Raw genomic sequence first — 112874 nt, 5'->3', positions numbered from 1 at the left:
ACTGATCGCACTCATAGCGCCTCCAGCACTCGCCGCCGGTGAACCTGCGGCGGACCCCACGCCGACCGCACCGCCTGCACCCGCAACAGCAACAGCGACAGGTCGTGTTCCTGGGTGAAACCGATCGCGCCGTGGGTCTGCAGCGCCGAGCGCGCCGCCAGCAGGGCCGCGTCGGACGCCGCCGCCTTGGCCGCGCTGACGTCCCGCGGTTGCAGCGTCAGGGCCGCGCCGTACACCAGCGGCCGGGCCAGTTCGATCGCGATGTGCACGTCGGCCAGCTTGTGTTTGATCGCCTGGTACGAGCCGATCACGCGGCCGAACTGGGTGCGCTGCTTGGCGTAGTCGACCGCCGCGTCGCGCAGCGCCTCGGCCGCACCGACCAGCTGGGCAGCGGTGGCCAGCGCGCCGAATTCGTAGCCGCGCCCGACGTCCGCCTGCCAGCGGTCGCCGGTCGGCTCTACGTCGTAGAGCCGGCGGCTGGGGTCGACGGACGCGTGCTGCCGGCCCGCGGCGGCCTCGGCCACCCCGTCCTGGTCGGCGAGCAGTACCAGCCCGGCCTCCTCGGCGTCGACGGCCCGCGGCACCTGCGGCGGCAGCGCCACGGTGGCGATGAGCTCACCGGAGGCCAGAGCGGCGCAGCGTTCGGCGTGCTCGTCGCCGGCCAGCAATACCGGTGCCACGGCGATGGATTCGACCACCGGGCCGGGCACACACCAGCGCCCGAGCCGCTCGATGGCCACCACCAGATCGATCGGCTCGGCCTCGATGCCGTCGAATTTCTCCGGCACCGCCAGCGCGGTGACGCCGAGGTTGGCCAGCTGCTCCCACACCTTGCGGCCGGGCGCGGTGTCGCCCACCGCCCAGGCGCGCACCGCCGCGGGCAGGTCGGCCGCGCCGAGCGCGGCGTCGATGCTGGCCGCGAAGTCCCGCTGCTGTTCGTCTAGCGCGAATTTCACTTCTTGCTCCCGGACTTCTCGCGCGGCAGCCCCAGTAACCGCTCGGAGATGATGTTGCGCTGAATCTCGTTGGTGCCGGCGTAGATCGGGCCGCCCAGAGCGAACAGCAGCCCCTCGGTCCACGGGCCGGCGAGTTCGCCGTCGGCGGCCAGGATGTCCAGGGCGGTCTGGTGCAATTCGACGTCGAGGTCCGACCAGAACACTTTGGTCACCGACGATTCGGCGCCCAGCTCACCGCCGGCGGCCAGCCGGGTCACCGTGCCGAAGGTCTGCAGCCGGTAGGCCTGCGCCTTGATCCAGCCGTCGGCGACGCGGTCGGCGAACTCGGCCGGTGACCCGCGGTCCTGCCACAGCCGCACCACCCGCTCGGCGGTGGCCAGGAAACGGGCCGGGCTGCGCAGCGACATGCCGCGTTCGTTGCTCGACGTGCTCATCGCCGCCCGCCAGCCCTGGTGCGGGGTGCCGATCACATCCCGGTCGGGCACGAAGACGTCGTCGAGGAAGATCTCACCGAACCCGGTGTCGCCGCCCAACTGGACGATGGGCCGCACCGTGACGCCCTCGGCCTTCAGGTCGAACATGAAATAGGTCAGGCCATGGTGCCGCTCGGCGCTGGGGTCGGACCGGAACAGCCCGAAGCCCCGCTCGGCGAACGGCGCCCGCGAGCTCCAGATCTTCTGTCCGTTCAGCAGCCAGCCGCCGTCGGTCGGTGTCGCGGTGGACCGCAGTGACGCCAGGTCGCTGCCGGACTCGGGCTCCGACCACGCCTGCGCCCAGATCTCTTCGCCGCTGGCCATTTTCGGCAGGATGCGGTCGCGTTGCTCCTCGGTGCCGTGCGCGAACAGCGTCGGGGCCAGCATCGAGGTGCCGTTGGCGCTGGCCCGGCCGGGCGCCCCGGCGCGGAAGTACTCCTCTTCGAACACCACCCAGTGCAGCAGCGGCGCGTCCCGGCCGCCGTACTTCTTCGGCCAGGTGATCACCGACAGCCCGGCGTCGTAGAGCACCCGGTCCCAACGCCGGTGCTGCTCAAAGCCTTCGGCGTTGTCATACGACTTCGTTGGGATCGCCTCGGCGTTGGCCGACAGGAATTGCCGCACCTCGTCCCGAAACGCCAGGGTGCCCTCGTCCAGATCAAGATCCATCAGTCCAGCTCTCGCAGTTGTGGTTTGACCACCTTGCCGCCGGAATTGCGCGGCAACGCGTCGACGAACCGCACCGACCGGGGTGCCTTGAAATTCGCCAAATGATCACGGGTGTAAGCGATCACGGATTGCTCGTCGAGTTGAGCCCCGGGGCGGGGGACCACGAACGCGCGGCCCACCTCGCCGAGCCGCTCGTCGGGAACGCCGATCACCGCGGCGTCGGCCACGCCCTCCATCCGGGCCAGCACCTGCTCCACCTCGGCGGGGTAGACGTTGAATCCGCCGCAGATGTACATGTCTTTCAACCGGTCGGTGATGCGCAGGTTGCCGGCCTCGTCGAGAACGCCGATGTCGCCGGTGTGCAGCCACCCGTCGGCGTCGATGGCCGCCGCCGTCGCGTCCGGGTCGTCGAGATAGCCCAGCATCACGTTGGGCCCGCGCAGCAGCACCTCACCGGAATCGTCGATGCGCAGCTCGAAGTCGGCGAACGGGCGCCCGCAGGTGGTGGCCACGGTGACCGCGTCGTCGTCGGCGCGGCACATGGTGCCCATCCCGTTGGCCTCGGTCAGCCCGTAGGCGGTCAGCACGATGTCGATGTCGAGCTCGGACTGCATCCGCTCGACCAGCACGACGGGTACGGTGGCCGCGCCGGTCACCGCGAAGCGCAGCGAGCTCAGGTCGTAATCGCGGCGGGCCGGATGGTCCAGCAGGGTCTGGTAAATCGTTGGGGGACCGGGCAATACGGTGATGCGGTGCTGCTCGATCGCTTGCAGCGCGCGCAGCGGGTCGAACGTCAGGTGCGGGATCAGCGTGGCGCCGGTCTGCAGGCAGGCCAGGATGCCGGCCTTGTAGCCGAAGTTGTGGAAGAACGGGTTGATGCACAGGTAGCGGTCGTCGCTGGTGATCTTGCCGTTGGCCGCCCAGGACGCCGACGCCGACAGCGACTGCCGGTGCGCGCACAGCACGCCCTTGCTGCGGCCGGTGGTGCCCGAGGTGAACAGGATGTCGCTGACGTCGTCGGACGTCACGGCGGCCGCGCGCTCGGCCACCGCGCCGAGATCCGTTCCGTGCGCGATGAATTCGTCCCAGCTGCCCGGAACGGGATCGTCGGTTTCGATCGGTATCCGCACGATGTGGCGCAGCGCGGGCAGCGCGGCGCGATCCAGGTCGGCCAGGCGGTCGTGGCCGAGGAACCTGCCCATGCCGAACAGCACCGGCGCGCCGACGCGGGCCAGGATGTCGCCGGCCTCCGCGGCGGTGTAGCGGGTGTTCAGCGGGACCATGGCCGCCCCGGCGTGGTGGATCGCCAGGCAGGCCACCACCCAGTGCCAGGTGTTGGGCGACCAGATCGCCACCCGGTCGCCGGCCCGCACCCCCAGCTCGATCAGGGCCGCGGCAGCCCGGTGCACCTCGTCGCGCAGGGCGGCGGCCGTGAAGGATCGGTCCTCGGTGATCAGGGCGTCGTGATCGGGCAGCCGGCGCGCGAGACGATCCAGCGCCGCGGGCACGGTGCGGGGATCGGTGGTCACGGCGGCGCTCCTCGAATGCCTGTAACAAAGCAAGTGCTTGGTAGGTTAGCCTACAAGGCATGCAGGACGTCGAGGAGTTCCGGGCCGAGGTCCGCTCTTGGCTCGCCGACAATCTGGTCGGCGAATTCGCCGCTCTGAAGGGCCTCGGCGGCCCCGGCCGCGAGCACGAGGCCTTCGAGGAACGCCGGGCCTGGAACCAGCACCTGGCCAAGGCCGGGCTGACCTGCCTGGGCTGGCCGGTCGAGCACGGCGGGCGCGGGCTGTCCACCGCGCACCGGGTGGCCTTCTACGAGGAGTACGCCCGCGCCGACGCGCCGGACAAGGTCAACCACTTCGGCGAGGAGCTGCTCGGCCCCACGTTGATCGCGTTCGGCACCCCCGAGCAGCAGCAGCGCTTCCTGCCCCGCATCCTCGACGTCACCGAGCTGTGGTGCCAGGGGTATTCCGAGCCCGGCGCCGGCAGCGACCTGGCCAACGTGTCGACCACCGCCGAACTGGACGGCGACCAGTGGGTGATCAACGGCCAGAAGGTGTGGACCTCGCTGGCGCACCTGTCGCAGTGGTGCTTCGTGGTCGCGCGCACCGAGAAGGGCTCCAAGCGGCACGCCGGGCTGTCGTATCTGCTGGTGCCGCTGGACCAGCCGGGGGTGCAGATCCGGCCCATCGTGCAGATCACCGGCACCGCGGAGTTCAATGAGGTGTTCTTCGACGACGCCCGCACCGACGCGTCGATGGTGGTCGGCCAGCCCGGCGACGGGTGGCGGGTCGCCATGGGAACGCTGACCTTCGAGCGCGGCGTGTCCACGCTCGGGCAGCAGATCCGTTACGCGCGTGAGCTTTCCAACCTTGCCGAGCTCGCGCGGCGCAACGGCGCCGCCGACGACCCGTTCATCCGGGAGCGGCTGACCCGCGCCTGGACCGGGCTGCGCGCGATGCGGTCGTATGCCCTGGCCACCATGGACGTCGAGCAGCCCGGGCAGGACAACGTGTCGAAGTTGTTGTGGGCCAACTGGCATCGGGCTCTCGGCGAGCTGGCCATGGACGTCATCGGCAAGCCCGGCATGACCATGCCCGACGGCGAATTCGACGAGTGGCAGCGGTTGTTCCTGTTCACCCGCGCCGACACCATCTACGGCGGCTCCAACGAGATCCAGCGCAACATCATCGCCGAGCGGGTGCTCGGCCTGCCCCGGGAGGTAAAGGGATGAGCCTGTCCGAAGCTCCGAAAGAGATTGCGGGACACGGGCTTCTGGAAGGCAAGGTGGTGATCGTCACCGCGGCGGCCGGCACGGGTATCGGCTCGGCGACGGCCAAACGAGCGCTCGCCGAGGGCGCCGACGTGGTGATCTCCGACCACCACGAGCGTCGGCTGGGCGAGACCGCCGACCAGCTCGCGGCGCTCGGCCAGGGCCGGGTGGAAAGCGTGCTGTGCGACGTGACGTCCACCGCCCAGGTCGATGCGCTGTTCGCGTCGGCCCACGCGCGGATGGGGCGCATCGACGTGCTGGTCAACAACGCCGGGCTGGGCGGGCAGACCCCGGTGGTCGACATGACCGACGACGAGTGGGACCGGGTGCTCGATGTCACCCTGACCTCGGTTTTCCGCGCCACCCGTGCCGCGCTGCGCTACTTCCGCGACGCGCCGCACGGCGGGGTGATCGTCAACAACGCCAGCGTGCTGGGCTGGCGGGCGCAGCACTCCCAGTCGCACTACGCCGCCGCCAAGGCCGGGGTGATGGCGTTGACCCGGTGCAGCGCAATCGAAGCCGCCGAGTACGACGTGCGGATCAACGCGGTGTCGCCGAGCATCGCCCGGCACAAGTTCCTGGAGAAGACGTCGTCGGCCGACCTGCTCGACCGGCTCTCGGCCGGTGAGGCGTTCGGTCGCGCCGCCGAGCCCTGGGAGGTCGCGGCCACCATCGCGTTTTTGGCCAGCGACTACTCCAGCTACCTGACCGGCGAGGTCATCTCGGTGTCCAGCCAGCATCCGTGAGCCGGCGTGGTCAGCCGGGACCGGCGTCCCTCCCGCTGGCCAAGCAAGCGCTTGGTTGATACCCTGTCCGGGTGGACCGAGTGACCGGTCCGGCCAACAGCCGGCGAGACGAGTTGCTGGAGCTGGCCGCGGCCATGTTCGCCGAGCGCGGATTGCGTGCCACCACGGTGCGCGACATCGCCGACAGCGCCGGGATCCTGTCCGGCAGCCTGTATCACCACTTCTCCTCCAAGGAGGAGATGGTCGACGAGGTGCTGCGCAGCTTCCTGGACTGGTTGTTCGCCCGCTATCGCGAAATCATCGACAGCGAGAGTAACCCGCTGGAGCGGCTCAAGGGCCTGTTCATGGCGTCGTTCGAGGCGATCGAGCACCGGCACGCGCAGGTCGTCATCTATCAGGACGAGGCCAAACGGCTGCTGTCGCAGCCGCGGTTCTCCTACATCGAGGACATGAACCGCCAGCAACGCAAGATGTGGCTCGAGGTACTCAACCAGGGCGTCGACGAGGGCTACTTCCGGCCCGACCTCGACGTCGACCTCGTCTACCGATTCATCCGGGACACCACCTGGGTGTCGGTGCGCTGGTATCAGCCCGGCGGACCGCTCACCGCCGAGCAAGTGGGTCAGCAGTACCTCGCCATCGTGTTGGGCGGGATCACGGTGGACGCGAAGAAAGACTAACGAAGGAGTCTGAAAATGCCTGAGGCGTACGTCATCGACGCTGTACGCACCGCGGTCGGCAAGCGCGGTGGATCGCTGGCCGGAATCCATCCGGTCGACCTGGGCGCCCTGGGCTGGCGCGGGCTGCTGGACCGGGTCGACGTCGACCCCGCCGCCGTCGACGACGTGATCGCCGGCTGCGTCGACGCCATCGGCGCCCAGGCCGGCAACATCGCCCGGCTGTCCTGGCTGGCCGCCGGCTATCCCGAAGAGGTGCCCGGCGTCACCGTGGACCGGCAGTGCGGTTCCAGCCAGCAGGCGATTTCCTTTGGCGCGCAAGCGATCATGTCCGGGACCGCCGACCTGATCGTGGCCGGCGGCGTGCAGAACATGAGCCAGATCCCGATCTCGTCGGCGATGACGGTCGGCGAGCAGTTCGGCTTCACCTCGCCCACCAACGAGTCCAAGCAGTGGCTGCACCGCTACGGCGATCAGGAGATCTCGCAATTCCGTGGCTCGGAGCTGATCGCCGAGAAGTGGAACCTGTCCCGCGAGGAGATGGAACGCTACGCGCTGACCAGCCACGAGCGCGCCTTCGCGGCCATCCGCGGCGGCCACTTCGACAACGAAATCATCACCGTGGAAACCGAATCCGGGCCGTTCCGGGTCGACGAGGGTCCGCGCGAGTCGTCGCTGGAGAAGATGGCCGGCCTCAAGCCGCTGGTCGAGGGCGGCCGGCTGACCGCCGCGATGGCCAGTCAGATCTCCGACGGCGCCAGCGCGGTGCTGCTGGCCTCCGAGCGGGCCGTCAAGGACCACGGCCTGCAACCGCGCGCCCGGATCCACCACATCAGCGCCCGCGCCGCCGACCCGGTGTTCATGCTCACCGGCCCCATCCCGGCCACCCGCTACGCGCTGGACAAGACCGGGCTGTCCATCGACGACATCGACACCGTCGAGATCAACGAGGCCTTCGCGCCGGTGGTTTTGGCCTGGCTCAAGGAGATCAAGGCCGACCCGGAGAAGGTCAACCCGAACGGCGGGGCGATCGCGCTCGGTCACCCGCTGGGCGCCACCGGCGCCAAGCTGTTCGCCACCATGCTCAACGAGCTGGAGCGCATCGGTGGCCGGTACGGTCTGCAGACGATGTGCGAGGGCGGGGGCACCGCCAACGTCACCATCATCGAGCGGCTGTAGCGGTTTTCCCGCGAGCTGCCCCTTCGCGACACTGCAACTACGCACCCGACACGCCGATCGGGGTGTGCGTGGTTGCAATCTCGTCGGGGCGTCTACCGGGTGGCCAGCACCAGCCCGATGCCGCCGAGGGCCAGCAGCCAGCTGGTGAAGCTGCCGACCAGGAAGTACTCGGTCACCTCGTCGATCCCCACGTCGCCGTTCTGACCCTTCTGGGCGTTCAGTTCGGGAAACCGGATGATGCCCTTGGCGGCGACGACGGCGCCGGCCGCGGCCAGCTGCCCGCCGACGCCCAGGCTCAGGATCAGCAGCCGTTCCATCGGGCCCAGCAGCCGGCCCCCCTTGAGCCGGTCCGACGGCTGCGGTTGGCCGGCCGGGCGGACGGCACCGACGGAGCCGAGCACCAGGCGCACCAGCTGATTCGCGGTGGCGAACTGCACTAGCACGACACCGACGACCATCAGCGCACGGGTGGGCGGGACGTGGCTCAGCGGCAGGTGCGCCCAGGCCGACCACCGCGAGATCGCGCCGGCGACCGGGGAGGACCAGCCGGACAACACCGTCAGCAACATCAGCGCCGCGGCCAACACCGCCACCGGGGCGGCTTGCTGGGCACCGCTGAGTTCGCTTCGCGCGCACAGCCATTCCCACGCGACCACCGCGACGGCCGCCAGCGCGAGCAGCGCGATGTCGGCGCCGCGCCAGAGCCCGCCCAGGGCCGCACACGCCGCCACCACGATCGGCCCGGCCGCCAGCGGCACCCAGGCCGCAGCGACCGCACGCCGGCACAGGTCGGCCACGCCGAGCGCGGTGAGCAGGACGGCGACAGCGCTCACGGCAGCTCCCGAAGGTATTGGCTGGCCAGGACGATCAGATCCAGGCCGTCGCGGCCGGCGCGTTGGGACACCGCCGACGGGCTGATGCCCTCGGCCGCGGCGAGTTCCCTTTTGCTCCGGCCGGTCATCAGGCCCCTCACAATCCGCAGCGATCTCTCGTCGAGTGATCCAAGCAGATGGTCCCGACAGATCAGGGCCGCGTTGACCGCGTCGGCGTCGGCGCGGGTGCCGTCGTCGGCCCGAAAGGTGGTGCGCACCAGCGCCAACCCGGGCTGTCGCTGCGCGTGGGCGGTCTGCTGGATGGCCGCGCGCGCGGTCCACCAGCCCGGCCCGTCCTGGATTCCCGCGGCGGCGTCGAGGACGGTGACGGCGCCCCAGCCGAGCCCGAAGCGGACGTCGATCTCGGGGGCGAGCAGTAGGCGCACCGTCAGCGCCGCGTCGATGGCGGCCCCGACGCTGGGATAGCTGCCCTGGAACTCGTCACCCACGGTGAAGGCCGGCGGGTCGATCGCGCCGTCGGCGACTTCCCGCAGAGCGGCGGCGACGCGGCGATGCAGGGCGGGTCGGTCGGCGGCGCGCCGGGATCCCACCACGTCGCCGATCACGGTCGCCCGTGGTGAAGGTTTAGCCTTCACCCTCGCCATATGAAGATCATAGCTTCATGCAGAAGATATTTAGCAATATCCTTAACGGAAGCGTGACCCGGAGGCGATCGCGCGGTGGCCTACTCCTCGATCAGACCGGACGCGGACCGCAGGTGCGCGATCGCGTCCCGGACGATCGAGTCGATCAGTTCGGCGCACGACGGCAGGTCTTCGAGGATGCCGGCCACCTGACCCGACGCCAGCACCCCGGCCTCGGTGTTGCCTTCCACCAGACCGGCTTTCAGCAGCATCGGGGTGTTGGCCGCCATCACCACCTGCGACCAGGTCATCTCTTTGCCGTGGCGCATGGCCAGGCCGTCGCTGATCATCGACCGCCAGGTCATCTTCGACATGTGCTTGAATTTCGCCGCATTGCGCACGGCCGCGGTCAAACCCCGCACCGGCGAACCGCTTTCCAGCTTCTCGACCAGCCCGGTGCGCAGCACCCGGTGCGGCATTCCGTCGACCCGGGTGGTGACGACGGTGCCGTCCAGCGCCGCTTCCAGGTAGCGCTTCTTGACCGCGTCGGGCACGGTCGAATCCGAGGTCAGCAGGAACCGCGTGCCCATCGCCACGCCGGCGGCGCCGTAGCTCAACGCGGCCGCCAGGCCGCGCCCGTCGAAGAATCCGCCCGCCGCGATCACCGGAATCCCGGTGCCCCGCACCGCATCCAGCACCGACGGCAGCAACAGCGTGGTGGCGACCGGCCCGGTGTGCCCGCCGCCCTCGCCGCCCTGCACGATCATCGCGTCGGCGCCCCAGCCGGCGACCTTGCGGGCGTGCTTGGCCGCGCCGATCGACGGAATCACCACTGCGCCGGCCTCTTTGAGCCGGGCGATGAGCTCCTGCTTGGGCGCCAGGGCGAACGACGCCACCTTGACGCCCTCACGGATCATCAGATCCACCCGGTCGGCGGCGTCGGCGGCGTCGGCGCGGATGTTGACGCCGAAGGGCTTGTCGGTGGCGGCCTTGACCTTGGCGATCGCCGTGGCCAGCTCGTCCAGGGTCATGGTGGCCGAGGCCAGGATGCCCAGCCCGCCCGCGTTGGCCGTGGCCGACACCAGCCGGGCGCCGGCCACCCAGCCCATCCCGGTCTGCACCACCGGGTGCTCGACACCGACCAGCTCGGTCAGCGGCGTGCGTAGTCTCATATCCACCGCCGACGATGCAGAGCGCAGCGATGAGGAGGAGGCGGAATAATCATCAACGGATCTCCCTGTCCCGCAGCGACTTCGGGTCGATCACCTCGCGGATCAGGCGCAGCTCGTCGTCGGTGGGCAGCCGGGTCTCGTCGGCCTCGTCCAGGCCGTGGATCTCGAACGAGGTGGCTTCCCGCACGTCTTGCGGCGACACCCCGGGGTGCAGGCTCACCGCCCGCATGGTCCGGTCCGGGCCGCCGAAGTCGAACACCCCCAGGTTGGACACCACCCGATGGGTGTTGGCGAAGCGGAACGCCGGGTTGTCGGAATCCACGTTGTCCCAGCCGATCCCGCACACCACGTCCACCTTCTCGCAGAACACCCGCTTGGAGTGGTTGCCCACCCAATAGCTGGTGGCGTGGTTGATGGCATTGCCGGGCGCGCCGCGCACCCCGAACATCTGACGGGTGGGCTGCTGCAGCGGTCCGAACGCTGAGATGTTCTGATTGCCGAACCGGTCAACCTGATTGGCGCCCATCACCACGTGGCGCCGGCCCCAGGACAGCGTCTCGAACACCCGGCCGAACGGCATCCACCCTTCGACGGCCCCGGCCGCACCGAGCGCCGGGGTGTCGGCCAGCAACTGCGCCTCGCCGTCGGTCAACAGGATGTCGGGGGAGAACGTCAACCGGGCCAGCCGCGCGCCGACCGAGGCCATGTTGGTCATCGGGCTGACCATGATTTCGCCGGCTTCCCTGAACAATTCGGCGCAGGCGACGGCGCAGATCTCGGCGCGGGTGCTGGTCACTTGGCGGCCTCCTCGGCGAATGCGCGAACCGCGGCCTGGTAGTCGTCTTCGTTGCCGGGCAGGTAGGTTTGCACGAACTGTCGCCAGCCTTCCTCCGTCGAGGCCGCCTCGGCGTAGTGCCGCTGAAACTTTTCGTCGCGGCCGTAATCCGGTGCGGCGGTGGTGAAGTGAGCGCCGTTCGGCGCCTCGACCACGGCGTCGACCATCATGCGGTTGACCAGCAGCGCTTGCGGCGGCACCGCCTTGACCAGCTCCTGGGTGGAGACGACCCGCTCCACCGACAGGAAGCGCTTGTCCGCGGCCATCAAAAACAGGTCGTCGAAGTACGGATCGATCCCGGTGTAGGCCGCATTGCCTTGGGCGTCACCGAGATTGAGGTGCACGAAGGCGGCATCCAGCCGCAGTGCGGGCATGGCGATCAGCGTCTCGTGCGCCCCATCCGTCGGGTAGGGCGAGGTGACCGTCTGCAGCTCGCCCTCCCAGAAGTCGGGCACCGAACTGCCCAGCCCGGCCCGAATCGGCAGGAACGGCAACCGGTTCGCGGCGGCCTGTAACCCGCAGCGCAGCATGCCCTCGTCCATTTCGCGGGCCTGGATCGCCCCGCTGGTCCGCGCCTTGGCGAACCACGGGTCGTAGAACGGCGGCGAGTCCAGCGAGACGAACCCGTAGTAGACGCGCTTGACCTTGCCGGCAGAGCAGAGCAGCCCCAGGTCCGGCCCGCCGTAGGTCACCACGGTCAGGTCGGTGACGTCGGTGCGCAGCAGCGCGCGCACGAAGGCCATCGGCTTGCGCCGCGATCCCCAGCCGCCGATGCCGATGGTCATGCCGCTGCGCAGCTGCGCGACGGCCTCGTCCAAAGAGGTGCGTTTGTCGGCCACTATTTCTTGCCCTTCTGGGTGCCGGCGAATGCGTCGCGGTGCTCGTCGGACACCCCGGCCAGATTGAGCTCGAACGTAAAGCCTTGCTCCATCCGGTAACTCGAGTTGACCCGCTGCACGTCGATGAAGTTCAGCGCCTCCTTGGCCGCCCGGATGACCCGGGTGTCCTTGGCGGCGATCTCGCGCGCGACCCGCAGCGCCGCGTCATCCAGCTCGCCGCGCGGCACCACCTCGTGCACCGACCCGAAGTGGTGCAGGGTGGCGGCGTCGACGGTGGCGGCGGTGAAGAACAGCCTGCGCATCAGGTGCTGTGGCACCAGCCGGGACAGGTGGGTGGCGGCGCCGAGCGCGCCCCGCTCCACCTCGGGCAGCCCGAAGGTGGCGTCGTCGGAGGCGACGATGACATCGGAGTTGCCGACCAGGCCGATGCCGCCGCCGACGCAGAATCCGTTGACCGCCGCGACGACGGGCACCGCGCACTCGTAGACCGCCCGGAACGCGGCGAAGCAGCCGCGGTTGGCGTCGATCAGCGCGGTGAATCCCTCGGTGCGCTGCATCTCCTTGATGTCCACCCCGGCGTTGAAGCCGCGGCCCTCGGCCCGCAGGATCACCACGTGGGTCTCGGGGTCCTGGCCGGCCGCGGTGACGGTGTCGGCGAGGTCGAACCAGCCGCGCGACGGGATGGCGTTGACGGGCGGGAAGTCGACGGTGACCGCGACGATGCCCGGTTCGATGGTTTTGGATGTGATGGGCAAGGTGCCACTTCCTTGTGGGGTAACTACCTAAGCAAGCACTTGCTTGGTACGCTAGCACAGTGACTCGCGCCGAAGCATGCCCCCCGTTTGCAGAAGCCATCAACCTGGGGCTGACCGGTCGGGTGGTCCTGGTCACCGGCGGAGTTCGCGGGGTCGGTGCCGGCATCAGCTCGGTTTTCGCCGCACAGGGCGCCACCGTCGTCACCTGCGCGCGACGGGCGGTCGAGGGGCTGCCGTATGAGTTCCACTCCTGCGATGTCCGCGACGACGACGCCGTCAAGGCGCTGATCGACACCATCGCCGACCGGCACGGCAGGCTCGACGTCGTGGTCAACAACGCCGGGGGATCGCCCTACGTGCTGACCGCGGAATCCAGCGCCAAGTTCAACCGCAAGATCATCGAGCTGAACCTCATTGGCGCGCTGTCGGTTTCGCAGCACGCCAACGCTCACATGCAGAAGCAGGCCCAGGGCGGGTCGATCGTCAACATCTGCAGCCTGTCCGGCCGCCGGCCCTCGCCGGGCACCGGCGCCTACGGGGCGGCCAAGGCCGGCCTGGAAAGCCTCACCCAGACCCTGGCGGTGGAGTGGGGGCCCAAGGTCCGGGTGAACGCCTGCGTGGTGGGCATGGTGGAGACCGAGCAGTCGGAGCTGTTCTACGGCGACGCCGACTCCATCGCCGCGATCTCGAAGAACGTGCCCCTGGGCCGGTTGGCCAAGCCGGCCGACATCGGTTGGGCCGCAGCATTTTTAGCCTCCGATGCGGCCTGCTACATCAGCGGGGCCTCGCTGGAGGTGCACGGCGGCGGTGAGCCGCCGCACTATCTGGCCACCACGAACGCGAGCGCGATCAAGTAGAGGAGACAAGGACTATGGGAGTGGTTGACGGCCGCGTCGTCATCGTCACCGGAGCGGGCGGCGGTATCGGTCGCGCGCACGCACTGGCCTTCGCCGCCGAAGGGGCGCGTGTGGTGGTCAACGACATCGGGGTGGGCCTCGACGGTTCACCGGCCAGCGGCGGCAGCGCCGCCCAGAGCGTGGTGGACGAGATCACCGCCGCCGGCGGGGAAGCCGTCGCCGACGGATCCAACGTCGCCGACTGGGACCAGGCCGCCGGTCTGATCCAGACCGCCGTCGAAACCTTCGGTGGTCTCGACGTTTTGGTGAACAACGCCGGCATTGTGCGCGACAGGATGATCGCCAACACCAGCGAGGAGGAGTTCGACGCCGTCATCGCGGTGCACCTCAAGGGGCACTTCGCCACCATGCGGCACGCCGCGGCGTACTGGCGGGGGCTGTCCAAGGCGGGCAAGGCCGTCGACGGCCGGATCATCAACACCAGCTCGGGCGCCGGCCTGCAGGGGAGCGTCGGGCAGGGCAACTACAGCGCCGCCAAGGCCGGTATCGCGACGCTGACGCTGGTCGGCGCGGCGGAGATGGGCCGCTACGGCGTCACCGTCAACGCGATCGCGCCGTCGGCCCGCACCCGGATGACCGAGACCGTGTTCGCCGAGATGATGGCAACGCAGGACCAGGATTTCGACGCGATGGCCCCGGAAAACGTGTCGCCCCTGGTGGTTTGGCTGGGCAGTGCGGAAGCCCGCGACGTGACCGGCAAGGTGTTCGAGGTCGAGGGCGGCAAGATCCGGGTCGCCGAGGGCTGGGCGCACGGCCCGCAGATCGACAAGGGCGCGAGGTGGGATCCCGCCGAGCTGGGGCCCGTCGTCGCCGACCTGCTCGGCAAGGCCCGCCCGCCGGTGCCGGTCTACGGCGCCTAACGCACCGGACGCGCCGGACGCACCAAGGCACCCGACGCACCCTCGCCGCCGAACGTGCACCCACCGCGAGAATTCCGCCGATTCTTCGCTACCAGTGCACGCTCGACGACGGCGAGGTGCCTAGTTGCCGATCCGGTTCACGGGTCGCAGATCACGACCGGGATCACCCGGTCGGTCCACGACTGATAGTCGTCGAACGAGGGATACATGGCCACCAGTTTCGGCCAGTACTGTTCGCGTTCCTCGGGCGTAGCGTCGCGCGCCTGAAGTTGCAGCACCTCGTCTTTGATCTGCACGGACACTTTCGGATTCGCCTTGAGGTTGAGGTACCACAGCGGATGCTTGTCGCGGCCACCCTGCGAGGCAACCAGGATCACCCGATCGCCCTCGCGCAGGTACAGCAGCGGGCTCACCCGCGGCTGCCCGGTCTTGCGGCCGGTGGTGGTCAGCAGCGCCACCGGGCGTTTCTGGAACGTGCCGCCCCACTTGCCCCTGCTGACGCGGTACATCCAGGTGTTGACCCGGGACATCCACTTGATGAAGAACCCGGTCATCGGCGAATTCAAGGATTTGGGTTTTTCCACTGCGCTACTGCCGTCCTCGCGTCTGGATGAAGGGTTGGAAGCGAACCTTGATGTGCTGGATTTCGGCTCTGCCGCTTGGGCTTTCGGCCGGAATCAGGAAGGTCTCGGTGACGTGCGCGGCCAGTCGGCGTCCGCCCAGCGCCGCCTTGGTCAGCACCTGGTAGGACGCGTGCACCCGGTCGCCGTCGATGCGGTAGTCCGGGGTAGTGGTGTGCGCGAGCAACCGGTACTGCGGACCGCGATTGAGGCTGCGGCGCAGGTGATTTCCCGAGAACCCGTTCTTGATTCCCTGCTCGACGCGGGTGCAGCCGGGCGCGAACGGAACGGCGTCGCCGTCATGGCTGACCAGGGCGTCGATGTAGGCCTGCGCCGCGGCGATGCGGCTTTCGTCCGAGACGCTCACCACCGAAGCCGGACCGGGGACCTAGATGCGTTCGATGATGGTGCCGGTGGACAGCGCACCGCCCGCGCACATCGTGATCAGCGCGGTGGTCTGATCGGAGCGCTCCAGCTCGTGCAGGGCGGTGGTGATCAGCCGGCTGCCGGTGCACCCCACCGGGTGGCCCAGCGCGATGGCGCCGCCGTTGACGTTGACCCGGGCCATGTCGGGCTCGTGCACCCGCGCCCAGGACAGCACCACCGAGGCGAACGCCTCGTTGATCTCGGTGATGTCGATGTCGCCCATCTTCATGCCGGCCTTTTCCAGCACCTTGGCGGTGGACTGCACCGGGCCGTCCAGGTGGTAGTACGGCTCGGCGCCGACCAGCGCCTGGCTGATGATGCGGGCCCGCGGCCGCAGGCCGAGCGCCTTGGCCTTGTCCTCGTCCATCCACAGCACGGCGGCCGCGCCGTCGGAGATCTGTGAGGACGTGCCCGCGGTGTGGATCCCGCCCTCGATGACCGGTTTCAGCGCGGACAGACCCGACAGGGTGGTCTCGCGCAGGCCCTGGTCGCGGCTGATGGTGACGCGCTCGGCGGTGGGCTGCTTGTTCTCGTCGAGGGCCGGCGCCACGATCGGCGAGATCTCACGGTCGAAACGGCCCTCGTCCCAGGCCTGTTTCGCCTTGGCCTGGGAGGCCAGACCGAACTCGTCGATGTCTTCCCGGGTGATGCCGCGGCGCTTGGCGATCCGCTCGGCCGCCTCGAACTGGTTGGGCATGTCGATGTCCCACGACTCGGCCCGCCAGTTGTGGTCGGGGCCCGCGTTGGCGCCCAGCCCGACCCGGCTCATCGCCTCGATGCCGCAGGCGATGCCCACGTCGATGGCGCCGGTGGCGATCAAACCCGCGATCAGGTGGTTGGCCTGCTGCCCGCTGCCGCACTGGCAGTCCACGGTGGTGGCGCCGACGTGGTCGGGCAATCCGGCGGTGAGCCACGCCGTCCGGCTGATGTTGTTGGACTGCTCGGCGTACTGCGTGACGCAACCGCCGATCACCTGTTCGACGTCGCCGGCGTCGATGCCGGCCTTCTCGACCACGGCCTTCTGCACCGCCCCGAGCAGCTCGGTGGCGTGCAGCCCTGACAACCAGCCGTTGCGCTTGCCGATCGGGCTGCGGGTGGCTGCGACGATTACCGGGTTACCCATGCCCGTCAGGCTAGAACACGTTTCATTACTATGACAAGCGAGGATATGTCGCCGCCTTTTGTCTGCGGTGGAGGCATGTTTTACTGGCACCAGAGCATCACTAGGACAGCTAGTGTCCTGGGATCGCAAGTCAGCGAGGACTGTAGTTAGGAGAAGAGCGTGCCCAGTCCGAATCTTCCACCCGGGTTCGACCTTCTGGACCCGGACGTCTGCGTCAAGGGCCTGCCGGTCGCCGAATTAGCCGAACTGCGCAAGTCCGCGCCAATCTACTGGATGGACGTCCCCGGCGGGACCGGCGGGTTCGGTGACAAAGGCTATTGGGCGATCACCAAGCACAAGGACGTCAAAGAGATCTCCGTGCGCAGCGACATCTTCTCGTCGCAGCAGGACTGCGCCATCCCGGTCTGGCCGAAGGAGATGACGCGCGAGCAGATCGACCTGCAGCGCAACGTCATGCTCAACATGGACGCGCCGCACCACACCCGGCTGCGCAAAATCATCTCGCGCGGTTTCACCCCGCGGGCCGTCGGCCGGCTGCGTGACGAGCTGGACGCCCGCGCGCAGAACATCGCCAAGACCGCGGCCGCGGCCGGCGCCGGCGACTTCGTCGAGCAGGTCTCCTGCGAGCTGCCGCTGCAGGCCATCGCCGGTCTGCTGGGTGTTCCGCAGGAGGACCGGGACAAGATCTTCCGCTGGTCCAACGAGATGACCGGCAACGAGGACCCCGAGTACGCGCACATCGACCCGGCGATGTCGTCGGCCGAGCTGATCATGTACGCGATGAAGATGGCCGAGGAGCGGGCCAAGAACCCCGGCGACGACATCGTCACCCAGCTGATCCAGGCCGACCTCGACGGCGAGAAGCTCTCCGACGACGAATTCGGTTTCTTCGTGGTGATGCTCGCGGTCGCCGGCAACGAGACCACCCGGAACTCGATCACGCACGGCATGATCGCCTTCGCCGACAACCCCGACCAGTGGGAGCTGTTCAAGAAGGAGCGCCCGGAGACCGCGCCGGACGAAATCGTGCGCTGGGCAACGCCGGTCACCGCGTTCCAGCGCACCGCGCTCGAGGATTACGAGCTGTCCGGGGTGCAGATCAAGAAGGGCCAGCGGGTGGTGATGTTCTACCGCTCGGCGAACTTCGACGAAGAGGTCTTCGAGGATCCGCACCGCTTCAACATCTTGCGAAACCCCAACCCGCACGTCGGTTTTGGCGGTACGGGTGCGCACTACTGCATCGGCGCCAACCTGGCCCGGATGACCATCAGCCTGATCTTCAACGCCGTGGCCGACCACATGCCGGACCTCAAGCCGCTGTCGGCGCCCGAGCGGTTGCGGTCGGGCTGGCTCAACGGCATCAAGCACTGGCAGGTCGACTACACCGGCAAGTGCCCGGTGGCGCACTGATATGGCGTCAGAAACGACGATGGACTTCGACCCCAGTCCGACACAACAGGCGGTCGCCGACGTCGTCACGTCGGTGCTGGATCGCGAATTGAGTTGGGAGGCACTGGTCGACGGGGGTGTGACGGCGCTGCCGGTGCCCGAGCGTCTCGGCGGCGACGGGGTGGGTCTGCCCGAGGTCGCCACGGTGCTCACCGAAGTCGGTCGCCGCGGCGCCATCACGCCGGCGCTGGCCACGTTGGGTTTTGCGGTGCTTCCGTTGCTCGAGCTGGCCTCCGAGGAGCAGCAGGACCGGTTCCTGGCCGGGGTCGCCAGGGGCGGGGTGCTGACGGCCGCGCTCAACGAACCCGGTACCCCGCTGCCGGACCGGCCCGCGACCACCTTCGCCGACGGCCGGTTGTCGGGCACCAAGATCGGCGTCGGCTATGCGGCACAAGCGGATTGGATGATCGTCACCGCCGACAGTGCGGTTGTCGTGGTCTCGCCCAAGGCCGACGGCGTCCAGGTGGTGCAGACGCCGACCTCGAACGGCTCCGACGAGTACACGGTCAGCTTCACCGGCGTCGCGGTGGCCGATTCCGACGTGCTGGCGGGCGCCACGGCGGCGCGGGTCAACCAGCTGGCGCTGGCGGCCGTGGGCGCCTACGCCGACGGGCTGGTCAGCGGGGCGCTGCGGTTGACCGCCGACTACGTGGCCAACCGCAAGCAGTTCGGCAAGCCGCTGTCCACCTTCCAGACCGTGGCCGCGCAGCTCGCCGAGGTCTACATCGCCTCGCGCACCATCGATTTGGTGGCCAAGTCGGTGGTCTGGGGGCTGTCCGAGGGCCGGGATGTCGATCACGACCTGGGTGTGCTGGGATACTGGGTGGCGTCGCAGGCGCCCCCGGCGATGCAGCTCTGCCACCACCTGCACGGCGGCATGGGCATGGACATCACCTATCCGATGCATCGGTACTACTCCACGATCAAGGACCTGACCCGGCTGCTGGGCGGGCCGTCGCATCGCCTGGACCTCGTGGCGATCGCAAGCACGGCGCAGCCGGGCGCAGCGGGTCGGCACGCAGACGACCTGGTGGGAGCGCAATGTTCATAGACCTGACCCCAGAACAGCGTCAGCTGCAAGCCGAACTGCGGGAATACTTTTCGAACCTGATCTCGTCCGACGAGATGAAGGCGATGGAGCAGGACCGCCACAACGAGGCCTACCGGGCGGTGATCCGGCGGATGGGCCGGGACGGCAAGCTCGGGGTGGGCTGGCCAAAGGAGTTCGGCGGCTTGGGCTTCGGCCCGATCGAGCAGTCGATCTTCGTCAACGAGGCGCATCGCGCCGACGTGCCGCTGCCCGCGGTGACCCTGCAGACGGTCGGGCCGACGCTGCAACAGTTCGGCAGCGAGATGCAGAAGAAGAAGTTCCTGCCGGCGATCCTGGCCGGCGAGGTGCACTTCGCGATCGGCTACACCGAGCCGGAGGCCGGCACCGACCTGGCGTCGCTGCGCACCACGGCCGTGCGGCAGGGCGACGAGTACATCGTCAACGGGCAGAAGATCTTCACCACCGGTGCCCATGACGCCGACTACATCTGGCTGGCCTGCCGCACCGATCCGGAAGCCGTGAAACACAAGGGCATTTCGATCCTGATCGTGGACACCAAGGACCCCGGCTACTCCTGGACGCCGATCATCCTGTCCGACGGCGCCCACCACACCAACGCCACCTACTACAACGACGTGCGGGTGCCCGCCGACATGCTGGTCGGCGAGGAGAACGGCGGGTGGAAGCTGATCACCACCCAGCTCAACAACGAGCGGGTGATGCTGGGCCCGGCCGGCCGTACCGCCGGCATCTACGACCGGGTTCGCGAGTGGGCGTCCAAGCCGGGCAGCGACGGGGTCACCCCGATCGACCACGCCGACGTCCAGCGGGCGCTCGGTGAGATCTATGCGATGTGGCGGATCAACGAGTTGCTCAACTGGCAGGTGGCGGCGGCCGGTGAGGACATCAACGTCGCCGACGCCGCGTCGACGAAAGTCTTTGGCACCGAGCGGATTCAGTACATCGGCCGGCTCGCCGAGGAAGTCGTCGGCAAGTACGGTAACCCCGCCGACCCGGAGACCGGCGAACTGCTCAGGTGGCTGGACTCGCAAACCAAGCGCAACCTGGTGATCACGTTCGGCGGCGGTGTCAACGAAGTGATGCGCGAGATGATCGCCGCCGCCGGGCTCAAAGTGCCGAGGGTGCCCCGATGACCGATATCGCCGAAGCCATCGCGGAGATCAAAGCGGCCGGCGGGCCGAAACCGCGCGCCGGGCGCGACCCGGTGAATCAGCCGATGATCAACAACTGGGTGGAGGCCATCGGCGACCGCAACCCGATCTATGTCGACGAGGCCGCGGCCCGCGCCGTCGGACATCCCGGGATCGTGGCCCCGCCGGCCATGATTCAGGTGTGGACCATGTTCGGCCTGGGCGGGGAGCGTCCCAAGGACGACCCCATGGGGCCCATCATGGAGTTGTTCGACAACGCCGGGTACGTCGGTGTGGTCGCCACCAACTGCGAGCAGACCTACCACCGCTACCTGCGGCCCGGTGAGCAGGTCAGCATCACCTCGGAGATGGGCGATGTGATCGGGCCCAAGCAGACGGCGCTCGGCGAGGGCTGGTTCATCAACCAGCACATCATCTGGCGGGTGGGGGACGAGGATGTGGCCGAGATGAATTGGCGCATCCTCAAATTCAGGCCCCGCGAATCCGACGCGGCGGCGTCGCCGGTGCCCGACGACCTCGATCCGGCCACCATGATGCGGCCCGCGTCGTCACGCGACACCGCCTTCTTCTGGGAGGGTGTCAAGGCGCACGAGCTGCGGATCCAGCGGCGGCCGGACGGCAGCCTGCAGCACCCGCCGGTGCCGGCGGTGTGGCAGGACAAGACCGCCCCCATCGACTATGTGGTGGCCAGCGGCAAGGGCACGGTGTACAGCTTCGTGGTGCATCACGCGCCCAAAGTGCCCGGCCGCACACTGCCTTTCGTGATCGCACTGGTCGAACTCGCCGAGGGCGTCCGGATGCTGGGCGAGCTGCGCGGCATCGACCCGGCCCGGGTGCGGATCGGGCTGCCGGTGCGGGCCACCTACCTCGATTTCCCGGCCGACGACAACGGTCCGGAGTGGAGCCTCTACGCCTGGGAGCCTGACGCATGAGCGCACCCGTCATCGAAGTCGGCACCACGTTGCCCGAGCTCAAGCTCTACGGCGACCCGACGTTCATCATCTCAACCGCCCTGGCCACCAGGGACTTTCAGGACGTGCACCACGACCGGGACAAGGCGCAGGCCAAAGGGTCGAAGGACATCTTCGTCAACATCCTCACCGACACCGGCCTGGTGCAGCGCTACGTCACCGATTGGGCCGGGCCGTCGGCGCTGATCAAGTCGATCGGCCTGCGTCTCGGTGTGCCGTGGTATGCCTACGACACGGTGACGTTCTCCGGCGAGGTGACCGCCGTCCAGGACGGCCTGGTGACGTTAAAGGTGTTCGGCCGCAACAGCCTTGGCGATCACGTCATCGCGACGGTGACGCTGACGATGGGGGATGCCTGATGCTTTCCCGCAAGGCGGCGATCGTCGGCATCGGCGCGACCGACTTTTCGAAGGATTCCGGCCGCAGTGAGCTGCGGCTGGCGGCCGAGGCGGTGCTGGACGCCCTGGACGACGCCGGGCTTTCGCCGGCGGACGTCGACGGGCTGACCACCTTCACGATGGACACCAACAACGAGACGGCCGTCGCCCGCGCCGTCGGCATCGGTGACCTGAAGTTCTTCTCCCAGATCGGTTACGGCGGCGGGGCCGCCTGCGCGACCGTGCAGCAGGCCGCGATCGCGGTGGCCACCGGGGTGGCCGACGTCGTGGTGGCGTACCGGGCGTTCAACGAGCGCTCGGGCATGCGGTTCGGTCAGGTGCAGACGCGGCTGGCGGGAGATGCTCGCGCGCAGGCGGATTCGACCGCGGCGGACAATTCGTTCTCCTACCCGCACGGGCTGTCCACGCCGGCAGCGCAGGTCGCCATGATCGCGCGGCGCTACATGCACCTGTCCGGCGCGACCAGCCGGGACTTCGGTGCGATCTCGGTGGCCGACCGCAAGCACGCGGCCAAGAACCCGAAGGCGTACTTCTACGAGAAGCCGATAACCATTGAGGACCACCAGAATTCGCGGTGGATCGCCGAACCGTTGCGGCTGCTGGACTGCTGCCAGGAGACCGACGGTGCGGTGGCGATCGTGGTGACGTCCGTCGAGCGGGCACGCGACCTCAAGCAGCGGCCGGCGGTCATCGAGGCGGCGGCGCAGGGGTCCAGCCCCGACCAGTACACGATGGTCAGCTACTACCGCTCGGAGCTCGGCCTGCCCGAGATGGGCGTGGTGGGCCGGCAGCTGTGGCAGCAGTCCGGCCTGAAGCCGACCGACATTCAGACCGCCGTGCTCTACGACCACTTCACGCCCTTCACGCTGATTCAGTTGGAGGAGTTGGGATTCTGCGGCAAGGGTGAGGCCAAGGACTTCATCGCCGACGGCGCCATCGAGATCGGCGGGCGGCTGCCGATCAACACGCACGGCGGCCAGCTTGGTGAGGCCTACATCCACGGCATGAACGGCATCGCCGAGGGGGTGCGGCAACTGCGGGGCACCTCGGTGAACCCGGTGCCCGACGTCGAGCACGTGCTGGTCACCGCGGGCACCGGTGTGCCCACGTCGGGCCTGATCCTGGGCTAGCTTCCCGCCTTCGCTCGAGCGTCAAGTTAGCGTCACGCTCGCGGCCGAGCGTGAAATTAACATCACGCTCGACGAGTGAAGTGACGGTGCGCGGGTCGCGTGCGACGCTGCCGTCGTGGGTGAGCCGTTCCTCGGCAGTGAGGCCGTAGCGCGAGGCGTGTTGACGAGAAGTCGGCTGAGCACTGGCTACACCCGGCTGTTCCGAGACGTGTATGTCAGCAGAGACGACGAGGTTACCGCCGTGCTACGCGCGAGGGCCGGGTGGCTGTGGAGCGGGCGCCGGGGTGTGGTCGCCGGGTTCTCCGCGGCGGCGCTGCACGGAAGCAAATGGGTTGACGCCATGACGGTGGTGGACCTCATCCACCACAACCGCCACCGCCAGCCCGGGATCAGGGTCCATGAAGAGCGAATCGAAGAAGACGAAATTGCGGTCTTAGACGGGATTCTGGTGACCTCGGCGTCCAGAACGGCTCTCGATCTCGGCTGCTGGTATCCGACCACCGCAGCGGTTGCCGGCATCGATGCATTAGCCCGCGAAACCCGAATCAAGGCGGCCGATGTCGAGCTGCTCGCGCAGAGATACCCGGGACGCCGCGGCATCGTCCGGGCAAGGGAAGCTATCGCACTCTTCGACGGTGGGTCGCAGTCTCCCAAGGAGTCCTGGCTGCGCGTTGTTTTGACCCAGGCCGGATTACCGCCACCACAGACGCAGATCCGGGTCGTTGACGACCTTGGCGACCCGGTGGCCTACCTCGATATGGGTTGGGAGGACTTGAAAGTCGCGGTCGAGTACGACGGTGATCATCATCGCAGCGACCGGCGTCAGTATGGCTGGGATATTCGTCGCTCGGAAATGCTGCAGCGACTCGGTTGGATCGTGGTGAGGGTGGTCGCCGGGGACCGGCCCGCCGACATCATCGCCCGGGTACGCGAGGCGCGCGCCCGCCGAGCGTGAAACTAGTTTCACGCTCGGCACCGAACGTGAAGCTAACTTCACGTTCGGCGGCAAAACGGCAAAAAGGCAAGCAGCGCGAGCCCTACGCCGGGACCAGCTCGACGCCGGAGAGCACGACGGCGTTGTCGCGCGAAGGCGCGACAACGCTGGCCAGAAATCGCCCACCCTCTTTCCAGATGCCGACCTTCAGCGTTTCGCCGGGGAAGGCCACCCCGGCGAAACGCGCGCCGTAGGCCGCCACCGCGCCGGCGTCGCTGTCGAGCAGGGCGTCGACGATCGCCTTGCAGGTCATGCCGTAGGTGCACAACCCGTGCAGGATCGGCTGGGAAAACCCTGCGGCAGCGGCGAATTCGGGATCCGAGTGCAGCGGGTTGCGGTCGCCGCACAGCCGGTACAGCAGCGCCTGCTGCGGCAGGATCGGCACGTCGACCTCCAGGTCGGGCGCCCGCTCCGGCGCGGCGTCACCCCCCGACGGGCCGCGTTCCCCGCCGAAGCCGCCCTCGCCGCGGGCGAAGATCGACCGTTTCTGCGTCCACAACAGGGTGCCGTCCGGTGCGGTCACCTTCGTCTCGCTCCAGATCACCGCGGCCTTGCCCTTGTCCCAGATGTCGGTGAACCGGGTGACGGCGCGCGCGGAGCCCGAAGGCGGCAGCGGAGCGGGCACCTCCACCCGCTCGGACGCGTGCAGCACCTTGCCCAGCTCGATGTCGATGCCGGGGAACTGCACGGTCGGCGGCTTGGTGGCGTGGAAGGTGGCGGCCACGTTGCCGAACGTCGGCAGCACCTGCGGGGTGTCGTCGACCAGGTAGCGCAGCTCGCGCGGATCCATCGGGTCGGACCCCGCGCCCAGCGCCAGGTGGTAGAGCTGGACATCACTGCTGGTCCAAGAGAATTCGATGGGATCCAGCTCGGCGTTCAGCGCGACGTCGACGTCGATCGGCATGTCAGTTCTCTCCCGCGATGTGCAGCGCCGCCAGGTAGCCGAATGTCATGGCCGGGCCGATCGTGCCACCCGGACCCGGGTACGTGTGGCCCATCACCGGCGCGCTGACATTGCCCGCGGCGTAGAGACCTTCGATGATACTGCCGTCGTCGCGCAGCGCGCGGCCGTGGATGTCGGTGCGGATGCCACCCTTGGTGCCCAAATCGCCCGGCACCATCTTGGCGGCGTAGTAGGGCGGGTGGCTGATCTCGCCGAGGTTGGGATTGGGCTTGTTGGTGGGATCGCCGTAGTACCTGTCGTAGGCGCTCTCGCCGCGATGGTAGTCCTCGTCGATGCCGGTGCGCGCGAAGCCGTTGAACCGCTGCACGGTGGCCAGGAATTCGTCGACCGGAAGGCCCGCCTTTGAGGCCAGCTCCTCGAGCGTTTCGGCCTGGATGATGACGCCGGACTCCAGCCATTTACGCGGAATGCGTTGCCCCGGTTGCAATCCGGCGAAGATGTAGCGGTCCCGGTACTGCTGGTCGAACACCAGCCACGCCGGGATGTTCTCACCCGGCCCGGGGCCCTGACCGTATTCGCCGCCGTACATGTGATGGCAGGCCTCGACATAGGGCATCGACTCGTTCATGAACCGCTTGCCCGACATGTTGACGATGATCGACCCCGGCGAATTGCGCTCGGACAGCGCGAACCACGGCGCCCCGACCAGCGGCACGGTCGGACCCCACCAGGCGTCTTCCATCAATTCCAGTGCGGCGCCCAGCTTTTCGGCCGCCAGAATCCCGTCACCGGTGTTCGCCTTGGCACCCACGGTCCACTCGGTGGTGATGGGCGCGCGCTGGTATTTCACCCGCATCTGCTCGTTGTGCTCGAAGCCGCCGCTGGCCAGGATCACGCCGCGGCGCGCCCGGATCAGCCGCGGTTCGGCGGACTCGGCCGCCTGACTGTCACGGACATAGACGCCGCGCACCACGCCGTCTTCGAGGTACAGGTCGGTCAGCGCGGTGTTGAGCACCACCGGAACGCCGGCCCGCTGCAAACCGATGCGCAGCGGCCCGATCAGCGCCCGGCCCATGCCGACCAGGTTCTTGCCGGTCGCCTTGGCCCACATGGTGCGGGCGCCGACCTTCAGGCTGCGCAGCACACCCCGCGGGTGGCGCTTGAGCTGGTTCAACCGCACGTAGTCCTGTTGCATGACAACGACGTTCAGCGGCACCTTGCCGTACGCCGGTTCCAGGCCGGCCTCGTCGGGCCCCAGTTTGCGGGCGTTGAACGGCTTCGGCTCGATCGACCGGCCCTCCGCGCGTCCGCCCGGCGACTCCGGGTAGTAGTCGGAGTACCGCGGCACCCAGCACATCTTCAACGGCGTGTGCTTGAGCACGAAGGACAGCATTTCCGGCCCGCGTTCCAGGTAGGTGTCGATGCGTTCCGGCTCGACGACGTCGCCGATGATCCCGTGCAGATAGGTGCGGGCCGCCTCCGGGGTGTCCTTCACCCCATCACGCTTGAGCACTTCGTTATTTGGGATCCAAACACCGCCGCCCGACCGCGCGGTCGAGCCGCCGAAGTGGGGGGCCTTCTCGATGACTATGGTGGAAAGACCCCGGTGAGCGGCGGTAAGGGCGGCCACCATACCGGCTCCGCCGCTCCCGACCACGACGACGTCGTACTCCTGCGCTGACATGTAGAACACGTTATAGAATTGCCCGGGGCGGCCGCTACTGGCCCGGTCGACCGTACGAGGAGACTGCAAGAAAATGCTCAGTGTTGCCACCCGCGACGAGCTGGCTGCCGAGTTGGCGCAGGCCGAGCGGAGCGGTGAGCCCATCCCACCGTTGACCGCCGCCTACCCCGAGATCGACGTCGTCGACGCGTATGAGATTCAGCTGATCAACATCCGGCAGCGGGTCGCCGAGGGCGCCCGGGTGCTGGGCCACAAGGTCGGGTTGTCGTCGTTGGCGATCCAGCAAATGATGGGCGTCGACGAGCCGGACTACGGGCATCTGCTCGACGACATGCAGTTGTTCGAAGACACCCCGGTCAAGACGAACCGCTACCTCTACCCGCGGGTGGAGGTCGAAGTCGGCTTCATCCTGAACGCCGACCTGCCGGGGGCGGGCTGCACCGAGGACGACGTGATGGCGGCCACCGAGGCGTTCGTTCCGGCCATCGAGCTGATCGACACCCGGATCACCGACTGGAAGATCGAGTTGTGCGACACCATCGCCGACAACGCCTCGTCGGCCGGCTTCGTCCTGGGTGCGGCCCGGGTGTCCCCGCAAGACATTGACATCAAGGGGATCGACGCGGTGCTGCGCCGCAACGGTGAGGTGGTGGCCGAGGGCCGCACCGACGCGGTGCTGGGCAACCCGGTGACCGCGGTGGCCTGGCTGGCCCGCAAGGTGGATGGCTTCGGGGTGCGGCTGCGCAAGGGCGACGTGGTGTTGCCCGGCTCGTGCACGAAGGCGATCGACGCGCACCCCGGCGACGAGTTCGTCGCCGACTTCGCGGGCCTGGGTTCGGTGCGTCTGTCGTTCGAATAGGCTCGAGTTAAATCGACCAACTTAAATCTCAACAGCTTCGTAAGGAGCGTCATGCCGACTAAAGCAAAAGTGGCGATTGTCGGGTCGGGGAACATCAGCACGGACCTGCTCTACAAGCTGCTGCGATCCGACTGGCTGGAACCGCGCTGGATGGTCGGCATCGACCCGCAGAGCGAGGGCCTGGCCCGGGCCCGCAAGCTGGGCTTGGAGACCACCCACGAGGGGGTCGACTGGCTGCTGGCGCAGCCGGAGAAACCCGACCTGGTCTTCGAGGCGACCAGCGCCTACGTGCACCGCGACGCCGCCCCCAAGTACGAGGCCGCCGGCATCCGGGCCATCGACCTGACGCCCGCCGCGGTGGGCCCGGCCGTCATCCCGCCGGCGAACCTGCGCCAGCACCTGGACGCGCCGAACGTCAACATGATCACCTGCGGCGGGCAGGCCACGATTCCGATCGTCTACGCCGTCAGCCGCGTCGTCGAGGTGCCCTACGCCGAGATCGTCGCGTCGGTGGCGAGCGTGTCGGCGGGCCCGGGCACCCGCGCCAACATCGACGAGTTCACCAAGACCACCAGCCGGGGCGTGGAGACCATCGGCGGCGCCAAGCGGGGCAAGGCGATCATCATCCTCAACCCGGCCGACCCGCCGATGATCATGCGCGACACCATCTTCTGCGCCATCCCCGAGGACGCCGACCGGGACGCGATCGCGCAGTCGATTCACGACGTCGTCAAAGAGGTGCAGAGCTACGTGCCCGGCTACCGGCTGCTCAACGAGCCGCAGTTCGACGACCCGTCGCTCAACTCCGGCGGCCAGGCGCTGGTCACCACCTTCGTCGAGGTCGAGGGCGCCGGCGATTACCTGCCCCCGTATGCGGGCAACCTGGACATCATGACCGCCGCGGCCACGAAGGTGGGCGAGGAGATCGCCAAGGAGACGCTGGCCACGACGGCGGGAGGAGCGCAATGACTACCGATATTTTCTTCAACCCGATTTGGGACGTCCGGTTGACCGACACGTCGCTGCGCGACGGCAGCCACCACAAGCGCCACCAGTTCACCAAGGACGAGGTGCAAGCCATCGTCGCGGCCCTGGACGCCGCGGGGGTGCCGGTCATCGAGGTCACCCACGGCGACGGGCTGGGCGGCTCGAGCTTCAACTACGGGTTCTCCAAGACCCCCGAGCAGGAGCTGATCAAGCTGGCCGCCGAGACCGCCAAGGAGGCCAAGATCGCCTTCCTGATGCTGCCCGGGGTGGGCACCAAGGAGGACATCAAGGAGGCCCAGAACAACGGCGGCTCGATCTGCCGGATCGCCACGCACTGCACCGAGGCCGACGTGTCCATCCAGCACTTCGGCCTGGCCCGCGAACTCGGGCTGGAGACCGTCGGCTTCCTGATGATGAGCCACACCATCCCGCCGGAAAAGCTCGCCCAGCAGGCCCGCATCATGGCCGACGCCGGCTGCCAGTGCGTCTACGTGGTCGACTCGGCCGGCGCGCTGGTGCTCGAGGGCGTGCGCGACCGGGTGGCCGCGCTGGTCGCCGAGCTGGGCGACGACGCCCAGGTCGGTTTCCACGGGCACGAGAACCTCGGGCTCGGGGTGGCCAACAGCGTCGAGGCCGTCCGGGCCGGCGCCAAGCAGATCGACGGCTCGTGCCGCCGGTTCGGAGCCGGAGCGGGCAACGCGCCCGTCGAGGCGCTGATCGGCGTGTTCGACAAGATCGGCGTCAAGACCGGCATCGACTTCTTCGACATCGCCGACGCCGCCGAGGAGGTGGTCGCGCCGGCCATGCCCGCCGAGTGCCTGCTCGACCGCAACGCCCTGATCATGGGCTATTCCGGGGTGTACTCGAGTTTCCTCAAGCACGCCATCCGCCAGTCCGAGCGCTACGGGGTGCCCGCACACCAGCTGCTGCACCGGGCCGGTCAGCGCAAACTCATCGGCGGTCAGGAAGACCAGCTGATCGACATCGCGCTGGAGATCAAGCGCGAGCAGGAAAGCGGGGCCGCGGCGGCGCGCTGAGCCGCCGCGTTCGCACAGCCGACGCAAAGCTTGCGCGGGTAACCTGGCGCGCATGAGCACATCCAACACAGTCGGCGCCCGTCGCCGCGGGCTGTACGGCCTGCTCGCCGGGGGGTTACTCACCGCTGCCGCCGCGACGGTGATCGCGCTACCCGTGGCGGGCATCGCCCACGCGGAATGCAATCAGGACGTCGGTCAGTCCATCGACTCCTACCTGCAGAAGCACCCGGACCTGCACCAGCAGCTGCAGCAAAGGTCGCAGGCCGAGGGTGGCAACGGCAACGTCATCGACTACCTCAATCGGCATCCCGACGTGCGCCAGCACCTGATTGACCTGTCGCACTCCTGCCCGCCCTAGGTGAGCCGGCCTCGTCGCGCGACGCCGTGGGCGACGCGCGGGAACGTTCGCCATTGACGAAAAAGTAGAACACGTTCTAGCGTCTAGGCGTGTTCTCTGATCCGCTCACCTCCGCGATCGCCGAGGCCGAAAATCTGGTGGCCGCCGCGCCGCACATCGAGACCGAAGCCGACCTGCTAGAGGGACTGCAGTACCTGGCCGGCTGCATCTCGGCCTGTATCCACCTGGCGGTCGACTACGAGCGCGACCACCCCTTCCTGCAATCGGGCACCGGGCCGTTCACCAAGATGGGCCTGGACAACCCCGACACGCTGTACTTCGGCACCCGGGTGCACGCCGGCTACGACTACGTCGTCACCGGCCGCCGCGGCACCACCACCGATTTGAGTTTTCAGCTGCTCGGCGGCGAGTACACCGACGACAACGTGCCGGCCAGCCAGGCCGCGTTCGACGACCGCGAGCTCGACATCGCGCCCGACGGCAGCTTCGAGTGGCGGGTGCGACCGACCAGCAACGGTCAGCTGGTGATCCGCGAGGTGTACGGCGACTGGGCCGCCCAGCGCGGCACCCTGGCCATCGCACGGGAGGACACCGCGGGCACGGCGCCGCCGCCGCTGACCCGCGAGACGATCGAAAAGCGTTATGCCACAGCCGGAAAACAACTCGTGAACCGGGTGAAGACCTGGCTGCAGTTCCCGCAGTGGTTCTACTTCAACATCCCGGTCAACACCATGGTCGCGCCCCGGTTGACGCCGGGCGGGCTGGCGACGCAGTACTCGTCGGCCGGGCACTACGAACTGCAGCCCGACCAGGCGCTGCTGATCACCATCCCGGTCACCGACGCCCCCTATCTCGGGTTCCAACTGGGCAGCCTGTGGTACATCTCGCTGGACTACATCAACCATCAGACGTCGCTGAACAACACTCAGGCGCAAGCGGATCCGGACGGCAAGGTGCGCATCGTCGTCGCCGAGCAGAACCCGGGCGTGACGAACTGGGTGGAGACGGTCGGGCATCGGAAGGGCTTCCTGCAGTTCCGCTGGCAACGGGTGTCGCGCCAGCTCACCGAGGCCGACGGCCCCACCGTCGAGCTGGTCGACTTCGACGCCGTACCGGCCAAGCTGCCCTACTACGAGCACAACAAGATCTCCGACGACGAATGGCGGGCGCGAATCGCGTTGCGCCAACAACAGATTGCGGCAAGGATGCTGGGGTGACGATGGCAGGGATGCTCGACGGCAAGGTGGTGGTCATCAGCGGCGTGGGGCCGGGGCTGGGCACCACGCTGGCGCACCGATGCGCCGACAGCGGGGCCGACCTGGTGCTGGCGGCGCGTACCGCCGAGCGGCTGGAGAAGGTGGCCAAGGAGGTCAACGACGGCGGCCACCGGGCGCTGGCGGTGCGCACCGACATCACCGACGACGACGAAGTCGCCTACCTGGTCGAGACCACCATGGCGACCTACGGCAGGGCCGACGTGCTGATCAACAACGCGTTCCGGGTACCGTCGATGAAACCCTTGGCGGGAACCAGTTTTCAGCACATCCGTGACGCGATCGAGTTGAGCGCGCTGGGCGCGCTGCGGCTGATCCAGGCCTTCACACCCGCACTGGAGACGGCGCACGGATCCATCGTCAACGTCAACTCCATGGTGCTGCGTCATTCGCAGGCCAAGTACGGTGCGTACAAGATGGCCAAGTCGGCGCTGCTGTCCATGTCGCAGTCGCTGGCCACCGAGCTGGGCGAAAAGGGAATCCGGGTCAATTCGGTTGCGCCGGGCTACATCTGGGGCGATACCTTGCAGGCCTACTTCGAGCACCAAGCGGGCAAGTACGCCACCACGGTCGAGCAGATCTACGCGGCCACCGCCGCCAACTCAGACCTCAAACGCCTGCCCACCGAGGACGAAGTCGCTTCGGCCATCATGTTTTTGGCCAGCGACCTGTCCAGCGGCATCACCGGGCAGACCTTGGACGTCAACTGCGGGGAATACCACACGTGAGCGATCGCACCGACATCGGCACCGTCGAGGAGCTGCACGCATCGGCCACCAAGCTGACCGGTCTCGACGACTTCGGCACCGACGACGACAACTACCTGCAGGCGCTGGAAGTGCTGCTGGACTCCTACCGCCGGGAAGCCGGCCTTACGGTGTTGGGCAGCAAGATGAATCGCTTCTTTCTGCGCGGCGCCCTGGTGGCGCGCCTGCTGTCGGAGTCGGCCTGGAAGCAATACCCGCAGTACGCCGACGTCGCGATCCAACGGCCGATCTTCGTCACCGGCCTGGTGCGCACCGGGACCACGGCGCTGCACCGGCTGCTGGGCGCCGATCCCGCGCATCAGGGCCTGCACATGTGGCTGGCCGAATTCCCGCAGCCGCGGCCGCCGCGCGAGACCTGGGAGTCCAACCCGCTGTACCGCCAGCTCGACGCGCAATTCACCCAGCACCACCGGGACAACCCGGGCTACACCGGGCTGCACTTCATGGCCGCCTACGAGCTGGAGGAGTGCTGGCAGCTGCTGCGGCAGTCGCTGCACTCGGTGTCGTATGAAACGCTGGCGCACGTCCCCAGTTACGCGCAGTGGCTGTCCGAACAGGACTGGACGCCGTCGTATCAGCGCCACCGCCGCAACCTTCAGCTGATCGGGCTCAACGACGCCGATAAGCGCTGGGTGCTGAAGAACCCCAGCCACCTGTTCGCGCTGGACGCGTTGATGGCCACCTACCCGGATGCGCTGGTGATCCAGACTCATCGCCCGGTCGAAACGATCATGGCGTCGATGTGCTCGCTGGCCCAGCACACCGCCGAGGGATGGTCGACCACGTTCGTCGGGGCCCAAATCGGCGCTGACGCAATGGATACCTGGTCGCGGGGGCTGGAGCGGTTCAACACCGCGCGGGCCAAGTACAACCCGGCGCAGTTCTACGACGTCGACTACAAGGAGTTGATCGCCGACCCGCTGGGCACCGTGGCCGACATCTACCGGCACTTCGGCCTGACGCTGACCGAGGAGGCGAAGGCGGCCATGGCCAAGACCCACGCCGACAGCCAGTCCGGCGAGCGGGCGCCCAAGCACAGCTACTCGCTGGCCGACTACGGCCTCAGCGTGGAGACGGTCAAGGAGCGGTTCGCCGGGCTGTGATCGTCCGCGCAGTCAGTCGTCCAGATATCCCTCCGCGACGGCATGCTCGATGCTGTCGCCGAGCTTCGGGCAGGACTTGGTGCGCGCGGTGTCGCCCCCGGCCTGGCGGACCTCGGTGAAATACGCGCAGCGCTGCCAGGCTTCGGTGTTCCACTGCACCGCGGTGTGCCCTGGCCCGAGCCGGCGGACGGCGACCCGCGCGTGGCAGAACCGGCAGTCCACCGGCAGCAGACCCGAGTTGAGGTAGCGCTCCCGGTCGGCGCGGCTGGCCTCGGCGACGGCGGCCGCGCGCTGCGGGTCATCGGTGAAATCCCTTGACTTCGACCAGGATCCACCGTTGGCCGGCGACGCGGCGGGCCGCTCGTCGTGGTCGTGATGATCGCCGTGCAGCAACAGCATCGACCGAGCGAGTCGATCGACGTCGGGAACCGCCGGCTTATCGTCGGTCATGGCGGTCAGTGTTGTTCGGCGGGAACGTCTTCGGACTCTTTGGCCTTCAGGTTCTGCGCGACCTCGGCATTCCAGTACTCGTTGGCCCGGGTGGTGTCCACCTCGATCTCGAAGCGCTCCACCATCTCCGGCTCGATGTCGGCGACGTCGACGTAGAACTGCTGGTACCAGCGGCGCAGCTGGTAGACGGCGCCGTCCTCCTCGACCAGCAGCGGATTGTCGATGCGGGTCTTGTGCTTCCAGATCTCGACGTCCTGCAGGAAGCCCTTGCTGACCCCCTCGGTGAACACCCGGGACAGCTTGTCGGTCATCTCCTCGTCCATGCCCTTGGGCTTCTCCACGATCACGCCCCACTGCAGCACGAACGAGTTCTGCGTCACCGGGTAGTGGCAGTTGATCAGGATCGACTCGGCCTTGTAGTCGCCGTAGCTGTTGTGCAGCCAGTTGATCATGAACGACGGACCGAAGTAGGACGCCTCCGAATCCAGGTGTGCCTCACCGTAAGACGTGCCGAGGTCGTTCACGTCCGGGCGGCCCACGTTGTGCAGGTACTGCGACGCGATGTGGCCCTCGAACACGTTCTTGAAGTACGTCGGCAACCCGAAATGGATGTAGAAGAAGTGCGCCATGTCGGTGACGTTGTCGATGATGTCGCGACAGTTGGAGCCCTCGATGAGGATGCGGTTCCACCGCCAGTCGGTCCACTCGTCGCTGTGCGCCTCCGGGATCTCCGGGATGCGGACGGCCGGGTCCGGCGGGTTGTTCTCGTGGTCGTGCCAGACGAACAGCAGCCCACCCCGCACATCGGTGGTCCACGACCGGGTGCGCGCCGTCTTCGGCGTGCGCTTGGCGTACGGCACCAGCTTGCACCGGCCGTCGCCGCCCCAGCGCCAGTCGTGGAACGGGCAGGCGACCTCGTCGCCCTTGATGGTGCCCTCCGACAGGTCACCGCCCATGTGCCGGCAGTAGCCGTCGAGCACGTGGATGTCGCCGTGTGAGTCGGCGAAGACGACCAGTTTGGTGCCGAACGCCTCGATCGAGTGCGGCTTGCCGTCCTGGAAGTCCTTTGCGACGCCCAGGCAGTGCCAGCCACGGGCGTATCTGGTCGGCAGGGCGCCGGGATCGATCTCCCGGATGCCGACCGGCTTGGTGTCGGTAGCCACCTGTCACCTCCAACTCGCTGGCCCTCTAACTAGAACACGTTACAGTTTTGCGTCGGGCCCGCGCAACGAAGGCAAGCCTGCCTGGGCCGTTCCGCGAGTTCGGCGGCGCTCGGGTATATCTAGACGATGCCGCTGTTTGCTTTCGAGGGCCGCTCGCCGCGGGTGGACCCCACCGCGTTCGTGGCGCCGACGGCCACCCTGATCGGCGACGTGGTCGTGGAGGCGGGAGCCTCGGTGTGGTTCAACGCGGTGCTGCGCGGCGACTACGGGCCCATCGTGGTGCGCGAGGGCGCCAACGTCCAGGACGGTTCGGTGCTGCACGCGCCCCCCGGCATCCCGGTCGACATCGGTCCGGGGGCGACGGTGGCGCATCTGTGCGTCATCCACGGCGCGCACGTCGGCCCCGAGGCGCTGATCGCCAACCACGCCACCGTGCTGGACGGCGCGGTGATCGGCGCGGGCAGCCTGGTGGCGGCGCATTCGCTGGTCACCGCGGGCACCCAGATTCCGGCCGGGATGCTGGCCATGGGCGCGCCGGCCCAGATCAAGGGCCCGGTCGCCGGTACCGACGCGCAGCTGTGGGTCAAGCTGAATCCGCAGGCCTACCGCGACCTCGCCCAGCGGCATCTGGCCGGGCTGGAACCGATCTAGCGGCCCCGCGCTAGCCGGAGATCTTCTTGGTGTTGGCGGCCGCGCGGTCCATCTCCCAATAGGCGCGCAGCGCGACCAGCTTGCCCTCGTCGTCGGCCTTGTAGGTGAACACGCCCTCGGCGGTGGTCTGGTAGTCACCCGTCGTGATGAGGATGTGCCCGACGTTGGCTTCCTCGTTGCCGCACTGATAGGTGTCGCGAAAGACGAACTCGATCTTGGTGGTGGGCGTGATCGCCTTGTCCCAGAAGGCCGAGATCGCCGCACGGCCCCGATGCCCCTTGCCCTCGGGGTCGAAAACCGAAGGGCCGATGGGGTCCTCGACGACGGCGTCGTCGGCGAACACCGCCAGCCAGGCCTCCTTGTCCCTGGCCGTCACCGCCTCGCGGGACCGGCGGCCGGCTTCGTGCGCGGGATGCACGCTCAGACCTTCTCGGCGGCGGGCTTGTCGGCGCCGACCACCCACATCGAGTAGTACTGCGAGCCGCCACCGTAGGCGTGTCCCAACGCCTTCCGGGCGCCGGGCACCTGGTGATCGCCGCCCTTGCCCATCACCTGGATGGCCGCTTCGGCGAAGCGGATCAGCCCCGAGGCGCCGATCGGGTTCGACGACAGCACACCACCGGACGGGTTGACCGGCAGCCGGCCGCCGATCTTGGTCTCGCCCGCCTCGGTGAGCTTCCAGCCCTCGCCCTCGGGAGCAAAGCCGAGGTTTTCCAACCACATCGGCTCGAACCAGGAGAACGGCACGTAGATCTCCGCGGCATCGATCTCGTCGATGGGGCTCTTGATGCCGGCGGCCTTCCACAGCGCGGCGGCCGCGTCACGCCCGGCCTGCGGGCTGACCTGGTCGCGCCCGGCGTAGGCCAGCGGCTCGGTGCGCAACGCCGTGGCATGGATCCACGCCACCGGATTGCCTTGCGCCAGACGGGCTTCGGCGGCCTCCTCGTTACCGATCACCACCGCGCAGGCACCGTCCGACGACGGGCAGGTCTCGTCGTAGCGGATCGGGTCCCACAGCATCGGCGACTCCATCACCTTCTCCAGGGTGATGTCGGGCTGATGCAGGTGCGCCAACGGGTTTCGGCATCCGTTGAGCCGGTCCTTGACGGCGACCATGGCGCCGATGTGCGTCGGTGCGCCGGAGCGGCGGATGTAGGCCCGCACGTGCGGGGCGAAATAGCCACCGGCGCCCGCGCCCACCGGCTTGATGAACGGAACCGGAATCGACAACGCCCACATGGCATTCGACTCCGACTGCTTCTCCCAGGCCATCGCCAGCACGCGGCGGTACTTACCGGACTGCACCAGGCTGGCGGCCACCACCCCGGTGGAGCCGCCGACCGACCCGGCGGTGTGCACCCGGATCAGCGGCTTGCCGGTGGCGCCCACGGCGTCGGCCATGAACAGCTCGGGCATCATGACGCCCTCGAAGAAGTCGGGTGCCTTGCCGACCACCACGGCGTCGATGTCGTCGAAGGTGCAACCCGAGTCGGCCAGTGCGCGGTCGATAGCCTCGCGCACCAGGCCGTTCATCGAAACGTCTTGGCGCTTGGCCACATACTTCGTTTGTCCGGTACCCAGTACCGCGGCGATGTTCGGCCCTGCACCGGCCATCAGTTCTTCCCTTCCATGACCGCGACCAGATTCTGCTGCAGCGCGGGCCCGCTGGTGGCGTGCGCCAGCACCCGCTCGGCCGAACCATCCCAGATGTGTTGTGCGGCAAAGCCGATGCGCTCCAGGCCGGCCACGAACATCGGGTTGGCCGCCAGCGCACCGCCGGACGGATTGACCTTGGTCGGCCCCGGTATCCGGATGGCTTCGGCGATGATCAGGTGCTGGTGGGTGAACGGCGCGCAGATCTCGACCACGTCGAGGTTGTCGGTCCGCCCGCCGGTGGCGATTTCGGCGGCGGCCTTGGTGGACGGCGACTCGGTGAGGTCACGCACGCCCAGCGCCGGGGATTCGATGCGGTGCTCGATCCCGGTGATCCAGGCGGGGTTCTCGCGCAGCTCGCGGGCCCGGTCGCCGGCCGCCAGCACGATCGCCGCGGCGCCGTCGGTGATCGGCGCGATGTCGTGACGGCGCAACGGCTCGGCGAAGAACGGCCGTTCGAGCAGTTCGGCTACGGTGATCGAGCCCTCCACGTTGTCCACCCGGCGCGCATTGGCGAACGAGTCGAAGGCCACCCGCGCCATCTGCTCCTCGGTCCACTTGCCGGTGTCGAGCCCCATGCGGGCCTGCAGCCCGGCCATCGAGATCGAATCGGGCCACAGCGGCGCGACGGTGTAGGGGTCGGTCTGCCGCGACAAGATCTGGCGCAGCACCCCGGCCGAGGACTTGCCAAAGCCGTACACCAGCGCGGTGTCGACCTCGCCGGTCAGCAGCTTGATGTAGGCCTCATACAGGGCCCAGGCCGCGTCCATCTCGACGTGCGATTCGTTGATCGGCGGCACCGCGCCGATCGAGTCGATCGCCGAGATGAAGGAAAACGCCCGTCCGGCAAGGTAATCCGATGATCCCGAACACCAGAAGCCGATATCGGCCTTGGTGATGCCCAGGTCCTGGTAGAGCTGGGCGAAACACGGCATCAACATCTCGACGCCGTTGGTGGTGCCGTCGGTGCGGCGGACATGCGGCGCGTGGGCAAAGCCGACCACCGCAACATTGCGAGCGCTCATTTGACAGGTATGCCCTTTACAGGTGGTGCTTGTAGGTGTCGTAGTCGGCGTCGGGTTCCCCGGTCGGCCGGAAGTACTCGATGTTGTCGATGCCAAAGCCCCACTGCTCGCGGGGTTTCCACACCGCTTCCACCCGCATGCCCATCCGCACCTCGTGCGCGTCGACGTCGGCGACCAGATGCAAGAACGGGATGTCGGCCCCGTCGAGCAGCACGTAGGCCGCCACGTACGGCGGCTTGATGCGCTGCCCCTGGAACGGGATGTTGATGATCGCGAACGTCGTCACCGTGCCCTTGTCGGGCAGCTCGACGAACTCCGTGGTCGGCTGGCCGGTGGCCGGGTCGGCGCCATGCGGCGGGAAATACACCTTGCCGTTCTTGCCGGTCCGCGCGCCCAGCAGCTTGCCCTGGGCGATGGCGCGCAGGTAGGCGCTCTCCTCGTGCGAGGCGGTGTGCTGGATGGTCAGCGAGATCGGCGTGACGATCATGCTCACCGGGTCCTTGTCGGCGTCGGGCTGCTCGGCCACCGGCTCGGGGTCCTCGCCCAGCGCGAAATAGGCGATGTCGGTGATGGCGCCCACCGGCTCGTCGGCCCAGTGCACGTGCACCCGGGTGCCGGACTTGATGGCCTTGGGCTCGCCGGCGTCGACCGCGTGCAGCAGCGGGGTGTCCGCGCCGTCGAGCTTGATCAGCGCCCACGCGAACGGCCGGTCCAGCGGCTGACCTTCGATCGGGTCGGGCTGCCAGGCCCACGAGACGACGGTGCCGACCGGCGACACCGGTACCATCTCGCCCAGCGGTTCGTAGGTGACCGGGTCATACTCCGGCGGCGGCACGTGTACCCGGCCATCCGATCCGCGCACACCCAGGACGCGGCGCTCACGCAGTGCGGTGAAGAACTTGCTCAGCGTGGGGCCGACTGAACGGGTGTAGTCGAACGACAACGTCAACGGCGCGGAGAGCGGTGGCTCAGGGTGATCCGTCAAGGTCGGGCTACTCGAGCTGGCTGTCACGCCATCGAGTAGAACAGGTTCTAAGAACGGATTCAACATCGGGTCTACTACCGAAGGGCGAAGACCATGAAGCTGGGACTGCAGCTGGGATATTGGGGCGCCGCGCCGCCGGAAAACCACGGCGAGCTCGTCGCCGCCGCCGAGGAAGCCGGGTATGACGCCGTCTTCACCGCCGAGGCGTGGGGATCCGACGCCTACACCCCACTGGCCTGGTGGGGCTCGTCGACGTCGCGGGTGCGGCTGGGCACCTCGGTGGTCCAGCTGTCCGCCCGGACCCCGACGGCCTGCGCGATGGCGGCGCTGACGCTGGACCACCTCTCCGGCGGCCGGCACATCCTGGGCCTGGGCGTGTCCGGCCCGCAGGTGGTCGAGGGCTGGTACGGACAGCGGTTCCCCAAGCCGCTGGCCCGCACCCGCGAATACATCGACGTCATCCGGCAGGTGTGGGCCCGGGAGAAGCCGGTGACCAGCGACGGCCCCCACTATCCGCTGCCGTTGACCGGCACGGGCACGACGGGTCTGGGTAAGGCTTTGAAACCCATCACGCACCCGCTGCGCGCCGACATCCCGATCTTCCTGGGTGCCGAGGGGCCGAAGAACGTCGCGCTGGCCGCCGAGATCTGCGACGGCTGGCTGCCGATCTTCTACACCCCGCGGCTGGCCGACATGTACAACGAATGGCTGGACGAGGGATTCGCCCGGCCGGGCGCGCGCCGCAGCCGCGCGGACTTCGAGATCTGCGCGACCGCCAACATCGTCATCACCGAGGACCGCGGCGCGGCGTTCGCCGCGATGAAGCCCTACATCGCGCTCTACATGGGCGGGATGGGCGCGGAGGACACCAACTTCCACGCCGACGTCTACCGTCGGATGGGCTACGCCGAGGTGGTCGACGACGTGACCAGGCTGTTCCGCAGCGGACGCAAGGACGAGGCCGCCGAGATCATCCCCGACGAGGTGATCGACGACGCCGCGATCGTCGGCGACGTCGACTACGTGCGTAAGCAGATCAAGGCCTGGGAGGCCGCTGGAGTCACCATGATGGTGGTGTCCGGGCGCAGTACAGAGCAGGTCCGCGAGCTGGCCACGCTGATCAGAACCCGGCGCACCACCGACTAGAACACGTTCTAGTTTTCTTGCCAGTGGCCTAGAACACGTTCTAGATTGGCCGGATGGCAGGCCCGACGACGATGCAGTCAGCCCAGCGGGTGGGCGTCGCCGAAGGTCATCTCGACGTGGCCGACCGATCCGGAGATCATCGCGCGCGTCGGCAGGCCCAGCGACGCCAGCTCCTGGGCGTAGGGGTGGGTGCCCAGCCGCAACGTGGCCCCGCCGGGCCGGCCGCGCAGCCCGCGCACCCGCATCTCCCAGGGCACCTCCCGGGTGGTGCCTTCGGCGAAGGTGTAGGTCTTGAGCACCTGCGGCCGCGACGTGAACAGCGACGGCACCGGCAATCCGGGCGCGAAGTCGATGCCGGCGATGTGCGCGCCGTCGGCGCTGACGTCGAACCCGAAGCGGCCCTGCTCGCGAACGGTGAAGTCCGCCATGATCTTCGGAAATCCCCAGATCGAGCGTCCGGCCTCCAGGGTGAAGCTCTGGTCGACGGGCAGGTGATGGATGAAGGCGGCCGCCTCGCCCAGCGCCCGCCAGCCGCGCGCCGTCGAGCCGGGCGGGTTGACCATCACGCAGGTGCCGAATTCGTGGTACTGGCCCAGGTCGCCGTCGATGTAGCGGGCCAGCATCAGGTTGACCACCGCCCGGCCGGGCCGGTGCTGGCAGACCTTCAGGCCGCTGTAGTCGATAAGCCGTTGTGCCGCTTGCGCATCCACCGAAAACATCGCGGTGTGGACGTCCGCTTTTCGGATCCGCACCGGCATGGTGAGGACTGTCCCCGCAACGATGTGTTGTGACTCGGTCATGCCGGTTACTGTAATCCTTTCGTCAACATTTGGAGGCTGTAGATGACTTCGACCATCCCGGAAGCGATCGCGAACATCGATCTGGCCGACGGAAATTTCTACGCCGACCGGCGCGCGTCGCGCGAGGCGTATCGCTGGATGCGCGCCAACCAGCCGGTGTTCCGGGATCGCAACGGGTTGGCCGGCGCCACCACCTATCAGGCCATCCAGGACGCCGAGCGCAATCCGGAGCTGTTCTCTTCCACCGGCGGCATCCGTCCCGACCAGCCCGGCATGCCCTACATGATCGACATGGACGATCCCGCACATCTGTTGCGGCGCAAGCTCGTCAATGCCGGGTTCACCCGCAAGCGGGTGAAGGAGAAGGAGCCGTCCATCGGCACGTTGTGCGACACCCTGATCGACGCGGTGTGTGAGCGCGGCGAATGTGACTTCGTCCGCGACATCGCCGCCCCGCTGCCGATGGCGGTGATCGGCGACATGCTGGGCGTGCTGCCCACCGAACGCGGCATGCTGCTGAAGTGGTCCGACGACCTGGTGTGCGGCCTGAGTTCGCACATCGACCCCACGTCGGCCGAATTCCAAACGGTGATGGACGCTTTCGCCGCCTACACCGCCTTCACCATGGACATCATCGCCAAGCGGCGGGCCGAGCCCACCGACGACCTGTTCTCCATCCTGGTGAACGCCGAGGTCGAGGGGCAGCGGATGTCCGACGACGAGATCGTCATGGAGACGCTGCTGATCCTGATCGGTGGCGACGAGACCACCCGGCACACGCTGTCCGGCGGCACCGAACAGCTGCTGCGCCACCGCGACCAGTGGGACGCGCTGGTGCGCGACCCGTCGCTGCTGCCGGGCGCCATCGAGGAGATGCTGCGCTGGACGTCGCCGGTCAAGAACATGTGCCGCACCCTGACCGCCGACACCGAATTCCACGGCACCGAGCTGCGGGCCGGGGAGAAGATCATGCTGCTGTTCGAGTCGGGCAACTTCGACGAGTCGGTGTTCGACGACCCGGACAGCTTCGACATCCGGCGAAACCCGAACAGCCACATGGCTTTCGGCTTCGGCACTCACTTCTGCCTGGGCAACCAGCTGGCCCGTCTCGAGCTGTCGATGATGACCGAGCGGGTGCTCAAGCGGCTGCCGGACCTGCGGCTGGCCGACGACGGCGATCTGCCGCTGCGGCCGGCGAACTTCGTCAGCGGCCTGGAGGCGATGCCGGTGGTGTTCACCCCGAGCGCGCCGCTGCTGCGCTGAGCGGGCCCGGTCGGCTCCGCGGGCTCGGCGGGCTCGGTGGGCTGCGCTAGCTCCGCTAGCTCCGCTGGCTCCGCGAGCTCCGCTGGCTCCGCGAGCTCCGCTGGCTTCCCGAGCGCCGCCCCTCCCCGAGCGTGTACTCACCGCGAATTTCGGGCCGGTTTTTCGCTGCCAGTGCACGTTCGGCGCGTCCAGGCCGTCGACACCCGGGCGATGATGCCGGCGGGCGTGTCCTCGGCCGTGACCCGGACGACCGTCCACCCCAACTCGGCGAGCACCTCCGCGCGCCGAATGTCCTTGGTGAATTGTCTTCGGTCGGTGCGGTGTTGGTCGCCGTCGTACTCGACCGCCAGTTTGATGTCCTCCCAGCCCATGTCGAGACAGGCGATCAGCGCACCGTATTGGCGAACCGGTAGCTGCGTGCGCGGCCGCGGGAAACCCGCGCGGAGCAGGAGAAGCCGCAGCCACGTTTCCCGGGGAGACTCCGCGCCCGCGTCGACAAGCGGCAGCACGCTGCGGGCACGGCTGATGCCGCGGCGGCCCCGGTAGCGATCGGCGAGCAACTCGATCTCCAACACCTTCAGCTCGGTTGCGCGCGCCAGCGCGTCGATCGCGGCGACGGCCTTGTCGACGGGGGAGCGGCAGGCGATGTCGAGAGCCGTCCGTGCGGGCGTCGTCACCGGCATGCCTCCGATCGTCTGGATTTCGTCACCGACCAGCCGGTCCGACCACGTCTGGATGCCATCCGGCGGGCGGCGGTACGGGTACAGCAGCTGGGCGGGGGCGCGGTCGTCGATCCATTTCGTGCCGTACAGGGCGGCCGCGGATCTGCCCGCGACGACGCCGCGCCGACGAGACCACAACCAGGCCGATCGGGCGCGCAGTCCGGCGGACAGCGCGGTGCCGGCCGGGACGTACACGTCGGGATGGACCCTGACGAACCGGCTCCGCAGCGCGTACGGGGTCACCAGGCCGGACGCGACGGCCTCGCTTCCGATGAAAGGCTCCGCCATGGCAGGAGTGTGCCGGGGAACCCCGACAAGCGTGCCGAGCGTGCACTGAGCGCGAAAATCGGGCCCGAAAGTCGCAGTAGGTACACGCTCGGCGAGAAGAGGAAGCCGGGCGCACGCCAAGAAGGCGCCCCGCGCGCCGAGCGACCCGACCGGGCTAGCGGTTTTGGAAGTTGGGTTTGCGCTTCTCGGCGAATGCGCGCGGGCCTTCCTTGGCGTCCTCGGACAGGAACACCTTGATGCCGATCTGCGTGTCGATCTTGAACGCCTCGTTCTCGTGCATGCCCTCGGTCTCGCGGATCGCCCGCAGGATCGCCTGCACGGCCAGCGGCCCGTTGTTCTCGATCACCTCGGCGATCTCGAGGGCCTTGGCCAGCGCCTGTCCGTCGGGGACGACGTGCCCGATCAGCCCCATCTCCTTGGCCTCGGCGGCGGTGATGTGCCGTCCGGTCAGCAGCAGGTCGCAGGCCACCGTGTAGGGGATCTGGCGCACCAGTCGCACCGCCGAGCCGCCCATCGGGTACAGGCTCCACTTGGCCTCCGAGATGCCGAACTTGGCGCTCTCGCCGGCCACCCGGATGTCGGTGCCCTGCAGGATCTCGGTGCCGCCGGCGATCGCGGGGCCCTCGACGGCCGCGATCAACGGCTTGGTCAGCCGCCGGCCCTTCAGCAGGGCATCGATTCGCGACGGGTCGTAGCTGCCGTCCTTGAAGGATTCGCCCGGCGGTTTCTTGGTCGCCGCCTTGAGGTCCATGCCGGCGCAGAAGTAGCCACCGGCGCCGGTCAGGATGCAGCAGCGGATGTCGTCGTCGTTGTCGACGCGGTCCCAGGCCTGCACCATGATCTCCATCATTTCGGTGCTCAGCGCGTTGCGCGCGTGCGGCCGGTTCAGCGTCACGATGAGGGTGTGACCGCGCTGCTCGACCAGCGCGTCGGGACCGGTTTTTTCGTTTGCTGACGCCTCGGCCACGGGTACCGCCTCTCACTCGACATCGGGCATGAGCTTGCCTCGAAATGTAACACGTTCTAATTTGGTGGCCGTGGCCCTGAATATTGCCGATCTTGCAGAGCACGCCATCGACGCTGTGCCCGACCGTGTCGCCCTGATCTGCGGCGACGAGAAGCTGACCTATGCCGAGCTGGAGGAGAAGGCCAACCGCCTCGCCCACTACCTGCTCGACCAGGGGGTGAAGAAGGACGACAAGGTCGGGCTGTACTGCCGCAACCGCAACGAGATCGTCATTGCCATGCTCGGCATCGTCAAGGCGGGCGCCATCCTGGTCAACGTCAACTACCGCTACGTCGAGGGCGAGCTGCGCTACCTGTTCGACAACTCCGACATGGTGGCGCTGGTCCACGAGCGCCAGTACTCCGACCGGGTGGCCAACGTGCTGCCCGACACCCCCAACGTCAAGACCATCCTGGTCGTCGAGGACGGCAGCGACAAGGACTACCAGCGCTACGGCGGCGTCGAGTTCTACTCGGCGCTGGAAAAGGGCTCGCCCGAGCGGGATTTCGGCCCGCGCAGCGCCGACGACATCTACCTGCTCTACACCGGCGGCACCACCGGGTTCCCGAAGGGCGTGATGTGGCGCCACGAGGACATCTACCGGGTGCTGTTCGGCGGAACCGACTTCGCCACAGGCGAATTCGTCAAGGACGAGTACGACTTGGCCAAGGCCGCCGCCGAAAATCCGCCGATGATCCGCTACCCGATTCCGCCGATGATCCACGGCGCCACCCAGTCGGCCACCTGGATGTCGATCTTCTCCGGCCAAACCACGGTGCTGGCACCGGAATTCAACGCCGACGAGGTGTGGCGCACCATCCACGAGCACAAGGTCAACCTGCTGTTCTTCACCGGCGACGCGATGGCCCGCCCGCTGCTGGACGCGTTGAACAAGGACCACGACTACGACCTGTCGTCGTTGTTCCTGCTGGCCAGCACCGCGGCCCTGTTCTCGCCGAGCATCAAGGAGCGCCTGCTCGAGTTGCTGCCCAACCGGGTCATCACCGACTCGATCGGCTCCTCGGAGACCGGGTTCGGCGGCACCAGCATCGTCTCCAAGGACGCGCCGCACGCCGGCGGGCCGCGGGTGACGATCGACCACCGCACCGTGGTGCTCGACGAGGAGGGCAACGAGGTCAAGCCGGGCTCCGGTGTGCGCGGGCTGATCGCCAAGAAGGGCAACATCCCGGTCGGCTACTACAAGGACGAGAAGAAGACCGCCGAGACGTTCAAGACGTTCAACGGCGTGCGCTACGCCATCCCCGGCGACTACGCACTGGTCGAGGAGGACGGCACGGTCACCATGCTGGGCCGCGGCTCGGTGTCGATCAACAGCGGCGGCGAGAAGATCTACCCCGAAGAGGTCGAGGGCGCGCTCAAGGGGCATCCCGACGTGTTCGACGCGCTGGTGGTCGGCGTGCCCGATCCCCGGTACGGCCAGCATGTGGCCGCCGTGGTGCAGCCCCGGCCGGGGACCCGGCCGTCGCTGGCCGAGTTGGACCGCTTCGTGCGTTCGGAGATCGCGGGATACAAAGTGCCGCGTAGTCTTTGGCTGGTCGATGAGGTGAAGCGGTCGCCGGCGGGCAAGCCCGACTACCGCTGGGCCAAGGAGCAGACCGAGGCCCGCCCGGCCGATGACGTGCACGCCGCCCACGTCTCCGCCTGATCCGGCTGGGTGACCGATTTCGTCAAGCAGCACCCCCGGCCCCCCGAGGGCTTCTTCGGGTGGGAGGCCGCCGGGTTGCGCTGGCTGTCGAGCGTCGACGGCGGCGTGCCCTGCGCCCGGGTGGTGGCGGTCGACGCGACCAGCCTGACCCTGCGCCGGCTGCAGTCGGTGCCCGCCGGCCGGGACGCGGCGCACGAGTTCGGCCGCCGGCTGGCCGTCACGCATGACGCCGGCGCGGCCGCGTTCGGGGCGGGCCCCGACGGATGGGACGGGCCGGGATACTTCGGGCCGCTGTCGCAGCCGTTGCCGATGTCGCTGCGGCGGCACCGGCATTGGGGCAGCTTCTACGCCGAGGAGCGGCTGGTGCCGATGGCCGAGCGCGCCGCGCCGAGGCTGGCGGCCTCCACCCGCGACGCGATCGGCGCCGTGGCGGCCCGCTGCCGGGCCGGTGACTTCGACGACGACGACGGTCCCGCCCGGCTGCACGGCGACCTGTGGAGCGGCAACGTGATGTGGACGCCCGACGGCGTGGTGTTGATCGACCCGGCCGCGCACGGCGGGCACCGCGAAACCGACCTGGCGATGCTGGCGCTGTTCGGCTGCCCGCACTACGACGCCGTGCTGGCCGGCTACCAACAGGTGCGAGCGCTGAAACCGGGCTGGCGCAACCGGATTGGGCTGCACCAGCTCTATCCGCTGCTGGCGCACGTGGTGCTGTTCGGCGGCGGCTACGCGGGCCAGACGGACGCCGCGGCCCGCGCCGCGCTGGCCGCATGACCCCGGTCTAGAGTCGGGTCGCATGACGATCGATGTGTGGATGCAGCATCCCACCGTCAGGTTCCTGCGCAGCGACATGCTGGCCTCGCTGCGGCGCTGGACCGGCGGGTCGATCCCCGACACCGACATCCCCATCGAGGCGACCCTGGCGTCGATGGACGCCGCCGGCGTGCGCTACGGGCTGCTCAGCGCCTGGCGCGGTCCCAACGGGCAGGATCTGGTGTCCAACGACGAGGTGGCGCAATGGGTCGCCGCGCACCCGAATCGGTTCGCCGGCCTGGCCGCCGTCGACCTGGACCGCCCGATGGAAGCCGTCCGCGAGCTGCGACGCCGGATCGCCGACGGCGGATTCGTCGGCCTGCGGGTGGTGCCGTGGCTGTGGAACGCCCCGCCCACCGATCGCCGCTACTACCCGCTGTTCGCCGCGTGCGTGGAGGCCGGAGTGCCGTTCTGCACCCAGGTCGGGCACACCGGCCCGCTGCGGCCGTCGGAGACCGGCCGCCCGATTCCCTACATCGACCAGGTGGCCCTGGACTTCCCGGAGCTGGTGATCGTCTGCGGCCACGTCGGCTACCCGTGGACCGAGGAGATGGTCGCGGTGGCCCGCAAGCACGAGAACGTCTACATCGACACCTCGGCCTACACCATCGAGCGGTTGCCGGACGAACTCGTCAGGTTCATGAAAACCGGGACCGGGCAGCGAAAAGTGTTGTTCGGCACCAACTATCCGATGATCACCGCCGAGCACGCGCTGGCGGGACTGGACGGACTCGGGCTGTCCGACGAGGCCCGGCGGGATTTCCTGCACGGCAACGCCGAGCGGGTGTTCAGACTGGAGGCAGCCACGTGAACGGTGCTCAGGCGCTGATCCGGACCCTGGTCGACGGCGGCGTCGACGTGTGTTTCGCCAACCCGGGCACGTCGGAAATGCACTTCGTCGCGGCGCTGGACAGCGTTCCGCGGATGCGCGGCGTGCTGGCGCTGTTCGAGGGCGTGGCCACCGGCGCGGCCGACGGGTACGCCCGCATCGCCGATCGGCCGGCCGCGGTGCTGCTGCATCTGGGCCCCGGGTTGGGCAACGGGCTGGCCAACCTGCACAACGCCCGCCGCGCGCGGGTGCCGATGGTGGTGGTCGTCGGCGATCACGCCACCTACCACAAAAAGTACGACGCCCCACTGGAATCCGACATCGACGCGCTCGCCGGCAGCGTCTCGGGATGGGTGCGCCGGACCAGCGACGCCTCCCAGGTTTCGGCCGACGCCGTCGAGGGCATCGCCGCCAGCCGGTGGGGATCGCAGATCTCCACGCTGATCCTGCCCGCCGACGTGTCCTGGTCCGACGGCGCGCAGCTGTTCTCCACCATGGACGCGCGGCCGGCGGGTGCCGACCCGCTGCTGGCGCCGGAGGTGGTCGAGGTACTGCGCTCGGGGGAGCCGACGGTGATCCTGGTGGGCGGCGACGCTACCCGCCGCGCCGGGCTGGCCGCGGCCGCCCGGATCGCCGCGGCCACCGGCGCCCGGGTGCTGTGCGAAACCTTCCCCACCCGGATGGAGCGCGGCGCCGGCATCCCCGCCGTCGAGCGGCTCGCCTATTTCGCCGAAGCCGCCGCCGCCCAGCTGGACGGCTCCAAGCATCTGGTGTTGGCCGGCGCCAAGTCGCCGGTGTCGTTCTTCGCCTACCCGGGCATGCCGAGCGATCTGGTGCCCGCCGGTTGCGAGGTGCACGTGCTCGCCGGGCACACCGGCGCGGCGGATGCGTTGAGCGCCTTGGCGGATCAGCTCGCGCCCGGGACGCCGGCGCCGGTGGCGGCGGCGTCGCGCCCGGCCTTGCCGACGGGCCCGCTGACGTCGGCATCGGCGGCCGACGTGATCGGGGCGCTGCTGCCGGAACGGGCGATCGTCGTCGACGAGTCGAACACCTCCGGCGTGCTGCTGGCACAGGCGACCGCCGGCGCGCCGGCGCACGACTGGCTGACCCTGACCGGCGGGGCGATCGGCTACGGCATTCCGGCCGCGGTCGGTGCCGCCGTCGCCGCCCCGGATCGTCCGGTGCTCTGCCTGGAATCCGACGGCTCGGCGATGTACACGATCTCGGGATTGTGGACCCAGGCCCGGGAGAACCTCAACGTGACCACCGTGCTGTACGACAACAGTGCCTACGACATCCTGCGCATCGAGCTGCAACGCGTCGGCGCCGGATCGGCCCCCGGGCCCGAAGCGCTTTCCCTGCTCGATTTGTCGGATCCCGCAATGGATTTCGTGAAGATCAGCGAAGGCATGGGCGTGCCGGCCCGGCGGGTCAGCACCGCGGAGGAATTCGCCGACGCGCTGCGCGCCGCCCTCGCCGAACCGGGGCCGCACCTGATCGATGCCGTGGTGCCCTCAATAGCGGGCTAGGCTGGGTAGCCGGCTGAGCAGCCAGTCGGTCAACGTGTCGAGCACGTCGACCCCGGTCTCGAACACGCCGTCGTGGGTATCCGCCGCCAGCGCCACCCCCCAGTTTCCCGTCGGGGTGGGGACGACGCCGAACTGCCGGACCAGGTATTCACCGCGGCCGCCGGGGCCCCAACCCCCCTTGGCGGCAAGCCCTTTGGCGGCCAGCCCCCACCGCTGGGTAGGGCTGAGGCGCTGCATCATGTCGATCACCTCGGCCGCGTCCGGGATGGTCGACAGCTCCGCGGCGAACCGCGCCTGGCGCTGCAGGCTCCACTGGGTCTGACCGAAAGCGGTGAAGCCACGGCGAAGCCGGCGGGACTCCACCACCGTCGCGGTGTCGCCGCCCTCGGCCACCACGGCCTGGACCTGCCGCGCCGCCTCGGCCGGTTCGCCCAGTTGCGACCACAACTGCTCGGAGGCGCGGTTGTCGGATTCGGTGACGGCCTTGGTGGCCAATTCGCGGGCACCCAGCCAGTCCTTGCGCAGGGCCGCGATCGCCAGCGGCACCTTGATCGTCGACCACGCCACCCCCGACCACCAGCTGCCCAGGGAGAACGTGCGGTCCGGGCGGGCGACGGCCACCCCGACCTTCGCCGGCACCGTCGCGGCAAGCTGGTCGAAGCTGGCCTCGAGCGCCAGTTCGAGAGGACGTGAAGTCATGCGCCGCTTCCGGTGTCGGCTCGCGTGACGATGCCGCCGGAGCATGGGGCCGGCGCAGCAACCATCGCGTCTCCTCGTGTCGGCGGCACGTTCATGCAGTGTCGCACAGTGCGGCCGCCGGCGACCGCTAGCCCGACGGCGGCGGTGGGAGCTCGGCGGCGGGAGGAGCTTCCGGCGGTTCGGATTCCGGCGTCGGCGGCGCCCATACCAGCGGCGGGGGCGGCGGCATCGGAGGCGGCGGGGGTGGGTCGGCCGCGGCGCGGCCGGCGCCCAGCCCGAGGCCGCCGGCCAGCGACCCGACCAGTAGCGAACCGGCGATGAGCTTGTGCACCTTCGTCATCCGTCCGAGCCCTTTCTCGTTGCGGCCGAAGCGTATTCGGCGCCGCCGCGTCAGCGGCCGATCTTCCACACCGGGTCACCGCAGTCGACGCCCTGGGCGGCCAACTGCCGCTTGAGCACCTTGAATGTGACCGTCCGCGGGAGTTCGGTGCTGATCCGCACGTACGACGGCCACTGCTTGGGCCCCAGGTCGGGTTGTTCGGCCAGGAAGGCGCGGAACTTCTCGTCGTCGAACTCGGCGCCCGGTGCGAGCACCAGCGCGGCCATCACCTGGTCGCCAACCGTCGGGTCCGGCACCGGGTACACCGCCACCTCGGTGACGTCGGGATGGCGCAGCAGCACCCGCTCGATGGGTGCGGCGCCCAGGTTTTCGCCGTCGACCCGCATCCAATCACCAAGGCGCCCAGCGAAATACGCGTAGCCGGCCTCGTCGCGGTAGGCGAGATCGCCGCTGTGGTACACCCCGCCGGCCATCCGTTCGGCCTCGGCGGCCTCGTCGTTGTAGTAGCCCTCGAAACGCCCCGGCCCGGCGGTGTTCACCAGCTCGCCGACCACCCCCGGGGGGCAGGACGCGCCGGTATCGGGATCGACGATGTCGATACCCGCCGGCAACGGGCCCAGCGAGCCGGGCGGCGTGTCGGGGGTGCGGGCGATGGCCACGCCGCCCTCGGTGGAGCCGAACCCGTCCTGCACGACGCACCCGAACCGGCGGGCGAAGCGCTCGATGTCGGCGGGCACGCCCTCGTTGCCGTACACCGCGCGCAGCGGGTTCTGGGCGTCGTCGGGCCGCTCCGGCGTGGCCAGCACGTAAGACAGCGGCTTGCCCACGTAGTTCGCGTAGGTGGCCCCGTAGCGGCGCACGTCCGGCAAAAATCCCGAGGCACTGAACTTGCGCCGCAACGCCATCGAGCCCTGGCAGGCCGCGGCCACCGCCCAGCCGACCAGCACCGCGTTGGAATGGAACAGCGGCATCGACACGTAGCAGACGTCGTCGCGGCCCAGGCCGAAGCGCTGCGTCATGGTCACGCCGGCGATGGCGGCCTTGCCGTGGCTGCACTTGACCGCCTTCGGCTCGCCGCTGGTGCCCGAGGTGAAGATCAGCATGAACAGGTCGGCCGGCGAGGCGGATCGAAAAACGATCGGGGCGCCGCGGTGCGCGGCCACCTCGTCGGCCCATGCGGCGGAGTCGACGTTCAGGTGCTCGATATCGCCCAGCGTCCCAGCCGAATTCGCGTCGGCCAGCACCAATTGGCAGTCGGCCCTGGCGATGTCGCGCCGCAGCGCATCGCCGCGGCGCACCGGGTTGAGCCCCACCGGCACGATCCCCGACATTCCCGCCGCCACCAGCACCGCCGAGAAGAACGGGGTGTTCTCCAGAAGCACGCCGACGTGCGGCGGGCGGGCCGGGTCGAGCCGCGCCCGCAACGCCGCGGCGATCGCGGCACCGTGCTGCAGGTGATCGCGCCAGCTGGTGAACGAGTCCTCGAAGTAGACACCCCGATCGTCGATCTCGGTCAGCGGCACCAGCAGTTCGGTGACCGTCAGATCGTCGCTGAGTTCCATTGCGCCTAGGCGGGCGTCTCCGCCAGCTCGCGGCCGATCCGGCGCAGCTGCCCGGTGGCGCCGCCCAGCGCGAACTCGGCCTGTTTGGCGGCCAGGAAGTAGCGGTGCACCGGGTGATCGGTGTCGACGCCGACTCCGCCGTGCACGTGCACGATGGTGTGCGCCACCCGATGCCCGGCGTCGGCGGCCCAGAACGCCGCGGTGGCGACGTCGACCTCGGCCGGCAGGTCCTCCGAGACCCGCCAGGCGGCCTGGGTGAGCGTCAGGCGCAAGCCCTTGACGTCGATGTAGCCGTCGGCCAGCCGCTGCGACACCGCCTGGAAGCTGCCGATCGGGCGGTCGAATTGCTCACGGGTGCGGGCGTATTCGGCCGTCATCTGCAGGCCGCGCTCGAGCACCCCGAGCTGGAAAGCGGCCCGCCCCAAGGTGCCCAGCGTGCCCAGCCAGGCCGCGACCTCGGCGCCTCCGACCTGGCGGGTGCCGTCCACCTGGGTCCCGTCCAGCGCCAGATGCCCGACGCTGCCCAGGCCGGTGGTCTCCAGCGCGGTCACCGTGACGCCCGGGTCGTCGGCGGCAACCAGGAAAACCGCTGTCCCGGAATCGGTTTCGGCGGGAACCAGGAAGGCGTCCGCGACCGGGCCGAAGCCGACCTGGGTGCGGGTGCCGGTCAGCCGGTAGCCGGCGCCGGCGCTGACCGCCTGCACCGGTCCCTCGCCCATCTCCGGGTCGAGGGCGACGGTCAGCGTCTTTTCGCCGCTGACCGCCGGCACGCCCCAGCCCTGCTGCAGCTCCTCGGTGCCGAACCGGGCCAGCGCCCCGGCCCCCAGCACCACCGACTCCAGGTAGGGCACCGCGGCCAGCTGGTGACCCAGTGCCACCAGGATCGCGATCTGCTCGAGCGCGCCGAAGCCGTCGCCGCCCAGCGATGTCGCCGACGCGCTGGACAGGATGCCGGCGTCGATCAGCTTGGCCCACAGGTCGCGGTCGAAGCGCTGATCGAGGCCGTCGAGCTCGCGCTGGTGTTCGGGTGTGCAGACCGAGTCCACGATGGTGTCGACCAGGTTGCCGAGATCGTGCGCCGCTTCGGTGGTGGTGAAGTCCATGAACGTCCGTCCTTGTCTGCAGATGCGGCTCAGCGGTTGCGGGGCAGTCCCAGCGCGACCATGCCGATGATGTCGCGCTGCACCTCGTTGGTGCCGCCGCCGAAGGTCAGGATCAAACACGCCCGGTGCATCCGCTCCACCCGGCCGCGCAGCAGGGCGCCGGGGGAGTCCTGACGGACGGTGGCCCCGGTACCCAGCACCTCCATCAGCAGCCGGTAGGCCTCGGTGGCCAGCTCGGTGCCGTACACCTTGGCCGCCGAGGCGTCGGCCGGCCCCAGGGCGTGGCCGTCGGAGGAGGCCAGCTCCCAGTTGATCAGCTTGAGCACCTCGGCCTTGGCGTGCACCCGGGCCAGGTTGATCTGCACCCACTCGGAGTCGATGAGCCGGGCGCCGCTGGCGTCCTTGGTGTTCTGCGCCCATTCCCGCACCTCGCGCAGCGCCAAATAGATCGGCGCCGGCGAGACCAGCGCGACGCGCTCGTGGTTGAGCTGGTTGGTCACCAGCTTCCAGCCGCCGTTCTCCTCGCCGACCAGGTTGGTCACCGGCACCCGCACGTCGGAGTAATAGGTGGCGCTGGTGTCGGGGCCGGCCATGGTGTGCACCGGCGTCCAGGAGAAACCCTCCGCGGTGGTGGGCACCACCAGCATCGAGATGCCGCGGTGCTTCTTGGCCTCGGGGTTGGTGCGCACCGCCAGCCACACCCAGTCGGCGTAGGCGATCAGGCTGGTCCACATCTTCTGGCCGTTGATCACATAGTCGTCGCCGTCGCGCACCGCGGTGGTGCGCAGGTTGGCCAGGTCGGTGCCGGCGCCCGGTTCGGAGTAGCCGATGGAGAAGTGCAGCTCGCCCGCGGCGATCTTGGGCAGGAAGTACTTCTTCTGCTCGTCGGTGCCGAACGCCATGATCGTCGGCGCCACGCTGTTGATCGTCAGGAACGGCACCGGCGCGCCGGCGATGGCGGCCTCGTCGGTGAAGATCAGCGAGTCCATCGGGGAGCGGTCCTGGCCGCCGTACTCCTTGGGCCAGTTCAGGGTCAGCCAGCCGTCCTTGCCCATCTGGGCGACGGTTTCGCGGTAGACGTTGCCGACCCCGTATTCGCCCTGCGTCGAGCTCAGCGCCTCGCGGCGCTCGGGCGTCATCAGCTTGGTGAAGTACGACCTCAGCTCGCGACGCAGGTCCTCCTGCTCCGGGGTATAACTGATGCGCATTTCGGCCGTCCTTGAGGTCAACGTCGTTCGGAGTGACAAGCCACGTCGCGTGTTGCGGCTCGACCAACGGCTACCCGTTCGTCTTCCCGGTTGTAACACGTTCTAGTCTGGGAATCCAGCGACCGTTTCCCCAGAGGTGTCGGGGTCCTATGGTGGACCTACATACTGATGAGGCGTGTCCTCAGTTCGAAGGCCAGGTTCAAGGAGGGTGCTGTGCGGGTGATCGTGGACCGTGACCGGTGCGAAGGTAACGCAGTGTGCTTGGGAATTGCCCCAGATATCTTCGACCTCGACGACGAGGACTACGCCGTGGTGAAGCTGGACCCGATTCCCGCCGATCAGGAGCAGTTGGCCGAGCAGGCGATCGCCGAATGCCCGCGCGCGGCGCTGTCGCGCGGCGACTGAACCGGGCGGAACACAGAAACTAGAGGTATTCATAAATTGACTAGCAGCACGAACGCGACCGATCTGTCCGGAAAGGTCGCGGTGGTCACCGGTGCGGCCGCGGGCCTGGGACGCGCCGAGGCGCTCGGGCTGGCACGCCTGGGCGCGACCGTCGTCGTCAACGACATCGCCACCGCGCTGGACGCCTCCGACGTCATCGACGAGATCAACGCCGCCGGCTCCAAGGCCGTCGCGGTGGCCGGCGACATCAGCGAACGCGCCACCGCCGACGAATTGGTTGCTCAGGCCGACGGGCTGGGCGGGCTGGACATCGTGGTGAACAACGCCGGCATCACCCGCGACCGGATGCTGTTCAACATGTCCGACGAGGAGTGGGACCTGGTCATCGCCGTGCACCTGCGCGGCCACTTCCTGCTGACCCGCAACGCCGCCGCCTACTGGCGCTCGAGGGCCAAGGAGGCCGGCGGCCGGATCTTCGGCCGCATCGTCAACACCGCGTCGGAGGCCGGCCTGGTCGGCCCGGTCGGGCAGGCGAACTACGGCGCCGCCAAGGCCGGCATCATCTCGCTGACCCTGACGGCCGCCCGCGCGCTGGGCCGCTACGGCGTGTGCGCCAACGCGATCTGCCCCCGGGCGCGCACCGCGATGACGGCCGACGTGTTCGGCGATGCGCCCGAGGTCCCGGCCGGCGGGGTCGACCCGCTGTCGCCCGAGCATGTGGTCAACCTGGTCACCTTCCTGTCGTCGCCGGCCGCCGCCGAAGTGAACGGGCAGGTGTTCATCGTCTACGGTCCACAGGTGACACTTGTCGCTGCGCCGACCGCCGAGCACAAATTCAGCGCGCAAGGCCCCGCGTGGGACCCCGCCGAACTCAGCGCGACGTTGCAGGATTACTTTGCTGGACGTGATCCCGAGCACAATTTTTCGGCGAGCGCACTGATGGAGCAATAGCTGGGGGCAGCTAATCGGCGGGGGGAAATCAGCAGGTAGAACGTGTGTCAGTTTGACACGTGACAAGTGCGTCTGACCTGCTGAATTAACGGTTGGGATAAAGAAATGCTGTTCATTGACATGGTGAACTTGTTCTGAGTTAATATGATCCGGCTCACACCGGCCCGGGTGCGAACCTAAACGACGCAAAGGCCAGCCATAGACTTCGCCGAGACCTATCGAGGGGGGAACTCAAGTTGATCGAACAACTTGCGGTCCCCGCCCGCGCCGTCGGCGGTTTCTTCGAAATGATGATCGATACCGGCCGGGCGGCGTTTCGCCGGCCGTTCCAGTTCGGCGAGTTCTTGGATCAGACGTGGATGATCGCCCGGGTGTCGCTGGTGCCCACGCTGTTGGTGTCGATCCCGTTCACGGTGTTGGTGGCGTTCACCTTGAACATCCTGCTGCGCGAGATCGGCGCGGCGGACCTCTCGGGGGCCGGCACGGCGTTCGGCACCATCACGCAGCTGGGTCCGGTGGTGACGGTGCTGGTGGTGGCCGGCGCGGGTGCGACGGCGATCTGCGCGGATCTGGGTGCGCGCACCATCCGCGAGGAGATCGACGCGATGCGGGTGCTGGGCATCGACCCGATCCACCGGCTGGTGGTGCCCCGGGTGCTGGCGTCGACGGTGGTGGCGTTGCTGCTCAACGGATTGGTCTGTGCCATCGGGCTTTCCGGTGGGTATGTGTTCTCGGTCTTTCTGCAGGGCGTCAACCCGGGTGCGTTCATCAACGGGCTGACGGTGCTGACCGGTCTGCGTGAATTGGTGCTGGCCGAGGTCAAGGCACTGCTGTTCGGGGTGATGGCCGGGATGGTGGGCTGTTATCGCGGGCTGACCGTCAAGGGCGGGCCCAAGGGGGTGGGCAACGCGGTCAACGAGACCGTTGTCTATGCGTTCATTTGTCTGTTCGTGATCAATGTGGTGATGACCGCCATCGGCGTGCGAATCTCGGCGAAGTGATGGGACGGGTGGGCACGCCATGAGTTATGACGCCACGCTGCGATTTCGGCGGTGGTTCTCGCGGCTGCAGGAACCGGTCGACGACTTCGGCGAGCAGGCGCTGTTCTACGGGCAGACCATGCGCTACGTGCCCAACGCGCTCACCCGGTACCGCAAGGAGACGATCCGGCTGATCGCCGAGATGACCATGGGCGCAGGCGCTTTGGTGATGATCGGCGGCACGGTGGGGGTGGCGGCCTTTTTGACCCTGGCCTCGGGCGGGGTGATCGCCGTGCAGGGGTATTCGTCGCTGGGCAACATCGGCATCGAGGCGCTGACCGGGTTCTTGTCGGCCTTCCTCAACGTGCGGGTGGTCGCGCCGGTGATCGCCGGCATCGCGCTGGCGGCCACCATCGGCGCCGGCGCCACGGCGCAGTTGGGGGCGATGCGGGTCTCCGAGGAGATCGACGCCGTCGAGTGCATGGCGGTGCACTCGGTGTCCTACCTGGTCTCCACCCGGCTGATCGCCGGCTTGATCGCGATCGTTCCGCTGTACTCGCTGTCGGTGCTGGCCGCGTTCTTCGCCGCCCGCTTCACCACCGTCTACATCAACGGGCAGTCAAAGGGCCTCTATGACCACTACTTCAACACCTTCCTGATCCCCTCGGACCTGCTGTGGTCGTTCCTGCAGGCCATCGTGATGTCCATCGCGGTCATGCTGGTGCACACCTATTACGGCTACAACGCGCACGGCGGCCCGGTCGGCGTGGGCATCGCCGTCGGCCAGGCCGTGCGCACCTCGCTGATTGTCGTGGTCGTCATCACTTTGTTCATCTCGCTCGCCGTCTACGGGGCATCGGGTAACTTCAACCTCTCCGGATAAGAGAACCGCTTAACAAGGGACATGGCAGACACAGGAGCGCGACGCACCACCGTCCGGCTGGCCGCAGCAGTGCTGGCCGGCCTGATGGTGGCTTTCGCTGTGCTGACCTATCTTTCGTACACGGCGGCCTTCGCGCCGATCGACACCGTCACCGTGTCCGCGCCCCGCGCCGGGCTGGTGATGGAGCAGGGCGCCAAGGTCAAATACCGCGGCATCCAGATCGGCAAAGTCGAGGCCATCGAGTACTCCGGCGACCAGGCGCGGCTGACGCTGGGCATCAACAGCAAGGACATGCATTTCATCCCGTCCAACGCCACCGTGCACATCGCCGGCAACACCATCTTCGGCGCCAAGGCGGTGGAATTCATTCCGCCGCAAACACCTTCGCCGACCTCCCTGCGCCCGGACGCCCACGTCGCGGCCACCTCGGTGCAGCTGGAGGTCAACACCTTGTTCCAGTCGCTGATCGACCTGCTGCACAAGATCGACCCCGTCGAACTCAACGGAACGCTGAGCGCCTTCTCCGAAGGCCTGCGCGGCCACGGTGATGACCTGGGCGGCATCCTGTCGGGGCTGAATACGCTGACCCGCCAAGCGAATCCGAAGCTGCCGGCGTTGCAGGAGGACTTCCGCAGGACCGCGGTCGTCAGCAACGTCTACGCCGACGCCGCGCCGGACCTGAACACCGTCTTCGACAACCTGCCCACGATCAACAAGACCGTGGTGGACCAGCAGAAGAACCTCGACACCACGCTGCTGGCCACCATCGGCCTGGCGAACAACGCCTATGACACGTTGGCCCCGGCCGAGCAGGACTTCATCGACACCATCAACCGGGTGCGCGCCCCGCTGAAGGTGGCCGCCGACTATTCACCGGAATTCGGCTGCCTGTTCGCCGGCATCGAGCGCGACATCAAGGAATTCGCCCCGCTGCTCGGCGTCCGCAAGGCGGGCCTGTTCACCTCGTCCAGCTTCGTGCTGGGCGCGCCGTCGTACACCTATCCCGAATCGCTGCCGATCGTCAACGCCTCCGGCGGGCCGAACTGCCGTGGGCTGCCGGACATCCCGACCAAGCAGACCGGCGGCTCGTTCTACCGGGCGCCGTTCCTGGTCACCGACAACGCCAACATCCCGTACGAGCCGTTCACCGAACTGCAGGTCGACGCGCCCTCCACGCTGCAGTTCTTGTTCCACGGCGCCTTCGCGGAACGGGACGACTTCTGATGGCCGGCTCGGGAATGCCCTCGCACCGCTCGATGGTGATCAAGGTCAGCATCTTCGCGGCGGCCATGCTGTTGGTGTCGGCCGGACTGGTGGTGGTCTTCGGCGACTTCCGGTTCGGCCCCGAAAGCACTTACCACGCAACGTTTGTCGACGTGTCCCGGTTGAAGGCCGGCCAGAAGGTGCGCATCGCCGGTGTACCGGTCGGTGCGGTGGAGGCCGTGAAGCTCAACCGGGACAACACCATCGACGTGACCTTCGGCGTGGACAAGCGCTACACCCTGTATTCGTCCACCCGCGCGGTGATCCGCTACGAAAACCTGGTCGGCGACCGGTATCTGGAGATCACGTCGGGCCCCGGCGAGCTGCGCAAGCTGCCGGCGGGCGGGACCATCAACAGCCAGCACACCCAGCCCGCACTGGATCTCGACGCGCTGCTGGGCGGACTGCGGCCGGTGCTCAAGGGCCTGGACGCCGACAAGGTCAACACCATCAGCAGCGCGGTCATCCAGCTGCTGCAGGGCCAGGGCGGCGCGTTGTCCAACGTGCTGGCCGACACCAGCGCGTTCACTTCGGCGCTGGGCCAGCGCGATCAGCTCATCGGTGACGTGATCAACAACCTCAACACGGTGCTGACCACCGTCGACCAGCGCAGCGCACAGTTCTCGGCCAGCGTCGACCAGTTGCAGCAGCTGATCACCGGGCTGGCCAAGCACAAGGACGACATTGCGGGAGCCATCCCGCCGTTGGCCTCGACGACGACGGATCTGACTGAGCTGCTGCAGAATTCGCGCCGGCCGCTGCAAGGCGTGCTGGAGAACACCCGCCCGTTGGCCACCGAGCTGGACAACCGCAAGGCCGAGGTGAACAACGACGTCGAGCAGCTGGGCGAGGACTATCTGCGGCTGGCCGCACTCGGCGCCTATGGTTCGTTCTTCAACATCTACTTCTGTTCCGTGACGATCAAGATCAACGGCCCGGCCGGTAGCGACATCCTGCTGCCGCTCGGCGGCCAGGTGGATCCCAGCAAGGGGAGGTGCGCTTTTGTCAAGTAACGCACCGCGTGAGCGCGATCCACTGCGCACCGGCATCTTCGGTGTGGTGCTGGTGGTGTGCGTCGTGCTCATCGCGTTCGGTTACGCCGGATTGCCGTTCTGGCCGCAGGGCAAGATCTACGACGCCTACTTCACCGACGCCGGCGGCATCAATCCCGGTAACGCCGTGTACGTTTCGGGCCTCAAGGTCGGCAAGGTGACCGACGTCGGCCTGGCCGGCGACAGCGCCAAGATCAGCTTCAGCGTCGACCGGCACGTGGCCGTCGGCGACCAGTCGCTGGCCGCCATCCGCACCGACACCATCCTCGGCGAACGCTCCATCGCGGTGACCCCGGCCGGCGGCGGCAAGGCCACCACCATCCCGCTGAGCCGGACCACGACCCCCTACACGCTGGCCGGTGCGCTCGAGGACTTGGGATCCAACGCCAGCAACCTGAACAAGCCCCAGTTCGAGCAGGCGCTGCACGTGCTGACCGACACCCTGCACGACGCCACCCCGGAGCTGCGCGGTGCGCTGGACGGTGTGACCTCGCTGTCGCGCGCCCTGGACCGCCGCGACGAGGCGCTGCAAAGCCTGCTGGTGCACGCGAAGTCGGTCACCGGTGTGCTGTCCCAGCGCGCCGAACAGGTCAACAAGCTGGTCGACGACGGCAACGAGTTGTTCGCCGCGCTCGACGAGCGGCGGGCCGCCCTCGGCCGGCTGATCTCGGGGATTCAAGGCCTGTCGGCGCAGATCTCGGGCTTCGTCGCCGACAACCGCAAGGAATTCGGCCCGGCGCTGAACAAGCTCAACGACGTGCTGGCCAACCTCAACGAGCGACGCGACTACATCACCGAGGCCCTCAAGCGGCTGCCCACCTACGCCACCGAGCTGGGCGAGGTGGTCGGCTCGGGCCCCGGGTTCAACGTGAACGTCTACGGCGTCATCCCGGCGCCGCTGCTGGCGACGATGTTCGACTTCTTCTATCAGCCGGGCAAGATGCCGGCCAGCCTGGCCGACTACCTGCGCGGCCTGATTCAGGAACGCTGGATCATCAGGCCGAAGTCACCATGATGCAGCGGTTGGCCGGCAGCAGGGGGCTGCGCTACACCACCATCATCGCGCTGGTCGCGGTGTTGGTGGGTGGCGTGTATGTGCTGACGTCGCAAGCGAAAACGCGCAAGATCGTCGGCTACTTCACCTCGGCGGTCGGGTTGTATCCCGGCGACCAGGTGCGCGTCCTCGGCGTCCCGGTCGGCACCATCGACACGATCGACCCGCGGCCCACCGACGTCAAGATCACCATGTCGGTGTCCCAGGACGTCAAGGTGCCCAAGGACGCCAAGGCCATCATCATGTCGCCAAACCTGGTGGCGGCCAGGTTCATTCAGTTGACGCCGGCCTACACCGGGGGGCCGGTGCTGGCCGACGGCGCCAGCATCGGCCTGGACCGCACCGCCGTCCCGGTGGAGTGGGACGAGGTCAAACAGTCGCTGACCCAGCTGGCCGTCCAACTCGGACCGACGGCCGGATCGATGCAGGGACCGTTGGGCGCGGCGATCAACCAGGCCGCGGACACCTTCGACGGCAAGGGCGAGTCGTTCCACAGCGCGCTGCGTGAACTCTCGCAAGCCGCTGGGCGGCTTGGGGATTCGCGCGGCGACATCTTCGGCACGGTGAAGAACCTGCAGATACTGGTCAACGCGCTGTCGTCCAGCAACGAACAGATCGTCCAGTTCGCCGGCAACGTCGCCTCGGTGTCGCAGGTGCTCGCCGACAGCTCGCGGCACCTGGACACCACCCTGGGCACCCTCAACAAGGCGCTGTCGGACATCCGCGGGTTCCTGCACGAGAACAACTCGACCATCGTCGATACGGTCAACAACCTCAACGACTTCGCCAAGACGCTCAGCGACCAGAGCGACAACATCGAGCAGGTGCTGCACGTCGCGGGTCCGGGTATCGCCAACTTCTACAACATCTACGACCCCGCGCAGGGCACGCTCAACGGGCTGCTGTCCATCCCGGAATTCGCCAACCCGGTTCAGTTCATCTGCGGTGGGTCCTTCGAGACGGCCGGCGGCCCCCGGGCGCCGGACTACTACAAGCGCGCCGAACTGTGCCGCGAGCGGTTGGGGCCGGTGCTGCGCCGGCTCACGGTGAACTATCCGCCGCTGATGTTCCACCCGCTCAACACGATCACCGCCTACAAGGGGCAGATCATCTACGACACCCCGGAGACCCAGGCCAAGTCGGCGACCCCGGTGCCGCAGCTGACCTGGATTCCCGCCAAGGGCGCCCAGACCCCGCCGGCCGTGCAGAACCCGGCGGACCTGCAGGCCCTGCTGGTGCCGACGGCCCCGCAATCCGGTCCGGCGCCGGCCGGCGGCGCTCCAGCCCCGGGCCCCGCCCCGGGCAGCGCGTTCGGCCCGCGGCCCGGCCCGCCGCCGGGCCAGGCGCCCGGCGGGCTGGGCGCCGACTTGGGCGGTGGCGGATGAGCCGAATGTGGTTGCGCGCCGGCGGATTGGCGACGGGCAGCATGCTGCTGGCCGGCTGCCAGTTCGGCGGGCTGAACTCGCTGGCGATGCCCGGCACCGCCGGTCACGGCAGCGGCGCCTACTCGATCACCGTCGAACTGCCGGACGTGGCGACGCTGCCGCAGAACTCCCCGGTGATGGTGGACGACGTCACCGTCGGCAGCGTCGCCGGTATTTCAGCCGAACAGCGCTCCGACGGATCGTTCTATGCGGCAGTGAAATTGGCGCTGGACAAGAACGTGGTGCTGCCGGCCAACTCGACCGCGACGGTCGCCCAGACCTCGCTGCTCGGCTCGATGCACATCGACCTGAACCGCCCCAAGGACAGGCCGGCCGTCGGCCGGCTGACCGACGGGTCGAAGATCGCCGAGGCCAACACCGGTCGCTACCCCACCACCGAAGAGGTGCTCTCGGCGCTCGGTGTCGTGGTGAACAAGGGCAATGTCGGTGCGCTGGAAGAGATCACCGACGAGACCTACCGGGCCGTCGCGGGCCGCCAGGACCAGTTCGTCGACCTGGTGCCCAGGCTGGCCGAGCTGACCTCGGGGCTCAACCGTCAGGTGAACGACATCATCGACGCGGTCGACGGATTGAACCGGTTCTCGGCGAGCCTGGCCCGCGACAAGGACAACCTGGGGCGGGCGCTGGACACGCTGCCTGAGGCGATCCGGGTGCTCAACAAAAACCGGGACCACATCGTCGAGGCGTTCAGCGCGCTGCACAAACTGGCCGACGTCACCTCGCACATCCTGGCCAAGACCAAGGTGGACTTCGCCGCCGACCTCAAGGACCTGTACGCCGCCGTCAAGGCCCTCAACGACAACCGCCGCAATTTCGTCACCTCGCTGCAGTTGTTGCTGACCTTCCCGTTCCCCAACTTCGGCATCAAGCAGGCGGTGCGCGGTGACTACCTCAACGTGTTCACCACCTTCGACCTCACCTTGCGCCGGCTCGGCGAAACCTTCTTCACCACGGCGTATTTCGACCCGAACATGGCCCACATGAACGAGATCCTCAACCCGCCCGACTTCCTGGTCGGCGAGATGGCCAACCTGTCCGGACAGGCGGCCGACCCGTTCAAGATTCCGCCCGGCACGGCTTCGGGACAGTAAGGGGCGGACGCGATGCATGACAGACTGACCAAGATCCAGCTGGCGATCTTCGCCGTCATCACGGTCATCACGCTGACCGTCATGGCGGTCTTCTACCTGCGGCTGCCCGCCACGTTCGGCATCGGAACCTACGGTGTGAGCGCCGATTTCGTGGCCGGCGGCGGCCTGTACAAGAACGCCAACGTCACCTACCGCGGCGTGGCCGTGGGCCGGGTCGAGTCGGTGGGGCTGAGCCCCAACGGCGTGATCGCGCAGATGCGGCTCAACAGCGAGACGGCCATCCCGTCGAACGTCACCGCCACCGTCAAGAGCGTGTCGGCGGTGGGCGAGCAGTACATCGACCTGGTGCCCCCGAGCGCGCCGGCATCGACCAAGCTGCGCAACGGATCTCGCATCGAGCGGCAGAACACCCGGATCGGCCAGGATGTGGCCGAGCTGTTGCGGCGGTCCGAGACGCTGGTCAACAGCCTGGGCGACACCCGGCTGCGGGAGCTGCTGCACGAGACGTTCATCGCGGCCAACGGCTCGGGCCCCGAGCTGGCCCGGCTGTTCGAGTCGGCCCGGCTGCTGGTGGACGAGGCCAACGCCAACTATCCGCAGGTGTCGCAATTGATCGATCAGGCCGGCCCGTTCCTGGAGGCCCAGATCCGCGCCGGCGCCGACATCAAGTCGCTGTCCGACGGGCTGGCCCGGTTCACTTCCGAAGTGCGGCAAGCCGATCCGCAACTGCGCGACACCCTGGCGACCGCGCCCGGCGCCACCGACGAGGCCAGCACCGCGTTCTCCGGCATCCGTCCCTCCTTCCCGGCGCTGGCCGCCAGCCTGGCCAACCTGGGCCGGGTGGGCGTCATCTACCACAAGTCGATCGAGCAGCTGCTGGTCGTGCTGCCGGCGCTGTTCGCCGCGATCACCACCGCGGCCGGCGGCGGGCCGCAGGACGAGGGCGCCAAGCTGGACTTCAAGCTCGACCTCAACGACCCGCCGCCGTGCGCCGTCGGGTTCCTGCCGCCGCCGTTGATGCGCACCCCCGCCGACGAGACGGTGCGCGAGCTGCCCAAGGACATGTACTGCAAGACCGCGCAGAACGATCCGAGCACCGTGCGCGGCGCGCGCAACTACCCCTGCCAGGAATTCCCCGGCAAACGCGCCCCGACGGTGCAACTGTGCCGCGACCCGAAGGGCTATGTGCCGATCGGGCGCAACCCGTGGCGCGGCCCGCCGGTGCCCTATGACACCCCGGTCACCAACGGGCTGAACGTATTGCCGCCCAACAAGTTCCCGTACATCCCGCCGGATGCCGAGCCCGACCCCGGCACGCCGATCGTCGGGCCGCCGCCGCCGGGGGTGGTGCCCGGGCCGGGGCCGCTGCCCAACAAGCAGCCGGCCTACGCCCCGCCGCCCCCCAACGACAACGGGCCGCCGCCGCCGTTCACCTCGTGGCAGCCGCCGGGGGTGCCGCCGGTGCCGCCACAGCTGCCGTACCCCAAGTGGCTGCCGCCGCCGGCGCCGCCGGAGGGCATCAATCCGCCGCCGGCGGGTCCGGGGCCGGAGAAGCCGTGGGGGCCGCCGCCCGGCGGGCAGCCGCAGGCCAGCGGCCCGGCGTACGCCACCTATGACGAGAAGACCGGCGCGTTTGTCGATCCGGCCGGTGGCACTGGTATCTTCGCGGCCGGCGCGACCGGGACCTCCGGCGCCGAGAACTGGGTGGACCTGATGCGTGATCCAAGGCCTATGTGATGGAGCCGGTAATGGACCCTGCCGGGGCGGACGCCGCCGCGGCCGACCAACCGACGAGCAGGCCGCGTGCTCGTCGGCGCGCCTCCCGCGCGGCGGGCCCGGCCAAGAGCGAGTCGACCCAGGCCGTGACCGTCGCGACCGAGGTGGCCGCACCGGCGCCCGCCCCGAAACCGTCGGCCAAATCCGGCAAGACGCTCAAGTCGCTCAAGCCGCCGCCGCGGCGCCAGCCGCACCGGACGCTGGTGGCGTGGATCTCGTTCGCGGCGGCCGTGTTGGCGGTGGGGGCGCTGGCCGGTGGGGTGGCGGTGCTGTTTGTCCAGCAGCGCGACGCCCAGGCCAAACAGTCCCGCGACCAGCGTTTCGTCGACACCGCCACGCAGACGGTGGTCAACATGTTCAGCTACAAGCAGGACAACATCGACGAGAGCGTGAACCGGTTCGTCAACGGCACCAGCGGGCCGCTGCGCGGCATGCTCAGCGCCAACAACAACGTCGAGAACCTCAAGGGGCTGTTCCGCTCCACCAACGCCACGTCGGAGGCCGTCGTCAACGGCGCCGCGCTGGAAGGCGTTGACGCCGTTACCGATAACGCGTCGGTGCTGGTGTCGGTGCGGGTCACGGTCGCCGACATCGACGGGGTCAACAAGCCGTCCATGCCGTACCGGTTGCGGGTGATCGTGCACGAGGACGACGCCGGGCGGATGACCGGCTACGACCTGAAGTATCCAGACGGGGGCAATTGATGCGATGGCGGCGCCGGCTGCTCGTCGCCGCGGGTTACCTGCTGGCCGTGGCGTTCGTCGGGCTGTCCGCGGTGGCCGGCGCGATGTATTGGGACCGGGTCCAGACCCGCGGTGAGCAGGCGGCGCGCGCGGTGCTGCCCGGCCTGGCCGCCAAGGAGATCCCCGAGGTCTTCGCCTACGACTACCAGACCGTCGAGCGCAGCCTGTCGGCCGCGTACCCGTTGTTGACGCCGGACTATCGCGCCGAGTTCCAGAAGAGCGTCAACAACCAGATCATCCCCGAGGCCAAGAAGCGCGAAGTGGTGGTGCAGGCCAACGTCGTCGGCGTGGGAGTCATGTCTGCCCAACGGGATTCGGCGTCGGTGATGGTGTACATGAACCGGACGGTGACCGACAAGTCCCGCCAGCCGCTCTACGACGGCAGCCGGCTGCGGGTGGACTTCAAAAAGATCGGCAAGCAGTGGCTGATCGCCTACATCACGCCGATCTAGCCCCGCACCGGTTCAGTAGCACATCGCAATACCGTTGCAGTACAACGGGTATCGCTCGATCGGGCTGGGCGGCGGACCGGTCATCTGCAGCGAGAACGGCTGCTTCTTCATCTCCGGCTGCAGCCCGCACACCGCGCCGTGCAGCGTGGTGTGGGTGCCGCTCATGGTCTCGTCGCTGAACGCGTAGGTCTCAGTGGTGGGCGCGGTGCCCCCGCCCGGGCAGGACACCCCGTTGTCCTTTTGCACCTTGAACGTCCACAGCATGCTCGACATCCGCGCGCGGCCGCTGAAGTTCTGCAGCTTGTCGGCGGCGCTGATCTGCTCGGGCGTCGAACTGACGATGTTCAGCGCGCAGTTGAACGCGAAGACGATCGGGTCGGAGTAGTCGTTCATGTTGCGGGTTCCGGACGGCTGATCGCACAGCGCCGAGATGGTCCAGGTGACCCCGGAAACGCCGGCCTCGTTGTAGTTGTAGGTGCCGTCCGCCGGCGGGCCGACGGCTTTGGCCGGCTGCCCGGATTGCACCGCGAGTCCGGTGCCCACCGCCATGACGACGGCGGCGCCTGCGGCCAGGCCGTGACGGAGCTTCATCGCAACCGCCTCTCCTTCACGTTCGACGCCGCCTCTGAGTATCACAGCGTTGCCGCGCCGGCACCATGGGTGCCCCCGGCGAGAGCGCCCGATCAGCCGTCACGCGGCCCCGACTCGGCGAGCGCGTCGAGGAACGAACGCGCCCAGCGGTCGACGTCGTGCGCGAGCACCTGCCGGCGCAACGACCGCATCCGGCGCCGGCCCTCCTCGACGGATTGGTTGAGCGCGGCCTCGACGGTGTCCTTGACGCCCTCCAGGTCGTGCGGGTTGACCAGATACGCCTGCCGGAGTTCGGCTGCGGCGCCGGTGAATTCGGACAGCACCAGCGCCCCGCCGAGGTCGCTGCGACAGGCCACGTACTCCTTGGCGACCAGGTTCATCCCGTCGCGCAGCGGCGTGACCAGCATGACGTCGGCCGCCACGAAGAACGCGATGAGTTCGTTGCGGGGGACCGGCCGGTGCAGGTAGTGCACCACCGGATGCCCGACCTCGCCGTATTCGCCGTTGATGTGGCCGACCTGGCGTTCGATGTCGTTGCGCAGCTGCTGATAACTGTCCACCCGCTCCCGGCTCGGGGTGGCCAGCTGCACCAGCACGGTGTCGTCGCGCTTGGCGCGGCCCTCGGCCAGCAGCTCCGAAAAGGCTTTCAGCCGAACGTCGATGCCCTTGGTGTAGTCCAGCCGGTCGACGCCGAGCAGCACCTTGCGCGGGTTGCCCAGCTCGGCCCGGATCTCGCGGGCGCGGCGCCGGATATCGCGGTGCCGGGCCGTCTGGTCGAGCGCCGTGGAGTCGATGGAGATGGGGAAGGCGCCCACCCGGACCACGCGGGACTCCAGCTCCACCTCGCCGTAGCGTGACCGCACCCCCACCGCGCCGCGGGAGGTGTTGGCGCCGATCAACCGCCGGGACAGGAACAGGAAATTCTGGGCGCCGCCGGTCAGATGGAACCCGACCAAATCGGCGCCGAGCAGGCCCTTGACGATCTCGGTCCGCCACGGCAGCTGCATGAACAGCTCCACCGGCGGGAACGGGATGTGCAGGAAGAAGCCGATGGTCAGGTCGGGCCGCAGTTCGCGCAGCATCGCCGGCACCAGCTGCAGCTGGTAGTCCTGCACCCACACGGTCGCGCCGCGCGCGGCGGCGCGCGAGGTGGCCTCGGCGAAGCGGCGGTTCACGGCGACGTAGCGGTCCCACCATTCGCGGTGGTAGATCGGTTTGACGATGACGTCGTGATACAGCGGCCACAGCGTGGCGTTGGAGAAGCCCTCGTAGTATTCGGCGACGTCGTCGGCGCTCAGCTTGACCGGCCGAAGCTCCAGCTCGTCCTGGACGATCGGGTCGTCCTCGTGGTCGACGTCCTCGTCGACGATCCCGGGCCAGCCCACCCATGCCCCGCGCTGGCGGCGCAGCAGCGGTTCGAGGGCGGTGACCAAGCCGCCGGGGCTGCGCTTCCAGGCCGTGCTGCCGTCGGGAAGCCGCTCCTGATCCACCGGCAGCCGGTTGGCGACCACGACGAAGTCGGAGTTGCCGTAGCTGGCCGTCTTCGAGCCTCGCCCTCCCCCGGGAGCCATTTACGTGTCGAGCTTCGCCGGCCCAATACCGAGCATGGACAGGAAGACCCGGCACTCGTCGGCGTCGTTGGCGTACGCCGCCACGACCCGCCTGGCCTGGCTCGCAGTGCTGTCGGCGACCGGCTCGACGTCGCCGATTTCGCCCGGATCAGATTTCGTAGGCATGACTTAACTGTAAGCGACGCGCGCGAGCGGCCGCAGCTGTGTCTCACCAGCTAACGGGCGTCGAGCGTATTTATCGCCGGTTTGCAGGGATTCGCCGCGCCGCGCGCGAAGACACGGTCGGCCGGCGCCGCGGTGTTGCAGGATGAGCGGGTGACCGCTGAGGAGCCGGTGTTCGAGTTCGTCGACGTCGTCGTCGAACGGCGCGGGCTGCGGGCGCTGGACGGGCTGACCGCCGCGATTCCCGGGCGCGGCGTGACGGCGGTGTTCGGGCCGTCGGGATCGGGCAAATCGACCCTGCTGCGGTTGTGCAACCGGCTGGAGCTGCCGACCAGCGGGCGGGTGTCCTTCTACGGCTCCGACATCGCCGGGCTGGACCCGCTGTGGCTGCGGCGCCGGGTCGGCATGTGTTTCCAGCGCCCGACCCCGTTCCCGGGCACCGTCGCGGACAACCTGCGGGTGGCCGACCCGGACGCCGACGAGGCGCGCATGCGCGAGACGCTGGACCGGGTGGCGCTTACCGGTGCGTGGTTGGACCGCGACGTGCTCGCCCTGTCCGGCGGCGAGGCGCAGCGGGTGTGCCTGGCCCGCACGCTGATGGCCCGCCCACAGGTGTTGCTGCTGGACGAACCCACCTCCGCCGTCGACGCCGAAGCGGCCGAAGTCATCGAGCGGGCGGTGCGGGAGCTGGCCGCCGACGGCACGCCGGCGCTGTGGGTGACCCATGACGCGGCGCAGGTGACGCGGGCGGCCGACCGGGTGCTGCGGCTGGAGCGCGGCCGCAGCCTGGGGCTCAGCCAAGTCGGCGGCGGGCCCGACGACGGCGCGGTGCCGCGATGAACGGCCAGGTCGGCTGGCTGGGCCTGGCGACGTCGCTGATCCTGGTGGCGTTCGCGGGCGCGATCTCGCTGTGGCGGCGGTTGGGCCTGGAGCGCCAGCTGCTGTGGGCGGCCTCCCGCGCGTTGGTGCAGCTGCTGCTGGTGGGCGGCGCGCTGACGCTGCTGTTCGAGCCGGGCCGGTCGCTGTGGTGGTCGTGGGCCTGGGTCGCGGGGATGGTCGGCTACGCCGGGGACGTGGCCCGGCGGCGGGCGCCCGAGGTGCCGCGGTTCGCCCCGCTGGCGGTGGCGGCGTTCGCCGCCGCCGCGGTGGTGACGCTCGGGGTGCTCTTCGGGCTGCGGGTGTTCCCGCTGCAGGGGCGCACCCTGGTGCCGGTGGCGGGGATGATGATCGGCAATTCGATGACCGCCATGGTGCTGGTGGCCCGGCGGTTGGTCGACGAGCTGCGCGACAAGCGCGACGAGGTCGAGGCCAGGCTGGCACTGGGGCAGCCGTCGGGCCAGGCCGCCTCCCCCTACCTGCGGATCGCGTTGCGGTCGGCGATATCCCCGCAGATCGAGACGACCAAGGCCACCGGCCTGGTGTTCCTGCCGGGCGCGATGACCGGGCTCATCCTGGCCGGCGTGCCGCCGCTGCAGGCGGTGCTGGTGCAGGCCGTGGTGATGTTCTTGATCCTGGGTTCGGTCGCGGCCACCACGGTGGTCGTCGCGCTCGGCATCGTCCGGCTGGTGTTCACCCGCGACCATCGGCTGCGGCCGCTGGATCAGCGGCCGCCGGATTGACCGTCAACCCCGGGGCGTTCCGGTTACACACTGGCCGTAATGTGTAAACAATCCTGAGCCGACGACAAGCGAGGTGGGCGCAATGACTCTCTCCGAACAAGCGGGGGCGCAGCCCGGCGCCCGGCCGGCCGAGGAGCTGGTGACCTACGAAACCCTCGACGAGGGCCGCATCGCGCGCATCTGGCTCAACCGGCCCGACGCCCACAACGCGCAGAGCCGCGGGTTGCTCGTTCAGCTCGACGAGGCGTTCGTGCGGGCCGAGGCCGATGACGCCGTTCGGGTGGTCATCCTGGCTGCGCGCGGCAAAAACTTCTCCGCCGGTCACGACCTGGGCTCGGAGCTGGCGCTCGCCGAACGCCAGCCCGGGCCGGGCCAGCATCCGACCTTCCGGTTCAACGGCGCCACCCGCGATCCTATCGCGGAGAAGACCTACCTGCAGGAGTGGCACTACTTCTTCCAAAACACTTGCCGCTGGCGCGATCTGCGCAAGATCACCATCGCCCAGGTGCAGGGCAACGCGATCTCGGCCGGCCTGATGCTGATCTGGGCGTGCGATCTGATCGTGGCCGCCGACAACGCCAAGTTCAGCGATGTGGTCGGCGTCCGGATGGGCATGCCGGGCGTCGAATACTACGCGCACCCTTGGGAATTCGGCCCCCGCAAGGCCAAAGAGCTGCTGCTGACCGGTGATGCGCTGGACGCCGACGAGGCCTACCGGCTGGGCATGGTGTCCAAGGTGTTCCCGGCCGACGAATTGGCCGACAAGACACTGGAATTCGCGCGCCGCATCGCCGAGCGGCCGACTATGGCCGCCCTGCTGATCAAGGACTCGGTCAACGCCGCCTCGGACGCGATGGGCTTCACGGAGGCGCTGCGGCACGCGTTCCACATCCACGAGCTGGGTCACGCGCACTGGGCGGCGCACAACGAGAACCGCTATCCGGTCGGCCTGCCGCCCGACGTCGAGGACTGGCGCAACGCCAAGCCGACCAGGCTGGCCCGCCGCGACACCCCGTAGCGAGCCCTAACGAGACCGGGGGTAGCGATATTCACCCCGAGGGGACATGCTTCTATAGCTAGAACCTGTTCCAGTTCGAAAGGGCCTCGCGTGCAGCTTTCCTTCCAAGACCGGACCTATCTCATCACCGGCGGCGGCAGCGGGATCGGCAAGGGCGTGGCCGCGGGCCTGGTCTCGGCCGGGGCGTCCGTGATGATCGTCGGCCGCAACCCGGACCGGCTGGCCGGCGCCGTCGAGGAGATCGCACCGCTGGCCGACCGCGCCGGGAACGGCGGGGCGATCCGCTACGAGCCCACGGACGTCACCAACGAGGACGAGGTGGTCCGCGCGGTCGACGCCGCGACGGCATGGCACGGCCGGCTGCACGGGGCCGTGCACTGCGCCGGAGGCTCGTTGACGGTCGGGCCGATCACCCACACCGACTCGGAGGCATGGCGAAACACCGTCGACCTCAACGTCAACGGCACCATGTACGTGCTCAAGCACGTCGGGCGCGAACTGGTGCGCGGGGGCGGCGGCTCGTTCATCGGGATCTCCTCGATCGCCGCCAGCAACACCCACCGCTGGTTCGGGCCCTACGGCGTCACCAAGTCGGCCATCGACCACATGATGATGCTGGCCGCCGACGAACTCGGGGAGTCGTGGGTGCGGGTCAACAGCATCCGCCCGGGCCTGATCCGCACGGATCTCGTTGACGCCAGCGTGATTCAGTCGCCGGAGATCAGCGCGGACTACGCCCAGTGCACGCCGCTGCCCCGCGTGGGCGAGGTCGAGGACGTCGCCAACCTGGCGATGTTTCTGCTCAGCGACGCCGCCGGCTGGATCACCGGCCAGTGCATCAACGTCGACGGCGGCCACATGTTGCGTCGCGGCCCCGACTACTCGTCGATGATGGTGCAGATGTTCGGCCAGGACGCGCTGCGCGGCGTGGTCTGAGCCGGGAGAATCGCATGAAAAGGCTTGAGGGCAAACGGATTCTGGTGACCGGCGCCGCGTCGGGCATCGGCCAGGCGACCGCGCTGCGGTTGCTGGACGAGGGCGCCGCGGTGGCCGCCTCCGACGTCGCCGTCGACGGGCTGGAGCGGACCCGCGACCGGGCGGCGCAGGCCGGCACCGCCGAGCGGCTGGTCACCGTGACCATGGACGTGGGCCGCGAGGACGCGGTGGTCGACGGCGTGCGCGTCGCCGTCGAGCAGCTGGGCGGCCTGGATTCGCTGGTCAACGCCGCCGGCATGCTGCGCGCCGCGCACACCCACCAGACCAGCCTGCAGCTGTGGAACCAGATCATCGGCGTCAACCTGACCGGGACCTTCCTGGTGGTCCGGGAGGCGCTGCCGGCGCTGCTGGACAACGCGCGCAGCGCGGTGGTGAACTTCAGCTCCACGTCGGCCTCGTTCGCCCACCCCTATATGGCTGCCTACGCCGCGAGCAAGGGCGGCATCCAGGCCTTCACCCACTCGCTGGCGCTGGAATACGCGCGCCGGGGCCTGCGCGCGGTGTGCGTGGCGCCGGGCAGCATCAAGTCCGGCATCACCGACGCCACCGGCGGCTACATCCCCGAAGACGCCGACTGGTCGCTGTTTTCGCGGTTGCTGCCGGTGCTGCCGACCACGGTGGAATCCAGCGGCACGGGGATGGCCGAGCCCACCGCCGTCGCCGGGGTGATCGCCATGCTGGTGTCCGACGACGGCGCGTTCATCACCGGCACCGAGATCCGCATCGACGGCGGAACCCACGCCTGAGAGTTCAGTTCACGCACGGCACGCCGCCGCCGTCGATCGGTTTCCCCTGATCCGGCGTCGGATACGTGGTGGTGGTGCCGTTGTAGTAGTAGGTCTTGGCCTTGCTCGACGTGGTGGTGCTGCTGGTGCTGGTCGTGTCGTCCAGCTGGGTGTCGTCGGTGGTGGGCATCGTGAAGTTGGTGTCCACCGTCAGCCGGATGTGGCCGGGCGCGATGCTGGGGCTGGGCTGGTTGGGCGCGTCCAGGCTGAGCAGGTTGGCCAGGTTGCGCGCGTCGTTCTGGGCGCCGGCGCCGTACTCGATGGTGGTGGCGGCCGGGTCGCCGGACTCGCGGTCGCGGACCTGGCCCGTGGTGTAGCCCCGCTTCTTCAGCGCGTGCGACACCTCGCTGGCCAGCCCGCTCATGCTGCCGGAGTTGACCACGTCGACCACCGTGGACGGATCGGGTGCGACGGACGTGCTGGTGGGCGCGGACGTCGGCGCGTCGGCGCCGATCGCGGCCGCTACCTCCGCCTTGATCGCCGCGGGGTCGACGATGTTGACGTCCTGACCGTCGATGTTGTCGTAGCGCACCACGGGCAGCGTGCGGAATTCGATGTTGCCGCCGGCCAGCCCGCCCAGCCGCTGGATCATGTCGTCGGTCCAGCCCGCCGACAGCACCACGTCCTTGCGCGCCACCGCCATCAGATTCTTGAGCTTGTCGATGTTGGTGAAGGTGCCCGCCGCCTGCAGCTCCTGCATGACCGAGGAGATGAACGCCTGCTGGCGGTGGGTGCGGTCCAGATCGCCGTTGTCCAGGCCGTGCCGCTGCCGGACGAACGAGAGCGCCTCGGACGCGTCCAGCCGCTGGCGCCCGGCCGGGAAGTCGGCGCCGGAATACGAGTCGTAGACGGGATGGTTCAGGCACACCTCGACGCCGCCCAGGGTCTGCGCCAGGTCGTAGAAGCCGGCCAGGTTGACCTCGGCGAAGTAGTCGATGGGCACCCCGGTCAGGTTGCGCACCGCGCGCAGGGTCGCCGCCCGACCGGCTTCGCGGCCTTTGGTCTCGAGTTCCTTCTGGCTGCTGGTGCCCTGGTTGGCCAGCTTCTGGGCGACGTACTGCTTGGTCAGCCCGTACGCCTCCTTGATCTTGATGTGGTTGTATCCGGGCACCCCGCTGAACGGCACCCAGTCGTCGCGGGGGATGGAGAACGCGACGACCTTGTTGTCGGCGCTGACGTGCACCAGGATCAGCGTGTTGGTGTTGTAGCCGCCGTCGTCGGAATCGCCCGCGTGCAGGTGCTTCAGGATCGAATACGGTAGGTCGTTGCCGTCCTGGTCCTTCCGCGAGTCCAGCCCGATCAGCAGGATGTTCATGTTGTCGCCGCTGGAGCGGGGATCGTCGGGTTGCAGCGCGTTGGACACCGTGATGCCGCCCAGCGCGCCGTGCGCGACGTAGTATCCGGCGCCGGTCAGCCCGATCGCCGCCACGGAGACCAGCGCACCCAGGGTGCGCGTCAGCCCCTTACGGAAACGGGAGGGCTGACGGACGGCTCGATGGCGGCGATGGGCACCGCCCGAGCGGGCCATCACAACCCTCTGCCCACACCCAGCACATCGCCGGGCGCCGTGACGGCGGTTTGCGGCGATGTTGCTCCAAGCATGGTGACAAGTATGCGTTAGCTCGCTGTGAAGCCCCCAATCGAGAGCACCCGTCACCAGGGGCAACCGGGCGCGTGGGTGGCGCCGGTTTGCGCCGGCGATCGCCGCCCCACCTGCGGGTTTACCCCCGGTCTGGGGCCGGGTGGGGCCGCGCCGATCTCCGGGAGGTCTCGGGCCGAACACGGCGCTGTCCGGATCGACTCGCATTCGTTACCGCGCGGACACCGCACCTGGCCGCGCTAGCGGGCCTTGACCAGGTCTTCGCCCGATTGGTAGAAGAGCGCGATGTTGCTGCCGGTGACGATCTCGGCGAGGTAGACGCCGACGGGTTCGACCTCGTAGTAGTAGTGGGCGTTGCCCTCGGTGTCCAGCGTCGAGGCGCAGGACAGCCCCGGCGCGCCGCAGCGCTGCTTGATGGGCGCCGCGAGGGCGGCGAGCAGCACGACCACGGCGATGCCGATGGTCAGCGGGATTCGGTGCACCGGTGACCCCGTTCGCGCCAGATTCACGGCTGGAGTGTAAGCGGCAGACCCCGCGGGTACGCGGCCCTGAGCCGAGCGAAGGGCCGAGACACGCTTGCGGCCGCTCCCGGCGGCGCGGCCGCGAAATTCCGAGCCGCCCGAGCGCGAGGCGGACGCGGACAGGATTGGAGGGCAGGCATGCGCGCCGAGGAAGGCGACGAATCCGTCAAGGACTATGCAAAGGAAAGCCGGGAAACCCTGGGTCGCATCAAGGCTTCCCAACATGGCGGCGGCCGGCTCGGTGCCATCGCCCGCCGCTTCGCGCGGCTGTGGCGCGGACCCCGCGGACCGGAGGACGCCGGTCCCGCCCGCTGAGCGCGTAAGCGCTTGGGCCACAGGCTAATTCGGTGGGGTGACCGGCGCCGGGTGGCGCTGCGCCCACGGCCGGGCCTGCTCGAGTTGCGCGGCCAGTTGCAGCAGATCCCCGTCGGCGCCGAGCTTCCCGACGAACTGCACACCGAGCGGAAGGCCGTCGTCGGTCCAGTGCAGCGGCACGCTGATCGCGGGCCGCCCGGTCAGGTTGGCCAGCTGCGTGTAGGGCACCCAGCCCAGGCTCTCCCGGATGAGGTCATCGAGAATCCCGCTGAGCCGCATCAGTTTACCGCCGCGCACCCTGCTGACCAGGCGGGCCGCGCGCTGCAGCGCCGCCGACGTCGAGGTGGCACCGACCACCAGGGGAGGGGTGGCCAGGGTGGGCGTGAGGAAGAAGTCGTAGCCCTCGTGGAACGCCGCCAGCGACTGGATGTAGGTGTTCCTGTTCTCCAGGGCGGACATCACCGGCAGCACCCCGCCGGACCGGCCGAGCTCACTGATTGCCAAGGTGTCGGCCTCGAAGTCGTTGTCGCGGGCCCCGGTTCGCCTCCTGATGTCGGCGACCTGCTGGTGCAGCTGGGCGAACCAGATGGTCAGGAAGTCACGCCCCAGCGCGGCGTCGTCGTAGGGCGGGGCAACCTCGCGCACCCGGTGGCCTAACGCGCTCAGCAGGGCCGCACTGTTCTCGACGGCGGCGACGGCCTCGCGGTCCGGGCGCGGGTTGAGCGCCGAACGGGCCGAGTACCCGATTGTCAGAGGTCCCGGAGGGCGCGTGATCTGTTGGGCAAAGGGCTTGTCCGGCAGCGCAACTCGGTAGGACGCGTCGGGGTGGTGCCCGATGATCGCGTCCAGCAGCGCGGCGCTGTCGCGCACCGTGCGGGTGACCACACCCTGGGTGGCCATGCCCAGCATCAGCTCGCCGGTCTGCGGGCCGTAGGGCGCCAACCCCCGGCTGGGCTTGAGGCCGACGAGGCCGTTGCAGGCGGCCGGGATGCGGATCGACCCGCCACCGTCGTTGGCGCCCGCGGCCGGGACAATGCCGGCCGCCACCGCCGCGCCGGATCCGCCCGACGAGCCGCCGGGGGTGCGTTCGGTGTCCCACGGATTGCGGGCGGGTCCCCAGTAATCGGGCTCGGTCACCCCCTTGGCCCCGAACTCGGGCGTATTGGTCTTGCCGAAGATCACCAGCCCCGCGTCCAGGAACCGCTGGGTGACCAGCGCGTGCCGGTCGGCGACGTCGTTGGCCAGCGACCGTGACCCGCACGAGGTGGGAAAGCCGCGATACTCCTGGCCGAGGTCCTTGAGCAGGAACGGCACCCCGGCGAACGGCCCGCTCAGGTTCGGGTCGGCGGCTTGCCGGTCGGCGACGTCGTCGAGCCGGCACACGATGGCGTTCAGGCGCGGATTCACCGCGTCCGCGCGCTGCCGTGCCAGCGCGAGCAGTTCGGCCGGCGTGACCTGCTTGTCCGCCACCAGCCCGGCCAGGGCGGTCGCATCCAACGCCATGTACTCGTCCAGACGCATGCCGTTGACGTTAAGCCACCGCGGGCCCGGCCGGGGGCCGCCTTAGTATCACCTGGTGCCCATGGCAGCCGAACCCTTCACGATCCGCGGCCCCGGCGGCGTTCAGATCGTCGCCGACCGTCTCGGGGATCCTCGCGCGCGCGCCGTGGTGTTCCTGCACGGCGGCGGGCAGACGCGGCGGTCGTGGGGCAAGGCGGCCGCCGCCGTCGCCGCCCGCGGGTGGCAGGCGGTCACCGTCGACCTGCGCGGGCACGGCGAATCGGACTGGTCCGGCGACGGCGACTACCGGGTCGTCAGCTTCGCCGCCGACGTGCAGGCGGTGCTGGGCACGCTGCCCCCGAAGCCGGTGCTGGTCGGCGCCTCTCTCGGCGGTTTCACCTCGATGCTGCTCGCCGGCGAACTGTCCCCTGGCATCGCGAGCGCGGTCGTGCTGGTGGACATCGTGCCGAACATGGATCAATCCGGGGCCAACCGGATTCACGCCTTCATGGCCGACCGGGTGGACTCGGGATTCGCCTCGCTCGACGAGGTCGCCGACGCGATCGCCGAATACAACCCGCACCGGCCGCGGCCAACCGATCTGGAGGGCCTGACCACCAACCTGCGTCGCCGCGGCGATCGCTGGTATTGGCACTGGGATCCGCAATTCATCAGCGGCACAGCGGCTTTCCCGCCGTTCGAGGTCACCGACCCCGATCGGATGCACGCGGCCGTCGAGGCGATCCTGCGCGACGGCGTGCCCATCCTGATGATCCGCGGCCAGATGAGCGACCTGGTCAGCCAGGAGCGCGCCGACGAGTTCCTGGCGCGCTTCCCCCAAGTCGAATTCACCGACGTGCGCGGGGCGGGGCACATGGTCGCCGGCGACCGCAACGACGTTTTCGCCGACGCCGTGCTGGATTTCCTGGCCCGCCACCTCGACGTCGAATGAACCATGGGAAGGGCTGGGCGCCGGCCTCTTTCGGCCCGGCGGCGCTGCTACTATCTGCCGGGCGCAAGCGGAGGAGGGCGGCGTGACCGTGTCGTGGCTGCGGGGGTCGGGGCTCGTCGGGGCGGTGTTGGTGGCCGCCACGGCGGTGGCGAAAACCGCGGGCGCGGCACCCCCTCCGGCCCTGCCGGCCCCGCCGCCGTCGCCGGGCATCGGCGTCGATCACGAAAACGGCAGGTGCACAGCCGGATTCGCCGCCCAGGGTTCCGACGGCAGCTACTACCTGATGACCAGTGGGCACTGCGACGCGCACGACGGCGCGGAGTGGACGTACGGGAACGACGCTCCGCTGGGCAGGATCTCGGCCAGTGAACACGAGGGCGACAAGCGGGACGCCGCGATCATCCGGCTCGAGCCGAGCGTCGGCATGCCCGTCGGTGACGTCGGTGGCAGGTATCAGGTGCGGGATGTGTTGAGCCGCCCCCAGATTCAGGTCGGCATGCCGTTCTGCAAGATCGGGGCGGTCACCGGGGAGACGTGCGGTGCCATCAAGGGCGTCGACGGCGACGTCGTCGAGGCCAGCGTGTTCAGCCTGGACGGCGACAGCGGCAGCCCGGGGTTCGTGATGAATCCCGACGGCAGCGTGAGCGCGGTGGGCCTGTTGATGTCCTCGCCCGACGGGGACGACTACACCACCTACTTCATGCTGGTCAATCCGCTGCTGGACCGGTGGGGCCTGCGGATTCTGCCGTGACGTTTGCGCATCTGGGGCATGGGGTATCCGCCGGACCGGCCTCGAACGCGTCGGCCCCGGGACTGTTGACGGGCTGTCGGCGCGGCCAACGGCAAGAGGCGGGCGGAACCAGCGACACGAAGGGAACAGTAGTGAAGCGTGGGATCGTAGTGGGGGTGGCCGGAGTGGCCCTGGTGATCGGGGCGAGCGCCGGTTGTTCGAGCAACAAGTCGAACACCGGGGCGTCCGGTTCGTCGGGCGCGCCGGTAGCGGCGGCCCCGCAGCTCATCGTCGACGGTCAAACCCAGAACGTCAGCGGGCAGGTCACCTGCACCACCAACGGTGACAAGACCACCATCGGCATCGGCGACCCGACCGCCGGCCTGGGCGCCGTGGTCAGCAACGGCAATCCGCCCCTGGTGCATTCGGTCGGCTTGGGCACCGTCAACGGCGTCGCGCTCGGCTTCTCCGACGCCGCCCCGAATCAGGGCGGCAACGCCGGGGCCGCGGTGAACGGAAAGACGTGGGCGATCAAGGGCACCGCGACCGGCGTCGACATGAGCAACCCGCAGCAACCACAGCAGGTAACCAAGTCATTCGAGTTGGACGCCACCTGCCCGTAGTGCAGGCCGTCGGACACCCAAGGGGGACGCAGCTATGTCAATGAAACGTGTGGTCGGCGCCGCCGCGGTGGCGGCCGGCCTAGGCATCTCCGCGGCGTCGCTGAACGCCGGATCGGCCTACTCGGCTCCGCTTGACCCCCCGCCGCCGTGCCCGAACTGCCACGGTGGCGGTGGCAACCCCGGCGGGCCGGGCGGTGGGCCCGGCGGCCAGCCGGCCGGTCCCGGGGGCGGCGCCGGCGGCCAGCATGGCGGCAACACCCCGCCGCAGGGCGGGCAGAACAACCCGCCGCAGAACGGCCCGAACAACGCGCCGCAGAACGGTCCCAACAACGCGCCGCAGAGCGGCCCGAACAACCCGTCGCAGGGCGGCCCCAACAACGCGCCGCAGAACGGCCCGAACAACCCGCCACAGGGCGGGCAGAACAACCCGCCGCAAAACGGCCCGAACAACCCGCCACAGGGCGGGCAGAACGAGCCCGGCGGCCAGTACCCGCCGAACCAGCACGGCCAGAACCCGCCGCAGAACGGGCAGAACCAGCCGCCCTACGACCACGACCAGAACCCGCCGACGCCGGGCGGACCGACCAATGCGCCGGCGAACACCCAGAACCCGCCGCCGCCACCGGAGCGGCAGCGCTACGCGGCGCTGAACCCGCCCAACACCCAGCCGCCGCACCCGCCGTACGTGCCGCGTCACGACGTCGTCACCGCCAGCGCCCAGATCGGCGGCCCGGCCGGTGCCGACGTCCAATTCAGCATTGTGGGTCGCGGCGCGCCCCCGCCGCCGCGCGAGCACGGCTACGGCTGGAACGACGGCCCGCCGCCGCACCACCCGCCGCCGAACTGGTATGGGCCGCCGCCTCCCGGCGGCTGGGACGGTCCGCCGCCTCCCGGTGGCTGGAACCGGCCGTGGGACGGACCGCCGCGTGACGTGGCGGTGGCGCGGGCCGACTTCGGGCCCTTCAGCTACAACACCTTCACCGTGATCCCGGTCTTCAACTGGCAGTACGGCGGTTGGGGCTACTGGTTCTTCGGTGTGTGGGTGCCGCTGTACTGATCCGCGTCACTGCGGGTGCGCCGCCACGTAGTCGGCGGCCGGGATCGGTGACGACGCGTCGTAACCGATGGGCAGCAACACGTCGCCCGCCGTCGTGAAGCAGTAGACGTCCCACCGGTAGTAGGCGGCGAAGGTTGCGGGGTCGGCGGCCATCAGCGCCGCATACTGGTCGACCGCGCGCACGTATTCGCTCGCGTGGTTGTAGGCGTAGATGGCGTGGTCCCGATCGGCGGCGAAACCGTTGGCCGCCAGGTAGCGGCCCGCGGCCAGGATGCTGTCGCGCGGCGAGTGGATGTCGCCGCCCTGCCCGTAGCCGGCGAAGGTGGACGGCAGGAACTGCATCGGCCCCTGCGCGCCCGCGGTGCTCGCGCCGACGATGCTGCCGAACCGCGTCTCGATGAAGTTGATCGCCGCCAGGTAGTTCCAGCCGACACCGGACTCCGCCTCGGCCTGGTGGTAGTAGCCGAGCAGCTCGTCGGCGGGGGCCGGCGGCTCGATTCGCCACGCCGGCAAGGTGTTTCGCACCGGAGTCAACGCGGTGAGCTGCCGGCGGGCGTCGACGTTGCGGTCGTAGACGTCGATGAGCTCGGCCGGGATCCGCCCCCGCGCGGCCGCCTCCCACTCCGGATGGCGGGCGATGGCGCGGTAGGCCGCCTGTTCGCGGTGCGCGGCCGCCGTCAGGGCCGGCTCGGACGTACCCGGGTCGCGCAGGGCGCGCTCGTCGGCGACGAGGTCGTCGCCGAGCTGGGCCGGGTCGGAGGCCAGCCGCGGCTGCGCGCCACCGGGCGTGTCCGCGTCGGCGGGCACCATTCGCGACGCCGGCGCCGAGGGCGCGGCGGTCCGCGTCGCCGTTGGGCGCGGCGCGGCCGACGGATGCGACGGCGAACAGCCGGCGAGCGCGACCAGGACCGCGGCGGCGACGAGCGGTGCGGTGCGCCGATTGCTCACGGTGAATCCTTAGGGCCGACGGGTTCACAGCGAGTCTTTCGCATCCGGGCGCGCCACATCAATGCCGCGGCGGCGATCGATCGGGATTGGTCGGCGCCCGGGGCTTGTGACAACGCCGCGACACTCTCAAACTGGTTGATATGCGCGACCGCGAGACCATCGACGCGGAATTGCGGCGCATCGCCCTCGCGCGCCGATCGATTCACCGGCAAGGCGGCCAACCGTCATCGCGCGAGGTCGACGAACTGCTCGACGAGCTACTGGCCCACAGCGCCGGCCAGGCCGTCCCCGACCAGGCGGCATCGCAGGAAACCGCGGCGGCCGCCACGCCCCGCCGGCACGGCGGCGCGCTGCACCGCGCCGGCCTACTCGCGGCGTTGCCGCTGTCGCTGATCGCCGTCGCAGCCGCCGCGGTGATGATTTTCTTTGTCCACCAACGCGATTCGACGGCACCGGCGACCGAACCCGCGCCGTCGGCCGCGCCGCCCAAAGCGGCGGCGCCCAAACCGCCCGCGCCGAGAATCGAGATGGCCGACATGGCGTTCATCGCCGCGCTGAAGCACGAGGGCGTGCCGGTGCCCAGCCAGGACTACGTGATGAAGCAGGGGCACGCGGTGTGCGACTTTCTGGCCCAGCAACACAATTTCGCCGACGCCATCGGGTTCGTGCAGCGCTCGTCGATCTGGAACGCCGAGCAAAGCGCCGAGGTCACCGCCGGCGCCATCGTCGCCTACTGCCCGCAGTCGCAAGCCACCGCGGCCGACCTGACCGGCCCGGCCTATCAGAACACCCTCTCGGATCTGCAGGCCATCGAGGGAAAACTGCAGGGCATCGAGGGCGATCTGCAGGGAATTCAGCGGGACCTGGACAACATCCCGGGCCACCGGTAACCGTAGCCGGCGCGCAGCGGTTCGGTCATATCGCCGCAGCGCCACCGGTTTGCGGCATAAAGTCCCCTTCGTCCCGATGATTCTGCCGGCGCGCGACGGGGGAAATCATGTTCGATGCAGTCCGCTGGCGTTTGTCGGCGGGCGCGATGGCCGTCGCTGTCACCGTCGCCGCATGCTGTGCGCCGTCCGAACCGGCGGATCCCTGCATGGTCGCCTCCGGCGCGGCAGACGAGTCGCAGGGCATGGATGCCATGGCGATGGCGACCGAGGCCTGTCCGCTGGTGCGGCTGACCGAGAACGATCCCGACCCCCCGTTGTATCCCTACCTCGGAAGCGCGCATTGGCACGTGCCCTGGGCGCAGGAGTATTTCGATCAGGGCTTGCGCTTCTACTTCGGGTTCAACAACCGCGAGGCCTATCGCGCATTCAAGAAAGCGGCGCGTGACGCCGAGGACAACGACATTGCCTGCTCGGCGTGCTATTGGGCGCAGGCCCTCGTCCTGGGCGTCGACCTGAACATGCCGAGGGAATTGGAGCCCGACCGCGACGCCGCGAACAACGCGCTGCGCCGCGCCGCCCGGCAAAAGCCGAACGGGGAAGACGACAAAATCATCGCCGCCCTAACCGGACGCTATCGGGACTGCCCGAAAACCGACGACCCCAGGAAATGCCAGGCGGGCCGCAACCAGGCCTACTACGACGGGATGAAGGCGGTGGTGGACGAGTTCGGCCGCGACGACCCCAACGTCATCACCCTGTTCGCCGACGCGGCGATGAACATGACGCCGTGGGCGTACTGGAAGGACGGGAACCCCGTGTCCCCGCGGACCACGCAGGCGCGGGAGTATCTCGAAAAGGCTTTGGAATTAAGCCAATACCCGCCGAACGAGGGCCCCATCCACTGGTACATCCACCTGATGGAGCAGTCCCGCACACCGGGCGCGGCGGGCAAGTACGCGGACCGGCTGGCGGCGCTGGCGCCGAACTCCGGTCATCTGGTCCACATGCCGTCGCACATCTACTACCGGATGGGCGACATGCCGAAGGCGATCAGGGCCAACAAAGAGGCGATCGACGCCGACGAAAGGTATTTCGCGACCGAACCGCATCTGTACCGCCCGGACGGCGACCGCTACCGGTACGGATATTATTTGCACAACATCCATTTCGTGATCGCCGCCGCGGCGTTGAGCGGAGACGACGACGAACACGACGTCGACCGTTACGCGGATAAGTTGCTGCAGTGGCTGCCCGACAACGCCAGCGGTTTCCGCGCCGACGTCTACCGGTCCGCCTACTATTTGGCCAAGATCAATTTCTCCAGCACGGCCGACATCCGTGGCTTCGATCCGCCGAGCCCGTTCAATCAGCAGCCGTTGGCCACCATCGCCTACGACTTCGCGCGGCTGATGGCCGATATTTGGGATAGAAACAATTCCTCGCACTGGCTGGACACGCTGGACGGCGACGTCGCCAGATACCGCCAACACGCAACCGCCAGCGGCAAACCGAACGCGGACTGCGATCCGAGGCTGGAGCTCCCGAAACCCGAGCTGTGCCTGGCCGCGATCCTGCGTGACCTGGGGCATGCGCGGGCGTCGGCGGCCAAGGCCGATTGGGGCGCCGCGGCCGATGTCGCCAACGAAGCCGTCGACATCCAGGACAAGCTGCCCTACGACGAGCCGCCCCTGTGGCCCTACCCCGTGCGCCAGACGCTGGCGTCGATCCTTATCCGCCGGGCGATCGCCGCCGGCAATCCGATGGAGCGGGCCCTGCACCTGGCGGCGGCCAAGGAACTGCTGCTGAAGAGCCTCAACAAGGCCAAGGGCGACGACCCCGAGCAGACCCCGATCGGGACCTTCCCCGGCAACGGCTGGGCGTACTACGGGCTGCTGGAGATCGCGACGCGGGACGGCTCCCCACCGGAGGTCGTCAAGGCGGCCGACGCCGAACTGGTCCGGCACTGGTTCGGCGGCACCGGGTACCGGAGCCTCGATCGCCTCTAGGCCGCGCGTGAAGGGTGTGCGAACCCGAAGCCGTTGCGGGGCAAGGCCAAACGAAGGCCGCCCGAAGGCGACCGATGCTGCGAGCCCCCTGTCAGGATTGAACTGACGACCGCTCGCTTACAAGGCGAGTGCTCTACCACTGAGCTAAGGAGGCGGGGTAAAACCCGGAGCCCAGCCTAATCGCTCACTCGTCGGTGTCGATCACGCGTGCCGATCGCACCGCGCGCGACGACGGGCGCCGCCGGCCCGGCAACGGGATCCGGTCGGCGATGTTGCTCAGCGGGTTGACCACCATGGTCAGCGCGACGACGGCGTCCTGCAACGTGGCGATCGCGGGCTCGAGTGCCTCCATCCCGGGCGTCAACCGCGCCAGGGTGTCGGCGACGTCGGCGAGCTGGTCCAGCGGCCCGTGCTTGGCGGTCAGCTTGTCGATCAGCCCGCCCTCGGCCAGCAGCCGGTCGGCCAGCCCGTCCTCGGCCAGCAGCCGCTCGATCAGCCCGTCCTCGGCGACCAGCTGGTCGGCCAGCCCGCCGGGCTGCAGGGTGCGTTGCAGGGCGCCGCCCTCGGCGGTCAACCGGTCCAGCAGGCCGCCCTCGCTGGTCAGCATGTCGACCACCCCGCCCGGGCGCAGCAAACGGTCGAGCGGCCCGTCCGGCGCCACCGCCCGGCCCAGCGGCGCGTCGTCGTCGAGCAGCCGGGCCAGCCGGTTGGCCCGCACGATCGCGTCGTCGATGCCCAGCATCGACGTCATCGCGTTGGTGCCGGCGGTGCCGCTGTCGCCCAGCGCCCGCTTCGCCACGCCGACGGCCGCGCTGGCCACGCTCAGACCCGCGTCCGCCGCGGCCAGCCCCGCCCGGGCCGGAGCGGTCGCGGCCGACACGATGTTCTTGGCGAGGTTCATTCCCCGAGTCTATGCACGATGAGGCCCGGAAAACCCCGATCCGTCCCAAGGCAATGCGATGATTCCTGGCAGACTACTATCAGTCTGTTGGCACTGAGCTCGCAGGAATCACACAATCTTTCCATAGCAAACGTTCAAGCAAGGGACACCAGCACCTCATGACATCGGCCACCCCCACTGACGCCAAACCGGAGGCCCGCGTTCTCGTCGTCGACGACGAGGCCAACATCGTCGAACTGCTCTCGGTGAGCCTGAAATTCCAGGGGTTCGAGGTCCACACCGCCACCAACGGCGCCCAAGCCCTGGACCGGGCGCGCGAGGCCCGTCCCGACGCGGTGATCCTGGACGTGATGATGCCCGGCATGGACGGGTTCGGGGTGCTGCGCCGGCTGCGCGCGGACGGCATCGACGCGCCCGCGTTGTTCCTGACGGCGCGAGATTCCTTGCAGGACAAGATCGCCGGGCTGACCCTGGGCGGCGACGACTACGTGACCAAACCGTTCAGCTTGGAAGAGGTGGTCGCCCGGCTGCGGGTCATCCTGCGGCGCGCCGGCAAGGGCGGGGCCGAACCACGCAGCGCCCGACTGACTTTCGCCGACATCGAACTCGACGAGGAAACCCACGAAGTGTGGAAGGCCGGTCAACCGGTCTCGCTGTCGCCGACCGAATTCACGCTGCTGCGCTACTTTGTCATCAACGCGGGCACCGTGTTGAGCAAGCCGAAGATCCTCGACCACGTGTGGCGCTACGACTTCGGAGGTGACGTCAATGTCGTCGAGTCCTACGTGTCGTACCTGCGCCGCAAGATCGACACCGGCGAGAAGCGGCTGCTGCACACGCTGCGCGGCGTCGGCTATGTGCTGCGGGAACCGCGCTGAGCGCGCGCTCGGCCACCGGCGGTAGCGAGGAATCGGTCAGATGGTGGTGACAAGGCCTCGACGCGGACTACCCCTGCGGGTGGGGCTGGTCGCCGCCACCCTGGCCCTGGTCGCCTGCGGTCTGGCCGTCTCCGGCATCGCGGTCACGTCGATCCTGCGGCACAGCCTGGTCAGCCGTATCGACTCCACCCTGCTCGACGCCTCCCGCGGCTGGGCGCAGGCCCCGCGGCGCCAGTCGTCCTCGGCCTACGAGGGCCCGGACCCGGGCCGCCCGCCGTCGAAGTTCTACGTGCGCGGCGTCAGCACCGACGGGACGCCGTTCACCGCCATTAACGACCGCAACGCCGAACCGGCGCTGCCCGCCGACAACGACGTCGGACCCAACCCGACGACGTTGCCCTCGGTGAACGGTTCGGACATCCAGTGGCGCGCCGTGTCGGTGCGCGGCCCGCACGGGCTGACCACGGTGGCCATCGACCTGTCCGACGTCCAGCACACCGTCAGCTCGCTGGTCTGGCTGCAGATCGGCATCGGGGTCGCGGTGCTGGCCGTGGTGGGCATCGCCAGCTTCGCGGTGGTGCAGCGCAGCCTGCGGCCGCTGGTCGAAGTCGAACAGACCGCCGCGGCGATCGCCGCCGGCCAGCTGGATCGCCGTGTGCCGGAACGTGATCCGCGCACCGAGGTGGGCCGGCTGTCGCTCGCGCTCAACGGCATGCTCGCGCAGATCCAGCAGGCGCTGGCGTCCTCGGAGTCCTCGGCCGAAAAGGCCCGCGGCTCCGAGGACCGGATGCGGCGCTTCATCACCGACGCCAGCCACGAGCTGCGCACCCCGCTGACCACCATCCGGGGATTCGCCGAACTGTATCGCCAGGGCGCGGCCCGCGACGTCGCGATGTTGTTGTCGCGCATCGAAAGTGAGGCCTCGCGGATGGGCCTGCTGGTAGACGACCTGCTGCTGCTGGCCCGGCTGGACGTGCAGCGGCCGCTGGAACACCACCGGGTGGACCTGCTGGCGCTGGCCAGCGACGCCGTGCACGACGCGCAGGCGATGGACCCCAAGCGCACCATCACCCTGGAGGTCCTCGACGGCCCCGGCACCCCGGAGGTGTTCGGCGACGAGCCCCGCATCCGGCAGGTGCTGGGCAACCTGATCGCCAACGCCCTGCAGCACACCCCGGAAAGCGCCGACGTCACGGTGCGGGTGGGCACCGACGGCGACGACGCGGTCCTCGAGGTCGCCGACCGGGGTCCCGGAATGAACGAGCAGGACGCGTCGCGGGTGTTCGAGCGGTTCTACCGCACCGACTCGTCAAGGGCGCGGGCCAGCGGCGGTACCGGGCTGGGGCTGTCCATCGTCGAGTCGCTGGTGCGCGCGCACGGCGGCACCGTCGGCGTGACGACCGCGCCCGGCCAGGGTTGCTGCTTCCGGGTGACGTTGCCGCGGATCAGCGACGTGCCCGCGGTTCAGGCCAGCTGAGCCAGGGCCGCCTTGATCTTGGCCTGGGCCTCGTCCAGGGACTCCGGGGACGGGTTGCGGTCCACCTTGGCGAAGCCGAAGTCGCTGAGGCTGCGGGTGGGGAAGACGTGCACGTGCAGGTGCGGCACCTCCAGTCCGGCGATGATCAGTCCGGACCGTTCGGTCCGGAACGCCTTGCACACGGCCTTGCCGATCAGCTGGCTGACACCCATGACCCGGTTGAAGGCCGCGCTGTCCACGTCCTGCCAGTTGTCGATCTCCTCGCGCGGCACCACCAGCGTGTGGCCCTGCGTCATCGGCTCGATCGTCAGGAACGCGACGACGTCGTCGTCCTCGTAGACGAAGCGGCCGGGGAGTTCGCGGTTGATGATCTTGGTGAAGATCGACGCCATGGGCCCAGCATAGGTGCGCCGGATTCGGCGCGGCTCACGACTCCTGGCCGAACTGCATCATGTCCAGGTTCCAGTACCCGCGCATGTTGGTGATCAGCCCCGCCTCGTCGACCTTGTAGGTGAACACCCCGCGTACCGAGCTGGTGACGCCGCCGTCGAACCTGCTGTTGAGCACCAGGATGTGGGCGATCTCGTCGGGCGACGACGACGGGAAGGTCTCCTCGCAGGTGATGGAGAGCTGGTTGGCCGCGATGTTGGCGTCGAAGAACGCGCCGACGGCCTCCTTGCCGCGGACCCCGGTGCCGTCCGGGTTGGTGACGGACTTGCCGATCGGGTCCTCGATGACGACGTCGTCGGACATCAACGCCAGCCAGCCCGCCCGGTCGTGCGCCTGCACGCACCGCCACGAGGCCTGCGACGCGGCCAGCGCCGGGGATGCCGCTGCGGTTTCGGTCATCTGCACTCCTGATGTTGCGCACCCCATGGCGCCGATTCGTCCCGGCGCCACGGGGTGGCCGAAAGCGGGTTACCGGTCGGCGTCGGTGTAGCGGATGACGCCGCGAATGTTCTTGCCGTCCAACATGTCCTGGTAGCCGTCGTTGATCTGCTCGAGCCGGTACTGGCGGGTGATCATGTCGTCCAGGTTGAGCTTGCCGGCCTTGTACATCGACAGCAGCTGCGGGATGTCGTACTGCGGGTTGCCGCCACCAAAGATGGTGCCCTGCAAGTTCTTCTGCATCAGGGTCAGCATCGCCAGGTTCAGCGTCACGTTGGTGTCCAGCAGGCTGCCGATGGCGGTCAGCACGCAGGTGCCGCCCTTCTGGGTGATGTTCAGGTAGTTGTCGACGTCGGCGCCCTGCAGCTCGCCCACGGTGACCACGACCTTGTGTGCCATCAGGCCGTAGGTCACCTCGGCCATGCCGGCCATGGCGGCCATGATGTCGGGGTAGACGTGGGTGGCGCCGAACTTCAGTGCCTGGTCGCGCTTCCACTCCACCGGGTCGATCGCGAAGATGTAGCGGGCGCCGGCGTTGACCGCGCCCTGCAGCGCCGCCATGCCCACGCCGCCGACGCCGACGATGGCGACGTCCTGGCCCGGCCGGATGTCGGCGGTGCGGACCGCCGACCCGTAACCGGTGGTGACGCCGCAGCCGACCAGCGCGGCCACCTCGAACGGGATCGACGGGTCGATCTTCACCACCGAGCTGCGGTGCACCACCATGTACGGAGAAAACGTGCCCAGCAGCGTCATGGGGTAGACGTTCTGGCCGCGGGCCTGGATGCGGAAGGTTCCGTCGGACACCGCTTCGCCGCCCAGCAGACCCGCACCCAGGTCACACAGGTTGCGCATGCCCGCCTGGCAGGTCGGACACGAGCCGCAGGACGGGATGAACGACAGCACCACGTGGTCGCCCGGGGCGATGTCCTCGACGCCGGGGCCGACCTCGGTGACGATGCCCGCGCCCTCGTGCCCGCCGAGCACCGGGAAGCCGGCCATCGGGATGCCGCCGGTGACGAGGTGATGGTCGGAGTGGCACATGCCCGCCGCTTCCATCTGGATCTTGACCTCATGCGCTTGCGGGTCGCCGATCTCGATTTCCTCGATGGACCAGGGCTGGTTGAACTCCCAGATCAGTGCGCCTTTTGTCTTCACGATGGTCCTGACCCCATTTCGCCTTTGAATTGAGACCGACCGGCCCCTTCATGCCGGCCAGCTAGGTGACGGGTGCCACAGGCACCCTTGTCGCGTCAGCATAGCGCGTGCAACGAATCAAATGCTTGGTTGGTACCCGCGGCGATCTTCTGCGGGGCGATCGGTGTTCACCAGATCGGGACGGGCGCCTGGCCGAGCGGGTAGTAGCCCGGCAGCTTCTCGCCGGCGACGCTGCGCTCGATCCGCTTCTGCATGCCCGCGGACAGATCGCCGGATTCGATGAGCTTGCCGAACATCTTCGCGACGTGACCGAAGTCGAAGAAGTCGCGCTGCCATTCGATGAGGTTGTCGCTGTTGAGCCGAAACCAGCTGCCGCCGATGCCGTAGATCTCGTCCTGGGTGCCGTCGGCCTTGTTGACGATCTGCTTCCAGAAGCCGACGATCTCGCCCTGCTTCTCGTCGATGAGCACCTTCTGGTATTCGTAGACCCAGTTCTCCAGGCCTTCCATCTCCAAACCCAGTGCGATATCCCGGATTTCGTCGACCCCGACGCACATCACGTCTTCCTTGGGGCCGATGTTCCAGCCGTAGGTGGCGTCCTTGGCGTAGAAGTCCGCCAGCGGCCGCCAGTCTCCGGCCTTCTCACAGTCCTTGTTGGCCTGCAACCAGCGGTCGACCCAGGCCTCGAGTTCTTCGCGTGACGCCGTTGCTGTCATGGGTCAGTCTTCTTTCTCTTTGATGAACAGTGCTTGGGTTGGGCACATTTCGACCGCGCGCTCGACCTCATCGCGGGCGTCTTCGGGCGGCTCGGGGTCGACGATCTCGACCTTGCCCCGCTTGGGAACCCGGAAGTAGTCCGGGGCCTCGAGTTCGCACATGGCGTGGCCCTGACACAAATCCAGATCCGCTTCGATTCTGAATCCGCTCATCGGACGTACTCCTTACGCATTGCGCTTGCGGTAGCGGACCTTCGCCGGCCGGGCGAGCTGCACCACCATCTTGGAGTGGTCGTTGCGGTAGCTGTCCGCGGGTTGCGCCATCTCGAAGTCGTACTCGCGCAACAGGACCGAGAAGATCGCCTTGATCTGCATCTGCGCGAACGCCGCACCCACACAACGGTGCCGGCCCGCGCCGAACGGAATCCAGGTCCACCGGTTGACGATGTCGGCCTGCTCGGGCTTGTTGTAGCGGTCGGGCTTGAACGCGTCCGGGTCGGGAAAGTCCTCCGGGATGCGGTTGCTGATCGCCGGGGAGGCCGCGACGTAGTCGCCCTCGTGGATGGGGAAGCCCTCGACCTCGAACTCGCCCTTGGCCACCCGCATCAGGATGATCAGCGGCGGGTGCAGCCGCAGCGTCTCCTTGACCACGTTGTCGAGCTTCGGAATCGACCGCAGCGCATGGAAACTCACCTCCTGGCCGTCGGCGTAGAGCTCCTCGAGCTCGGCCAGCACCTCGGCATACACGTCGGGATGGCGGATCAACTCGATCAGCGTCCACGCCGAGGTCCCGGAACTGGTGTGGTGCCCGGCGAACATCAGCGAGATGAACATCCCGGTGATCTCGTCGGCGGAGAACCGCGGCTTGCCGTCCTCGTCCTTGATCGACACCAGCACGTCGAGCATGTCGCGGTCGGCCTTGTCCTTGGGCGGGTTGGCCAGCCGCTGGTCCATGATCTCCTGCACCAGCGCAACGAGTTTCACCCGCGCCTCGTCGCGTCGTTTGAAGCTCTCGATCGGCAGGTAGGGATCGACGTAGCACAGCGGGTCGGTGCCGCGTTCCAGGTCGTGGTAGTACTCGGCGAACCGGTGGTCGAGCTGCTCGCGGAACTTCAGCCCGATCAGGCACGCCGTCGAGGTGTAGATGGTCAGCTCGGCGAAGAAGTCGAGCAGCTCGATCTCGCCCTCGTCCCCCCAGTCGGCGATCATCTTCTTGACCTCGCCCTCGATGGTGCTGGCGTGGCCCTTCATCTGCTCGCCGCGCAGCGCCGAGTTGTGCAGCATCTCCTTGCGCCGCTCGGGGCTGGCGTCGAACACCACGCCCTTGCCGAAGATCGGCGTCATGAACGGATACGCCTCGGCCTGGTCGAGATCCTCGTCGGCGGAGCGGAAGAAGAACTCGTTGGCCTGGGCGCCCGAGAGCAGGATGACGTGCTTGTCCACCAGCTGGAACCAGCCGACGTCGCCGCACTCGTCGCGCACGCGCTGCATCAAACCGATTGGGTCGGTGCGGAATTCCTCGAGGTGGCCGTGTTCTTCCTCGCCGCCGGAAACCCGGGGCACCACGGTGCTGGTCGTCATTGTCCTGGCATCCCCTCTTCGCCGAGTGCGAGCTTCTGGCGATCCTTGTTGTCCGCCAACGGCGCTTCGGGCTGAAGCTCCATGTTCGCGATGAAGCCGCCGCGCGGTGTCTCGGCGACGAACGTGATGGCTCGCGCCAGGTCCGCCGCGCGCAGGAAGTAGTCGTGGCGTGCCTGGCCCCATTTGGCCCAGTCCTCCAGGGCCGGGCCGATCTTCTCGGCCGGCAGGCTCCATCCCATCGCCGTCTTCGTCGGGCCCGGGTGCACGACCGAGGCCCGCACCCCGGTGCCCTCGAGCTCCATCTGGAAGTTGTTGACCATCGCCACCAGCGCGGCCTTGGCCGCGCCGTAGGCGCCCATGTGCGGCCGCTGGCGCAGGGCCACGTCGGAGCCGACGAAGATCAGGTCGCCGCGTTGCCGCTCGAGCATGCCCGGCAGCACGGCCGAGGCCAACCGGAAGGCGCCGACCAGATGTATCTGCAGTTGCGACTCGAATTCGTCGCCCGCGATCTCGGCGAGCTTGCCGAAGTAGGTGTCGCCCGCGCCGGCGACCAGCACCTCAATGTCGCCCAGCGCGTCCACCGCCTGTGCGACAAAGGATTTCACCGAGTTCGGGTCGGTGACGTCCAGGTGGAATCCCACCGCTTCGCCGCCGTCGGCGTTGATCTTGCCGACGATGTCGTTGAGCTTCTCCACCCGCCGGGCGCCCAGCGCGACCGGGAAGCCGTGCGCCGCGAGCTCGATCGCGGTGGCCTCGCCGATCCCGGAGGAGGCCCCGGCCACGATGGCCGGGCGACGTTCGGGCAACGGATCAAACCGGGGCATTCAGCGGACCTCCACGCTCATGGGTAGGTGAGCGAATCCGCGGACATTGCTGGAGTGGACGCGGACGGCGTTGGCCTCGTCCACCTCATATCCGCGGATTCGCTTGAACAACTCGGTGAGCGCAACCCGGGCCTCCATCCGCGCCAGATGCGCGCCCAGGCAGAAGTGTGCGCCACTACCGAAACTCAACAGTTTGGGCCCGATTTCGCGCCCGATCAGATAATCGTCGGGGTTGTCGAAGACCCGCTCGTCGCGGTGCCCGGACCCGGGCAACAGCAGCAGGACGTCGCCCTCGGGAATGGTGGTGTCGTACAGGGTCAGCGGCCCGGAGACGGTGCGGGCCAGGATCTGGCTGGAGGTGTCGTAGCGCAGCGTCTCCTCGACCCACAGCGGCACCCGGGACAGGTCGTCGTAGACGGGCGTCAGCTGGTCGGGGTTCTTGTGGCCCCAAAACGCGGCATTGGCAAGCAGTTTGGTGGTGGTCTCGTTACCGGCGATCACCATCAGGAACATGAAGCCGAGCACCTCGTCGTCGGTGAGCCGGTCGCCGTCGATCTCGGCCTCCAGCAGCGCCGACGTCAGGTCCCCGGTGGGCTTCTTGCGCCGCTCCTCGACCATCCCCTGGTAGTAGACGATGAGGTTGAGCGAGGCCTCGACCGCCTCCGGCGGCACGTCGGTGACCCCCTCCTCGCGGTGCATCACGCCGTCGGCCCAGGCCCGCACCTGAACTCGATCGGCCTGGGGCACACCCATCAGCTCGGAGATGACGTCCATGGGCAGCTTGCCGGCGAATTCGTCGACATAGTCGACGGCGCCGCCGGCCGCAGAGCCCGCCTTGTCCAGCATGGTGTCGAGGTGCTGGGTGGCGATCTCGGTGACCCGGGGCTCCAGTTCGCGAATCCGCCTGGGCGTGAAGCCCTTCGAGACCAGCGTGCGCAGCCGCAGATGGGCGGGGTCGTCCATCGCCAGGAACGACATCGTCTTGGACGCGTGCGGGCCGCGGGACGCCGGGTCCAGCGAGACGCCGTACTTGTTGGAAAGCGTTGTGCTGTTGCGGAATCCCTGCAGCACGTCTTGATGCCGGGACAGCGCCCAGAACTTCAGTTCGTCGTTGCGGTACAGCGGGGCCTCATCGCGAAGCCGCTTGTAGTACGGGTAGGGGTCTTCGTGGAAGTCGTAATCGTAGGGATCGAGCACCAACTCGTGGTCGCCCACATGGACGGTCATCGTGTGTCTCCAGCCTCTGTCTCTGGGCTTGCCTGTGTGGTGCCGGTCAGGATGAGCCGCACCACGTAGGCCAGCCGATCGGCGATCTCGCGGTAGCTGAACTCGCCGCTGCCGGCCTGGACCAGCGCGCCGAAGAACGACATCTCCAGCGCCGACACCGTGGTCGGGTCGGCGTCGGGGCCCATCGCCGAGGTGATCCGGCGGTGGATCTCCACCCCGATCCGGTCGCGCGCCGCGCGCACCGCGGGATCGGCGCCGCCGCTGAGCAACGCCGTCGTGCAGGCCGCGCTCACCTCCGGCTCGTCGGCGACTACCAGGGCCAGGTGCCGCAGCACCTGTTCGACCCGGGTCGGCATCGGGTCGTTGACGTCGGTGAAGTAGGGGACCTGGCGCACCAGGTCCAGGTAGACCTCGGCGATCAGGTGGTTCTTCGACGAGAAGTAGGTGTAGGCGGTGGCGGGGGCGACCTTGGCGCGGGCCGCCACCGCACGCACCGTCAGGTCGGAGTAGGACTTCTCCCGCAGCGTTTCGATGCCGGCGGCCAGCACCTTGCGGAAGGTCTCCTCCTGGCGCCGGTTGCGCGGCGGCTGACCGGTCTCACCGCCGGCGTCGGATGTGATAGTCACCAGGGCGTCGCTGGACACATGTCCAAGCTAGCGGACGCGTTCGCCACGAAGCAAGCCCGATCCGGAAAGACACCGGTTAATCAGCTGTTTTCGCGCCGTTTCGGGTGGCTTGCCGCGATCGCCCCTTGCACCGCCTGTGGGCGGGAGACTATGGTTCGATCGGACAATATCGGACAATATCGGACAACTGTCCACTAGCTTGGCGGGCCGGCTTCGACGGTCGCGCAGACGGGAGCACGAGATGGCCTTGCTGGCCGACGGCGTGAGTGAACTGTTCATCGACGGCAAGATGTCGGCCGGCAACGCCGGCACCTTCCCGACGGTCAATCCGGCGACCGAGGAAGTGCTCGGCGTGGCCGCCAACGCCGACGCCGCCGACATGGACCGCGCGATCGACGCCGCGCGGCGGGCGTTCGACGAGACGGACTGGTCGCGCAACACCGAGTTGCGGGTGCGCTGCGTGCGCCAGCTGCGCGACGCCATGCGCGAACACATCGAGGAACTCCGCGACATCACCATCGCCGAGGTCGGCGCACCGCGGATGCTCACCTCGGCCGCCCAGCTGGAGGGTCCGGTCGGCGACCTGAGCTTCGCCGCCGACACCGCCGAGTCCTACGAGTGGAATCAGGATCTCGGTCAGGCATCGCCGATGGGCATCCCCACCCGGCGCACCATCGCGCGGGAAGCCGTCGGTGTGGTCGGGGCGATCACGCCGTGGAACTTCCCGCACCAGATCAACCTCGCCAAACTGGGGCCCGCCCTGGCCGCCGGAAACACCGTCGTCCTCAAGCCCGCGCCGGACACCCCGTGGTGCGCCGCCGTGCTCGGTCAACTGATCGCCGAGCACACCGACTTCCCGCCCGGCGTCGTCAACATCGTCACCTCCGACGACCACGGCGTGGGAGCGCTGCTGTCGAAAGACCCTCGGGTGGACATGGTTTCGTTCACCGGGTCGACGGCCACCGGGCGCAGCGTGATGAGCGATGCCGCCGCCACCATCAAGCGGGTGTTTTTGGAGCTGGGCGGCAAGTCGGCGTTCGTGGTGCTCGACGACGCCGACCTGGGCGGCGCGTGCTCGATGTCGGCGTTCACCGCGGCCATGCACGCCGGGCAGGGCTGCGCCATCACCACCAGGCTGCTGGTGCCCCGCGACCGCTACGACGAGGCCGTCGCCGCCGCGGCCGGCACCATGGGATCGATCAAGCCTGGCGATCCTAACGATCCCGGAACCGTTTGCGGCCCGGTGATTTCGGCGCGGCAACGCGACCGGGTGCAGGGCTATCTCGATCTGGCGATCGCCGAGGGCGGCACGTTCGCCTGCGGCGGCGGCCGCCCGGCCGACAAGGACGTCGGCTTTTTCATCGAGCCCACCGTCATCGCGGGCCTGACCAACGATGCCCGGCCGGCCCGTGAGGAGATCTTCGGCCCGGTGCTCACCGTGATCGCCCACGACGGGGAGGACGACGCCCTGCGGATCGCCAACGACTCGCCATATGGCTTGTCCGGCACGGTGTTCAGCGCCGATCCGGAACGCGCCGCCAACTTCGCGTCCCGGATGCGGGTGGGCACCGTCAACGTCAACGGCGGTGTCTGGTACTCCGCGGATGCGCCGTTCGGCGGCTACAAGCAATCCGGCAACGGGCGCGAAATGGGCCTGGCCGGCTTCGAGGAATACCTGGAAATCAAGACCATCGCCACGGCCGTGCAGTGACCGCGCCGCGCGGCTGACCGAGAGGAAAACATGCGATTCGAGAACAAAGTCGGCATCGTCACCGGATCCGGGGGCGGCATCGGGCAGGCGTACGCCGAGGCGCTGGCCCGCGAGGGTGCGGCGGTGGTGGTCGCCGACATCAACGCCGAGGCGGCCGAGGCCGTCGCCAAACAGATTGTCGCCGACGGCGGTACGGCCATCAGCGTCGCGGTCGACGTGTCCGACCCCGAGTCGGCCAAGGCGATGGCCGACCGCACCCTGGCCGAATTCGGCGGCATCGACTACCTGGTCAACAACGCCGCGATCTTCGGGGGCATGAAGCTGGACTTTTTGCTCACCATCGACCCGGAGTACTACAAGAAATTCATGAGCGTGAACCTCGACGGGGCGCTGTGGTGCACCCGCGCGGTGTACAAGAAGATGACCAAGCGCGGCGGCGGGGCGATCGTCAACCAGTCGTCCACCGCGGCCTGGCTGTATTCGAACTACTACGGGCTGGCCAAGGTGGGCATCAACGGCCTGACCCAGCAGCTGTCCCGCGAACTGGGCGGGCGCAACATCCGGATCAACGCGATCGCGCCCGGGCCCATCGACACCGAGGCCAACCGGACCACCACACCCAAAGAGATGGTCGACGACATCGTCAAGGGACTTCCCTTGTCGCGCATGGGAACTCCCGACGACCTGGTCGGCATGTGCCTGTTCCTGCTGTCCGACGAGGCGTCGTGGATCACCGGGCAGATCTTCAACGTCGACGGTGGGCAGATAATCCGATCATGACGACGAACGCGGCGCACACGACCGAGCAGCTGAAGCTCGGCTACATCGGGCTGGGCAATATGGGCGCCCCGATGGCCACGAGGATGACCGAATGGCCGGGCGGGGTAACGGTTTACGACATCCGGATCGAGGCGATGACGCCGCTGGCCGAGGCGGGCGCCACCCTTGCCGACAGCGTGGCCGACGTCGCCGCCGCCGACCTGATCCACATCACCGTGCTCGACGACGCCCAGGTGCGTGAGGTGGTCGGCGAATTGGCCGGGCACGCCAAGCCCGGCACGGTGATCGCGATCCACTCGACCATCAGCGACACCACCGCCGTCGAACTGGCCCGCGATCTCAAGGCGCGGGACATCCACATCGTCGACGCCCCGGTCAGCGGCGGCGCGGCCGCCGCCGCCCGGGGTGAGCTCGCCACCATGGTGGGCGCCGACCGCGAGGTCTACGAGCGGATCAAGCCGGCGTTCAAACACTGGGCGGCGGTCGTCATCCACGCCGGTGAACCGGGTGCGGGAACCCGAATGAAGTTGGCCCGCAACATGTTGACGTTCACCTCGTATGCCGCAGCGTGCGAGGCGATGAAGTTGGCCGAGGCGGCCGGGCTGGACCTGCAGGCGCTGGGCCGGGTGGTGCGTCATACCGACGCGCTCACCGGCGGTCCGGGCGCGATCATGGTGCGCGACAACATGAAAGACCTCGAGCCGGACAACTTCCTCTACCAGCCGTTCTTGCACACCCGCGGCCTGGGGGAGAAGGATCTGAGCCTGGCGCTGGCGTTGGGTGAGGCGGTCTCGGTCGACCTGCCGCTGGCCCGGCTGGCGTACGAGCGGCTGGCGGCCGGGCTCGGCGTGCCACACACGGAGAAAGAGGCGTGATGGACGAACGGCGGCGCAAGGGCCTCGAGAAGATGAACGAGGTCTACGGCTGGGAGATGCCCAACGTCGAGGGCGACGCGTATTTCGACCTGACCGTCGACCACCTGTTCGGTAGCATCTGGACGCGGCCGGGCTTGTCGATGCGCGACAAGCGCATCATGACGCTGACGGCGGTGACCGCGATCGGCAACCGCGATCTGGCCGAGATCCAGATCAACGCCGCGCTGCTCAACGGCGAGCTCACCGAGACCGAGCTCAAGGAGATGGCCGTCTTCCTCACCCATTACCTCGGTTTCCCGCTGGGCTCGGCGCTCAACGGCGCGGTCGACGCCGTGGTGGCCAAGCGCAGGAAGGCCGCGGCCAAGGGCGCCGGCGAGGACAAGAAGGCCAACGTGGACGCCGCGTTGAAGATGCACTCGGGCGGTGAGCGGGGCTGATCGCCCGCTAGAGTGGCGTGTCGTGCGCGTCCTGGTGATCGGCTCCGGTGCCCGTGAGCATGCGCTGCTACTGGCGCTGCGCAAAGACCCGCAAGTCACCGGGCTGGCCATCGCCCCCGGCAACGCCGGCACCGCCCGGCTGGCCGAGCAGCACGACGTCGACATCACCTCGGCGCCCGACGTCGTGGCCCTGGCCCGCGCGGTGCGCGCCGACCTGGTGGTCATCGGCCCCGAGGTGCCGCTGGTCCTCGGAGTAGCCGACGTGCTGCGAGCGGCCGGCATCGTGTGCTTCGGACCGGGCAAGGACGCCGCCCGCATCGAAGGCTCCAAGGCGTTCGCCAAAGAGGTGATGGCCGCGGCCGGGGTCCGCACCGCAACCAGTGAAATCGTCGACACCCCCGCGCATTTGGACGCCGCGCTGGACCGGTTCGGCCCGCCGGCGGGCGAGGCGGCCTGGGTGGTGAAGGACGACCGGCTGGCCGCCGGCAAGGGCGTGGTGGTGACAGCCGACCGCGAGGTGGCGCGCGCCCACGCCGCCGCGCTGCTGGAGGCCGGCCACCCAGTGCTGCTGGAGTCGTTTCTGGATGGCCCGGAGGTGTCGCTGTTCTGCGTCGTCGACGGCGAGACCGTGGTGCCGCTGCTGCCGGCGCAGGATTTCAAGCGGGTCGGCGACGCCGACAGCGGACCCAACACCGGCGGGATGGGCGCCTACGCCCCCGTGCCGTGGCTGCCCGATCGGGTGTATCGCGACATCGTGCACCGCATCGTCGAACCCGTTGCGGCCGAGATGGTTGCGCGTGGCTGTCCGTTCAGCGGATTGCTGTACGCCGGGCTGGCGATCACCTCCAACGGACCGGCCGTGGTCGAATTCAATTGCCGCTTCGGCGATCCCGAGACCCAGGCGGTGCTGGCGCTGCTGGAGTCGCCGCTCGGGCAGCTGCTGTACGCGGCGGGCAGCGGCACCCTGGCGGACTTCGGTGAACTGCGCTGGCACGACGGTGCGGCGGTGACCGTGGTGCTGGCGGCGGAGAACTATCCCGGACGGCCCCGGGTGGGCGACGTCATCACCGGCTCGGAAGCCGAGGGCGTGCTGCACGCCGGAACCGCGCGACGCGAGGACGGCGAGATCGTCTCCTCGGGGGGCCGGGTGCTGTCGGTGGTGGGGACGGGCCCCGACCTGGCGGCCGCGCGGGCCAAGGCATACCAGATCCTCGGCTCGATTCGGTTGCCGGGCAGCCATTTTCGCACCGACATCGCACAGTCGGCGGCCGACGGCAAGATCCGGGTCTAAAACGCGGCGGCCTGGCCGTCGCGGCGCGGGTCGCTGGCCGCGACGTAGCCGGTATCCATCCGCCAGATCGCCTGGCAGCTGCCGAACTGGTTGTAGTCGTCGACCGCCACCAGATCGTGTCCGCGCCGGCGCAACTCGTCCAGCGTCGCGGCCGGGAAACCGTTTTCACAGCTCACCTGCATGCCCTGCACCCAGCGGAACCGGGGGCCGTCACAGGCCGCCTGCGGGTTCTGGCCGTGGTCGGCGATGCGCACCATGACCTGCACATGTCCCTGTGGCTGCATCATGCCGCCCATCACCCCGAAGCTCATCACCGGCGCGCCGCCCTTGGTCACGAAGCCCGGGATGATGGTGTGGTAGGGCCGCTTGTTCGGGCCGACACTGTTCGGATGACCAAGCCCCGCAGTGAAATTCGCGCCTCGGTTCTGCAGCGAAATCCCGGTTCCCGGCACCACCACACCCGACCCGAAGCCCATGTAGTTCGACTGGATCATCGACACCATCATCCCCGCGGCGTCGGCCGCGGTCAGATACACCGTTCCGCCCGCCGGCGCCCCCGCCGACACCGGCTTGGCCCGGGCAGGGTCGATCAGCGCCGCCCGTCGCTCGAGGTATTCGGTGTCCAGCAGGCGTTCCGGCCGCAACGGCATGTGCTCGATATCGGCGACGTAGGCCTGGGCGTCGGCGAAGGCCAGCTTCACCGCCTCGATCTGCAAATGCACGCTGTCGGCGGAATCGACTGGCAGCGAAGCCATGTCGAATCGCTCGAGGATGCCCAGCGCGATCAGCGCGACGATGCCGTGACCGTTGGGCGGAATCTCGTGCACGGTGTAGCCGCGGTAGTCGCCGGTGATCGTCTCCACCCAGTCGGCGCGGTGGCCGGCCAGGTCGTCGGCCGTCATGGCGCCGCCGTTGGCCGCCGCGTGCTCCGCGACGCGGGCGGCCAATGCGCCGCGGTAGAACGCCTCGCCGCGGCTTGCCGCGATGGCCTCGAGCGTGTCCGCGTGCGCGGGCAGCCGGAACCGCTCCCCGGGCCTGGGGGCCCGACCCTCAGGTGCGAACGCCTCGGCGAAACCCGGCTGTCCGGCGAACAGCGGCACCTGCGCCGCCCATTGCTCCGCGACCACGGGCGATACTGGAAAGCCGTTGCGGCCGTACGCTATTGCCGGTGCGAACAGCCGCTCGAACGGCAGCTTGCCGAAGCGGGCGTGCAGTTCGGTCCACGCCGACACCGCACCGGGCACGGTGATCGAATTCCAGCCGAGGACGGGAACGGCGTTGCCGCCGAAGTATTCCGGGGTCCACGCCGCCGGTGAGCGGCCGGAGGCGTTGAGGCCGTGCACCTTCTCGCCGTCCCAGACGATGGCGAACGCGTCGGAGCCGATTCCGTTGGAAACCGGTTCCACGATGGTCAGCGTGATGGCGGTGGCGATGGCCGCGTCGACCGCGCTGCCGCCCTCGGCGAGCATCCGCAGACCCGCTTGGGCGGCAAGCGGTTGCGATGTGCACACCACGTTGTCGGCCAGGACCGGCTTGCGGGGCCAGGCGTACGGGAAGTCCCATCCGAACGGTTGGTTCACCTTCGCGAGCGTAACGCCGGCGTGACGCCCGGCGCCCAGCGCCACGCTGGCGTGACGCTCGCGGGCCCCGTGCGATCAGGCCGTCAGCAGCGGGGCCATCCAGCTCAGCTCGGCCGGCAACTGCGAACTCCAGAATTCCGGGTTATGGCCGCCGGGCGAGAACCCGCCGGCGGGCGGATTGGGCAGCTGTGCAATGAATTGCTTTGTCGCAGCGTAAAACGGGTCGCTGTCGCCGCAATCCACCCGGATCGGGATCGATCCCAGCGCGGGCATCCCGAACACCGTGTTGGCCGCGAAGTCGTCGGGTCCGTCGAAGGCCCCCGGCGCGGCCGCACCCGAGGACAGCCACAGCGCCGGGCTCACCGCGCAGATCGCCGCCGTCCGCGCCGGCCCGAGCCGGCCGCCGAGCAGCAGCGCGCCGTAACCTCCCATCGACCAACCCAGGAACGCCACCCGCGAGGTGTCCAAGCCCTGGTTGCCCAGCAGCGGGATGAGCTCGTCGAGCACCATCGCGCCGCTGTCCTCGCCGGAAGACCGCTTGTGCCAGTAACTGCCGCCGCCGTCGACCGCGACCACCGCGAACGGCGGCAGCCCGGCATTGACGGCCTGGGCCAGCCCCTGCTCGACGCCGCCGGCCATCACGGTCGCGGCGTCACTGCCCTTGCCGTGCAGCGCGATCACGGGCCGCAGCGGTTTGGTCTGACCCGGCGGACGCGCGATGGCCCAGTTGGCGTTGACCCCGCCGCGCGCGGCCGACACGAACGAGCCGGTGACCATGGTGGGGGCGGCCGCCGCCGGCGGAGCCGGATCGCGGGGCGGGCCCGGGGCGGGCGGTGGGGGCGCCAGTGGCGTCCCGGTGCCGGCCGCCGGCATGGCCTGAGATGACCGGGGTTGTAACAGGATGTCGAGCCCGTAGGCGCCCACCGCGCCCACGGCGGCACCGGCGCCGAGACGGAGCACGGCGCGTCGGCTCAAGTCGGGCATGCGGGTCATCATGCCATGTCCGTTCGGCGGGTCGTTTGGTCGAAATGGCAATGCAGTACCACTTTGGCTGGCACGATGGCTACTCGTGACTGCAGCGGTTACTCCAAAAGGAGAACGCCGGCGGTACGCGCTCGTGAGCGCCGCCGCCGAGCTGCTGGCCGAGGGTGGGTTCGAGGCGGTGCGGCACCGGGCGGTCGCCCGGCGGGCCGGATTGCCGCTGGCATCCACCACCTATTACTTCTCCTCCCTGGACGACCTGATCGCCCGCGCGGTCGAGCACATCGCCATGATCGAGGTGGCCCAGCTGCGGTCCCGGGTCAGCGCCTTGTCGCGGCGCCGCCGCGGACCGGAGACCATCGCCGAGGTGCTGGCCGACCTGCTGGTCGGCGACGTCTCCGGCCCGGGCCTGACCGAGCAGCTGATCTCGCGCTACGAACGGCACATCGCCTGCACCCGGCTGCCCGCGCTGCGCGAGACCATGCGCCGCAGCCTGCGCCAGCGCGCCGAGGCGGTGGCGGAGGCCATCGAACGCTCGGGTCGCTCGGTGCACATCGACCTGGTGTGCACCCTGATCTGCGCGGTGGACGGCTCGGTGGTGTCGGCCCTGGTGGAGGGCCGGGATCCGCGGGCGGCGGCCCAGGGTGCGGTGGTCGACCTCATCGAGGTGCTGGCCCCGATCGATCAGCGGCCCGTGCAGATCTGAGCGATTGCCGGCGGGCCGCCGGCAGCGACGGCGTCACGATGCAGCCGGTGCCGGGGTCGCCGTAGCGGGTCACCGCGTCCGGGCGGCGCTGGGCGAACAGCGCCACATAGGCGCAGACGACGGCGTCGACGGGATCCTCGGCGCGGCGCAGCTCGCTCTTGCGCTGCGCGCATTCGACGGCCCGGCGCAGCGCGCGCCAACCGGCGTGGCGGCCGACCCGCACCGGGACCGGGGCGTGCGCCAGCCGCTCCACGCCCGCCATCAGCAGCAGCAGCTCGGACTTGAGCCGCTCCGGGCTGCGGCCGGGCTTGGCCTTGTATTTCAGGGTTTGCTGCAACCCGAACAGGGCGACGGTCGCGGCGTGCGGGTAGACCTCGATGGCGCGCCGGGGCCGCGGCGAACGCGGGTCCAGCGTGAGGCCCAGCGCCGCGGCCAGCCGGGCCGCCCGCGGGCCGTCGGCGAATTCGGGTTTCCCGGTGTTGCACGGGTGGGTGCCGGCCTGGAACCTGCGGAAGTCGCGGTTGAGCGCGGTCTCGGCGGGACGCTGGCCGGTCGGGTTGTTCACCACCAGCGGCGCGTCGAAGGCGACCAGGCACTCCCCGCGCACGTACGGGTCGAGCGCGGCCAGGATCTCGTCGTCGTCGCGGACCGCGGCCACGCTCACCAGCTCGCCGCCGAAGTCGATGACGGCGACGCCCGTCGGGTTCCGCCCCGCCCAGGCGAGGTCGACGCCGGCGAAGTACATGGGTCCAGACTGCCGCCAAACCGCGACCGCGGACGCCGTTACCCAGTGAATCCGTTGCCCGCCGCGGTCTCGCGGTGCTCGATGAACCGTAAGCTCTATGTCTGTGAGCATTCCGAATGTGCTGGCTGCCCGGTACGCCAGTGCCGAGATGGTTGCGATCTGGTCGCCGGAAGCCAAAGTGGTCGCCGAGCGGCGGCTATGGCTCGCGGTGCTGCGCGCGCAGCAACAGTTGGGTGTCGCGGTGCCCGCCGAGGCGATCGCGGACTACGAGCGGGTGCTCGAGGACGTCGATCTGGCCTCGATCGCGGACCGCGAACGCCTGCTGCGCCACGACGTCAAGGCCCGCATCGAGGAATTCAACGCGCTGGCCGGCCACGAGCACGTGCACAAGGGCATGACCAGCCGGGATCTGACCGAGAACGTCGAGCAGCTGCAGATCCGGCGCTCCCTGGAACTGGTCTTCGCCCACGGCGTCGCGGTCGCCGCGCGGCTGGCCGAACGGGCGGTGGCCTACCGCGACCTGGTGATGGCCGGGCGCAGCCACAACGTCGCCGCCCAGGCCACCACCTTGGGCAAGCGATTCGCCTCGGCCGCCCAGGAGACGCTGATCGCGTTGGCCCGGCTGCGCGAGTTGATCGACCGTTACCCGTTGCGCGGCATCAAGGGCCCGATGGGCACGTCGCAGGACATGCTCGACCTGCTCGGCGGCGACCCGGCCAAGCTCGCCGAACTCGAGCGGCGGGTCGCCGAATTCCTGGGTTTCTCAACGGTTTTGACCAGCGTCGGGCAGGTGTACCCGCGGTCGCTGGACCACGACGTGGTCTCCGCGCTGGTGCAGCTGGGCGCCGGCCCCTCGTCGATGGCGCACACCATCCGGCTGATGGCCGGGCACGAACTGGTCACCGAGGGATTCGCGCCGGGTCAGGTCGGGTCGTCGGCGATGCCGCACAAGATGAACACCCGCAGCTGCGAACGGGTCAACGGCCTACAGGTGGTGCTGCGCGGCTACGCCTCGATGGCCGCCGAACTGGCCGGCGCGCAGTGGAACGAGGGCGACGTGTTCTGCTCGGTGGTGCGCCGAGTTGCATTGCCGGACAGCTTCTTTGCCATCGACGGGCAGATCGAGACGTTTCTGACGGTGCTCGACGAGTTCGGCGCCTACCCGGCGGTGATCGGTCGCGAGCTGGACCGCTACCTGCCGTTCTTGGCCACCACCAAGGTGTTGATCGCCGCGGTGCGCGCCGGGATGGGCCGCGAGGCCGCGCATCACGTGATCCGCGAGCACGCGGTGGCCACGGCACTGGCGATGCGGGAACACGGCGCCGAGCCCGACCTGTTGGAGCGGCTGGCCGCCGACGAGCGGCTGCCGCTGGACCGGGCGGCCCTGGACGCCGCGCTGGCCGACAGGCGGGCGTTCACCGGCGCCGCCGCCGACCAGGTGGACGAGGTGGCCGCCCAGGTGGACGCCCTGGTGAGCCGCTACCCGGACGCGGCCAAGTACACCCCGGGGGCCATCCTGTGACTCTCGCCGGCACGCTTTCGCAGATCGACTTCACCGATCTGGACAACTTCGCCAACGGATTTCCGCACCACCTGTTCGCCGTGCATCGGCGCGAGGCGCCGGTGTATTGGCATGAGCCGACGGACAACACCCCGGACGGCGAGGGCTTCTGGTCGGTGGCCTCCTATGCGGAAACCCTTGAGGTGCTCAAGGATCCGGCGACCTACTCGTCGGTGACCGGTGGTGAACGCCCGTACGGCGGCACGCTGCTGCAGGACCTGGCGATCGCCGGCCAGGTGCTCAACATGATGGACGATCCGCGGCATTCCCAGATCCGGCGGCTGGTCAGCTCCGGCTTGACGCCGCGGATGATCCGCCTGGTCGAAGACGACCTGCGGGCCAGGGCGCGCCGGCTGCTGGACGCGGTGGTGCCGGGCGAGCCGTTCGACTTTCTGGTCGACATCGCCGCCGAGCTGCCGATGCAGATGATCTGCATCCTGCTGGGAGTGCCTGAGTCCGAACGGCATTGGTTGTTTCAGGCGATCGAGCCGCAGTTCGATTTCGGCGGCTCCCGCAAGGCGGCGTTGTCGCAGCTGTCCGAGGCAGAAGCCGGTTCGCGGATGTACGAGTACGGCCAGCAGTTGATCGCCGCCAAGCGCGCCGAGCCGACCGACGACATGTTGTCGGTGGTCGCCAACGCGACGCTGGATGACGCTGCGGCGCCGGCCCTTTCCGACCTCGAGCTGTACCTGTTCTTCAGCCTGTTGTTCAGCGCCGGGGCGGAAACCACCCGCAATGCGGTTGCGGGCGGGCTGCTGGCGCTGGCCGAGCATCCGGAGCAATTGCGTTGGCTGCGTGACGATCTGGGGGCGCTGCCGACGGCCGTCGAGGAGATGGTGCGCTGGACCTCGCCCTCGCCGTCCAAGCGGCGCACCGCCACCCGCGATGCCACGCTCGGCGGCCAATCGATCAAGGCCGGGCAGAAGGTGCAGATCTGGGAGGGCTCGGCGAATCGCGACGCCAGCGTGTTCGACCGCGCCGACGAATTCGACGTCACCCGAAAACCCAACCCGCACTTGGGTTTTGGTCAGGGTGTGCACTACTGCCTGGGCGCCAACCTGGCCCGGCTGGAGCTGCGGGTTCTGTTCGAGGAGTTGCTGTCCCGGTTCGGCGCGGTGCGGGTGGTCCGTCCGGTCGAATGGACCCGCAGCAATCGGCACACCGGCATCCGGCACCTGGTCGTGGAACTCCGCGAAGAACAGTGACGGGCCGGTTCGCCGACGTCGAGGCGCGGGCGCTGCCGCTACATCCCGCGGATCGCGATACCGGCCGACTGTAATTCCAGCGCGGCCAGCGCCCGGATGGTGGCGGGATCCTCGCGTCGCCAACCGCCGACCGGGTCCGCGCTGACGGCGGTCAACTTGCGTGGCGGGCGGTTCGCCAGCGCGCGCAGCGCCAGCAATTGGGCGCCGGCCGGGGTGGCAGCCAACGCGGTGACCGTCAGCTTGCGCCGAAAGAAGCGAAGCCGCAGGAACAACCACGGCCCCACCGCGACCAGGATCGGCAGCGCCACCACTGCCATCGCCAGCAGCACCGCCAGCCAGCTCGCCGCCACGTCCAGGTCGTGACCGGCGCCGGCCATGTCCAGCGCGGCCTGGCTGGCGGAGTTGAGCGGCTTGCTGACCGTGTCGCCCACCACCGGAATGTGCTGGGCGCCGTGACCGGCGGAGGCAAGGTTGCCGGCGACGCCGTGCGCGCCGCTCTCGACCTGCCGGCCGGCGTCGGCGATGGTGGCGATGGCGTCGTAAACCGCCAGCCCGACCAGGATCCACAGTCCGGTCCAGATGACGACGGCGAGGTCGCTGAACAGCTGGGCGGCCAGCCGCCCGGGCCTGGTGGAGTAGGGCAGAAACCGCGGTGTCATAGCCTCGATCCCAGCACACGGCCGGCGTCCCGGTGCCCGATAGGCTGACCGGATGCCTGCACTGTCGGACTACCAGCATCTGGCCAGCGGCAAGGTCCGTGAGCTGTATCGCGTCGACGACGAGCACCTGCTGTTGGTCGCCACCGACCGGATCTCGGCGTACGACTTCGTGCTGGACAGCACCATCCCGGACAAGGGCCGCATCCTGACGGCGATGAGCGTCTTTTTCTTCGGCCTCGTCGATGCCCCCAACCACCTGGCCGGACCGCCCGACGACCCGCGCATTCCCGACGAGGTGTTGGGCCGCGCGCTGGTGGTGCGCCAGCTCGAGATGCTCCCGGTGGAATGCGTGGCGCGCGGCTACCTGACAGGCTCGGGGCTACTGGACTACCAGGCGACCGGCAAGGTCTGCGGCATCGCGTTGCCGCCCGGACTGGTCGAGGCGAGCAAGTTCGCCGAGCCGCTGTTCACCCCGGCGACCAAGGCCGCCCTGGGCGACCACGACGAGAACATCTCCTTTGCCCGGGTGATCGAGATGGTCGGCGGGGTGCGGGCCAACCAGCTGCGCGACCGCACGTTGCAGATCTACGTCCAGGCCGCCGACCACGCGCTACGGAAGGGAATCATCATCGCGGACACCAAGTTCGAGTTCGGCACCGACCCGGATGGCAATCTTCTGCTGGCCGACGAGATCTTCACCCCGGACTCCTCGCGGTACTGGCCGGCCGACGAATACCGGGTCGGCGTGCCGCAGACCAGCTTCGACAAACAGTTCGTCCGCAACTGGCTCACCAGCCCCGAATCCGGCTGGGACCGGCACGGCACCGAACCGCCCCCACCGCTGCCCGACCACATCATCGAGGCCACCCGCAACCGCTATATCGAAGCCTACGAACGCATTTCCGGGCTGCGTTTCGACGACTGGATCGGTCCGCGCGCGTGACCGAGACCCACCTGGCCACCTCCGTGCCGCCCGTCGCCAAGCGGGTGGACACCCGCCGCGAGCATCACGGCGACGTCTTCGTTGACCCCTACGAGTGGTTGCGGGAGAAGACCGACCCCGACGTCATCGCCCACCTCGAGGCGGAGAACGACTACGCGGACCGGATGACCGCCCACCTGGCGCCGCTGCGCCAGCAGATCTTCGACGAGATCAAGGCGCGCACCAAAGAGACCGACCTGTCCGTGCCGACCCGGCAGGGCCGGTGGTGGTACTACGCCCGCACCTATGAAGGCAAGCAGTATCGCGTCCAATGCCGTTGTCCCGTAGCCGATCCCGATGACTGGAATCCGCCGAACCTGGACGAGGACACCGAGATCCCGGGCGAGCAGATCATGCTCGATTCGAACGTCGAAGCCGAGGGTCACGAGTTCTTCGCGCTCGGCGCCGCCACCGTCAGCCTGGACGGGAACCTGCTGGCGTATTCCGTCGACACCGTCGGCGACGAACGTTATACGTTGCGGTTCAAGGACTTACGGACCGGTGAACTGTATCCGGACGAGATCGCCGACATAGCGGCGGGAGCCACCTGGGCCGCCGACAACCGCACCGTGTACTACCTCACCCTGGATGCGGCACACCGCCCCGACAAGGTGTGGCGGTACCAAGCGGGCTCCGGCGAGGCGCCCGAACTGGTGTATCACGAAGCTGACGAGAAGTTCTGGCTCGGCGTGGGTCTCACCCGGAGCGAGGCCTACGTCATGATCGCCTCGGGCTCCTCGATCACCTCCGAATTCCGCTACGCCGACGCCGCCGACCCGCACGCGCAGTTCACCGTGGTGCTGCCGCGCCGCGACGGTGTCGAGTACTCGGTCGAGCATGCGGTGGTCGGCGGGCAGGACCGGTTTTTGATCCTGCACAACGACGGCGCGGTGAACTTCACCCTCACCGAGGCCCCGGTCAGCGATCCGACCCGGCAGCGCACCCTGATCCCGCACCGCGACGACGTCCGGCTCGACGCGGTGGACGCCTTCGAAGGCCACCTTGTCATCAGCTACCGGCGTGCCGCGCTGCCGCGGCTGCAGCTGTGGCGCATCGACGCCGACGGCACATACGCGCGGCCCGAGGAGATTTCGTTCGACTCCGAGCTGATGTCGGCCGGGCTGGCCGGCAACCCGAACTGGTCGGCGCCCCGGCTGCGGATCAGGGTCGGCTCGTTGGTCATCCCGGCGCGGGTCTACGACATCGACTTCGTCACCGGGGAGCGGAGCCTGCTGCGCGAGCAACCCGTGCTGGGGGATTACCGGCCCGCCGACTACGTCGAACGGCGCGACTGGGCCGTCGCCGACGACGGCACCCGCGTGCCGGTGTCCATCGTGCACCGTGCCGACATTGAATTCCCCGCTCCCGCACTGATTTACGGCTACGGCGCCTACGAGATCTGCATCGATCCGAGCTTCTCCATCGCCCGGCTGTCGCTGCTGGACCGCGGCATGGTGTTCGCGATCGCACACGTGCGCGGTGGCGGCGAGATGGGCCGGCTGTGGTACGAGCACGGCAAGCTTCTGGAGAAGAAGAACACCTTCACCGACTTCGTCTCGGCGGCAAGGCATTTGGTGGAATCGAATGTCACCCGGCCGGATCGGCTGGTGGCGCTGGGCGGCAGTGCCGGCGGCTTGCTGGTGGGGGCGGTGGCCAACCTGGCTCCGGAGCTGTTCGCCGGGATACTCGCGCAGGTGCCGTTCGTCGATCCGCTGACCACCATCCTGGATCCGTCGCTGCCGCTGACCGTCACCGAGTGGGACGAATGGGGAAACCCACTGGCGGACAAGGACGTCTACTTCTACATGAAGTCGTACTCGCCGTATGAGAACGTCGAGGCCAGGCGGTATCCGGCGATCATGGCGATGACGTCGCTCAACGACACCAGGGTGTACTACGTGGAGCCGGCGAAATGGGTTGCCGCACTGCGGCATGCCAACCCGGCCGGCGGCCCGTTCCTGTTGAAGACCCAGATGAACGCCGGGCACGGTGGCGTCAGCGGCCGCTACAAGGCATGGGAGGAAACCGCCTACCAGTACGCGTGGCTGCTAGCGGCCGCCGAGGGCGACCGCTACGGCGGCGGCCAGAAAGACGATCTCCATCCCGATCCGCAGGGGTAGCCGGGTCGTCATCGATTTGGGCGGGTCGGGCATCCGCGAGGCGTGGATGTTGGCCGGGAACATGGCCAGCATCAACACCAGCAGGCAGCCGGCCGCGGCCGCCCGGGTTGCCGGCAGCAACAGGCCGAGCGCGCCCAGCAGCTCGAGCACCCCGGTGAGACTGACCAGCAGGCCAGGTGCGGGCAACCGGGGCGGAACGATGGCGACCAGGTCCGCGCGCAGCGGCGGCGCGAAGTGCGCGATCCCGGTCAGCACGAACATCGCGGCCAGTCCGACGGCCAGCGCCGGGGCCCAACCGTCGACGTAGCCCACGCCCAGCCGGCCCACCACCCACGCCACCAGGCTGCCCACCACCAGGGTGATCAACGGCGCCATCCCAACCTCCCGCAATCTAGACACTGACAAGATCTCAGACCGCCGAAGCTACCCTCGGTATCTAGTCATTGTCAAGATGCGCGGTATGCTGGCCGGATGACTCGCCACAGCTACCACCACGGCGACCTGCCGGCGGTGATCCTGGCCGAAGCCGCGCGGCTGGTGGCCGAGCGCGGCGCCGAGCGCGTCTCGCTGCGCGAGCTGGCCCGCTGCGCCGGCGTCTCGCACGCCGCGCCGGCGCATCACTTCACCGATCGGCGCGGGCTGTTCACGGCGCTGGCCACCCAGGGCTTTGAGCTGTTGACCCAGGCGCTGGCCGACGCGCGGGGCGATTTCGCCGATGCCGCCCTGGCGTATGTGCGGTTCGCCCTCGACCACCCCGGCCACTACCAGGTGATGTTCAACAGGTCGCTGCTCGATGCGTCCGACGGCGGCCTGGCCGCCGCCGAGGCGGCGGCCGGTGCGGAGCTTTCCCGCGGGGTGGCGACGTTGCGCGACCCGCACGCCCGGGCCGACCCGCGCGGCGCCGAACTGGCGGCGTGGTCGCTGGTGCACGGTTTCGCCACGCTGTGGCTCAACGACGCCGTCGACGCCGCGGTCCGGGCGGCCGATCCGATGGACACGGTCCGGCGGATCGCGACGATGCTGTTCGCCGGCTGACCGGGTCAGTCGCCGGCGGGCGGGCTCGGCGGCTTCCGGGGGAGGAAGGACGCCGGAATGATGGTGCAGGCCACCAGCACGACGGCCAGCACGAAGACGGCCGTGTAGGCGTGCGACAGGTGGTGCGACACGTGGCCGGCCAGCTCGGGGGTCATGGCCGGGCGCGGCACGGTCGACGGATCCACCGGCAGGCCGCGCTTGCCGGTGACCGGGTGCATCCCGGCCGCCTCGTTCGCCGCCATCAGGGCCGGATTGCGGTTGAACTGGTTGGTCAGGATGACCGCCATGAGCGCGGCCCCGATCGACCCGCCGACCTGCTGGTTCACGCTGATCAGCGTGGTCCCGCGGGCGACTTGATGCGGCGCCAGCGCCTGCATCAGCGCCGCCGACAGCGGCGTGGTGGTCAGGCCGATGCCCAGGCCCATGATCGCGAGCCCGCACACCAGGACCGGGGAATACGCGGCCTGCCTGGCCACGCCGTAGGTGAACACCGCCAGACCCACGGCCATCAGCGGCAGACCGGTCAGCACGATCTTGCCGGGCCCGTGTTTGTCCATGACGGCCCCGCCGAGCGGCATGGTCAACACGGCGCCGACACCGATCGGCAGCATGTGCAGGCCCGACTGCATCGGCGTCTCATGGCCGACGATCTGGAAGTAGCTCGGGACCAGCAACCCGACGCCCACCGAGGCGGCCGCGAACACCAGCAGCGTCACATTGACCTGCGTCACCACCGGGTTCCGGAACAGCCGCAGGTCGATCAGGGGGTGCTCGGTGCGATACCAGGCGTGCAGGATGAACGCCGCGATCAAGACCAGGCCGACCAGCGCCGGCACCAGCACATAGCGGTCGGCCACCGTGTGCCGTCCCGGAATGGAACACACCCCGCACAAAAAGATCGCCACGCCCGGTGACAGCAGCAGCGCGCCGGTGATGTCGAGCGCCTCCGAGGGGGCCGAGCGGTCCTTGGGGAACAAGAGCGCCGCCAGCGCGAAGGCGGTCAGCCCGATCGGCAGGTTGATCAGGAAGATCCACTTCCAGCCATAGGCCCCGATCAGCCAGCCGCCCAGGATGGGGCCCCCGATCGGGCCGAGCAGGATGGGGATTCCGCCCACCGCCATCAGCCGGCCGACCCGCTTGGGTCCGGCCTCCCGCGTCAGGATGACGAAGCTAAGCGGCAACAACATGCCGCCGCCGACGCCTTGCACCACGCGAAACAGGATGAGCAGCAATATGTTTGGCGCCACCGCGCACAGCAGCGAGCCCAGCGTGAAAATCAGCACCGAGCCCATGAACAGGCGTTTGGTGCCGAACCGGTCGGCCGCCCAGCCGGTGATCGGGATGACCGTGGCGAAGGCCAGCATGTAGCCGGCGATCGTCCACGAGACGATGGCCTGGTTGGCGCCGAACTGTGCGATGAACGTTCGTTGGGCGACGGCCACGACGGTGCTGTCCAGCACGGCCATGATGCAGGCCAGCCCGCAGACCCCGGCGATCCGGAACAGCGCGGCATCGAGCTTGTCGGGGTACTCGTCGTCGCGCAGGGACGGTCCCGAGGCGGTGGCCAACGGGACGCTGAAAGCTGCAGAACGGGTCTTCTCCATGGCGCCGCTGAGCATATCCGCAGGGTTGCCCCGGCTGAGGCGTTTTACCCCTATTCGCTTATTCGCACGCGTGTAATTCGTTTTCTGTGGTTAAGCGATAAACGCGCTGGTGTTGATCCGGCGGCGCGCTTATGTCATTTGCCGGCGGTTTCGGTGGCGGGTTTTTTCGGCAGAAACGACGCCGGAATGATGGTGCAAACCACCAGCGCAACGGCGATCACGAATACCGCGGTATAGGCGTGCGAAAGGTCGTGCAACACATTGCCCCAAAAACCGGGAGCAAGCGATTGCCGGGGTATTGCGGATTGGTCGATCGGCGTCCCGCCGGCGGCCGCCTTCTGGTGCAGGGCGGCCAGCTTGTTGGCGGCGACGATGTTGGGGCTGCGGTTGAACTGGTTGGTCAGGATCATCGACATCAGCGCGGTGCCCATCGAGCCACCCACTTGATGGCTGACGCTCATCAGCGTCGTCCCGCGCGCGATTTGGTGCGGGGCCAGCGCCTGCACCGACGCGACGGACAGCGGCATCATGGTGCAGCCCATGCCCAGGCCGGTGATCGCCAGCCCGGCCAGCAGCGTCGGCAGGTAGGGGGCCTGCCTGGCCACCCCGAAGGCGAAGGCGCCCAGGCCGGCGGTGATCAGCGCGATGCCGACCAGCACCACCTTGCCCGGCCCCTGCCTGTCCACCAGCGGTCCGGTCAACCGCATGGTCAGCATGGCGCCGAGTCCCTGGGGAATCATGTGCACGCCGGCCTGCATCGGCGTTTGGTGCAGCACCTGCTGGAAATAGCTCGGCAGCAGCAGCCCGGCGCCGAAGAAGGCGGTGG

General features: G+C 68.8%; 115 protein-coding genes, 1 tRNA gene and 2 pseudogenes (2 of these 118 running past the window's edge). 64 read left to right on the top strand and 54 right to left on the bottom strand.

Annotated elements, in window-relative coordinates; genetic code table 11:
• The 4 genes in view from ipdE2 to fadD3 are tightly spaced (each overlapping or abutting the next) and all read right to left on the bottom strand, a layout consistent with a single transcriptional unit that may run on beyond the window.
• Positions 1-15: the 5' portion of an acyl-CoA dehydrogenase IpdE2 gene (ipdE2, locus tag H7I87_RS06600; RefSeq protein ID WP_009974778.1), read on the bottom strand. It extends 945 nt beyond the left edge of the window; only the first 15 of its 960 coding nucleotides appear in the window; the start codon lies at positions 13-15; its stop codon lies off the left edge, out of view.
• Entirely contained in the window at positions 12-956 is a 945-nt protein-coding gene (locus H7I87_RS06595; RefSeq protein ID WP_009974779.1) for an acyl-CoA dehydrogenase family protein, read from the bottom strand. Before H7I87_RS06595 ends, ipdE2 begins: the two co-directional genes overlap by 4 nt.
• The gene (locus H7I87_RS06590; protein ID WP_003875662.1) at positions 953-2098 is read right to left on the bottom strand and encodes an acyl-CoA dehydrogenase family protein; all 1146 of its coding nucleotides are present in this window, start codon (positions 2096-2098) and stop codon (positions 953-955) included. The genes H7I87_RS06595 and H7I87_RS06590 overlap by 4 nt, the downstream gene beginning before the upstream one ends.
• Positions 2098-3627: a 3-((3aS,4S,7aS)-7a-methyl-1,5-dioxo-octahydro-1H-inden-4-yl)propanoate--CoA ligase FadD3 gene (gene fadD3 / locus H7I87_RS06585; RefSeq protein WP_011723664.1), complete on the bottom strand. Its 1530-nt coding sequence runs from the start codon at positions 3625-3627 to the stop codon at positions 2098-2100. The genes H7I87_RS06590 and fadD3 overlap by 1 nt, the downstream gene beginning before the upstream one ends.
• Before the next feature lie 59 nt (positions 3628-3686).
• On the opposite strand from fadD3, the gene ipdE1 reads away from it, so the two are divergent.
• From ipdE1 to fadA6, 4 genes are all read left to right on the top strand, one after another.
• Entirely contained in the window at positions 3687-4835 is a 1149-nt protein-coding gene (gene ipdE1, locus H7I87_RS06580) for an acyl-CoA dehydrogenase IpdE1 (RefSeq protein WP_003875664.1), read from the top strand.
• Complete coding sequence (ipdF, locus tag H7I87_RS06575; RefSeq protein ID WP_003875665.1) at positions 4832-5620, top strand: (5R,7aS)-5-hydroxy-7a-methyl-1-oxo-2,3,5,6,7,7a-hexahydro-1H-indene-carboxyl-CoA reductase; 789 nt, start codon at positions 4832-4834, stop codon at positions 5618-5620. Before ipdE1 ends, ipdF begins: the two co-directional genes overlap by 4 nt.
• Positions 5621-5691: 71 nt before the next feature.
• Positions 5692-6300: a TetR family transcriptional regulator KstR2 gene (kstR2, locus tag H7I87_RS06570; RefSeq protein WP_010948879.1), complete on the top strand. Its 609-nt coding sequence runs from the start codon at positions 5692-5694 to the stop codon at positions 6298-6300.
• 15 nt (positions 6301-6315) lie between these two features.
• Positions 6316-7476 (top strand): steroid 3-ketoacyl-CoA thiolase FadA6, encoded by a 1161-nt coding sequence (gene fadA6, locus H7I87_RS06565; RefSeq protein ID WP_009974781.1) that lies wholly within the window; start codon positions 6316-6318, stop codon positions 7474-7476.
• Between the two features lie 92 nt (positions 7477-7568).
• Here fadA6 and H7I87_RS06560 read toward each other — a convergent pair whose 3' ends face one another.
• From H7I87_RS06560 to echA20, 6 genes are all read right to left on the bottom strand, one after another.
• Entirely contained in the window at positions 7569-8309 is a 741-nt protein-coding gene (locus H7I87_RS06560) for a hypothetical protein (protein ID WP_009974782.1), read from the bottom strand.
• Entirely contained in the window at positions 8306-8953 is a 648-nt protein-coding gene (locus H7I87_RS06555; RefSeq protein ID WP_023861935.1) for a SatD family protein, read from the bottom strand. Before H7I87_RS06555 ends, H7I87_RS06560 begins: the two co-directional genes overlap by 4 nt.
• Positions 8954-9033: 80 nt before the next feature.
• Positions 9034-10110 (bottom strand): (3aS,4S,5R,7aS)-5-hydroxy-7a-methyl-1-oxo-octahydro-1H-indene-4-carboxyl-CoA dehydrogenase, encoded by a 1077-nt coding sequence (gene ipdC, locus H7I87_RS06550; protein ID WP_011723665.1) that lies wholly within the window; start codon positions 10108-10110, stop codon positions 9034-9036.
• 46 nt (positions 10111-10156) lie between these two features.
• The gene (gene ipdB / locus H7I87_RS06545) at positions 10157-10900 is read right to left on the bottom strand and encodes a cholesterol ring-cleaving hydrolase subunit IpdB (protein ID WP_009974784.1); all 744 of its coding nucleotides are present in this window, start codon (positions 10898-10900) and stop codon (positions 10157-10159) included.
• A complete protein-coding gene (gene ipdA, locus H7I87_RS06540) occupies positions 10897-11778 on the bottom strand; it encodes a cholesterol ring-cleaving hydrolase subunit IpdA (protein ID WP_009974785.1) in 882 nt (293 codons plus the stop codon). The genes ipdB and ipdA overlap by 4 nt, the downstream gene beginning before the upstream one ends.
• Positions 11778-12533, bottom strand: coding sequence for a (7aS)-7a-methyl-1,5-dioxo-2,3,5,6,7,7a-hexahydro-1H-indene-carboxyl-CoA hydrolase (echA20, locus tag H7I87_RS06535; RefSeq protein WP_009974786.1), 756 nt, complete (start codon positions 12531-12533; stop codon positions 11778-11780). The genes ipdA and echA20 overlap by 1 nt, the downstream gene beginning before the upstream one ends.
• 59 nt (positions 12534-12592) lie before the next feature.
• Between echA20 and H7I87_RS06530 the strand changes: the two genes are divergently transcribed.
• Positions 12593-13390 (top strand): SDR family oxidoreductase, encoded by a 798-nt coding sequence (locus tag H7I87_RS06530; protein WP_003875675.1) that lies wholly within the window; start codon positions 12593-12595, stop codon positions 13388-13390.
• A gap of 14 nt (positions 13391-13404) precedes the next feature.
• Positions 13405-14310 carry an SDR family oxidoreductase gene (locus H7I87_RS06525; RefSeq protein WP_011723666.1) on the top strand — a complete coding sequence of 302 codons (906 nt, stop codon included), beginning with the start codon at positions 13405-13407 and terminating at the stop codon, positions 14308-14310.
• 137 nt (positions 14311-14447) lie between these two features.
• On the opposite strand, the gene H7I87_RS06520 is transcribed toward H7I87_RS06525, so the two are convergent.
• Genes H7I87_RS06520 through H7I87_RS06510 form a run of 3 tightly spaced genes read right to left on the bottom strand, consistent with a single transcriptional unit; the run spans position 14448 to position 16479 of the window.
• Positions 14448-14864 (bottom strand): nitroreductase family deazaflavin-dependent oxidoreductase, encoded by a 417-nt coding sequence (locus H7I87_RS06520; protein WP_003875677.1) that lies wholly within the window; start codon positions 14862-14864, stop codon positions 14448-14450.
• A 34-nt stretch (positions 14865-14898) separates the two neighbouring features.
• Positions 14899-15300, bottom strand: coding sequence for a DUF8021 domain-containing protein (locus H7I87_RS06515; protein ID WP_003875678.1), 402 nt, complete (start codon positions 15298-15300; stop codon positions 14899-14901).
• An 18-nt stretch (positions 15301-15318) separates the two neighbouring features.
• Positions 15319-16479 (bottom strand): steroid 3-ketoacyl-CoA thiolase, encoded by a 1161-nt coding sequence (locus H7I87_RS06510; RefSeq protein ID WP_003875679.1) that lies wholly within the window; start codon positions 16477-16479, stop codon positions 15319-15321.
• A 159-nt stretch (positions 16480-16638) separates the two neighbouring features.
• Between H7I87_RS06510 and H7I87_RS06505 the strand changes: the two genes are divergently transcribed.
• The 7 genes from H7I87_RS06505 to H7I87_RS06475 all read left to right on the top strand — a co-directional run bounded on the left by H7I87_RS06505 (position 16639) and on the right by H7I87_RS06475 (position 23605).
• Positions 16639-17889 (top strand): cytochrome P450, encoded by a 1251-nt coding sequence (locus tag H7I87_RS06505; protein ID WP_009974790.1) that lies wholly within the window; start codon positions 16639-16641, stop codon positions 17887-17889.
• A gap of 19 nt (positions 17890-17908) precedes the next feature.
• Entirely contained in the window at positions 17909-18979 is a 1071-nt protein-coding gene (locus H7I87_RS06500) for an acyl-CoA dehydrogenase family protein (RefSeq protein ID WP_033711415.1), read from the top strand.
• The gene (fadE29, locus tag H7I87_RS06495; protein WP_003875682.1) at positions 18970-20133 is read left to right on the top strand and encodes an acyl-CoA dehydrogenase FadE29; all 1164 of its coding nucleotides are present in this window, start codon (positions 18970-18972) and stop codon (positions 20131-20133) included. Before H7I87_RS06500 ends, fadE29 begins: the two co-directional genes overlap by 10 nt.
• Positions 20130-21083 carry a bifunctional MaoC family dehydratase N-terminal/OB-fold nucleic acid binding domain-containing protein gene (locus tag H7I87_RS06490; protein WP_003875683.1) on the top strand — a complete coding sequence of 318 codons (954 nt, stop codon included), beginning with the start codon at positions 20130-20132 and terminating at the stop codon, positions 21081-21083. The genes fadE29 and H7I87_RS06490 overlap by 4 nt, the downstream gene beginning before the upstream one ends.
• Positions 21080-21481 carry a MaoC family dehydratase gene (locus tag H7I87_RS06485; protein ID WP_003875684.1) on the top strand — a complete coding sequence of 134 codons (402 nt, stop codon included), beginning with the start codon at positions 21080-21082 and terminating at the stop codon, positions 21479-21481. The genes H7I87_RS06490 and H7I87_RS06485 overlap by 4 nt, the downstream gene beginning before the upstream one ends.
• A complete protein-coding gene (ltp2, locus tag H7I87_RS06480) occupies positions 21481-22650 on the top strand; it encodes a 17-hydroxy-3-oxo-4-pregnene-20-carboxyl-CoA lyase (RefSeq protein WP_011723669.1) in 1170 nt (389 codons plus the stop codon). The genes H7I87_RS06485 and ltp2 overlap by 1 nt, the downstream gene beginning before the upstream one ends.
• 115 nt (positions 22651-22765) lie before the next feature.
• Complete coding sequence (locus H7I87_RS06475; RefSeq protein WP_023861934.1) at positions 22766-23605, top strand: putative endonuclease domain-containing protein; 840 nt, start codon at positions 22766-22768, stop codon at positions 23603-23605.
• Positions 23606-23687: 82 nt separating this feature from the next.
• Here the strand turns inward: H7I87_RS06475 and chsH3 are convergent, their stop codons facing one another.
• Together chsH3 and kstD are read right to left on the bottom strand one after the other, a co-directional pair.
• On the bottom strand, positions 23688-24548 hold the full coding sequence (chsH3, locus tag H7I87_RS06470; protein ID WP_011723671.1) for an enoyl-CoA hydratase ChsH3: 861 nt from the start codon (positions 24546-24548) through the stop codon (positions 23688-23690).
• 1 nt (position 24549) lies between these two features.
• A complete protein-coding gene (gene kstD / locus H7I87_RS06465) occupies positions 24550-26232 on the bottom strand; it encodes a 3-oxosteroid 1-dehydrogenase (RefSeq protein ID WP_011723672.1) in 1683 nt (560 codons plus the stop codon).
• 73 nt (positions 26233-26305) lie between these two features.
• On the opposite strand from kstD, the gene H7I87_RS06460 reads away from it, so the two are divergent.
• From H7I87_RS06460 to H7I87_RS06430, 7 genes are all read left to right on the top strand, one after another.
• On the top strand, positions 26306-27091 hold the full coding sequence (locus tag H7I87_RS06460) for a 2-keto-4-pentenoate hydratase (protein WP_003875689.1): 786 nt from the start codon (positions 26306-26308) through the stop codon (positions 27089-27091).
• 51 nt (positions 27092-27142) lie between these two features.
• Positions 27143-28060 (top strand): acetaldehyde dehydrogenase (acetylating), encoded by a 918-nt coding sequence (locus tag H7I87_RS06455; RefSeq protein WP_019733099.1) that lies wholly within the window; start codon positions 27143-27145, stop codon positions 28058-28060.
• Entirely contained in the window at positions 28057-29115 is a 1059-nt protein-coding gene (gene dmpG / locus H7I87_RS06450) for a 4-hydroxy-2-oxovalerate aldolase (RefSeq protein ID WP_019733100.1), read from the top strand. The genes H7I87_RS06455 and dmpG overlap by 4 nt, the downstream gene beginning before the upstream one ends.
• A gap of 52 nt (positions 29116-29167) precedes the next feature.
• Entirely contained in the window at positions 29168-29473 is a 306-nt protein-coding gene (locus H7I87_RS06445) for a hypothetical protein (protein ID WP_019733101.1), read from the top strand.
• A gap of 89 nt (positions 29474-29562) precedes the next feature.
• On the top strand, positions 29563-30690 hold the full coding sequence (locus H7I87_RS06440) for a hypothetical protein (protein WP_033713068.1): 1128 nt from the start codon (positions 29563-29565) through the stop codon (positions 30688-30690).
• A gap of 2 nt (positions 30691-30692) precedes the next feature.
• Positions 30693-31475 (top strand): SDR family oxidoreductase, encoded by a 783-nt coding sequence (locus H7I87_RS06435; RefSeq protein WP_031344559.1) that lies wholly within the window; start codon positions 30693-30695, stop codon positions 31473-31475.
• Positions 31472-32617 (top strand): sulfotransferase family protein, encoded by a 1146-nt coding sequence (locus H7I87_RS06430; protein WP_003877141.1) that lies wholly within the window; start codon positions 31472-31474, stop codon positions 32615-32617. Before H7I87_RS06435 ends, H7I87_RS06430 begins: the two co-directional genes overlap by 4 nt.
• Positions 32618-32629: 12 nt before the next feature.
• Here H7I87_RS06430 and H7I87_RS06425 read toward each other — a convergent pair whose 3' ends face one another.
• The gene (locus H7I87_RS06425) at positions 32630-33067 is read right to left on the bottom strand and encodes a hypothetical protein (protein WP_023864172.1); all 438 of its coding nucleotides are present in this window, start codon (positions 33065-33067) and stop codon (positions 32630-32632) included.
• A gap of 5 nt (positions 33068-33072) precedes the next feature.
• Positions 33073-34230: a 3-ketosteroid-9-alpha-monooxygenase, oxygenase component gene (locus H7I87_RS06420; protein WP_009974810.1), complete on the bottom strand. Its 1158-nt coding sequence runs from the start codon at positions 34228-34230 to the stop codon at positions 33073-33075.
• Positions 34231-34356: 126 nt separating this feature from the next.
• On the opposite strand from H7I87_RS06420, the gene H7I87_RS06415 reads away from it, so the two are divergent.
• Complete coding sequence (locus H7I87_RS06415; protein ID WP_009974811.1) at positions 34357-34881, top strand: gamma carbonic anhydrase family protein; 525 nt, start codon at positions 34357-34359, stop codon at positions 34879-34881.
• 10 nt (positions 34882-34891) lie between these two features.
• On the opposite strand, the gene H7I87_RS06410 is transcribed toward H7I87_RS06415, so the two are convergent.
• The 4 genes from H7I87_RS06410 to H7I87_RS06395 are packed head-to-tail and all read right to left on the bottom strand — an operon-like array spanning position 34892 to position 38571.
• On the bottom strand, positions 34892-35299 hold the full coding sequence (locus H7I87_RS06410) for a nuclear transport factor 2 family protein (RefSeq protein ID WP_023864171.1): 408 nt from the start codon (positions 35297-35299) through the stop codon (positions 34892-34894).
• A 2-nt stretch (positions 35300-35301) separates the two neighbouring features.
• Entirely contained in the window at positions 35302-36495 is a 1194-nt protein-coding gene (locus tag H7I87_RS06405) for a thiolase family protein (RefSeq protein WP_011723676.1), read from the bottom strand.
• Positions 36495-37559 (bottom strand): thiolase family protein, encoded by a 1065-nt coding sequence (locus H7I87_RS06400; RefSeq protein ID WP_003875700.1) that lies wholly within the window; start codon positions 37557-37559, stop codon positions 36495-36497. The genes H7I87_RS06405 and H7I87_RS06400 overlap by 1 nt, the downstream gene beginning before the upstream one ends.
• A gap of 16 nt (positions 37560-37575) precedes the next feature.
• Positions 37576-38571, bottom strand: coding sequence for a Zn-ribbon domain-containing OB-fold protein (locus tag H7I87_RS06395; protein ID WP_003877146.1), 996 nt, complete (start codon positions 38569-38571; stop codon positions 37576-37578).
• Between the two features lie 66 nt (positions 38572-38637).
• Here H7I87_RS06395 and H7I87_RS06390 point away from each other — a divergent pair, with 66 nt between their 5' ends.
• A complete protein-coding gene (locus tag H7I87_RS06390) occupies positions 38638-39690 on the top strand; it encodes an LLM class F420-dependent oxidoreductase (protein WP_063966972.1) in 1053 nt (350 codons plus the stop codon).
• Between the two features lie 77 nt (positions 39691-39767).
• On the opposite strand, the gene H7I87_RS06385 is transcribed toward H7I87_RS06390, so the two are convergent.
• Positions 39768-40490: an acetoacetate decarboxylase family protein gene (locus H7I87_RS06385; protein WP_003875703.1), complete on the bottom strand. Its 723-nt coding sequence runs from the start codon at positions 40488-40490 to the stop codon at positions 39768-39770.
• A 42-nt stretch (positions 40491-40532) separates the two neighbouring features.
• On the opposite strand from H7I87_RS06385, the gene H7I87_RS06380 reads away from it, so the two are divergent.
• A complete protein-coding gene (locus H7I87_RS06380; RefSeq protein ID WP_003875704.1) occupies positions 40533-41753 on the top strand; it encodes a cytochrome P450 in 1221 nt (406 codons plus the stop codon).
• A gap of 137 nt (positions 41754-41890) precedes the next feature.
• Here H7I87_RS06380 and H7I87_RS06375 read toward each other — a convergent pair whose 3' ends face one another.
• Positions 41891-42763, bottom strand: a complete 873-nt coding sequence (locus tag H7I87_RS06375) for a type IV toxin-antitoxin system AbiEi family antitoxin (protein ID WP_023864168.1) — start codon at positions 42761-42763, stop codon at positions 41891-41893.
• Positions 42764-42917: 154 nt separating this feature from the next.
• On the bottom strand, positions 42918-43730 hold the full coding sequence (locus H7I87_RS06370; RefSeq protein ID WP_003875706.1) for a crotonase/enoyl-CoA hydratase family protein: 813 nt from the start codon (positions 43728-43730) through the stop codon (positions 42918-42920).
• Between the two features lie 64 nt (positions 43731-43794).
• Between H7I87_RS06370 and H7I87_RS06365 the strand changes: the two genes are divergently transcribed.
• From H7I87_RS06365 to H7I87_RS06350, 4 genes are read left to right on the top strand one after another with little or no spacing between them, the layout of a single operon-like run.
• A complete protein-coding gene (locus tag H7I87_RS06365; protein WP_033713106.1) occupies positions 43795-45435 on the top strand; it encodes an acyl-CoA synthetase in 1641 nt (546 codons plus the stop codon).
• Positions 45436-45444: 9 nt separating this feature from the next.
• The gene (locus tag H7I87_RS06360) at positions 45445-46212 is read left to right on the top strand and encodes a fructosamine kinase family protein (RefSeq protein WP_009974821.1); all 768 of its coding nucleotides are present in this window, start codon (positions 45445-45447) and stop codon (positions 46210-46212) included.
• 22 nt (positions 46213-46234) lie between these two features.
• Positions 46235-47062, top strand: a complete 828-nt coding sequence (locus H7I87_RS06355; RefSeq protein WP_023864166.1) for an amidohydrolase family protein — start codon at positions 46235-46237, stop codon at positions 47060-47062.
• The gene (locus H7I87_RS06350) at positions 47059-48609 is read left to right on the top strand and encodes an acetolactate synthase large subunit (protein WP_023869803.1); all 1551 of its coding nucleotides are present in this window, start codon (positions 47059-47061) and stop codon (positions 48607-48609) included. Before H7I87_RS06355 ends, H7I87_RS06350 begins: the two co-directional genes overlap by 4 nt.
• Here H7I87_RS06350 and H7I87_RS06345 read toward each other — a convergent pair.
• The 5 genes from H7I87_RS06345 to H7I87_RS06325 form a co-directional block, all read right to left on the bottom strand.
• The gene (locus tag H7I87_RS06345; protein WP_009974825.1) at positions 48595-49308 is read right to left on the bottom strand and encodes a serine hydrolase; all 714 of its coding nucleotides are present in this window, start codon (positions 49306-49308) and stop codon (positions 48595-48597) included. The genes H7I87_RS06350 and H7I87_RS06345 overlap by 15 nt on opposite strands.
• 127 nt (positions 49309-49435) lie before the next feature.
• Entirely contained in the window at positions 49436-49648 is a 213-nt protein-coding gene (locus tag H7I87_RS06340; protein ID WP_031348127.1) for a hypothetical protein, read from the bottom strand.
• Positions 49649-49698: 50 nt separating this feature from the next.
• The gene (fadD17, locus tag H7I87_RS06335; protein WP_011723684.1) at positions 49699-51210 is read right to left on the bottom strand and encodes a long-chain-fatty-acid--CoA ligase FadD17; all 1512 of its coding nucleotides are present in this window, start codon (positions 51208-51210) and stop codon (positions 49699-49701) included.
• Between the two features lie 5 nt (positions 51211-51215).
• Positions 51216-52313, bottom strand: coding sequence for an acyl-CoA dehydrogenase family protein (locus H7I87_RS06330; protein ID WP_011723685.1), 1098 nt, complete (start codon positions 52311-52313; stop codon positions 51216-51218).
• 29 nt (positions 52314-52342) lie between these two features.
• Positions 52343-53521 carry an acyl-CoA dehydrogenase gene (locus tag H7I87_RS06325; protein ID WP_009974832.1) on the bottom strand — a complete coding sequence of 393 codons (1179 nt, stop codon included), beginning with the start codon at positions 53519-53521 and terminating at the stop codon, positions 52343-52345.
• 213 nt (positions 53522-53734) lie between these two features.
• On the opposite strand from H7I87_RS06325, the gene H7I87_RS06320 reads away from it, so the two are divergent.
• From H7I87_RS06320 to H7I87_RS06265, 12 genes are all read left to right on the top strand, one after another.
• Positions 53735-53926 carry a ferredoxin gene (locus H7I87_RS06320; protein ID WP_003877155.1) on the top strand — a complete coding sequence of 64 codons (192 nt, stop codon included), beginning with the start codon at positions 53735-53737 and terminating at the stop codon, positions 53924-53926.
• Between the two features lie 36 nt (positions 53927-53962).
• Positions 53963-54877, top strand: coding sequence for a 3-oxoacyl-ACP reductase (locus H7I87_RS06315; protein ID WP_003875717.1), 915 nt, complete (start codon positions 53963-53965; stop codon positions 54875-54877).
• A 236-nt stretch (positions 54878-55113) separates the two neighbouring features.
• Positions 55114-55878: an MlaE family ABC transporter permease gene (locus H7I87_RS06310; RefSeq protein WP_003875718.1), complete on the top strand. Its 765-nt coding sequence runs from the start codon at positions 55114-55116 to the stop codon at positions 55876-55878.
• Positions 55879-55897: 19 nt separating this feature from the next.
• Positions 55898-56740 (top strand): MlaE family ABC transporter permease, encoded by an 843-nt coding sequence (locus H7I87_RS06305; RefSeq protein ID WP_003875719.1) that lies wholly within the window; start codon positions 55898-55900, stop codon positions 56738-56740.
• A gap of 21 nt (positions 56741-56761) precedes the next feature.
• The gene (locus H7I87_RS06300) at positions 56762-57964 is read left to right on the top strand and encodes a virulence factor Mce family protein (RefSeq protein ID WP_063966948.1); all 1203 of its coding nucleotides are present in this window, start codon (positions 56762-56764) and stop codon (positions 57962-57964) included.
• Positions 57964-59016 carry a virulence factor Mce family protein gene (locus H7I87_RS06295; RefSeq protein WP_011723688.1) on the top strand — a complete coding sequence of 351 codons (1053 nt, stop codon included), beginning with the start codon at positions 57964-57966 and terminating at the stop codon, positions 59014-59016. The genes H7I87_RS06300 and H7I87_RS06295 overlap by 1 nt, the downstream gene beginning before the upstream one ends.
• Positions 59006-60070 (top strand): virulence factor Mce family protein, encoded by a 1065-nt coding sequence (locus H7I87_RS06290; protein ID WP_011723689.1) that lies wholly within the window; start codon positions 59006-59008, stop codon positions 60068-60070. The genes H7I87_RS06295 and H7I87_RS06290 overlap by 11 nt, the downstream gene beginning before the upstream one ends.
• Positions 60067-61494: a virulence factor Mce family protein gene (locus H7I87_RS06285; protein WP_009974839.1), complete on the top strand. Its 1428-nt coding sequence runs from the start codon at positions 60067-60069 to the stop codon at positions 61492-61494. The genes H7I87_RS06290 and H7I87_RS06285 overlap by 4 nt, the downstream gene beginning before the upstream one ends.
• Positions 61491-62645, top strand: a complete 1155-nt coding sequence (locus tag H7I87_RS06280; protein WP_009974841.1) for an MCE family protein — start codon at positions 61491-61493, stop codon at positions 62643-62645. The genes H7I87_RS06285 and H7I87_RS06280 overlap by 4 nt, the downstream gene beginning before the upstream one ends.
• Positions 62646-62657: 12 nt before the next feature.
• Complete coding sequence (locus H7I87_RS06275) at positions 62658-64382, top strand: virulence factor Mce family protein (protein ID WP_003875728.1); 1725 nt, start codon at positions 62658-62660, stop codon at positions 64380-64382.
• Between the two features lie 11 nt (positions 64383-64393).
• Positions 64394-65125: an Rv1363c family protein gene (locus H7I87_RS06270; RefSeq protein ID WP_011723691.1), complete on the top strand. Its 732-nt coding sequence runs from the start codon at positions 64394-64396 to the stop codon at positions 65123-65125.
• Positions 65125-65616, top strand: a complete 492-nt coding sequence (locus H7I87_RS06265; RefSeq protein ID WP_009974843.1) for a mammalian cell entry protein — start codon at positions 65125-65127, stop codon at positions 65614-65616. The genes H7I87_RS06270 and H7I87_RS06265 overlap by 1 nt, the downstream gene beginning before the upstream one ends.
• A gap of 12 nt (positions 65617-65628) precedes the next feature.
• On the opposite strand, the gene H7I87_RS06260 is transcribed toward H7I87_RS06265, so the two are convergent.
• From H7I87_RS06260 to H7I87_RS06250, 3 genes are all read right to left on the bottom strand, one after another.
• Positions 65629-66207, bottom strand: a complete 579-nt coding sequence (locus H7I87_RS06260) for a hypothetical protein (RefSeq protein WP_009974845.1) — start codon at positions 66205-66207, stop codon at positions 65629-65631.
• A 92-nt stretch (positions 66208-66299) separates the two neighbouring features.
• Entirely contained in the window at positions 66300-67778 is a 1479-nt protein-coding gene (locus H7I87_RS06255) for an alpha,alpha-trehalose-phosphate synthase (UDP-forming) (RefSeq protein ID WP_033726299.1), read from the bottom strand.
• Positions 67779-67943, bottom strand: a complete 165-nt coding sequence (locus tag H7I87_RS06250) for a hypothetical protein (protein WP_003875733.1) — start codon at positions 67941-67943, stop codon at positions 67779-67781.
• A gap of 81 nt (positions 67944-68024) precedes the next feature.
• On the opposite strand from H7I87_RS06250, the gene H7I87_RS06245 reads away from it, so the two are divergent.
• The 5 genes from H7I87_RS06245 (at position 68025) to H7I87_RS06225 (ending at position 72319) form a co-directional block, all read left to right on the top strand.
• Positions 68025-68780, top strand: a complete 756-nt coding sequence (locus H7I87_RS06245) for an ABC transporter ATP-binding protein (protein WP_009974853.1) — start codon at positions 68025-68027, stop codon at positions 68778-68780.
• Positions 68777-69559: an ABC transporter permease gene (locus H7I87_RS06240; RefSeq protein ID WP_003875735.1), complete on the top strand. Its 783-nt coding sequence runs from the start codon at positions 68777-68779 to the stop codon at positions 69557-69559. Before H7I87_RS06245 ends, H7I87_RS06240 begins: the two co-directional genes overlap by 4 nt.
• An 82-nt stretch (positions 69560-69641) precedes the next feature.
• Positions 69642-70577, top strand: coding sequence for an enoyl-CoA hydratase (locus H7I87_RS06235; protein WP_003875736.1), 936 nt, complete (start codon positions 69642-69644; stop codon positions 70575-70577).
• 90 nt (positions 70578-70667) lie between these two features.
• Positions 70668-71513 (top strand): SDR family oxidoreductase, encoded by an 846-nt coding sequence (locus H7I87_RS06230; protein ID WP_011723693.1) that lies wholly within the window; start codon positions 70668-70670, stop codon positions 71511-71513.
• Positions 71514-71527: 14 nt separating this feature from the next.
• Positions 71528-72319, top strand: coding sequence for an SDR family NAD(P)-dependent oxidoreductase (locus tag H7I87_RS06225; protein ID WP_009974856.1), 792 nt, complete (start codon positions 71528-71530; stop codon positions 72317-72319).
• 4 nt (positions 72320-72323) lie between these two features.
• On the opposite strand, the gene H7I87_RS06220 is transcribed toward H7I87_RS06225, so the two are convergent.
• Both H7I87_RS06220 and H7I87_RS06215 read right to left on the bottom strand, forming a co-directional pair.
• On the bottom strand, positions 72324-73886 hold the full coding sequence (locus H7I87_RS06220; RefSeq protein ID WP_085989539.1) for an LCP family protein: 1563 nt from the start codon (positions 73884-73886) through the stop codon (positions 72324-72326).
• 311 nt (positions 73887-74197) lie between these two features.
• Positions 74198-74467: a hypothetical protein gene (locus H7I87_RS06215; RefSeq protein WP_003877168.1), complete on the bottom strand. Its 270-nt coding sequence runs from the start codon at positions 74465-74467 to the stop codon at positions 74198-74200.
• 150 nt (positions 74468-74617) lie between these two features.
• Between H7I87_RS06215 and H7I87_RS06210 the strand changes: the two genes are divergently transcribed.
• Positions 74618-74794 (top strand): hypothetical protein, encoded by a 177-nt coding sequence (locus H7I87_RS06210; RefSeq protein WP_003875741.1) that lies wholly within the window; start codon positions 74618-74620, stop codon positions 74792-74794.
• 24 nt (positions 74795-74818) lie between these two features.
• On the opposite strand, the gene H7I87_RS06205 is transcribed toward H7I87_RS06210, so the two are convergent.
• Complete coding sequence (locus H7I87_RS06205) at positions 74819-76315, bottom strand: amidase (RefSeq protein WP_023861929.1); 1497 nt, start codon at positions 76313-76315, stop codon at positions 74819-74821.
• A 61-nt stretch (positions 76316-76376) separates the two neighbouring features.
• Between H7I87_RS06205 and H7I87_RS06200 the strand changes: the two genes are divergently transcribed.
• The 4 genes from H7I87_RS06200 to H7I87_RS06185 all read left to right on the top strand — a co-directional run bounded on the left by H7I87_RS06200 (position 76377) and on the right by H7I87_RS06185 (position 79656).
• Complete coding sequence (locus H7I87_RS06200; RefSeq protein ID WP_011723696.1) at positions 76377-77246, top strand: alpha/beta fold hydrolase; 870 nt, start codon at positions 76377-76379, stop codon at positions 77244-77246.
• An 82-nt stretch (positions 77247-77328) separates the two neighbouring features.
• Positions 77329-77997, top strand: a complete 669-nt coding sequence (locus tag H7I87_RS06195; protein ID WP_003877170.1) for a S1 family peptidase — start codon at positions 77329-77331, stop codon at positions 77995-77997.
• A gap of 131 nt (positions 77998-78128) precedes the next feature.
• A complete protein-coding gene (locus H7I87_RS06190) occupies positions 78129-78599 on the top strand; it encodes a lipoprotein LpqH (RefSeq protein ID WP_023861928.1) in 471 nt (156 codons plus the stop codon).
• Between the two features lie 34 nt (positions 78600-78633).
• Positions 78634-79656, top strand: coding sequence for an MAP_0585 family protein (locus H7I87_RS06185; RefSeq protein ID WP_023861927.1), 1023 nt, complete (start codon positions 78634-78636; stop codon positions 79654-79656).
• 6 nt (positions 79657-79662) lie between these two features.
• On the opposite strand, the gene H7I87_RS06180 is transcribed toward H7I87_RS06185, so the two are convergent.
• Positions 79663-80604 (bottom strand): lytic transglycosylase domain-containing protein, encoded by a 942-nt coding sequence (locus H7I87_RS06180; protein ID WP_011723698.1) that lies wholly within the window; start codon positions 80602-80604, stop codon positions 79663-79665.
• 140 nt (positions 80605-80744) lie between these two features.
• Between H7I87_RS06180 and H7I87_RS06175 the strand changes: the two genes are divergently transcribed.
• Positions 80745-81494 carry a DUF732 domain-containing protein gene (locus H7I87_RS06175; RefSeq protein ID WP_011723699.1) on the top strand — a complete coding sequence of 250 codons (750 nt, stop codon included), beginning with the start codon at positions 80745-80747 and terminating at the stop codon, positions 81492-81494.
• Between the two features lie 146 nt (positions 81495-81640).
• Positions 81641-83500 (top strand): tetratricopeptide repeat protein, encoded by a 1860-nt coding sequence (locus tag H7I87_RS06170; protein WP_033724894.1) that lies wholly within the window; start codon positions 81641-81643, stop codon positions 83498-83500.
• Between the two features lie 82 nt (positions 83501-83582).
• On the opposite strand, the gene H7I87_RS06165 is transcribed toward H7I87_RS06170, so the two are convergent.
• Positions 83583-83654, bottom strand: a tRNA-Thr gene (locus tag H7I87_RS06165).
• A 30-nt stretch (positions 83655-83684) separates the two neighbouring features.
• On the bottom strand, positions 83685-84401 hold the full coding sequence (locus H7I87_RS06160; RefSeq protein ID WP_003875751.1) for a hypothetical protein: 717 nt from the start codon (positions 84399-84401) through the stop codon (positions 83685-83687).
• A gap of 158 nt (positions 84402-84559) precedes the next feature.
• On the opposite strand from H7I87_RS06160, the gene phoP reads away from it, so the two are divergent.
• Together phoP and H7I87_RS06150 are read left to right on the top strand one after the other, a co-directional pair.
• Complete coding sequence (gene phoP / locus H7I87_RS06155; protein ID WP_003875752.1) at positions 84560-85279, top strand: two-component system response regulator PhoP; 720 nt, start codon at positions 84560-84562, stop codon at positions 85277-85279.
• A gap of 46 nt (positions 85280-85325) precedes the next feature.
• Positions 85326-86772 (top strand): annotated as a pseudogene (locus H7I87_RS06150) (sensor histidine kinase).
• Positions 86773-86848: 76 nt separating this feature from the next.
• On the opposite strand, the pseudogene H7I87_RS06145 reads toward H7I87_RS06150, so the two are convergent.
• The 9 genes and pseudogenes from H7I87_RS06145 to H7I87_RS06105 form a co-directional block, all read right to left on the bottom strand.
• Positions 86849-87148, bottom strand: a pseudogene (locus H7I87_RS06145) (HIT family protein); the annotation flags it as partial.
• Positions 87149-87182: 34 nt separating this feature from the next.
• A complete protein-coding gene (locus H7I87_RS06140; protein WP_003875755.1) occupies positions 87183-87605 on the bottom strand; it encodes a ketosteroid isomerase family protein in 423 nt (140 codons plus the stop codon).
• 69 nt (positions 87606-87674) lie between these two features.
• Complete coding sequence (locus H7I87_RS06135) at positions 87675-88802, bottom strand: NDMA-dependent alcohol dehydrogenase (protein ID WP_003875756.1); 1128 nt, start codon at positions 88800-88802, stop codon at positions 87675-87677.
• Positions 88803-88969: 167 nt separating this feature from the next.
• Entirely contained in the window at positions 88970-89518 is a 549-nt protein-coding gene (locus tag H7I87_RS06130; protein ID WP_003875757.1) for a nuclear transport factor 2-like protein, read from the bottom strand.
• 3 nt (positions 89519-89521) lie between these two features.
• A complete protein-coding gene (fdx, locus tag H7I87_RS06125; protein WP_003875758.1) occupies positions 89522-89731 on the bottom strand; it encodes a ferredoxin Fdx in 210 nt (69 codons plus the stop codon).
• A 12-nt stretch (positions 89732-89743) separates the two neighbouring features.
• A complete protein-coding gene (cyp51, locus tag H7I87_RS06120; RefSeq protein WP_009974879.1) occupies positions 89744-91099 on the bottom strand; it encodes a lanosterol 14-alpha demethylase in 1356 nt (451 codons plus the stop codon).
• On the bottom strand, positions 91096-91923 hold the full coding sequence (locus H7I87_RS06115) for an SDR family oxidoreductase (protein WP_003875760.1): 828 nt from the start codon (positions 91921-91923) through the stop codon (positions 91096-91098). Before H7I87_RS06115 ends, cyp51 begins: the two co-directional genes overlap by 4 nt.
• Positions 91924-93150 (bottom strand): cytochrome P450, encoded by a 1227-nt coding sequence (locus H7I87_RS06110; RefSeq protein ID WP_003875761.1) that lies wholly within the window; start codon positions 93148-93150, stop codon positions 91924-91926. It lies immediately after the preceding gene.
• The gene (locus tag H7I87_RS06105; RefSeq protein ID WP_003875762.1) at positions 93147-93794 is read right to left on the bottom strand and encodes a TetR family transcriptional regulator; all 648 of its coding nucleotides are present in this window, start codon (positions 93792-93794) and stop codon (positions 93147-93149) included. Before H7I87_RS06105 ends, H7I87_RS06110 begins: the two co-directional genes overlap by 4 nt.
• Before the next feature lie 223 nt (positions 93795-94017).
• Between H7I87_RS06105 and H7I87_RS06100 the strand changes: the two genes are divergently transcribed.
• The 5 genes from H7I87_RS06100 to purD are packed head-to-tail and all read left to right on the top strand — an operon-like array spanning position 94018 to position 98870.
• On the top strand, positions 94018-95487 hold the full coding sequence (locus H7I87_RS06100; RefSeq protein WP_063966949.1) for an aldehyde dehydrogenase: 1470 nt from the start codon (positions 94018-94020) through the stop codon (positions 95485-95487).
• A gap of 30 nt (positions 95488-95517) precedes the next feature.
• Complete coding sequence (locus tag H7I87_RS06095) at positions 95518-96267, top strand: SDR family oxidoreductase (RefSeq protein ID WP_003875764.1); 750 nt, start codon at positions 95518-95520, stop codon at positions 96265-96267.
• Positions 96264-97142, top strand: coding sequence for an NAD(P)-dependent oxidoreductase (locus H7I87_RS06090; protein ID WP_063966950.1), 879 nt, complete (start codon positions 96264-96266; stop codon positions 97140-97142). Before H7I87_RS06095 ends, H7I87_RS06090 begins: the two co-directional genes overlap by 4 nt.
• On the top strand, positions 97142-97579 hold the full coding sequence (locus H7I87_RS06085; RefSeq protein ID WP_009974886.1) for a carboxymuconolactone decarboxylase family protein: 438 nt from the start codon (positions 97142-97144) through the stop codon (positions 97577-97579). The genes H7I87_RS06090 and H7I87_RS06085 overlap by 1 nt, the downstream gene beginning before the upstream one ends.
• A gap of 22 nt (positions 97580-97601) precedes the next feature.
• Positions 97602-98870 carry a phosphoribosylamine--glycine ligase gene (purD, locus tag H7I87_RS06080; protein WP_063966951.1) on the top strand — a complete coding sequence of 423 codons (1269 nt, stop codon included), beginning with the start codon at positions 97602-97604 and terminating at the stop codon, positions 98868-98870.
• Here purD and H7I87_RS06075 read toward each other — a convergent pair.
• Both H7I87_RS06075 and H7I87_RS06070 read right to left on the bottom strand, forming a co-directional pair.
• On the bottom strand, positions 98867-100450 hold the full coding sequence (locus tag H7I87_RS06075) for a gamma-glutamyltransferase family protein (protein ID WP_033719299.1): 1584 nt from the start codon (positions 100448-100450) through the stop codon (positions 98867-98869). The genes purD and H7I87_RS06075 overlap by 4 nt on opposite strands.
• Before the next feature lie 75 nt (positions 100451-100525).
• Positions 100526-101446 (bottom strand): alpha/beta hydrolase-fold protein, encoded by a 921-nt coding sequence (locus H7I87_RS06070; protein WP_031354255.1) that lies wholly within the window; start codon positions 101444-101446, stop codon positions 100526-100528.
• 73 nt (positions 101447-101519) lie between these two features.
• Here H7I87_RS06070 and H7I87_RS06065 point away from each other — a divergent pair, with 73 nt between their 5' ends.
• Complete coding sequence (locus tag H7I87_RS06065; RefSeq protein ID WP_010948907.1) at positions 101520-102137, top strand: TetR/AcrR family transcriptional regulator; 618 nt, start codon at positions 101520-101522, stop codon at positions 102135-102137.
• Here the strand turns inward: H7I87_RS06065 and H7I87_RS06060 are convergent.
• Positions 102091-102882 (bottom strand): DUF429 domain-containing protein, encoded by a 792-nt coding sequence (locus H7I87_RS06060; protein ID WP_063967018.1) that lies wholly within the window; start codon positions 102880-102882, stop codon positions 102091-102093. The two genes, H7I87_RS06065 and H7I87_RS06060, sit on opposite strands and share 47 nt — an antisense overlap.
• Before the next feature lie 103 nt (positions 102883-102985).
• Between H7I87_RS06060 and purB the strand changes: the two genes are divergently transcribed.
• Positions 102986-104404 (top strand): adenylosuccinate lyase, encoded by a 1419-nt coding sequence (purB, locus tag H7I87_RS06055; RefSeq protein WP_023869782.1) that lies wholly within the window; start codon positions 102986-102988, stop codon positions 104402-104404.
• Positions 104401-105648 carry a cytochrome P450 gene (locus tag H7I87_RS06050; RefSeq protein WP_033726576.1) on the top strand — a complete coding sequence of 416 codons (1248 nt, stop codon included), beginning with the start codon at positions 104401-104403 and terminating at the stop codon, positions 105646-105648. The genes purB and H7I87_RS06050 overlap by 4 nt, the downstream gene beginning before the upstream one ends.
• A 38-nt stretch (positions 105649-105686) precedes the next feature.
• Here the strand turns inward: H7I87_RS06050 and H7I87_RS06045 are convergent, their stop codons facing one another.
• Positions 105687-106307 carry a hypothetical protein gene (locus H7I87_RS06045; protein WP_009974901.1) on the bottom strand — a complete coding sequence of 207 codons (621 nt, stop codon included), beginning with the start codon at positions 106305-106307 and terminating at the stop codon, positions 105687-105689.
• A gap of 52 nt (positions 106308-106359) precedes the next feature.
• On the opposite strand from H7I87_RS06045, the gene H7I87_RS06040 reads away from it, so the two are divergent.
• Together H7I87_RS06040 and H7I87_RS06035 are read left to right on the top strand one after the other, a co-directional pair.
• A complete protein-coding gene (locus H7I87_RS06040) occupies positions 106360-107250 on the top strand; it encodes a phosphoribosylaminoimidazolesuccinocarboxamide synthase (protein WP_003875776.1) in 891 nt (296 codons plus the stop codon).
• The gene (locus H7I87_RS06035) at positions 107247-109409 is read left to right on the top strand and encodes a S9 family peptidase (protein ID WP_033726577.1); all 2163 of its coding nucleotides are present in this window, start codon (positions 107247-107249) and stop codon (positions 109407-109409) included. Before H7I87_RS06040 ends, H7I87_RS06035 begins: the two co-directional genes overlap by 4 nt.
• Here the strand turns inward: H7I87_RS06035 and H7I87_RS06030 are convergent.
• On the bottom strand, positions 109338-109784 hold the full coding sequence (locus H7I87_RS06030) for a DoxX family protein (protein ID WP_023880347.1): 447 nt from the start codon (positions 109782-109784) through the stop codon (positions 109338-109340). The two genes, H7I87_RS06035 and H7I87_RS06030, sit on opposite strands and share 72 nt — an antisense overlap.
• Positions 109785-109880: 96 nt before the next feature.
• Between H7I87_RS06030 and H7I87_RS06025 the strand changes: the two genes are divergently transcribed.
• Positions 109881-110444, top strand: a complete 564-nt coding sequence (locus H7I87_RS06025; protein ID WP_033720286.1) for a TetR/AcrR family transcriptional regulator — start codon at positions 109881-109883, stop codon at positions 110442-110444.
• A 5-nt stretch (positions 110445-110449) separates the two neighbouring features.
• On the opposite strand, the gene H7I87_RS06020 is transcribed toward H7I87_RS06025, so the two are convergent.
• Both H7I87_RS06020 and H7I87_RS06015 read right to left on the bottom strand, forming a co-directional pair.
• The gene (locus H7I87_RS06020) at positions 110450-112063 is read right to left on the bottom strand and encodes a DHA2 family efflux MFS transporter permease subunit (RefSeq protein WP_003875780.1); all 1614 of its coding nucleotides are present in this window, start codon (positions 112061-112063) and stop codon (positions 110450-110452) included.
• Between the two features lie 119 nt (positions 112064-112182).
• A protein-coding gene (locus H7I87_RS06015; protein WP_031354254.1) for a DHA2 family efflux MFS transporter permease subunit crosses the window boundary here: on the bottom strand, positions 112183-112874 show its 3' end. 925 nt of this gene lie beyond the right edge of the window; 692 of the gene's 1617 nt are visible here — the last part of the coding sequence; the start codon falls outside the window, past its right edge — the gene reads right to left on this strand; its stop codon occupies positions 112183-112185.

Origin of the sequence: Mycobacterium timonense (genome assembly GCF_025821985.1) — a bacterium.
Taxonomy (GTDB): Bacteria; Actinomycetota; Actinomycetes; order Mycobacteriales; family Mycobacteriaceae; genus Mycobacterium; species Mycobacterium avium.
Note: the sequence above shows the minus strand (reverse complement) of the source record. Positions and strands in the feature narration are given on the sequence as shown.

Coding starts and splice junctions, on each gene's coding strand:
- H7I87_RS06590 (WP_003875662.1), bottom strand. CDS start 2,098: ATGGATCTTGATCTGGACGAGGGCACCCTGGCGTTTCGGGACGAGGTG.
- ipdE1 (WP_003875664.1), top strand. CDS start 3,687: ATGCAGGACGTCGAGGAGTTCCGGGCCGAGGTCCGCTCTTGGCTCGCC.
- ipdF (WP_003875665.1), top strand. CDS start 4,832: ATGAGCCTGTCCGAAGCTCCGAAAGAGATTGCGGGACACGGGCTTCTG.
- fadA6 (WP_009974781.1), top strand. CDS start 6,316: ATGCCTGAGGCGTACGTCATCGACGCTGTACGCACCGCGGTCGGCAAG.
- H7I87_RS06555 (WP_023861935.1), bottom strand. CDS start 8,953: ATGGCGAGGGTGAAGGCTAAACCTTCACCACGGGCGACCGTGATCGGC.
- H7I87_RS06525 (WP_011723666.1), top strand. CDS start 13,405: ATGGGAGTGGTTGACGGCCGCGTCGTCATCGTCACCGGAGCGGGCGGC.
- H7I87_RS06520 (WP_003875677.1), bottom strand. CDS start 14,864: ATGACCGGGTTCTTCATCAAGTGGATGTCCCGGGTCAACACCTGGATG.
- H7I87_RS06510 (WP_003875679.1), bottom strand. CDS start 16,479: ATGGGTAACCCGGTAATCGTCGCAGCCACCCGCAGCCCGATCGGCAAG.
- H7I87_RS06500 (WP_033711415.1), top strand. CDS start 17,909: ATGGACTTCGACCCCAGTCCGACACAACAGGCGGTCGCCGACGTCGTC.
- fadE29 (WP_003875682.1), top strand. CDS start 18,970: ATGTTCATAGACCTGACCCCAGAACAGCGTCAGCTGCAAGCCGAACTG.
- H7I87_RS06490 (WP_003875683.1), top strand. CDS start 20,130: ATGACCGATATCGCCGAAGCCATCGCGGAGATCAAAGCGGCCGGCGGG.
- H7I87_RS06485 (WP_003875684.1), top strand. CDS start 21,080: ATGAGCGCACCCGTCATCGAAGTCGGCACCACGTTGCCCGAGCTCAAG.
- ltp2 (WP_011723669.1), top strand. CDS start 21,481: ATGCTTTCCCGCAAGGCGGCGATCGTCGGCATCGGCGCGACCGACTTT.
- chsH3 (WP_011723671.1), bottom strand. CDS start 24,548: ATGCCGATCGACGTCGACGTCGCGCTGAACGCCGAGCTGGATCCCATC.
- kstD (WP_011723672.1), bottom strand. CDS start 26,232: ATGTCAGCGCAGGAGTACGACGTCGTCGTGGTCGGGAGCGGCGGAGCC.
- H7I87_RS06460 (WP_003875689.1), top strand. CDS start 26,306: ATGCTCAGTGTTGCCACCCGCGACGAGCTGGCTGCCGAGTTGGCGCAG.
- H7I87_RS06455 (WP_019733099.1), top strand. CDS start 27,143: ATGCCGACTAAAGCAAAAGTGGCGATTGTCGGGTCGGGGAACATCAGC.
- dmpG (WP_019733100.1), top strand. CDS start 28,057: ATGACTACCGATATTTTCTTCAACCCGATTTGGGACGTCCGGTTGACC.
- H7I87_RS06445 (WP_019733101.1), top strand. CDS start 29,168: ATGAGCACATCCAACACAGTCGGCGCCCGTCGCCGCGGGCTGTACGGC.
- H7I87_RS06435 (WP_031344559.1), top strand. CDS start 30,693: ATGGCAGGGATGCTCGACGGCAAGGTGGTGGTCATCAGCGGCGTGGGG.
- H7I87_RS06425 (WP_023864172.1), bottom strand. CDS start 33,067: ATGACCGACGATAAGCCGGCGGTTCCCGACGTCGATCGACTCGCTCGG.
- H7I87_RS06415 (WP_009974811.1), top strand. CDS start 34,357: ATGCCGCTGTTTGCTTTCGAGGGCCGCTCGCCGCGGGTGGACCCCACC.
- H7I87_RS06405 (WP_011723676.1), bottom strand. CDS start 36,495: ATGGCCGGTGCAGGGCCGAACATCGCCGCGGTACTGGGTACCGGACAA.
- H7I87_RS06400 (WP_003875700.1), bottom strand. CDS start 37,559: ATGAGCGCTCGCAATGTTGCGGTGGTCGGCTTTGCCCACGCGCCGCAT.
- H7I87_RS06390 (WP_063966972.1), top strand. CDS start 38,638: ATGAAGCTGGGACTGCAGCTGGGATATTGGGGCGCCGCGCCGCCGGAA.
- H7I87_RS06385 (WP_003875703.1), bottom strand. CDS start 40,490: ATGACCGAGTCACAACACATCGTTGCGGGGACAGTCCTCACCATGCCG.
- H7I87_RS06380 (WP_003875704.1), top strand. CDS start 40,533: ATGACTTCGACCATCCCGGAAGCGATCGCGAACATCGATCTGGCCGAC.
- H7I87_RS06375 (WP_023864168.1), bottom strand. CDS start 42,763: ATGGCGGAGCCTTTCATCGGAAGCGAGGCCGTCGCGTCCGGCCTGGTG.
- H7I87_RS06355 (WP_023864166.1), top strand. CDS start 46,235: ATGACGATCGATGTGTGGATGCAGCATCCCACCGTCAGGTTCCTGCGC.
- H7I87_RS06345 (WP_009974825.1), bottom strand. CDS start 49,308: ATGACTTCACGTCCTCTCGAACTGGCGCTCGAGGCCAGCTTCGACCAG.
- H7I87_RS06340 (WP_031348127.1), bottom strand. CDS start 49,648: ATGACGAAGGTGCACAAGCTCATCGCCGGTTCGCTACTGGTCGGGTCG.
- fadD17 (WP_011723684.1), bottom strand. CDS start 51,210: ATGGAACTCAGCGACGATCTGACGGTCACCGAACTGCTGGTGCCGCTG.
- H7I87_RS06330 (WP_011723685.1), bottom strand. CDS start 52,313: ATGGACTTCACCACCACCGAAGCGGCGCACGATCTCGGCAACCTGGTC.
- H7I87_RS06325 (WP_009974832.1), bottom strand. CDS start 53,521: ATGCGCATCAGTTATACCCCGGAGCAGGAGGACCTGCGTCGCGAGCTG.
- H7I87_RS06305 (WP_003875719.1), top strand. CDS start 55,898: ATGAGTTATGACGCCACGCTGCGATTTCGGCGGTGGTTCTCGCGGCTG.
- H7I87_RS06300 (WP_063966948.1), top strand. CDS start 56,762: ATGGCAGACACAGGAGCGCGACGCACCACCGTCCGGCTGGCCGCAGCA.
- H7I87_RS06295 (WP_011723688.1), top strand. CDS start 57,964: ATGGCCGGCTCGGGAATGCCCTCGCACCGCTCGATGGTGATCAAGGTC.
- H7I87_RS06285 (WP_009974839.1), top strand. CDS start 60,067: ATGATGCAGCGGTTGGCCGGCAGCAGGGGGCTGCGCTACACCACCATC.
- H7I87_RS06280 (WP_009974841.1), top strand. CDS start 61,491: ATGAGCCGAATGTGGTTGCGCGCCGGCGGATTGGCGACGGGCAGCATG.
- H7I87_RS06275 (WP_003875728.1), top strand. CDS start 62,658: ATGCATGACAGACTGACCAAGATCCAGCTGGCGATCTTCGCCGTCATC.
- H7I87_RS06270 (WP_011723691.1), top strand. CDS start 64,394: ATGGACCCTGCCGGGGCGGACGCCGCCGCGGCCGACCAACCGACGAGC.
- H7I87_RS06265 (WP_009974843.1), top strand. CDS start 65,125: ATGCGATGGCGGCGCCGGCTGCTCGTCGCCGCGGGTTACCTGCTGGCC.
- H7I87_RS06260 (WP_009974845.1), bottom strand. CDS start 66,207: ATGAAGCTCCGTCACGGCCTGGCCGCAGGCGCCGCCGTCGTCATGGCG.
- H7I87_RS06255 (WP_033726299.1), bottom strand. CDS start 67,778: ATGGCTCCCGGGGGAGGGCGAGGCTCGAAGACGGCCAGCTACGGCAAC.
- H7I87_RS06250 (WP_003875733.1), bottom strand. CDS start 67,943: ATGCCTACGAAATCTGATCCGGGCGAAATCGGCGACGTCGAGCCGGTC.
- H7I87_RS06240 (WP_003875735.1), top strand. CDS start 68,777: ATGAACGGCCAGGTCGGCTGGCTGGGCCTGGCGACGTCGCTGATCCTG.
- H7I87_RS06235 (WP_003875736.1), top strand. CDS start 69,642: ATGACTCTCTCCGAACAAGCGGGGGCGCAGCCCGGCGCCCGGCCGGCC.
- H7I87_RS06225 (WP_009974856.1), top strand. CDS start 71,528: ATGAAAAGGCTTGAGGGCAAACGGATTCTGGTGACCGGCGCCGCGTCG.
- H7I87_RS06220 (WP_085989539.1), bottom strand. CDS start 73,886: ATGGCCCGCTCGGGCGGTGCCCATCGCCGCCATCGAGCCGTCCGTCAG.
- H7I87_RS06210 (WP_003875741.1), top strand. CDS start 74,618: ATGCGCGCCGAGGAAGGCGACGAATCCGTCAAGGACTATGCAAAGGAA.
- H7I87_RS06205 (WP_023861929.1), bottom strand. CDS start 76,315: ATGCGTCTGGACGAGTACATGGCGTTGGATGCGACCGCCCTGGCCGGG.
- H7I87_RS06200 (WP_011723696.1), top strand. CDS start 76,377: ATGGCAGCCGAACCCTTCACGATCCGCGGCCCCGGCGGCGTTCAGATC.
- H7I87_RS06185 (WP_023861927.1), top strand. CDS start 78,634: ATGTCAATGAAACGTGTGGTCGGCGCCGCCGCGGTGGCGGCCGGCCTA.
- H7I87_RS06175 (WP_011723699.1), top strand. CDS start 80,745: ATGCGCGACCGCGAGACCATCGACGCGGAATTGCGGCGCATCGCCCTC.
- H7I87_RS06170 (WP_033724894.1), top strand. CDS start 81,641: ATGGCCGTCGCTGTCACCGTCGCCGCATGCTGTGCGCCGTCCGAACCG.
- H7I87_RS06160 (WP_003875751.1), bottom strand. CDS start 84,401: ATGAACCTCGCCAAGAACATCGTGTCGGCCGCGACCGCTCCGGCCCGG.
- phoP (WP_003875752.1), top strand. CDS start 84,560: ATGACATCGGCCACCCCCACTGACGCCAAACCGGAGGCCCGCGTTCTC.
- H7I87_RS06140 (WP_003875755.1), bottom strand. CDS start 87,605: ATGACCGAAACCGCAGCGGCATCCCCGGCGCTGGCCGCGTCGCAGGCC.
- H7I87_RS06130 (WP_003875757.1), bottom strand. CDS start 89,518: ATGACAGCAACGGCGTCACGCGAAGAACTCGAGGCCTGGGTCGACCGC.
- fdx (WP_003875758.1), bottom strand. CDS start 89,731: ATGAGCGGATTCAGAATCGAAGCGGATCTGGATTTGTGTCAGGGCCAC.
- cyp51 (WP_009974879.1), bottom strand. CDS start 91,099: ATGACGACCAGCACCGTGGTGCCCCGGGTTTCCGGCGGCGAGGAAGAA.
- H7I87_RS06115 (WP_003875760.1), bottom strand. CDS start 91,923: ATGCCCCGGTTTGATCCGTTGCCCGAACGTCGCCCGGCCATCGTGGCC.
- H7I87_RS06110 (WP_003875761.1), bottom strand. CDS start 93,150: ATGACCGTCCATGTGGGCGACCACGAGTTGGTGCTCGATCCCTACGAT.
- H7I87_RS06100 (WP_063966949.1), top strand. CDS start 94,018: ATGGCCTTGCTGGCCGACGGCGTGAGTGAACTGTTCATCGACGGCAAG.
- H7I87_RS06095 (WP_003875764.1), top strand. CDS start 95,518: ATGCGATTCGAGAACAAAGTCGGCATCGTCACCGGATCCGGGGGCGGC.
- H7I87_RS06090 (WP_063966950.1), top strand. CDS start 96,264: ATGACGACGAACGCGGCGCACACGACCGAGCAGCTGAAGCTCGGCTAC.
- H7I87_RS06085 (WP_009974886.1), top strand. CDS start 97,142: ATGGACGAACGGCGGCGCAAGGGCCTCGAGAAGATGAACGAGGTCTAC.
- H7I87_RS06070 (WP_031354255.1), bottom strand. CDS start 101,446: ATGATGACCCGCATGCCCGACTTGAGCCGACGCGCCGTGCTCCGTCTC.
- H7I87_RS06060 (WP_063967018.1), bottom strand. CDS start 102,882: ATGTACTTCGCCGGCGTCGACCTCGCCTGGGCGGGGCGGAACCCGACG.
- H7I87_RS06045 (WP_009974901.1), bottom strand. CDS start 106,307: ATGACACCGCGGTTTCTGCCCTACTCCACCAGGCCCGGGCGGCTGGCC.
- H7I87_RS06040 (WP_003875776.1), top strand. CDS start 106,360: ATGCCTGCACTGTCGGACTACCAGCATCTGGCCAGCGGCAAGGTCCGT.
- H7I87_RS06030 (WP_023880347.1), bottom strand. CDS start 109,784: ATGGCGCCGTTGATCACCCTGGTGGTGGGCAGCCTGGTGGCGTGGGTG.
- H7I87_RS06025 (WP_033720286.1), top strand. CDS start 109,881: ATGACTCGCCACAGCTACCACCACGGCGACCTGCCGGCGGTGATCCTG.
- H7I87_RS06020 (WP_003875780.1), bottom strand. CDS start 112,063: ATGCTCAGCGGCGCCATGGAGAAGACCCGTTCTGCAGCTTTCAGCGTC.